This is a genomic window from Streptomyces sp. NPDC052023, from assembly GCF_044548465.1.
GTDB lineage: Bacteria > Actinomycetota > Actinomycetes > Streptomycetales > Streptomycetaceae > Streptomyces.
Genome location: NZ_JBIUBW010000001.1, coordinates 551,598 through 664,264 on the forward strand (window position 1 = coordinate 551,598; position 112,667 = coordinate 664,264).

99 protein-coding genes (2 of these 99 cut by a window edge) are annotated in these 112,667 nt (G+C 73.5%); 73 read left to right on the forward strand and 26 right to left on the reverse strand.

The window, feature by feature from the left end; genetic code table 11:
* Window positions 1-840 carry the final stretch of a pyruvate dehydrogenase (acetyl-transferring), homodimeric type gene (gene aceE / locus ACIHCM_RS02580; RefSeq protein WP_399887996.1) on the forward strand. It extends 1,908 nt beyond the left edge of the window, so the window shows 840 of its 2,748 coding nt (coding positions 1,909-2,748); the start codon falls outside the window, past its left edge; it ends in the stop codon at window positions 838-840.
* A gap of 88 nt (window positions 841-928) precedes the next feature.
* On the forward strand, window positions 929-1,690 hold the full coding sequence (locus ACIHCM_RS02585) for a potassium channel family protein (protein WP_399887998.1): 762 nt from the start codon (window positions 929-931) through the stop codon (window positions 1,688-1,690).
* A gap of 61 nt (window positions 1,691-1,751) precedes the next feature.
* On the opposite strand, the gene ACIHCM_RS02590 is transcribed toward ACIHCM_RS02585, so the two are convergent.
* On the reverse strand, window positions 1,752-2,057 hold the full coding sequence (locus ACIHCM_RS02590) for a small hydrophobic protein (protein WP_399888000.1): 306 nt from the start codon (window positions 2,055-2,057) through the stop codon (window positions 1,752-1,754).
* 251 nt (window positions 2,058-2,308) lie between these two features.
* Entirely contained in the window at window positions 2,309-3,928 is a 1,620-nt protein-coding gene (locus tag ACIHCM_RS02595) for an MFS transporter (RefSeq protein WP_399888002.1), read from the reverse strand.
* A 114-nt stretch (window positions 3,929-4,042) separates the two neighbouring features.
* On the opposite strand from ACIHCM_RS02595, the gene ACIHCM_RS02600 reads away from it, so the two are divergent.
* The 3 genes from ACIHCM_RS02600 (at window position 4,043) to ACIHCM_RS02610 (ending at window position 6,986) form a co-directional block, all read left to right on the forward strand.
* Window positions 4,043-4,702, forward strand: a complete 660-nt coding sequence (locus tag ACIHCM_RS02600; RefSeq protein ID WP_399888004.1) for a TetR family transcriptional regulator — start codon at window positions 4,043-4,045, stop codon at window positions 4,700-4,702.
* Window positions 4,703-4,847: 145 nt separating this feature from the next.
* Window positions 4,848-6,065 (forward strand): alpha/beta hydrolase, encoded by a 1,218-nt coding sequence (locus ACIHCM_RS02605; protein WP_399888006.1) that lies wholly within the window; start codon window positions 4,848-4,850, stop codon window positions 6,063-6,065.
* Between the two features lie 66 nt (window positions 6,066-6,131).
* Complete coding sequence (locus ACIHCM_RS02610; RefSeq protein WP_399888008.1) at window positions 6,132-6,986, forward strand: DUF4429 domain-containing protein; 855 nt, start codon at window positions 6,132-6,134, stop codon at window positions 6,984-6,986.
* 82 nt (window positions 6,987-7,068) lie between these two features.
* Here ACIHCM_RS02610 and ACIHCM_RS02615 read toward each other — a convergent pair whose 3' ends face one another.
* Together ACIHCM_RS02615 and ACIHCM_RS02620 are read right to left on the reverse strand one after the other, a co-directional pair.
* Complete coding sequence (locus ACIHCM_RS02615) at window positions 7,069-8,088, reverse strand: aldo/keto reductase (RefSeq protein ID WP_399888010.1); 1,020 nt, start codon at window positions 8,086-8,088, stop codon at window positions 7,069-7,071.
* A complete protein-coding gene (locus ACIHCM_RS02620) occupies window positions 8,085-8,591 on the reverse strand; it encodes a MerR family transcriptional regulator (protein WP_399888012.1) in 507 nt (168 codons plus the stop codon). The genes ACIHCM_RS02615 and ACIHCM_RS02620 overlap by 4 nt, the downstream gene beginning before the upstream one ends.
* Before the next feature lie 277 nt (window positions 8,592-8,868).
* Between ACIHCM_RS02620 and ACIHCM_RS02625 the strand changes: the two genes are divergently transcribed.
* On the forward strand, window positions 8,869-9,693 hold the full coding sequence (locus ACIHCM_RS02625) for a serine hydrolase domain-containing protein (RefSeq protein ID WP_399888014.1): 825 nt from the start codon (window positions 8,869-8,871) through the stop codon (window positions 9,691-9,693).
* A 6-nt stretch (window positions 9,694-9,699) separates the two neighbouring features.
* Here the strand turns inward: ACIHCM_RS02625 and ACIHCM_RS02630 are convergent, their stop codons facing one another.
* Window positions 9,700-10,350 carry a pirin family protein gene (locus tag ACIHCM_RS02630; protein ID WP_399888707.1) on the reverse strand — a complete coding sequence of 217 codons (651 nt, stop codon included), beginning with the start codon at window positions 10,348-10,350 and terminating at the stop codon, window positions 9,700-9,702.
* 142 nt (window positions 10,351-10,492) lie between these two features.
* Here ACIHCM_RS02630 and fasR point away from each other — a divergent pair, with 142 nt between their 5' ends.
* From fasR to fabF, 5 genes are all read left to right on the forward strand, one after another.
* Window positions 10,493-11,698, forward strand: coding sequence for a fatty acid biosynthesis transcriptional regulator FasR (gene fasR, locus ACIHCM_RS02635; protein ID WP_399888016.1), 1,206 nt, complete (start codon window positions 10,493-10,495; stop codon window positions 11,696-11,698).
* A gap of 89 nt (window positions 11,699-11,787) precedes the next feature.
* Window positions 11,788-12,699 carry an ACP S-malonyltransferase gene (locus tag ACIHCM_RS02640; RefSeq protein ID WP_399888018.1) on the forward strand — a complete coding sequence of 304 codons (912 nt, stop codon included), beginning with the start codon at window positions 11,788-11,790 and terminating at the stop codon, window positions 12,697-12,699.
* Between the two features lie 34 nt (window positions 12,700-12,733).
* The gene (locus tag ACIHCM_RS02645; RefSeq protein WP_399888020.1) at window positions 12,734-13,765 is read left to right on the forward strand and encodes a ketoacyl-ACP synthase III; all 1,032 of its coding nucleotides are present in this window, start codon (window positions 12,734-12,736) and stop codon (window positions 13,763-13,765) included.
* Between the two features lie 81 nt (window positions 13,766-13,846).
* A complete protein-coding gene (locus ACIHCM_RS02650) occupies window positions 13,847-14,095 on the forward strand; it encodes an acyl carrier protein (RefSeq protein WP_181659766.1) in 249 nt (82 codons plus the stop codon).
* Between the two features lie 84 nt (window positions 14,096-14,179).
* A complete protein-coding gene (fabF, locus tag ACIHCM_RS02655; protein ID WP_399888023.1) occupies window positions 14,180-15,451 on the forward strand; it encodes a beta-ketoacyl-ACP synthase II in 1,272 nt (423 codons plus the stop codon).
* Between the two features lie 147 nt (window positions 15,452-15,598).
* Here the strand turns inward: fabF and ACIHCM_RS02660 are convergent, their stop codons facing one another.
* Window positions 15,599-16,093 carry a DUF3145 domain-containing protein gene (locus ACIHCM_RS02660; protein ID WP_399888025.1) on the reverse strand — a complete coding sequence of 165 codons (495 nt, stop codon included), beginning with the start codon at window positions 16,091-16,093 and terminating at the stop codon, window positions 15,599-15,601.
* A gap of 247 nt (window positions 16,094-16,340) precedes the next feature.
* On the opposite strand from ACIHCM_RS02660, the gene ACIHCM_RS02665 reads away from it, so the two are divergent.
* Entirely contained in the window at window positions 16,341-17,231 is an 891-nt protein-coding gene (locus ACIHCM_RS02665) for an SGNH/GDSL hydrolase family protein (protein ID WP_399888027.1), read from the forward strand.
* A gap of 10 nt (window positions 17,232-17,241) precedes the next feature.
* Window positions 17,242-18,210: an aldose epimerase family protein gene (locus tag ACIHCM_RS02670; RefSeq protein ID WP_399888029.1), complete on the forward strand. Its 969-nt coding sequence runs from the start codon at window positions 17,242-17,244 to the stop codon at window positions 18,208-18,210.
* 79 nt (window positions 18,211-18,289) lie between these two features.
* Here the strand turns inward: ACIHCM_RS02670 and ACIHCM_RS02675 are convergent, their stop codons facing one another.
* Window positions 18,290-20,746: a beta-glucosidase gene (locus tag ACIHCM_RS02675; protein ID WP_399888710.1), complete on the reverse strand. Its 2,457-nt coding sequence runs from the start codon at window positions 20,744-20,746 to the stop codon at window positions 18,290-18,292.
* Window positions 20,747-20,850: 104 nt separating this feature from the next.
* Here ACIHCM_RS02675 and ACIHCM_RS02680 point away from each other — a divergent pair, with 104 nt between their 5' ends.
* Window positions 20,851-21,426 carry a TetR/AcrR family transcriptional regulator gene (locus tag ACIHCM_RS02680; protein ID WP_399888031.1) on the forward strand — a complete coding sequence of 192 codons (576 nt, stop codon included), beginning with the start codon at window positions 20,851-20,853 and terminating at the stop codon, window positions 21,424-21,426.
* Window positions 21,427-21,522: 96 nt separating this feature from the next.
* Window positions 21,523-22,770 (forward strand): pyroglutamyl peptidase, encoded by a 1,248-nt coding sequence (locus tag ACIHCM_RS02685; RefSeq protein ID WP_399888033.1) that lies wholly within the window; start codon window positions 21,523-21,525, stop codon window positions 22,768-22,770.
* Here the strand turns inward: ACIHCM_RS02685 and ACIHCM_RS02690 are convergent.
* Window positions 22,742-23,356 (reverse strand): LysE family transporter, encoded by a 615-nt coding sequence (locus ACIHCM_RS02690; RefSeq protein ID WP_399888035.1) that lies wholly within the window; start codon window positions 23,354-23,356, stop codon window positions 22,742-22,744. The genes ACIHCM_RS02685 and ACIHCM_RS02690 overlap by 29 nt on opposite strands.
* Entirely contained in the window at window positions 23,353-24,147 is a 795-nt protein-coding gene (locus tag ACIHCM_RS02695) for an EI24 domain-containing protein (RefSeq protein ID WP_399888038.1), read from the reverse strand. The genes ACIHCM_RS02690 and ACIHCM_RS02695 overlap by 4 nt, the downstream gene beginning before the upstream one ends.
* 183 nt (window positions 24,148-24,330) lie before the next feature.
* On the opposite strand from ACIHCM_RS02695, the gene ACIHCM_RS02700 reads away from it, so the two are divergent.
* Both ACIHCM_RS02700 and ACIHCM_RS02705 read left to right on the forward strand, forming a co-directional pair.
* Window positions 24,331-26,922: a M14 family zinc carboxypeptidase gene (locus tag ACIHCM_RS02700; RefSeq protein ID WP_399888040.1), complete on the forward strand. Its 2,592-nt coding sequence runs from the start codon at window positions 24,331-24,333 to the stop codon at window positions 26,920-26,922.
* A 10-nt stretch (window positions 26,923-26,932) separates the two neighbouring features.
* Entirely contained in the window at window positions 26,933-28,081 is a 1,149-nt protein-coding gene (locus ACIHCM_RS02705) for a serine hydrolase domain-containing protein (RefSeq protein ID WP_399888042.1), read from the forward strand.
* A gap of 70 nt (window positions 28,082-28,151) precedes the next feature.
* Here the strand turns inward: ACIHCM_RS02705 and ACIHCM_RS02710 are convergent, their stop codons facing one another.
* Window positions 28,152-28,571, reverse strand: a complete 420-nt coding sequence (locus ACIHCM_RS02710) for an organic hydroperoxide resistance protein (protein ID WP_399888044.1) — start codon at window positions 28,569-28,571, stop codon at window positions 28,152-28,154.
* A 221-nt stretch (window positions 28,572-28,792) separates the two neighbouring features.
* On the opposite strand from ACIHCM_RS02710, the gene ACIHCM_RS02715 reads away from it, so the two are divergent.
* Window positions 28,793-29,938 carry an alpha/beta hydrolase family protein gene (locus ACIHCM_RS02715; RefSeq protein ID WP_399888046.1) on the forward strand — a complete coding sequence of 382 codons (1,146 nt, stop codon included), beginning with the start codon at window positions 28,793-28,795 and terminating at the stop codon, window positions 29,936-29,938.
* Window positions 29,939-29,980: 42 nt separating this feature from the next.
* On the opposite strand, the gene ACIHCM_RS02720 is transcribed toward ACIHCM_RS02715, so the two are convergent.
* The gene (locus ACIHCM_RS02720; RefSeq protein WP_399888048.1) at window positions 29,981-31,003 is read right to left on the reverse strand and encodes an NADP-dependent oxidoreductase; all 1,023 of its coding nucleotides are present in this window, start codon (window positions 31,001-31,003) and stop codon (window positions 29,981-29,983) included.
* Between the two features lie 112 nt (window positions 31,004-31,115).
* On the opposite strand from ACIHCM_RS02720, the gene ACIHCM_RS02725 reads away from it, so the two are divergent.
* Both ACIHCM_RS02725 and ACIHCM_RS02730 read left to right on the forward strand, forming a co-directional pair.
* Window positions 31,116-31,556, forward strand: a complete 441-nt coding sequence (locus tag ACIHCM_RS02725; RefSeq protein ID WP_399888050.1) for a MarR family winged helix-turn-helix transcriptional regulator — start codon at window positions 31,116-31,118, stop codon at window positions 31,554-31,556.
* 168 nt (window positions 31,557-31,724) lie between these two features.
* Window positions 31,725-32,444, forward strand: coding sequence for a class I SAM-dependent methyltransferase (locus tag ACIHCM_RS02730; RefSeq protein ID WP_399888052.1), 720 nt, complete (start codon window positions 31,725-31,727; stop codon window positions 32,442-32,444).
* A 29-nt stretch (window positions 32,445-32,473) separates the two neighbouring features.
* On the opposite strand, the gene ACIHCM_RS02735 is transcribed toward ACIHCM_RS02730, so the two are convergent.
* Genes ACIHCM_RS02735 through wecB form a run of 4 tightly spaced genes read right to left on the reverse strand, consistent with a single transcriptional unit; the run spans window position 32,474 to window position 38,280 of the window.
* Complete coding sequence (locus ACIHCM_RS02735; protein WP_399888054.1) at window positions 32,474-34,657, reverse strand: glycosyltransferase; 2,184 nt, start codon at window positions 34,655-34,657, stop codon at window positions 32,474-32,476.
* Entirely contained in the window at window positions 34,654-36,570 is a 1,917-nt protein-coding gene (locus ACIHCM_RS02740) for a hypothetical protein (RefSeq protein ID WP_399888056.1), read from the reverse strand. Before ACIHCM_RS02740 ends, ACIHCM_RS02735 begins: the two co-directional genes overlap by 4 nt.
* Entirely contained in the window at window positions 36,570-37,199 is a 630-nt protein-coding gene (locus tag ACIHCM_RS02745; RefSeq protein WP_399888058.1) for a class I SAM-dependent methyltransferase, read from the reverse strand. The genes ACIHCM_RS02740 and ACIHCM_RS02745 overlap by 1 nt, the downstream gene beginning before the upstream one ends.
* On the reverse strand, window positions 37,192-38,280 hold the full coding sequence (gene wecB, locus ACIHCM_RS02750) for a non-hydrolyzing UDP-N-acetylglucosamine 2-epimerase (protein WP_399888060.1): 1,089 nt from the start codon (window positions 38,278-38,280) through the stop codon (window positions 37,192-37,194). The genes ACIHCM_RS02745 and wecB overlap by 8 nt, the downstream gene beginning before the upstream one ends.
* A 38-nt stretch (window positions 38,281-38,318) precedes the next feature.
* Between wecB and ACIHCM_RS02755 the strand changes: the two genes are divergently transcribed.
* The 3 genes from ACIHCM_RS02755 (at window position 38,319) to ACIHCM_RS02765 (ending at window position 42,385) form a co-directional block, all read left to right on the forward strand.
* Complete coding sequence (locus tag ACIHCM_RS02755) at window positions 38,319-39,770, forward strand: glycosyltransferase family 4 protein (RefSeq protein ID WP_399888062.1); 1,452 nt, start codon at window positions 38,319-38,321, stop codon at window positions 39,768-39,770.
* Window positions 39,771-39,911: 141 nt separating this feature from the next.
* Window positions 39,912-41,180 carry a nucleotide sugar dehydrogenase gene (locus ACIHCM_RS02760; protein WP_399888713.1) on the forward strand — a complete coding sequence of 423 codons (1,269 nt, stop codon included), beginning with the start codon at window positions 39,912-39,914 and terminating at the stop codon, window positions 41,178-41,180.
* A 32-nt stretch (window positions 41,181-41,212) separates the two neighbouring features.
* Window positions 41,213-42,385 (forward strand): glycosyltransferase, encoded by a 1,173-nt coding sequence (locus ACIHCM_RS02765; RefSeq protein WP_399888064.1) that lies wholly within the window; start codon window positions 41,213-41,215, stop codon window positions 42,383-42,385.
* Window positions 42,386-42,540: 155 nt separating this feature from the next.
* Here the strand turns inward: ACIHCM_RS02765 and ACIHCM_RS02770 are convergent, their stop codons facing one another.
* Window positions 42,541-43,317, reverse strand: coding sequence for a hypothetical protein (locus ACIHCM_RS02770; RefSeq protein WP_399888066.1), 777 nt, complete (start codon window positions 43,315-43,317; stop codon window positions 42,541-42,543).
* 257 nt (window positions 43,318-43,574) lie between these two features.
* Here ACIHCM_RS02770 and ACIHCM_RS02775 point away from each other — a divergent pair, with 257 nt between their 5' ends.
* From ACIHCM_RS02775 to ACIHCM_RS02815, 9 genes are all read left to right on the forward strand, one after another.
* Window positions 43,575-44,738, forward strand: a complete 1,164-nt coding sequence (locus tag ACIHCM_RS02775; protein WP_399888068.1) for a mandelate racemase/muconate lactonizing enzyme family protein — start codon at window positions 43,575-43,577, stop codon at window positions 44,736-44,738.
* Complete coding sequence (locus tag ACIHCM_RS02780) at window positions 44,735-45,739, forward strand: zinc-binding dehydrogenase (RefSeq protein WP_399888070.1); 1,005 nt, start codon at window positions 44,735-44,737, stop codon at window positions 45,737-45,739. The genes ACIHCM_RS02775 and ACIHCM_RS02780 overlap by 4 nt, the downstream gene beginning before the upstream one ends.
* Before the next feature lie 149 nt (window positions 45,740-45,888).
* The gene (locus ACIHCM_RS02785; protein ID WP_399888072.1) at window positions 45,889-46,857 is read left to right on the forward strand and encodes a hypothetical protein; all 969 of its coding nucleotides are present in this window, start codon (window positions 45,889-45,891) and stop codon (window positions 46,855-46,857) included.
* Window positions 46,858-46,954: 97 nt separating this feature from the next.
* A complete protein-coding gene (chvE, locus tag ACIHCM_RS02790; protein WP_399888074.1) occupies window positions 46,955-48,067 on the forward strand; it encodes a multiple monosaccharide ABC transporter substrate-binding protein in 1,113 nt (370 codons plus the stop codon).
* Window positions 48,068-48,099: 32 nt separating this feature from the next.
* The gene (gene mmsA, locus ACIHCM_RS02795) at window positions 48,100-49,650 is read left to right on the forward strand and encodes a multiple monosaccharide ABC transporter ATP-binding protein (RefSeq protein WP_399888076.1); all 1,551 of its coding nucleotides are present in this window, start codon (window positions 48,100-48,102) and stop codon (window positions 49,648-49,650) included.
* A complete protein-coding gene (gene mmsB / locus ACIHCM_RS02800; protein ID WP_399888078.1) occupies window positions 49,647-50,891 on the forward strand; it encodes a multiple monosaccharide ABC transporter permease in 1,245 nt (414 codons plus the stop codon). The genes mmsA and mmsB overlap by 4 nt, the downstream gene beginning before the upstream one ends.
* A gap of 168 nt (window positions 50,892-51,059) precedes the next feature.
* Complete coding sequence (locus ACIHCM_RS02805; RefSeq protein WP_399888081.1) at window positions 51,060-52,718, forward strand: pyridoxal phosphate-dependent aminotransferase; 1,659 nt, start codon at window positions 51,060-51,062, stop codon at window positions 52,716-52,718.
* Between the two features lie 186 nt (window positions 52,719-52,904).
* Window positions 52,905-53,114, forward strand: coding sequence for a hypothetical protein (locus ACIHCM_RS02810; RefSeq protein WP_399888083.1), 210 nt, complete (start codon window positions 52,905-52,907; stop codon window positions 53,112-53,114).
* Window positions 53,111-53,407 carry a hypothetical protein gene (locus tag ACIHCM_RS02815; RefSeq protein WP_399888085.1) on the forward strand — a complete coding sequence of 99 codons (297 nt, stop codon included), beginning with the start codon at window positions 53,111-53,113 and terminating at the stop codon, window positions 53,405-53,407. Before ACIHCM_RS02810 ends, ACIHCM_RS02815 begins: the two co-directional genes overlap by 4 nt.
* Here the strand turns inward: ACIHCM_RS02815 and ACIHCM_RS02820 are convergent.
* Window positions 53,373-53,822, reverse strand: coding sequence for an ankyrin repeat domain-containing protein (locus tag ACIHCM_RS02820; protein WP_399888087.1), 450 nt, complete (start codon window positions 53,820-53,822; stop codon window positions 53,373-53,375). The genes ACIHCM_RS02815 and ACIHCM_RS02820 overlap by 35 nt on opposite strands.
* A 151-nt stretch (window positions 53,823-53,973) precedes the next feature.
* Here ACIHCM_RS02820 and ACIHCM_RS02825 point away from each other — a divergent pair, with 151 nt between their 5' ends.
* From ACIHCM_RS02825 to ACIHCM_RS02840, 4 genes are all read left to right on the forward strand, one after another.
* On the forward strand, window positions 53,974-54,543 hold the full coding sequence (locus ACIHCM_RS02825; protein ID WP_399888089.1) for a sigma-70 family RNA polymerase sigma factor: 570 nt from the start codon (window positions 53,974-53,976) through the stop codon (window positions 54,541-54,543).
* 109 nt (window positions 54,544-54,652) lie between these two features.
* Entirely contained in the window at window positions 54,653-55,843 is a 1,191-nt protein-coding gene (locus ACIHCM_RS02830) for a lycopene cyclase family protein (RefSeq protein ID WP_399888091.1), read from the forward strand.
* Between the two features lie 131 nt (window positions 55,844-55,974).
* On the forward strand, window positions 55,975-56,703 hold the full coding sequence (locus tag ACIHCM_RS02835) for a class I SAM-dependent methyltransferase (protein ID WP_399888093.1): 729 nt from the start codon (window positions 55,975-55,977) through the stop codon (window positions 56,701-56,703).
* Window positions 56,700-58,274: an FAD-dependent oxidoreductase gene (locus tag ACIHCM_RS02840; protein WP_399888096.1), complete on the forward strand. Its 1,575-nt coding sequence runs from the start codon at window positions 56,700-56,702 to the stop codon at window positions 58,272-58,274. Before ACIHCM_RS02835 ends, ACIHCM_RS02840 begins: the two co-directional genes overlap by 4 nt.
* A gap of 33 nt (window positions 58,275-58,307) precedes the next feature.
* Here the strand turns inward: ACIHCM_RS02840 and ACIHCM_RS02845 are convergent, their stop codons facing one another.
* Together ACIHCM_RS02845 and ACIHCM_RS02850 are read right to left on the reverse strand one after the other, a co-directional pair.
* Window positions 58,308-60,377 carry an MMPL family transporter gene (locus ACIHCM_RS02845; RefSeq protein WP_399888098.1) on the reverse strand — a complete coding sequence of 690 codons (2,070 nt, stop codon included), beginning with the start codon at window positions 60,375-60,377 and terminating at the stop codon, window positions 58,308-58,310.
* A gap of 140 nt (window positions 60,378-60,517) precedes the next feature.
* Window positions 60,518-61,030 carry a MarR family winged helix-turn-helix transcriptional regulator gene (locus ACIHCM_RS02850; protein ID WP_399888100.1) on the reverse strand — a complete coding sequence of 171 codons (513 nt, stop codon included), beginning with the start codon at window positions 61,028-61,030 and terminating at the stop codon, window positions 60,518-60,520.
* An 87-nt stretch (window positions 61,031-61,117) separates the two neighbouring features.
* Between ACIHCM_RS02850 and ACIHCM_RS02855 the strand changes: the two genes are divergently transcribed.
* From ACIHCM_RS02855 to ACIHCM_RS02890, 8 genes are all read left to right on the forward strand, one after another.
* Window positions 61,118-62,671: an SDR family oxidoreductase gene (locus ACIHCM_RS02855; RefSeq protein ID WP_399888102.1), complete on the forward strand. Its 1,554-nt coding sequence runs from the start codon at window positions 61,118-61,120 to the stop codon at window positions 62,669-62,671.
* A gap of 82 nt (window positions 62,672-62,753) precedes the next feature.
* Window positions 62,754-64,127 (forward strand): cryptochrome/photolyase family protein, encoded by a 1,374-nt coding sequence (locus tag ACIHCM_RS02860; RefSeq protein ID WP_399888104.1) that lies wholly within the window; start codon window positions 62,754-62,756, stop codon window positions 64,125-64,127.
* 11 nt (window positions 64,128-64,138) lie between these two features.
* Entirely contained in the window at window positions 64,139-65,644 is a 1,506-nt protein-coding gene (locus tag ACIHCM_RS02865) for a cryptochrome/photolyase family protein (protein WP_399888106.1), read from the forward strand.
* An 82-nt stretch (window positions 65,645-65,726) separates the two neighbouring features.
* Window positions 65,727-66,974, forward strand: coding sequence for a polyprenyl synthetase family protein (locus ACIHCM_RS02870; protein WP_399888108.1), 1,248 nt, complete (start codon window positions 65,727-65,729; stop codon window positions 66,972-66,974).
* Window positions 66,971-68,512 (forward strand): phytoene desaturase, encoded by a 1,542-nt coding sequence (locus tag ACIHCM_RS02875; RefSeq protein WP_399888110.1) that lies wholly within the window; start codon window positions 66,971-66,973, stop codon window positions 68,510-68,512. Before ACIHCM_RS02870 ends, ACIHCM_RS02875 begins: the two co-directional genes overlap by 4 nt.
* The gene (locus ACIHCM_RS02880) at window positions 68,509-69,507 is read left to right on the forward strand and encodes a phytoene/squalene synthase family protein (RefSeq protein WP_399888112.1); all 999 of its coding nucleotides are present in this window, start codon (window positions 68,509-68,511) and stop codon (window positions 69,505-69,507) included. The genes ACIHCM_RS02875 and ACIHCM_RS02880 overlap by 4 nt, the downstream gene beginning before the upstream one ends.
* Window positions 69,504-70,511, forward strand: coding sequence for a DUF5914 domain-containing protein (locus ACIHCM_RS02885; protein WP_399888114.1), 1,008 nt, complete (start codon window positions 69,504-69,506; stop codon window positions 70,509-70,511). The genes ACIHCM_RS02880 and ACIHCM_RS02885 overlap by 4 nt, the downstream gene beginning before the upstream one ends.
* Before the next feature lie 28 nt (window positions 70,512-70,539).
* Window positions 70,540-71,589: a MerR family transcriptional regulator gene (locus ACIHCM_RS02890; protein ID WP_399888116.1), complete on the forward strand. Its 1,050-nt coding sequence runs from the start codon at window positions 70,540-70,542 to the stop codon at window positions 71,587-71,589.
* 34 nt (window positions 71,590-71,623) lie between these two features.
* Here ACIHCM_RS02890 and ACIHCM_RS02895 read toward each other — a convergent pair whose 3' ends face one another.
* Entirely contained in the window at window positions 71,624-72,085 is a 462-nt protein-coding gene (locus ACIHCM_RS02895; RefSeq protein ID WP_399888118.1) for an RrF2 family transcriptional regulator, read from the reverse strand.
* 248 nt (window positions 72,086-72,333) lie between these two features.
* Between ACIHCM_RS02895 and ACIHCM_RS02900 the strand changes: the two genes are divergently transcribed.
* The 3 genes from ACIHCM_RS02900 to ACIHCM_RS02910 are packed head-to-tail and all read left to right on the forward strand — an operon-like array spanning window position 72,334 to window position 75,551.
* Window positions 72,334-72,906 carry a toxin-antitoxin system, toxin component family protein gene (locus ACIHCM_RS02900; protein ID WP_399888120.1) on the forward strand — a complete coding sequence of 191 codons (573 nt, stop codon included), beginning with the start codon at window positions 72,334-72,336 and terminating at the stop codon, window positions 72,904-72,906.
* 58 nt (window positions 72,907-72,964) lie between these two features.
* A complete protein-coding gene (locus ACIHCM_RS02905) occupies window positions 72,965-74,152 on the forward strand; it encodes an MAB_1171c family putative transporter (RefSeq protein ID WP_399888716.1) in 1,188 nt (395 codons plus the stop codon).
* On the forward strand, window positions 74,145-75,551 hold the full coding sequence (locus tag ACIHCM_RS02910) for an NAD(P)/FAD-dependent oxidoreductase (RefSeq protein ID WP_399888122.1): 1,407 nt from the start codon (window positions 74,145-74,147) through the stop codon (window positions 75,549-75,551). Before ACIHCM_RS02905 ends, ACIHCM_RS02910 begins: the two co-directional genes overlap by 8 nt.
* Before the next feature lie 209 nt (window positions 75,552-75,760).
* Here ACIHCM_RS02910 and ACIHCM_RS02915 read toward each other — a convergent pair whose 3' ends face one another.
* The 3 genes from ACIHCM_RS02915 to ACIHCM_RS02925 all read right to left on the reverse strand — a co-directional run bounded on the left by ACIHCM_RS02915 (window position 75,761) and on the right by ACIHCM_RS02925 (window position 78,191).
* Window positions 75,761-76,606, reverse strand: a complete 846-nt coding sequence (locus tag ACIHCM_RS02915) for an SMP-30/gluconolactonase/LRE family protein (protein WP_399888124.1) — start codon at window positions 76,604-76,606, stop codon at window positions 75,761-75,763.
* Window positions 76,603-77,376: an IclR family transcriptional regulator gene (locus ACIHCM_RS02920; RefSeq protein ID WP_399888126.1), complete on the reverse strand. Its 774-nt coding sequence runs from the start codon at window positions 77,374-77,376 to the stop codon at window positions 76,603-76,605. The genes ACIHCM_RS02915 and ACIHCM_RS02920 overlap by 4 nt, the downstream gene beginning before the upstream one ends.
* 194 nt (window positions 77,377-77,570) lie before the next feature.
* Window positions 77,571-78,191, reverse strand: coding sequence for a helix-turn-helix domain-containing protein (locus ACIHCM_RS02925; protein WP_399888128.1), 621 nt, complete (start codon window positions 78,189-78,191; stop codon window positions 77,571-77,573).
* A gap of 74 nt (window positions 78,192-78,265) precedes the next feature.
* Here ACIHCM_RS02925 and ACIHCM_RS02930 point away from each other — a divergent pair, with 74 nt between their 5' ends.
* From ACIHCM_RS02930 to ACIHCM_RS02985, 12 genes are all read left to right on the forward strand, one after another.
* Window positions 78,266-78,991, forward strand: a complete 726-nt coding sequence (locus tag ACIHCM_RS02930; protein ID WP_399888130.1) for a DUF2993 domain-containing protein — start codon at window positions 78,266-78,268, stop codon at window positions 78,989-78,991.
* Window positions 78,992-79,119: 128 nt separating this feature from the next.
* Window positions 79,120-81,537, forward strand: a complete 2,418-nt coding sequence (locus tag ACIHCM_RS02935; protein WP_399888132.1) for an MMPL family transporter — start codon at window positions 79,120-79,122, stop codon at window positions 81,535-81,537.
* Window positions 81,538-81,901: 364 nt separating this feature from the next.
* Complete coding sequence (locus tag ACIHCM_RS02940) at window positions 81,902-82,987, forward strand: type III polyketide synthase (protein ID WP_399888134.1); 1,086 nt, start codon at window positions 81,902-81,904, stop codon at window positions 82,985-82,987.
* Window positions 82,988-83,057: 70 nt separating this feature from the next.
* The gene (locus ACIHCM_RS02945) at window positions 83,058-84,185 is read left to right on the forward strand and encodes a sulfotransferase family protein (protein WP_399888136.1); all 1,128 of its coding nucleotides are present in this window, start codon (window positions 83,058-83,060) and stop codon (window positions 84,183-84,185) included.
* Entirely contained in the window at window positions 84,182-84,730 is a 549-nt protein-coding gene (cysC, locus tag ACIHCM_RS02950) for an adenylyl-sulfate kinase (RefSeq protein WP_399888140.1), read from the forward strand. Before ACIHCM_RS02945 ends, cysC begins: the two co-directional genes overlap by 4 nt.
* On the forward strand, window positions 84,727-85,635 hold the full coding sequence (gene cysD / locus ACIHCM_RS02955; protein WP_399888142.1) for a sulfate adenylyltransferase subunit CysD: 909 nt from the start codon (window positions 84,727-84,729) through the stop codon (window positions 85,633-85,635). The genes cysC and cysD overlap by 4 nt, the downstream gene beginning before the upstream one ends.
* Window positions 85,635-87,020 carry a sulfate adenylyltransferase subunit 1 gene (locus ACIHCM_RS02960; protein WP_399888144.1) on the forward strand — a complete coding sequence of 462 codons (1,386 nt, stop codon included), beginning with the start codon at window positions 85,635-85,637 and terminating at the stop codon, window positions 87,018-87,020. Before cysD ends, ACIHCM_RS02960 begins: the two co-directional genes overlap by 1 nt.
* The gene (locus ACIHCM_RS02965) at window positions 87,007-88,152 is read left to right on the forward strand and encodes an ABC transporter substrate-binding protein (protein WP_399888146.1); all 1,146 of its coding nucleotides are present in this window, start codon (window positions 87,007-87,009) and stop codon (window positions 88,150-88,152) included. The genes ACIHCM_RS02960 and ACIHCM_RS02965 overlap by 14 nt, the downstream gene beginning before the upstream one ends.
* Before the next feature lie 19 nt (window positions 88,153-88,171).
* Window positions 88,172-88,960, forward strand: a complete 789-nt coding sequence (locus tag ACIHCM_RS02970) for an ABC transporter ATP-binding protein (RefSeq protein ID WP_399888148.1) — start codon at window positions 88,172-88,174, stop codon at window positions 88,958-88,960.
* Window positions 88,947-89,843, forward strand: a complete 897-nt coding sequence (locus ACIHCM_RS02975) for an ABC transporter permease (RefSeq protein WP_399888150.1) — start codon at window positions 88,947-88,949, stop codon at window positions 89,841-89,843. Before ACIHCM_RS02970 ends, ACIHCM_RS02975 begins: the two co-directional genes overlap by 14 nt.
* A gap of 40 nt (window positions 89,844-89,883) precedes the next feature.
* A complete protein-coding gene (locus ACIHCM_RS02980) occupies window positions 89,884-91,158 on the forward strand; it encodes a PucR family transcriptional regulator (RefSeq protein WP_399888152.1) in 1,275 nt (424 codons plus the stop codon).
* A gap of 250 nt (window positions 91,159-91,408) precedes the next feature.
* Window positions 91,409-92,521, forward strand: coding sequence for an MBL fold metallo-hydrolase (locus ACIHCM_RS02985; protein WP_399888154.1), 1,113 nt, complete (start codon window positions 91,409-91,411; stop codon window positions 92,519-92,521).
* On the opposite strand, the gene ACIHCM_RS02990 is transcribed toward ACIHCM_RS02985, so the two are convergent.
* Together ACIHCM_RS02990 and ACIHCM_RS02995 are read right to left on the reverse strand one after the other, a co-directional pair.
* A complete protein-coding gene (locus tag ACIHCM_RS02990; RefSeq protein ID WP_399888156.1) occupies window positions 92,449-93,792 on the reverse strand; it encodes a PucR family transcriptional regulator in 1,344 nt (447 codons plus the stop codon). The genes ACIHCM_RS02985 and ACIHCM_RS02990 overlap by 73 nt on opposite strands.
* 3 nt (window positions 93,793-93,795) lie before the next feature.
* The gene (locus tag ACIHCM_RS02995; protein WP_393104001.1) at window positions 93,796-93,948 is read right to left on the reverse strand and encodes a hypothetical protein; all 153 of its coding nucleotides are present in this window, start codon (window positions 93,946-93,948) and stop codon (window positions 93,796-93,798) included.
* Window positions 93,949-94,315: 367 nt separating this feature from the next.
* On the opposite strand from ACIHCM_RS02995, the gene ACIHCM_RS03000 reads away from it, so the two are divergent.
* The 9 genes from ACIHCM_RS03000 to ACIHCM_RS03040 are packed head-to-tail and all read left to right on the forward strand — an operon-like array spanning window position 94,316 to window position 105,222.
* A complete protein-coding gene (locus ACIHCM_RS03000) occupies window positions 94,316-95,467 on the forward strand; it encodes a glycosyltransferase family 4 protein (protein ID WP_399888158.1) in 1,152 nt (383 codons plus the stop codon).
* Entirely contained in the window at window positions 95,464-96,294 is an 831-nt protein-coding gene (locus ACIHCM_RS03005) for a class I SAM-dependent methyltransferase (protein ID WP_399888160.1), read from the forward strand. The genes ACIHCM_RS03000 and ACIHCM_RS03005 overlap by 4 nt, the downstream gene beginning before the upstream one ends.
* Window positions 96,291-100,595 (forward strand): alpha-(1->3)-arabinofuranosyltransferase family protein, encoded by a 4,305-nt coding sequence (locus ACIHCM_RS03010; RefSeq protein ID WP_399888162.1) that lies wholly within the window; start codon window positions 96,291-96,293, stop codon window positions 100,593-100,595. The genes ACIHCM_RS03005 and ACIHCM_RS03010 overlap by 4 nt, the downstream gene beginning before the upstream one ends.
* Window positions 100,592-101,887, forward strand: coding sequence for a condensation protein (locus tag ACIHCM_RS03015; RefSeq protein WP_399888164.1), 1,296 nt, complete (start codon window positions 100,592-100,594; stop codon window positions 101,885-101,887). The genes ACIHCM_RS03010 and ACIHCM_RS03015 overlap by 4 nt, the downstream gene beginning before the upstream one ends.
* Window positions 101,884-102,612 (forward strand): class I SAM-dependent methyltransferase, encoded by a 729-nt coding sequence (locus ACIHCM_RS03020; protein ID WP_399888166.1) that lies wholly within the window; start codon window positions 101,884-101,886, stop codon window positions 102,610-102,612. The genes ACIHCM_RS03015 and ACIHCM_RS03020 overlap by 4 nt, the downstream gene beginning before the upstream one ends.
* A 15-nt stretch (window positions 102,613-102,627) precedes the next feature.
* Window positions 102,628-103,533 (forward strand): hypothetical protein, encoded by a 906-nt coding sequence (locus ACIHCM_RS03025; protein WP_399888168.1) that lies wholly within the window; start codon window positions 102,628-102,630, stop codon window positions 103,531-103,533.
* A complete protein-coding gene (locus ACIHCM_RS03030) occupies window positions 103,530-103,769 on the forward strand; it encodes a Trm112 family protein (protein WP_399888170.1) in 240 nt (79 codons plus the stop codon). Before ACIHCM_RS03025 ends, ACIHCM_RS03030 begins: the two co-directional genes overlap by 4 nt.
* Before the next feature lie 51 nt (window positions 103,770-103,820).
* The gene (locus ACIHCM_RS03035) at window positions 103,821-104,645 is read left to right on the forward strand and encodes an FkbM family methyltransferase (RefSeq protein ID WP_399888172.1); all 825 of its coding nucleotides are present in this window, start codon (window positions 103,821-103,823) and stop codon (window positions 104,643-104,645) included.
* Window positions 104,608-105,222, forward strand: a complete 615-nt coding sequence (locus ACIHCM_RS03040; protein WP_399888174.1) for a hypothetical protein — start codon at window positions 104,608-104,610, stop codon at window positions 105,220-105,222. Before ACIHCM_RS03035 ends, ACIHCM_RS03040 begins: the two co-directional genes overlap by 38 nt.
* Window positions 105,223-105,273: 51 nt before the next feature.
* On the opposite strand, the gene ACIHCM_RS03045 is transcribed toward ACIHCM_RS03040, so the two are convergent.
* The gene (locus tag ACIHCM_RS03045; protein ID WP_399888176.1) at window positions 105,274-106,143 is read right to left on the reverse strand and encodes a RimK family alpha-L-glutamate ligase; all 870 of its coding nucleotides are present in this window, start codon (window positions 106,141-106,143) and stop codon (window positions 105,274-105,276) included.
* Window positions 106,144-106,306: 163 nt separating this feature from the next.
* Between ACIHCM_RS03045 and ACIHCM_RS03050 the strand changes: the two genes are divergently transcribed.
* The 5 genes from ACIHCM_RS03050 to ACIHCM_RS03070 all read left to right on the forward strand — a co-directional run.
* A complete protein-coding gene (locus ACIHCM_RS03050; RefSeq protein WP_399888719.1) occupies window positions 106,307-107,374 on the forward strand; it encodes a MerR family transcriptional regulator in 1,068 nt (355 codons plus the stop codon).
* A gap of 110 nt (window positions 107,375-107,484) precedes the next feature.
* Window positions 107,485-108,930: an MFS transporter gene (locus ACIHCM_RS03055; RefSeq protein ID WP_399888178.1), complete on the forward strand. Its 1,446-nt coding sequence runs from the start codon at window positions 107,485-107,487 to the stop codon at window positions 108,928-108,930.
* 217 nt (window positions 108,931-109,147) lie between these two features.
* Window positions 109,148-110,596: an acyl-CoA synthetase gene (locus tag ACIHCM_RS03060; protein WP_399888180.1), complete on the forward strand. Its 1,449-nt coding sequence runs from the start codon at window positions 109,148-109,150 to the stop codon at window positions 110,594-110,596.
* Window positions 110,589-111,944 carry a carboxyl transferase domain-containing protein gene (locus tag ACIHCM_RS03065; protein ID WP_399888182.1) on the forward strand — a complete coding sequence of 452 codons (1,356 nt, stop codon included), beginning with the start codon at window positions 110,589-110,591 and terminating at the stop codon, window positions 111,942-111,944. Before ACIHCM_RS03060 ends, ACIHCM_RS03065 begins: the two co-directional genes overlap by 8 nt.
* Before the next feature lie 255 nt (window positions 111,945-112,199).
* Window positions 112,200-112,667 carry the 5' end (the start) of a rod shape-determining protein gene (locus tag ACIHCM_RS03070; protein WP_399888184.1) on the forward strand. Its footprint extends 570 nt past the window's final position, so 468 of the gene's 1,038 nt are visible here — the first part of the coding sequence; the start codon lies at window positions 112,200-112,202; the stop codon falls past the right edge of the window.

The following is a 112,667-nucleotide window of genomic DNA, read 5'->3' on the forward strand; positions in this document are numbered from 1 at the left end:
CGCGGTTTCGTCCTGGGCGCCACCGCGGGGCGCACGACGCTGACCGGTGAGGGGTTGCAGCACGCGGACGGGCACTCGCAGTTGCTCGCCTCGACGAACCCGGGCTGTGTGGCGTACGACCCGGCGTTCGGCTTCGAGATCGCGCACATCGTGCAGGACGGACTGCGCCGGATGTACGGCGCGTCGCAGGAACACCCGCACGGCGAGGACGTCTTCTACTACCTCACCGTCTACAACGAGCCGATCCAGCACCCGGCCGAGCCGGACGACGTGGACGTCGAGGGCATCCTCAAGGGCGTCCACCGCTTCAGCAGGGGCACCGCGGGATCGATCCCGGCGCAGATCATGGCGTCGGGTGTGGCGGTGCCGTGGGCGGTGGAGGCGCAGCGGCTGCTCGCCGAGGAGTGGGACGTGCGTGCCGACGTGTGGTCGGCGACCTCCTGGAACGAGCTGCGGCGGGAGGCCGTGGCCTGCGAGGAGCACAATCTGCTGCATCCGGAGGAGGAGCAGCGGGTGCCGTACGTCACGCGGAAGCTGGGCGACGCGGAGGGACCGTTCGTGGCCGTCTCCGACTGGATGCGGTCGGTTCCGGACCAGATCGCCCGGTGGGTGCCGGGGACGTACCAGTCGCTGGGCGCCGACGGGTTCGGCTTCGCGGACACCCGTGGGGCGGCCCGGCGCTTCTTCCACATCGACGCGCAGTCGATCGTGGTGGCGGTGCTGGCCGAACTGGCGAAGGAGGGGAAGGTGGACCGCTCGGTGCTGAAGCAGGCGATCGACCGGTACCAGCTCCTCGATGTCACGGCAGCCGATCCCGGGGCCGCGGGAGGCGACGCGTAGGCGTCGGCGCACGCCGGTCGCTTCGGCCCGTCCCGAGGGCGGTGAGGCCCGGGCCTCGCCGCCCTCGCGCGTTCCTTACGATGCGGGCATGAAGGAGCAATCGGCGCAGGTGCGGTGGGAGCGGCGTACGCAACGGCCGCTGCTGGTACTGGCCGTCATGTTCGCCGTCGCCTACGCGGCGCCGATAGTGGACAGTTCGGCGGGGCGGACTCTGACGACGGCGTGTCTGGTCGTGGAATGGGTGGTGTGGGGAGCGTTCGCCGCCGACTACCTGGTGCGGCTGTGGCTGACGCCGGACCGGCGGCACTTCGTGCGGCGGAACTGGCTGGACCTGTGCGCGGTGGTGCTGCCGCTGCTCCAGCCGTTGCGGCTGCTGCGACTGGTGTCGACCCTGCTGCTGGTGGGGCGGCGGGCCCGGATGGCCTCGCAGATACAGCTGACGACGTATGTCGCCGGCACGGTGGTGGGCCTGCTGATGTTCGGCTCGCTGGCCGTGCTGTCGGTGGAGCGGGACGCGCCCGGCGGGAACATCCGGACGCTGGGTGACGCCGTGTGGTGGTCGTTCACGACGATGACGACCGTGGGGTACGGGGACCACGCGCCGACGACCGGGGTAGGGCGGTTGCTCGCGGTGGGGCTGATGCTCTCCGGAATCGCGCTGCTGGGTGTGGTGACCGCGAACATCGCCGCGTGGTTCATATCCCGGTTCGAGATGGACGACGCGGAGGAGCGGCGCCAGACGGAGGCCATCAACGCGCTGACGGAGGAGGTGCGGGCGCTGCGGGCGCAGGTCGCCGCCCTGTCGGGGGCGGCCGTCGTACCGGCACCGGCCCAGGAGCGGCCGCGGTGAGGTCACCGGCGTGAGTGGACCTCCGGCATCGCGCCGGAGGCCCACTGTCACTCCCCCCGGCTCAGAGCAACCCGTAGCCCGGCGATGCCGCCCCGGCCAGCCACACGAGGGCCAGCAGGGTGTCTATCGCGCCCAGGACCAGGGCTGTCAGGGCCGGTACGGAGCGGGAGCCCGCCCAGGTCCGGCCCATGGCGAGCCAGCCGCATGCGATGGCCACCGGGCCGAGGATGATGCCCAGTACGAAGAAACCGGCGATCGCACAGATGGTGCCGATGATGCCGAGTTGCGCGCGATCCGGCCCGGTCCGTGACCACGTCCGGCCACGTGAGCGGGGGTACCCGCGCGTTCCTTGTCCGAAGCCCGCCATCAACTCATCAACTCCCTGAACCTCGCGGTTCTTTCGGGTCGATGGCCGGGTACCCCCGCTGCGCGTTCCATGCCTGACGGTCTGTCGGCGCGCCGCCCCCCTCCGGCAGCGCGCCGCAGCCCGGGCCGCCCTCGGCGTCGTACGCATGTGCCGACGGAACATGCCGTACGGAGGGCTTGACCCACTGTGACCTGCGGCGCGTGCCGGGCGGGAGGGATCTTCCGGACTGTCACCCTGATAGGTGAGTCCCGTCAGATGTGCGCCGCCCCCGCGCCCGCCTCGGCGTTCTCGCCGCGCTTGGTCAGGAACGCGACCAGCACCGCCACCGTCGCGACCCCGGCCGCGACCAGGGACGCCAGGCTCATACCGGAGATGAAGGTGTCGTGGGCGACATCCGTGATCTTCGCCGCGACGGCCTCCGGCGTGCCCGGCGGCACCGGGGCGACACCCTGCTGGACCGCCTCGGCGGCCTGCCCCTCCTGCGCCGGCGTCAGCGGCGGAAGTCCCGCGTCCACCCAGTTGCCCGGCAGGTCGCTGTCCACCTTGGAGGCCATCACGGCGCCCAGCACGGCCGTACCGAGGCTGCCGCCGATCTGCATGGCCGCCTGCTGGAGGCCGCCGGCCACACCGGACAGCTCCATGGCCGCGTTGCCGACGATGACCTCGGTGGCGCCGACCATGACCGGCGCGAGGCCGAGGCCGAGCAGGGCGAACCAGAGCGACATGACGGCGCTGCCCGTGCCCTTGTCCAGCGTGGACATGCCGTACATGGCGAGCGCGGTGCAGGCCATGCCGACTGCCAGCGGCAGCCGCGGGCCGAACTTGGTGATCATCACGCCCGCGAGCGGCGAGCCGACGATCATCATCCCCGTGAGCGGCAGCAGGTGCAGGCCGGCGTCGACGGGGCTCAGGCCGTGCACGTTCTGGAGGTAGAACGTCACGAAGAACAGGCCGCCCATGAACGCGATGGCCATGAGCACCATCAGGACGACACCCGCGGAGAGCGGGACCGAACGGAACAGGGCGAGCGGGATGAGCGGCTCGCGGACCCGCTTCTCCCAGAGGGCGAAGAGCACGAAGCCCGCGATCGACGCGGCTATGAAGGTCCACGTCCGGCCGTTGCCCCAGCCCCACTCGGGCGCCTTGATGAGGGCCCAGACCAGGCAGAACATGGCGGCCGACAGCAGGGCGATGCCGAGGATGTCGAAGGAGCGCGGGGCGTTCTGCGCGCGGTGGTCGGTCAGGATCAGCAGGCCCAGGACCAGGGCGAGGATGCCGACCGGCACATTGATGAAGAACACCGACTGCCAGTTGACGTGCTCGACCAGTACGCCGCCGAGGATCGGGCCGCCCGCGGTGGAGGCGCCGATGACCATGCCCCAGATGCCGATCGCCATGTTGAGCTTCTCGGCGGGGAAGGTGGCCCGCAGCAGGCCGAGGGCGGCCGGCATCAGCAGGGCGCCGAACAGGCCCTGGAAGACGCGGAAGACGATGACCGCGGCGATCGAGTCGGACAGGCCGATGGCCCCCGAGGCGGCGGCGAATCCGACCACGCCGATCAGGAAGGTCTGCCGGTGGCCGAAGCGGTCACCGAGCTTGCCCGCGGTGATCAGGGAGACCGCCAGGGCGAGGAAGTAGGCGTTGGTGATCCACTGGACCTCGGCCCAGCTGGCCTTCAGGTCCGTGGCGATGGCCGGGTTGGCGATGGCCACGATGGTGCCGTCGAGGGCCACCATCATGACGCCGACGGCGACGGTGATGAGGGTGAGCCAGGGATGGCCGCGCAGGCCCTTGACCGGCGCCGGGTCCGACAGGGCGGCCGGCACCTTGTCCCCCGGTCCCGTCGTGTCGATGGTGGTCTGACTAGTCATACCGTCGAGGCTAATGACAGCCGCTGACAGTTGACAAACCAATTCACAAGTCGGTAACTGTCACGACACTCACATATAGCCTGATCAGGCAGAACAGTTCGCGGGAGAGGCGCCATGGACACGGTCGGCACGACACGGACAGGGCCGCGGCCGGGCCTGCGCGAACGCAAGAAGCAGCGCACCCGGGACGCGCTGCTGCGCGCGGCGGTGGAGCTGTTCATCACGCGCGGCTACGACCACACGACCGTCGACGAGATCGCCGCGGCCGTCGACGTCTCCCAGCGCACCTTCTTCCGCTACTTCTCCGGCAAGGAGGACGCCGCGCTCGCACTGGAGACGATGACGGTGGCGCACTTCGTGGAGGCGGTGCGCGCCCGCCCGCCGCACGAGCCGCCGATGGAGGCGCTGCGCCGCGCCGTGCTGGACGGCTGGGACCGGATCAGCGAGGTCATCGAGGCGGTCGTCCCGGTCGAGCAGTATCTGCGGATGTACCGGGTGATCGAGTCGACGCCCGTCCTGCTCGCCGCCCATCTGCGGCGGTCGGCGGAGACGGAGGAGGAGATGGCGCGGCTGATCGCCGAGCGGGAGGGCCTGGACGTGGACGCCGATCCGCGCCCGCGGGTGGCGGTGGCCGTCTTCGGTGGGGTCATACGGGTGACCGAACGACTGTGGAGCACGGGCCCGGACGTCAGCCTGGAGGCCATGCGGACGCTGACGGCCGCGTACCTCGATCAGGTGGGTCCGGTGCTCGCGGGCGACTGGCGAGGGCGCTGAGACGGGCCCCTGCGGCGGGCGGCGCAAGGGAAGAGAAGGCAGCGCAGTGCGGTCATCCGCCTTGCGATCAGGTGACTTTCCTCAAACGTGATCCGCGACACACGGTTCACGCGAGACCCTCTCGTTCTCCTAGTGTGTCCTCCCAGTGACTTCCTTCGACACCTCCCCCTCACTAGGCGTCTGGCGCGCGCTGCTCGCGCTGGCCGTGGTGTTCGTGATGCTGGCGACCACCGGCTGGACCGCGCTGCGCAACCACCGCTCGGACGCGCCGCTACAGCTCTCCCTCTCAGCCTGGGAGCGCGGCCGTCTCGACGGGCACCGGCTGCCCGACCCGGACGCCGCGCCCGGCCGGCTCGCCGCCTTCTTCGCCTCGCTGACCGACGGGCAGCGCGCCCAGCTGGCCCGCCGCTATCCCCTCGCGGTCGGCAACATGAACGGCGCCCCCGTCGGCCTGCGCTACCGGGCCAACCGCATTGCCCTGGACCAGGCACGCAAGGTCGAACGCGAACGCATGCGCGACAGCCGGCTCAGTCCCACCGGACAGCACGAGGCGGGCCGCCGTATGCACCGCTTCGCGTCACTGATGCGCGCGGACCGGCACATCCTCGCCTTCGACCCCGACGGCGCGGGCCGGGTGGCCGAGGTGTTCGGCGACCTCGACCGGGCCGAGCGGGTCTCCGTCGTCGTCCCCGGCGTCGACACCGATCTGCTCACCTTCCAGCGCACCAGCCGCCGCTACGCCGCCCCGGTCGGCATGGCGAAGTCCCTCTACGCCGCCGAGCGCGCCGCCAGCGCCTCGACGCGTACGGCCGTGATCGCCTGGGCCGACTACACCGCGCCCGGTGGACTCGGCATGGAGTCGGCCACCGCGATGCGCGCCGAGGACGGGGCGGTCCGGCTGAACGCGCTGGTGCGCGCGTTGCCCGGGAAGGCGCCGGTCTCGCTGTTCTGCCACAGCTACGGCTCCGTGGTCTGCGGAGTCGCGGCCCACAGCCTGCCCCCACGGGTGTCCGACATAGCGGTGGCCGGGAGCCCCGGGATGCGCGTCACCAACGCCGCGCAACTGCGCACCTCCGCGCGGGTGTGGGCGATGCGGGACGCCGACGACTGGATCCAGGACGTGCCCTACATGGAGTTCGGCGGGTTCGGGCACGGCGCCGATCCGGTGTCCGCCGCGTTCGGGGCGCGCGTGCTCTCGGCGCGCGGCGCCCAGGGGCACGCCGGGTATTTCGTGCCGGGCACCGGCAGCCTCGCCAACTTCGCCGAGATCGGGGTCGGCGCGTACCGCGCGGTGGACTGCGCCGACGATGCGGGCATGTGCCGGGTGGGTTTGTCCGGCACGTCGACGGCCGGACGCGCGTAGAGACGCAGAACCTGCGGTGTGCGCAGGGAAGGGACGAAAGAGCGCGTGCCGCATACGATGAGCCGCATGGGTGACGTACTGGCCGGATTTCATGCCGCCTGGGAGTTCCAGTCCGACTCCGTGCTCATCCGCTACGAACGGGGGATTCGAACACCTAAGCTCTTCCAGGCGCTCGGTGAGCGGCGGGTGCCGCTCGCGGCGATGCAAGGGGTGACGCTCTCCCCCGGCCGGCGCGGGACGGTCGTCCTGCGTGCGGAACCACGGCCGGGGGCGGATCCGCTGATCGAGGCGGCCGAGGGACAGCTGAAGGAGTCCAGCGACCCCTACCGGCTGGTGCTGCCGGCCGAGCGGGAGACGCTCGCCGAGTACTACGCGGACGAACTGCGGGCCCTGCTGCCCCACTCGGGGCCCTCCGACCGCCACCTCGTGGCGGCTCCCGAAGCACCCCTGCACTTCAAGGCGTACGACGCGAAGGCGTCCTTCGACGGTACGTCCGTGTCCTTCCGGTGGTTCTGGACGGGGGCGTCGTCGGCGAAGTGGAAGGCCGGGGACCAGAAGTTCGCCGTTTCCGATCTCAGCGGGGTCGAGTGGCGGTCGCCGGAGGTGTGCGAAGGGCATCTGCGGCTGCTGCGGCGCGATGCGGGGGATCAGCCGGCGCAGGCCGATCAGGATCCGGCGGCCGTGGTGTTCGGGCTGGGGTACGGACCGGTGCACGAGTCGCTGCCGTTCGCGGCGGCCGTGCTCGCGGCGGTGCGTTCCGCCGGACCGGCGGGGGTCGTGGTGGCGGCAGCCGCCGCTCCGCGGCGGGATCCCGCGGACATCGCGGAGCGGATCCGGCATCTGGGGGAGCTGCATCGGGCCGGGCTGGTCACCGACGAGGAGTTCTCCTCCAAGAAGGCCGAGTTGCTGGCGGAGCTCTGATGTCCCGGGTGCGGGCCGCGGGGCCGCTCGCGCCCGGCGGCGGAGCCGCGGATCGCCACGGCCCCGCGTCCTTCCAGGGTGTCTACTGCTCGCGGCCCGCCGACGTGAACGTCATGTCCGCGTAGCGCGTGCCCGACACCTTCGCGGCCACCGTGTCCAGCAGGGCGAGTTCCTCCGGCGTCAGGGTGATCCGGGTCGCCGCCGTGTTCTCCTCGACGCGGGCCGGCCTGCGCGTTCCCGGGATCGGGACGACCGGCAGGCCGTGCACGGCCGCCTGCTGCTGGACCCAGGCCAGGGCGATCTGGCCGAGGGATGCCCCGTGGGCGGCGGCGACCTCGCGGACCGGCTCCAGCAGCGCCGCGTTCGCCGCGGCGTTGGCGCCGGTGAAGCGGGGCTGCTGACGGCGGAAGTCGCCGTCGGTGAGCTCCTGTTCGGCGTTCACGAAGGAACCGGTGAGGAACCCTCGCCCGAGCGGGGAGTACGGGACCAGGGCGACGCCCAGTTCCCGGGCGGCCGGCACGACCTGCGCCTCGATGTCCCGGCTGAACAGCGACCACTCCGACTGCACGGCGGCGACGGGGTGGACGGAGTGCGCGGCGCGCAGTTCACCGGCGGTGACCTCGCTGAGGCCCAGATGCCTGACCTTGCCCTCGCGGACCAGGTCGGACATCACGCCGGCCGTCTCCTCGATCGGCACGTTCACGTCCCGGCGGTGCATGTAGTAAAGGTCGATCACGTCCACGCCGAGGCGTTGCAGGCTCGCCTCGACGCACCGGCGGATGTACGGCGGGTCGTTGCGGATGATCCGCCGGGCCGGATCGTCCGGCGGGATCGACAGGGCGAACTTGGTCGCGATCACGACCTCGTCCCGGTGCGCGCGGAAGAACGGCGACAGGAACCGCTCGTTGTCGCCGGCGCCGTACGCGTCCGCCGTGTCGTACAGCGTGACGCCGAGTTCCAGCGCCCGCTCGAGGGCCGCCCGGGACTCCCGCGCGTCGGTGGGTCCGTAGCCGAAGCTCATGCCCATGCAGCCGAGGCCCTGCACGCCGGTCTCGGGTCCGCCGGCGCCGAGCCGCGTCGTCGCCATGGTGCCGTCGTTCATCGCGTGCTGTCCCTTTCGTGCGACGCGTGCGCGCGGCCCGCGCCGCCGTAGAAGCCGATCTTGCGGTCGAGCACGGCGAGGGTGTCCTGGAGTTCGGAGATCCGCTCCAGGACGTCCCGCCGGGTCGTCTCCAGCAGCTCGCGGCGCTCCTCGTACGTGCCGTCGCCCGCGCGCACCAGCTCCGCGTACCGCACCATGTCGGCCACCGGCATGCCGGTCAGCCGCAGCTTGCCGACGAGGTCCAGCCAGTCCAGATCGCGGTTGGTGTAGCGGCGCTGGCCGGTGTGCGAGCGGTCGATGTGGGACATCAGGCCGATCCGCTCGTACCAGCGCAGGGTGTGCGCCGACAGGCCGGTGAAGGCGACGACCTCGCTGATCGTGTAGCGGTCCTGGCCGTCGGGGCGGGGGTGCCTGCGGGGCGGGGCGGAACAGATGTCCGTGCGGGTGAGGGTCTCGTCCGGGGCCTGCTCGGTGGCTGCCGCCGTGGTCTGCATCACCGTCATGCGTTCCACGCTATGACCTTGGAGTGCGCTCCAGGCAAGCGTGACCGGAAAGAGACGGCAGGAAATCACAGGACGCACGGGGGGCGCGGTGGTGAGCGTGCGGCTCATGAGTCCCGTACGCCGTGCCCTGCCGGACGAGGAGTACCGGATCGGCAAGGCGGGCACTCCGCACGGACGGGTCGGGTTCGTCCTCGGCCGCCGTACGTGACGCTGGGCTTCGCGCGGACCGGGGACCCCTTCCTGCGGCTGGTGCTCCGAGCGGGGCTAAGGTCGGGGCATGTCCTTGCAGAGCTTGGCGTTGATCGACAACTGGCCGGTGCCCACCGCTGCCGCGGGGGTCGTACGGGCCGACGGCACGGTCCTGGGGATGCGCGGGCCGGCCGACCGGCGGTTCCCGCTGGCCTCGGTGACCAAGCCGCTGGCCGCCTACGCCGTGCTGGTCGCCTACGAGGAGGGCGCGGTCGAGTTCGAGGAGCCGGCCGGGCCGCCCGGGTCGACGGTTCGTCATCTGCTGGCGCACACCTCGGGGCTGGCCTTCGACGAGCACCGGGTGACCGGGCCGCCCGGGCAGCGGCGGCTGTACTCCAACGCCGGGTTCGAGCAGCTCGGGGACCATGTCGCCAAGGCGACGGACATCCCGTTCGCCGAGTATCTGCGGCAGGCGGTGCTGGAGCCGCTGGGCATGACGTCGACGTCCCTGGAGGGCTCCCCGGCGAAGGACGGCGTCTCGACGGTCGAGGACCTGCTGCGGTTCGCCGCCGAGGTCCAGGCGCCGCGCCTGCTCGACCCGCGCACGGTCGCGGAGGCGATGAGCGTGCAGTACCCGGGGACGAAGGGTGTCGTGCCCGGGTACGGACACCAGAACCCCAACGACTGGGGGCTCGGCTTCGAGATCCGCAACTCCAAGTCGCCGCACTGGACGGGGGCTTGGTCGTCGCCGCGCACGTTCGGGCACTTCGGGCAGTCCGGTACGTTCCTCTGGATCGACCCGGACGCGGAACTGGCCTGCGTCGCCCTGTCGGACCGGGAGTTCGGGCCTTGGGCGATCGAGGTGTGGCCGGCGTTCACGGACGCGGTGCTGGCCGAGGCGCGGGCGGTCTGACGGCCGTCAGGCCATCTCCCACAGCAGCAGCTCCGCCGGGGTCACCCCCACCGCCTCCACGTCCTTCGCGTCCGTGATGCGGGCCGCGTCGCCGGGGCCCAGGCGATCCGCGTCCAGGACGACCTCGCCATGGACCACGTGGACGTAGACGTGCGGGGCGTCGGGGACCGCCGTGCGCTCGCCCGGCGCCAGCCGGCGCACGTGGAGCATCGCGCCGGCTGCCGGGACCGCGTACGGCGTCGCGTCCGCGATGCCGTGCACGATCTCGTATGCCGGGTCGCCGCCCGGCACGAGCGGGGCCAGCCACATCTGCACGAAGGTCAACGGGCCCTCACCGTCGTTGCGTTCGACGTGCCGGACGCCGGACGCGGCGCTCAGCCGCTGTACGTCACCGGCGCGGACGACCGTCTCGTGCCCGGCCGAGTCGCGGTGCGTCAGCTCGCCCTCCGCGACCCACGTCACGATCTCGGTGTGGCTGTGCGGATGCTCCGCGAACCCGGCGCCGGGGGCCAGCCGCTCCTCGTTGCAGGCGATCAGGGCGCCGAAGCGCAGGTTGCCCGGGTCGTAGTGGGGGCCGAAGGAGAAGGCGTGACGGGACTCGATCCCGGCCTCCGCGTCGCCCCCGGGGTAGCGCTCACCGGCGCGCCGTACATCCATCACGGACACCACCGTAGACCCGCCGCGGGAGCCGGCCGGACACCCGCCGCACACCGCCCCCGCGCGCCCGGAGGTCTCCGCCCGGGGACCTCATTCCTACCCGGCGACACGGGTCCGCGCCCCGATAAGGCAGTCTTGTCCCGTGCCCGAACCCGAAACCAGCAACGCCCGGACCGCCTCCCACGGCGTGCATCCGCACTCCGCGACCCTGAAGCGGCTGGAGAAGTCCTCCGGCAGCCTTGCCGCCCAGGCCATCGCGCGGATGGACGAGACGCTGCCCTGGTACCGGGCGATGCCCCCGGAGAACCGTTCCTGGATCGGGCTGGTCGCGCAGGCCGGTATCGCCGCGTTCACGGAGTGGTTCCGGCACCCGGACGCCCCGCAGGCGATCTCCACGGACGTCTTCGGGACCGCTCCGCGCGAGCTGACCAGGGCGATCACGCTGCGCCAGACCGTGGAGATGGTGCGCACCACCATCGAGGTCATGGAAAGCGCGATCGACGAGGTCGCCGCCCCCGGCGACGAGGGGACCCTGCGGGAAGCGCTGCTCGTGTACGCGCGGGAGATCGCCTTCGCCACCGCCCAGGTGTACGCGCAGGCCGCCGAGGCACGGGGTGCCTGGGACGCGCGGCTGGAGTCGCTGGTCGTGAACGCCGTGCTGAGCGGCGAGGCCGACGAGGGCGCGGTGTCGCGGGCGGCGGCGCTGGGCTGGAACGCTCCGGAGCATGTGTGCGTGGTGCTGGGCACGGCACCCGACGGCGACTCCGAGCTGACCGTGGAGGCCATCCGGCGCGCCGCGCGGCATGCCAAGCTCCAGGTGCTGACCGGGGTGCTCGGCGACCGGCTCGTCGTCATCGCGGGCGGCAGCGACAATCCGCTGGCCGTCGCCAAGTCGCTGATCGGGCCCTTCGCCGCAGGTCCGGTGGTCGCCGGGCCGATCGTGCCCGACCTGCTGGCCGCGACCCGGTCCGCGCAGGCCGCCGCGGCGGGCCTGAAGGCGTGTTCCGCCTGGCAGGACGCGCCCCGGCCGGTGCTGGCGGACGACCTGCTGCCGGAGCGCGCGATCGCCTCGGATCCCGGCGCGCGCGAGCAGTTGGTGGAGGAGATCTACAGACCGCTGGAGGAAGCCGGCTCCGCGCTCCTGGAGACGCTCAGCGTCTATCTCGAACAGGCGAGCAGTCTCGAAGGCGCGGCCCGGATGCTCTTCGTCCACCCCAACACCGTGCGCTACCGGCTTCGACGTGTGACTGACGTCACCGGCTGGTCGCCATCGGATGTACGTTCGGCGTTCACGTTGCGCATCGCGCTGATCCTGGGGCGTCTGGCCGATGGTGATCCCCAGCTCTAGTCTTTTGTCGGGGGCCCACAAAACCCCCTCCCGTTCTTCGTCCTTGTCCTCACGGGCGGCTAGGCCCGTAACCAAGAGAGAGTGTGAGAGTGCTCGTACTCGTCGCTCCCGGCCAGGGCGCCCAGACGCCCGGCTTCCTGACTCCTTGGCTCGAACTGCCCGGTGCCGCCGACCTGGTCGCCTCCTGGTCGGACGCCATCGGACTGGACCTCGCCCACTTCGGCACCCAGGCCGACGCGGACGAGATCCGCGACACGGCCGTGGCGCAGCCGCTGCTGGTCGCCGCCGGAATCCTCTCGGCCGCGGCACTCGGTGACATCTCGCCGGGCGCGGTGGCCGGCCACAGCGTAGGTGAGATCACCGCGGCCGCCTTCGCCGGCGTCCTCGACGACACCGCGGCGCTGACCCTCGTGCGCAAGCGTGGCCTGGCCATGGCCGAGGCCGCCGCGGTCACCCGGACCGGGATGTCGGCGCTGCTGGGCGGCGACCCCGAGGTGACCGTGCCGCACCTGGAGAAGCTGGGCCTCACGCCGGCCAACGTCAACGGCGCCGGGCAGATCGTGGCCGCGGGCACCCTGGAGCAGCTCGCCGCGCTGAACGAGGACAAGCCGGAGGGCGTGCGCAAGGTCGTCCCGCTGAAGGTGGCCGGCGCGTTCCACACCGAGCACATGGCGCCGGCGGTCGAGAAGCTGGCCGCCGCGGCGCGGGAGCTGACGCCCTCCGACCCGAAGCTCACCTACGTGTCGAACTGCGACGGCCGCACGGTCGCCACCGGCGCCGGGGTGGTCGAGCGGCTGGTCGGCCAGGTCGCGAACCCGGTCCGCTGGGACCTGTGCATGCAGACCTTCCAGGAGCTCGGCGTCACCGCGCTGCTGGAGGTGTGCCCCGGCGGCACCCTGACCGGCCTCGCCAAGCGCGCCCTGCCCGGCGTGAAGACGCTGGCCCTGAAGACCCCCGACGACATCGACGCGGCCCGCGAGCTCGTCGCCGAGCACGTCTGACGCCCTGCTGACGCCCTAAGGAGCCGACTGCAACATGTCGAAGATCAAGCCCAGCAAGGGTGCCCCGTACGCGCGGATCCTCGGCGTGGGCGGCTACCGGCCCACGCGGGTCGTGCCGAACGAGGTGATTCTCGAGACGATCGACTCGTCCGACGAGTGGATCCGTTCGCGCTCCGGCATCGAGACCCGGCACTGGGCGAACGACGAGGAGACCGTCGCCGCGATGTCGATCGAGGCGTCCGGCAAGGCGATCGCCGACGCGGGGATCTCCGCCGAGCAGATCGGCGCGGTGATCGTCTCGACCGTCACGCACTTCAAGCAGACCCCGGCCGTCGCCACCGAGATCGCCGACAAGCTGGGCACGGCCAAGGCCGCCGCCTTCGACATCTCGGCCGGCTGCGCGGGCTTCGGCTACGGCCTGACCCTCGCCAAGGGCATGATCGTCGAGGGCAGCGCCGCATACGTGCTCGTCATCGGCGTGGAGCGGCTGAGCGATCTGACCGACCTGGAGGACCGCGCGACGGCCTTCCTGTTCGGCGACGGTGCCGGCGCCGTGGTCGTCGGCCCGTCGGCGGAGCCCGCGATCGGCCCCACGGTGTGGGGCTCCGAGGGCGACAAGTCGGAGACCATCAAGCAGACCGTGCCCTGGAACGAGTTCCGGGTCGGCGACGTCTCCGAGCTTCCGCTCGACAGCCAGGGGAACATCAAGTTCCCCGCCATCACGCAGGAGGGCCAGGCGGTGTTCCGCTGGGCCGTCTTCGAGATGGCGAAGGTCGCTCAGCAGGCGCTCGACGTGGCCGGGATCAGCCCGGACGAACTGGACGTCTTCATTCCGCACCAGGCCAACGAGCGGATCATCGACTCGATGGTGAAGACACTCAAGCTGCCGGAGTCCGTCACGGTCGCCCGTGACGTACGCACCACCGGCAACACGTCGGCCGCCTCGATCCCGCTCGCGATGGAGCGGCTCCTGGCGACCGGCGAGGCGAAGAGCGGCGACACCGCGCTCGTCATCGGATTCGGGGCGGGTCTCGTCTACGCAGCGACGGTCGTTACTCTCCCCTAGGCACTTCGTGCCGGATCTCGCCGGTCCGGCGCGGAAGCAGCACCGCCACACCCTCTGGAACACTACGAAGGAGCGCCTGACATGGCCGCCACTCAGGAAGAGATCGTCGCCGGTCTCGCGGAGATCGTGAACGAGATCGCCGGGATCCCCACCGAGGACGTCCAGCTGGACAAGTCCTTCACCGACGACCTGGACGTCGACTCGCTGTCCATGGTCGAGGTCGTCGTCGCCGCCGAAGAGCGCTTCGACGTGAAGATCCCGGACGACGACGTCAAGAACCTCAAGACGGTGGGCGACGCGACCGAGTACATCCTCAAGCACCAGGCCTAAAGGCCCCCTGGGCCGGGTGTCCCCGGCCCCGCCACCCGGCGGTGGCGCCGCTGAATCCTCGTATCCGTTGGAGAAAGAATTCCCGTGAGCCCGACCAATCGCACCGTGGTCGTCACCGGTATCGGCGCAACCACACCGCTGGGTGGCGACGCAGCCTCTACCTGGGAGGGCCTGGTCGCCGGACGTTCCGGCGTCAAGCCCCTGGAGCAGGAGTGGGCCGCCGAGCAGGCGGTCCGGATCGCCGCGCCGGTCGCGGTGGAGCCCACCGAGTCCATCCCGCGGCCGCAGGCCCGCCGCCTCGACCGCTCGGCGCAGTTCGCGCTGATCGCCGCGCAGGAGGCGTGGGCCGACGCAGGCTTCACCGCCAAGGCCGGTGAGGGCGCCGAGGTCGACCCGGACCGGCTCGGCGCGGTCATCGCCTCCGGCATCGGTGGCGTGACGACCCTGCTAGACCAGTACGACGTGCTCAAGGAGAAGGGCGTACGCCGCGTCTCCCCGCACACCGTCCCCATGCTGATGCCGAACAGCCCCTCCGCGAACGTGGGTCTGGCCGTGGGCGCCCGGGCGGGCGTGCACACCCCGGTCTCCGCGTGCGCCTCGGGTGCCGAGGCCATCGGCTACGCCATCGAGATGATCCGCTCCGGCCGCGCCGACGTGGTCGTCGCCGGCGGTACGGAGGCGGCGATCCACCCGCTGCCGATCGCCGCGTTCGGCAACATGATGGCGATGTCCAAGAACAACGACGACCCGCAGGGCGCCTCGCGCCCCTACGACGTCGACCGCGACGGCTTCGTCCTCGGTGAGGGCGCCGGTGTCGTCGTGCTGGAGTCCGCCGAGCACGCCGCCAAGCGCGGGGCGCGGGTGTACGCCGAGGCGGTCGGGCAGGGCATCTCCGCCGACAGCCACGACATCGTGCAGCCGGAGCCCGAGGGCCGCGGTATCGCACACGCCCTGCAGAACCTGCTCGACCGGACCGACCTGGACCCGGCCGAGATCATGCACGTCAACGCGCACGCGACATCGACGCCGGCCGGTGACATCGCCGAGCTGAAGGCGCTGCGGAAGGTGTTCGGCGACGACGCCGACCACATCGCGGTGTCCGCGACGAAGTCGATGACCGGGCATCTGCTGGGTGGTGCCGGAGGCGTCGAGACGGTCGCGACCGTGCTCGCGCTGTACCACCGGGTGGCTCCGCCCACCATCAACGTCGAGAACCTCGACCCCGAGGCCGAGGCGAACGCCGACGTGGTGCGGGGCGAGGCGCGGAAGCTGGCTGTCGAGGGCCGGATCGCCGCCCTCAACGACTCGTTCGGATTCGGTGGGCACAACGTGGTGCTGGCGTTCCGGACGGTTTGATGCCGTTTGCCTGACGGCGATGGCCCGGACTCCCTGCGGGGGTTCGGGCCATCGCCGTTTGGGTGTGTGCTGTGTGCCGGGTGCGGGTCGTCGTGGCTTGGTCGCGCAGTTCCCCGCGCCCCTTGGGGACGTCCCCTGAACGGCGTTTCAGACCACCTGGTGCAGCCAGCGGACCGGCGCGCCCTCGCCCGCGTAGCGGAAGGGTTCCAGCTCGTCGTCCCAGGGCTTGCCCAGGAGCTTGGCGATCTCGGCCTCCAGCGCCGTCTCGCCCTGCTGGGCGCGGACCAGAGCCGCGCGCAGCCGGTCCTCGGGGATGAGGATGTCGCCGTGGATGCCGGTGACGGCGTGGAAGATACCCAGGTCGGGGGTGCAGCTGTAGCGCTCGCCCTCGGCCGTGGGGCAGGGTTCGGCGGTGACCTCGAAGCGCAGCAGGTGCCAGCCGCGCAGTGCCGAGGCGAGTTTGGACGCCGTGCCGGGCTCGCCCTGCCAGGAGAACTCCGAGCGCCAGGTGCCGGGCGCGGCCGGCTGCCGGATCCAGTCGAGGTTGACGCGCGTGCCGAGCACCCCGGCGACGGCCCACTCGACGTGCGGGCACAGCGCGCGCGGCGCGGAGTGCACGTACAGGACTCCACGTGTCGTCACCGGGACCTCCGGGCTGAGCGGGCGTGTTGCGGCTGGCAGGGCGGTCGTGGCCGGTCGGCCTCGTTGATGGCGAGGCTACCGTGCGGCGGCGCAAGGAGTGTGACGTACCGTCGGTCCCGGGGCCCGGAAACTCCCGCCATTCACCCAGGGGGACGCTTGTACGGGCGTAACCCGTTGCCCAGCGCGCGGGCGGGGACCCTCCCGGTTGTCATGGAGGGAAGAAGGAGAGCGAGGGGGAAGGCGGACGATGCGGAAGACCGGACAGCGGGTGCGGACGACGGTGGCCGTGCTCACGGCGGCCGTGGTGGGGCTGAGCGGCTGCGACGTGGTGGGGGGCGACCCGCCGGACGAGGCGGGCCTCGGCCGGCAGCGGAAGGCGGCCCCGAAGGTGGTGTGGGACACCAGGCCGGCCTCGATCGCCGCCGTCGGTGACTCCATCACCCGGGGGTTCAACACGTGCCTGGTGCTCTCGGACTGTCCCGAGGTGTCCTGGGCGACCGGCAGCAGCCCGGAGGTGAAGAGTCTCGCCGTACGGCTGCTGGGTCCCGCGGGGGCTGCCGCGCACAGCTGGAACCACGCGGTGAGCGGGACCCGGATGGCGGACCTCCCGGCTCAGATGGAGCGCGCGGCGGCGCGCCGTCCCGAGCTCGTGACGGTGATGACGGGGGCGAACGACGCCTGCCGGTCCTCGATGTCGGCGATGACGCCGGTCGACGACTTCCGGGCGGACTTCCAGGACGCGATGCGAACACTGCGTCAGACTCTGCCCAGGGCTCAGGTGTATGTGGCGAGCATCCCGAACCTGATGCGGCTGTGGTCCGAGGGCCGTACGAATCCGCTGGGCAAACAGGTGTGGAAGCTGGGCATCTGCCCGACCATGCTGGGCGACGCGGACGCCGTGGACGCCGCGGCCGAACGGCGGCGCGCGACGGTGCAGCGGCGGGTGGAGGACTACAACGCGGTGCTGGCGGAGGTCTGCGGCGCCGACGACCGCTGCCGGTACGACGGCGGCGCGGTGTACGAGTACCGGTTCGGCACCGCGCAGTTGAGTCAGTGGGACTGGTTCCACCCGAGCAGGAACGGCCAGGCGCGGCTGGCGGAGATCGCCTACCGGGAGGTCACCGGCAACACGCCTTAGGGTCTCGCTCATGAGCGAACACTTCGGCACACTTTCCGACGGCACGGCCGTGCACCGCTGGACGCTGGAGCGCGCGGGCGTACGGGTGCGGGTCCTTTCGTACGGCGGCATCGTGCAGTCGGTCCAGGTGCCGGACCGGGACGGGCGGACGGCGGACGTGGTGCTCGGGTTCGCCGGGCTGGACGGCTATCTGGAGCACCCCGGGCCGTACCTGGGCGCCCTGGTGGGGCGGTACGCCAACCGGATCGCGGGCGGCCGCTTCCCGCTCGACGGGCGGACGTACGCACTCGCGCGGAACGACGGGCCGAACTCGCTGCACGGCGGTGAGCGCGGTTTCGACAAGCGGGTGTGGGAGGTGACGCCGGTCGAGCACGGCGTGCGGCTCAGCCGGGTCAGCCCGCACGGCGAGGAGGGTTTCCCGGGGCGGCTCGAGGTGACGGCGACCTACCGGCTCGACGCCACCGGGGCGCTGCGGATCGCGTACGAGGCGGAGACGAACGCGCCGACCGTGGTGAACCTGACGAATCACACGTACTGGAACCTGAGCGGGTCGGGCACCGCGGGCGGGCACGAGCTGCGGATCGACGCCGGGCGGTACACGCCGGTGGACGGCGACTCGATCCCGACGGGGATCGATCCGGTCGAGGGGACCCGCTACGACTTCCGGTCGGCCCGCAAGACCGCCTCCGGGTACGACCACAACTTCGTCCTCGACAAGGGCGTGACCGAAACACCCGTCGAGGTGGCGGAGCTGTCCGACCCGGCCTCCGGCAGGGTGCTGACGATCGCGACGACCGAGCCGGGGCTCCAGCTGTACACCGCCGACCATCTCGGCGACCCGTTCGCGCCCGGGGACGGCGTCGCCCTGGAGACGCAGCACTTCCCCGACTCACCGAACCGTCCCCAGTTCCCTGGCACCGTGCTGCGGCCGGGCGAGGTCTTCCGCTCGGAGACGGTGTACGGCTTCTCGGCGCGCTGAGTCCGCCGCGTGCCCCTGAGCCCCGGTCCGGCCGTCAGGTCCCGGACCGGGGCTGCTCGGTGGGACGAATCGCCCTGGATCAGACGGTAGCCGTCAGCGTGATCCTGCGGTCCGCGATCGAGCGGCCCACCTGGATCTCGTACGAACCTTTCACATACGACCACGAGTCGCTCGTCTCGTCCCAGATCTCGAACGCCCGGCGCGGAAGCTCGACGACGGCCTCGGCGCTCTCCCCGGGCCCCGCCTCGACGTCCGCGAAGCCGGCCAGCCAGCGCGCCGGACGCTCCGCACCGGGCCCGGTCCCGGTCGCGGACCCGGCCGGGGCGACGTACAGCTGCACGACCTCGCGGCCGGGGCGCCAGCCGGTGTTGCGGACGCGCACCGTCACCGTCGTACCGTCCAGCTCCAGGGACTCGTACGTCCAGTCGGTGTAGCCCAGGCCGTGGCCGAAGGGGTACATCGGTGTCCTGCCCTCCCTCTCCCAGGCGCGGTAGCCGATGAAGACTCCCTCGCCGTAGGGCAGTTCGCCGTCGACGGGGGCGACCTGGGTGACCGGGGCGTCCTTCAGCGGGCCCCAGGTGGTGGGCAGCCGGCCGCCCGGCTCGTGCGCCCCCGTGAGCACGTCGGCCAGGGCGGCACCGCCCTCCTGGCCGGGGAACCAGGTCAGCAGGACGGCCGCGACCTGCTCACGCCAGGGCAGTTCCACCGGGGAGCCGGCGTTGACGACCACGACCGTGTTCGGGTTGGCGGCGGCCACGGCGCGGACCAGGTCGTCCTGACGGCCGGGCAGACGCAGGCCGGTGCGGTCGAAGCCCTCGGACTCGACGCGTTCGGTGGTGGCGACCACGACGACGGCCGTGTCGGCGGCTGCGGCGACCCGGGCGGCCTCGGCGATCAGCTCGTCGGGGTCGCGCCGGGGCTCCTGGTGGGCGAGGGCGAAGGTGATGGCCTTCAAAGGCATGCCGTCGGGGAGGTCGAGCACGTGGGTGAGGGAGACCTCGACCCGCTCGCCCGCGGTGAGTTCGGCCTGGGCGCGCGCGACCGGGGCGCCGAAGAAGGCCCCGAAGGGGTCCTCCCCGGTGGGGCGCTGGATGCCGTCGTAGTACGGGGTGCCGCCGACGGTGAGGGTGAACGCGCCGAGGCCCTTCACACCGAAGGTGTGCGCTCCGCTCTCGCGCGGGGTGAAGGTGCCGGCCAGTTCGACGCTGCGCAGCCGGTCGTAGGTGACGCCCTCGGGCAGGTCGCCGCCCATCCAGTGGATCTGGCCGTTCGGGGCGGGGGCCGTGCCCATGATCCGGCCGGAGGCGTCACGGCAGATCGCGCGCAGTGCGAAGCCCTGGCCGGCGACGGCGAGTTCGGTGTTGGGGTCGGCACCGACGGCGTAGCGCACCGCGCCGTCGGGAAGGGCGGCGGTGAGGCCGTCGAGCGGGGAGACGACATGGTCGGGGAAGACGGTCGCGGAGCCGCCGCCGAGCACGCGGGCGTCGCGGGCGGCGGCGCCGAGGAGGGCGACCGTGCCCGGCCGCAGGGGCAGCGCGCCCTCGTTGCGGACCAGGACGAAGGAGCGGCGGGCGATCTCGCGGGCCAGGGCCGTGCCGTCGACGGGCGCCGGCAGGCCGGTGACGGCCGGCTCGGCGCCCTCCAGGACACCGACGCGGGCGGCGAGCCGCAGGACGTTGCGCACGGCCTCGTCGACCTTCGTCTCGTCGGCCGTGCCGTCCCGTACGGCCCGGGCGAGCGCCTCGCCGTAGACGGTTCGCGGGCCGGGCATGGCGATGTCGAGGCCGCCCTCGAGGACGCCGGTGGTGGAGCGTGCGGCGGTCCAGTCGGAGACGTTGACGCCGTCGAAGCCCCACTCGCCGCGCAGGACCTCGTTCACCAGGTGGTGGTGCTCCGTCATCGTGGTGCCGTTGACCGAGTTGTAGGCGGTCATGATGCCCCAGGGGCGGGCGTTCACGACGATCGCCTCGAAGGGGGCGAGGTAGAGCTCGCGCAGAGCGCGTGCCCCGACGACGTTGTTCACCGTGAAGCGGTCGGTCTCGGCGTCGTTGGCGACGAAGTGCTTGACGGTGGTGGCCACGCCGCCGGACTGCACGCCCTGGACGTAGCCGGTGCCGATCCGCCCGGTGAGGTACGGGTCCTCGCTGTAGGCCTCGAAGTGGCGGCCGCCGAGCGGGGAGCGGTGCAGGTTGACCGTGGGGGCGAGCAGGACGTGGACGCCCTTGCGGCGGGCCTCCTGGGCGAGCAGGACGCCGGCCCGGTGGGCCAGGGCGGGGTCCCAGGTGGCGGCGAGGGCGGTGGGCGAGGGCAGGGTGACGGACGGGTCCTCGGCGGTCCAGTGCACGCCGCGCACGCCGACGGGGCCGTCGGACATGACGAGCGAGCCGAGGCCGATCTCGGGAAGGGCGGGCAGGGTCCAGGCGTCCTGGCCGGACAGCAGGCGCGCCTTGGCGTCGAGGTCCAGCTTGCTCAGGGCGGCCTCGACGGCTGTCTCACGGGCCCGGTCGGCCGGGGTGGTGCGCGGGGATCCCGCCATGGGGGGTGCCTCCAGGTCGAAGTCCGTGCGGTGACCCCATCGTGCAACGTCCACCTGGCGACCGGTAGGTTTTGTTATCCGTCCGTTATCTGTGAGTGGGGTCGATGTCGTACGGTGACGCCATGAGCGCGCGGGTCAGGAGCGAGGAACGGCGGGCCGAGATAGTCCGGGCCGCCCTGGAGGTGATCGCCGAGCGCGGTTACCGGGGCGCCAGCCTGGCCGCGGTGGCGGAGCGGGTGGGACTCACCCAGCAGGGGCTGCTGCACCACTTCCCGACCAAGGACGCGCTGCTGGTCGCCGTGCTGGAGGAGCGGGACCAGTGGGACGCGGTGCCGGACAGCCGGTGGCGGTTCGATCTGCTCGCGTCACTGGTCGAGTACAACGCGATGCGGCCCGGCATCGTCCAGACCTTCTCCGCGCTGCTCGGCGAGAGCGTCACGGAGGGGCACCCGGCGCGGGACTACTTCACCGCGCGGTACACGCGGGTCCGGGAGAGCATGGCGGCCGTGCTGCGCGCCGAGTACGGCGGCCGGCTGCCGAACGGGCTGACGCCGGAGCGCACCGCGCCGCTGCTGGTGGCGGTGATGGACGGCCTCCAGTACCAGTGGCTGCTGGACCCGGAGTCGGTGGACATGCCCGGCGCGTTCCGCGACTTCCTGGCGTTGCTGGGCGAGGAATGACGCCCGGCCCGTCACCCACCATGGCGTGCACCACTTCCGTCACGGGATACTGCGGCCGTTCCCGCACCCCACTGCGACGGAAGGACCCGAACCCCCTTGAAATCCCTATGTGTTCGCATCGGCATACTCGGCTTCGCCCTGGTGGCCGGGCTCGCGGCCCCCACCACCGCATCGGCCGGCACGGCGGTCACCGTCGAGGAGCAGCGGCTGGAGCGGGCCGCGCCGCAGGAGATACTCCGGCGGTCCGGATTCGACACCGTGGCGCAGGAGTTCGCCGAGGCGCTGAACGGCGCCCGGTCGTACGCGCAGGCCCACCGGATCGTCGTACGGCAGGGGGCGGCGCTGTGGCGGCGGGCGGTGGACCGGGCGCAGGGGCGGGGGCCTGCCACGGGGGATCTCAGCCGGGACGACGACCGCCCGCTGTACTGGGCGCGGCTCGGGATGACGCGGGAAGTGCGCGGCTGGGAACCGGCGTTCGGGCTCGGTGAGCGGCAGCGGACGGCACTGCTGGACGCGCTGGAGCGGACCTCGCGCGGACAGAGCGACATCGCCTACCCGTCGCGCGGCAAGGGCGTGAAGCGGATCCTGGTCACCGGGTTCGACCCGTTCACCCTGGACCGGGACGTGCGGATCTCCAATCCGTCCGGTGCCACCGCGCTCGCGCTCGACGGCACGGTGATCCGGACGGCGGACGGGCCGGCACGGGTGGAGACCGCGGTGTTCCCGGTGCGCTGGGCGGACTTCGCGGACGGGACGGTGGAGCGGACGCTGCGGCCCCACCTGCCGAAGATCGACCTCTTCACCACCGTGAGTCAGGGCCGCGTCGGGCGGTTCGACATCGAGCGGACCAACGGGGCCTGGCGGGGCGGGTTCGCGGACAACGAGAACATCGGCCGCACGGAGACCGTCCCCGTCACCGACCCGGCCTCGCAGCCGCAGTGGACGTCGACGACGCTGCCGTACGCGGCGATCGTGGCGGCCACCACCGGGCGCTTCCCCGTGTACGACAACACCTCCGTGACCGAGATCCCGGCGGGCGGCACCCAGCCCGTCGTGCGGCCGGACGGGCCGACCCCCGGGTCCACGGCGCGCGCCGGGGGCGGCGGGGACTACCTCTCCAACGAGATCGCCTACCGGGCGACGCTGCTGCGGGACCGGCTGGGACTGCACGGCACCCTGCCGGGCGGGCATGTGCACACGCCGGTACTGCAGTTCGCCGCGGGCAACACGACGGAGGTCACCGACCCCGAGTTCGTCCGCAACCGGCTCGACATCATCGCGCAGGTACGGGCGATCCTGACCGTGGCTGTCGAAACTAGTGCGACGGGGCGAACGCGAGGCTGACGCCGAGGCCGGCCAGGGCGGCTCCGATCACCTTGTTGAGGACCTTCTGGCCACGCAGCATCAGGGTGCGCATCCGGTCCTGCGAGAAGAAGACGGCGACGACGCCGAACCACAGCAGGTGGGCCAGCGACATGAACAGGCCGTAGCCCACCTGCTGGGGGATCGGCGTGCCGGGGCCCACGAGCTGGGCGAACGTCGAGACGACGAACAGGGTCGTCTTCGGGTTCAGGACGTTGGTGAGGAAGCCTGCGCGCAGGGCCGCGAACGGGGTGAGGCCGTCGCCGTGCTCCAGGTCGACCTGGAGCTCGCCCCGCGTGCGGAAGGTGCGCACGCCGATGTACACGAGGTAGGCGGCGCCGACCAGTTTGATGACCGTGAAGAGGAAGGTCGACGAGGCGATCAGCAGACCGACGCCGAGCATCGTGTAGGTGACGTGCACCAGGACCCCGGCGGCGACGCCCACCGCCCCGAGCAGCCCCGTGCGGCGGCCGTGCAGGTAGCTGTTGCGGACGACCATCGCGAAGTCGGCGCCGGGGGCGATCACCGCGAGGACGGTGATGACGGCGACGGCGAGCACCTCGGTCACCGGGTGACCTCCCGGTGACCGCCCTCCTTCGGAGCCCCTTCGGTGATCTCCTCGCCGCGCAGGTCGCGGGCGAGCAGCGTGGCGCCCGCGACCGCGCCCGGCATCAGGAAGACGGCGACGAAGGGGATGAGGAAGGAGAGGCCGAGCGGTGTGCCGAAGCCCCAGATCAGGGTCTTGCGGGAGCGCAGCAGGGCGAGCCGGTCGCGCAGTTCCACGCCCCGGCGCTGGAGGGCGACGGAGGTGAGTTCCTCGGTGAGGAAGAAGCCGGTGACGAAGAAGCCGAGCACGGGCACGACGGTCTGGCCGGCCACCGGGACGAAGCCCAGGGCGAAGAGCAGCACGCCCCACACGGCGGCACGGGCCAGGACGCGCAGGCTGTCACGTGCCGAGATCCACAGCTCCTTGTGCAGGGGCAGGTCGGAGACGGGCGCGGTGCCGTCCGGGGAGACGTCACGGTCGACGGACTCGGACAGCGCCTCGTAGAAGGGCTGGCCGATCAGCAGCGTGACGGCCGTGAAGGTGAGGACGGCCAGCAGCAGCGCGAGGGCGAAGAGCACGGCCGTCAGGAAGCCGCGGAACAGGCCGAGCCAGGGGCTCTGCCAGTCGTCGGCGAACGGTGTCGCCCAGCCGACGAAGCCCTCGCCCCACAGCGCCAGCGCCACCAGCGCCGCGGCGTAGAGGACGAGGGTGATCAGGCCCGGAAGCAGCCCGAAGCCGTACTGCTTGCCGTGCCGGGCCACCCATCGCTGGCCCTTCAGGAGATAGCTGAAACCCACCCCGAGATCGCGCATGGGGGAACCCTACCGGGATGCCCCCCGCGGGCGGTCACACAGGTGTGACGGCCGGGCCGGGGGCCCGCCGTGCGCCATCCGGGGCAACGCCGGGCATCGGCGACACCAAGACGCTCTTGTTGCGGTTGAGTCGAACAGGTACACCTCGCCGTACCGATCTCAGGAACCCCGGAGGAGGTACGCGTGCGCACCACGAGAACGACCTCTGCGAGACCTGTCCTGACCGCCGCCCTGGCCCTCGGTACGGCCGGCTCACTGCTGCTGGCCGTCCCCGGCCCGGCCGGCGCGGACGACGACCCCGTGACCCGGGCCGCGGCGGAGAGCCCCGCATTCGACGCCCTCCCCGCCAACTCCCCGGCGACCACCGCCCGTCGGGCGTTCACCGAGCCCCTTCCCGATCTGCCGGACCCCTCGCGGGGCTACCCGCGCGAGCAGCAGTTACCGCCGGACCCCGTGAACCCCGGCGACAAGTCCCTCAAGCTGGGCCTGACCCCGTACCACGGCGTCGTGCCGAAGCTGAACGCCCTGCAGCGCCTGGGCGACCGGGTGAGCGTCGAGGTCGCGGGCCGCTCGGCGGGCGGGCACCGGCTCTATCTCGTCACCGTCACCGCGCCGGAGACGGCCCGTCAGACGCGCGAGCAGGAGCGCATGCGCGAGCTCGTCGAGAACGCGCCGGCGGCCGCCGCGAAGGACCCGCGCGTCAAGGCCGCGTACAAGACGCCCGTCTTCCTCAACAGCAACATCCACGGCAACGAGTGGGAGGGCACCGACGCCTCCCTCGCACTCGTCGAACGGCTCGCGACGGCGAACGACGCGCGCACCCGGGACCTGCTCGCGCACAGCCGTCTGTACTTCAACGTCACCGCCAACCCGGACGGCCGGATCGCCGGAACCCGGACGAACGCGAACGGGTTCGACCTCAACCGGGACCTCGTCACCGCCTCGCAGCCCGAGGCGCGGGCGTTACGGCAGATCATGGTCGACAAGCAGCCGGCCGTCCTGCTGGACCTGCACGGCTACGTCAACGGCACTCTGATCGAGCCCACCACGCCGCCGCACGGCGAGAACTACGAGTACGACCTCTTCCTCAAGCACACCTATGCCAACGCCCTCGGCATGGAGGCGGCCGTCAACGGCCTCGGCCTGACGCCCGCGAAGGACGGCGTCGAACCACCGCAGATCCCGTTCCGGGACCAGGAGGAGGGCTGGGACGACTGGCCGCCCGTCTTCACCCCGCAGTACGCGGCGTTCCACGGCGCGGTCGCCGCGCACACGGTCGAGATCCCGCTCCAGGTCAACAACGGCGCCTACGACTCCCTGCCGCGCAGCGAGCTGCGCCGCCGGGCCTCGGTCAACGTCGCCGTCGCGGGCGCCGCGCTCGACGCGACCCTGGACTACGTGCGGGAGAAGCGGCGTGCGCTGATCGCCGACCAGATCGAGTTCTTCCGGCGCGGGGCCGCCGCGGCCGCTCAGGTGCCGGTCTCCGAGGAGACCGTGCCCGGCGTCCCGGGCATCGGCCCCGAGGACGTCTACACCACCACTTTCCCGCGCGCGTACGTCATTCCGGCGGGCGGCACCCAGCGCTCCCCCACCGCCGCCGCGCGCCTGGTCGGCCATCTGCTCGCGGGCGATGTCCGCGTCAGCCGCGCGGAGCAGGCGTTCCGGCTCTCCGGCCGCCGGTACGCCAAGGGCTCGTACGTCGTCGACATGCGCCGGCCCAAGCGCGGTCTGGCGAACGTGCTGCTGGCCGACGGGCGGGACATCAGCGGCGAGGTGTCGGCCATGTACGACATCTCCGGCTGGAGCCTCGGCCGGCTGTGGGGCGCCACGGTCGAGCCGGTGCACGCGCTGCCGCCCGTCCCGTCGCGCCCGGTGCGCGAGGCCCCGCGCGTGGGGTACGTCGCCCCGCGCGGCGACCTGCGGCTGCCCCTGCGCGATCCGCGCGAGGTGGCGGCCCTCAACTCCCTGCTCACCCAGGGGGTACGGGTCAGGCAGGCGGCCGACGGCAGCGCGCTGGTGCCGGGCTCGGCGCGGCGGCAGGCGGCGGCCGCGGCACGGACGTACGACGTCGCCTTCGAGGCCACGCGGCTCACCGGCGGCACCCCGCTGACGCGGGTGCGGGTGGCGGCGGCCGTGACGCCGGGTGAGCTGTTCGCGCTGCGCGAGATGGGCTTCGACGTGACGCCGGTGTCGGCCGGGGTGCTGAACGCCGGGTTCGACTGGTCGGGGGTGAACGTGCTGTTCGTGTCGGCGGGTCTGGCGTACGGCGACCTGAACCCGGCCGCGCGGCGGGCTCTCGGCCGCTTCCTCGGCCGTCACGGCCTGCTCGGCCGGGGGGCGGCGGGGGCGGAGCTCAACGCCGCGGCCGGGCTGCTGCCGGTCAAGCCCGTCGCGGGGGACGGGGACGCCAACGGGGTGGTGCGGGTGGTGAACGCGGGCGGCCGGATCTCCGGCGGAGCACCGGAGCACTCCTTCGTCTACGCGCCGGTGTGGTTCACGGATCTCGGACGCGGGGTGCGTGTGGAACAGTCGTACGCGACCGGGAATCCGCTCGTGTCGGGGCACTGGCGGGCGTTGCCGGACGGCACCGGCGGGCCCGCCGCCGCGGCCGGACGGGCCTCGGTGATCAGCGGTCCGCACGGAGTGCTCTTCGGGACGGAACCACTCTTCCGTGATCACCCCAAGGGGGCATTCGCTCAGGTCGGGCGGGCATTGTTCACCTTGGCGACCAGCTGGAACGGCACACACGCGAGCAGCGGACGGCCGAGGAGGTAGAGGAGATCGGATGACGCAGGAGATCCACGGCACCGTCGCCGACGGCTACGAGGAGGTGCGCGCGGAGTTCGCCGCGTTCGTGGCACGGGAGCGGGCGGACTACGAAGGGCAGTTGTGCGCGTACGTGCACGGGCGGCGGGTCGTCGACCTGTGGGCGGGTCCGGACGGTGCCTCGGCCGAGTCGCTGCACGGCGTCTTCTCGTCCACCAAGGGCGCCGCCCACCTCGTCGTCGCGCTGCTCGTCCAGGACGGCACGCTCGAACTGGACCGGAAGGTGACGTACTACTGGCCGGAGTTCGGGGCCGAGGGCAAGGGCGCGCTGACCCTGCGCGAGCTGCTCACGCACCGCGCGGGCCTGATCGGGCTGGACGGCGGGTTCACCGACGAGGAACTGGCGGACGACCGGATGATCGCCGAGCGGCTGGCGGACCAGCGGCCGTTCTGGCGCCCCGGTACGGCGTTCGGCTATCACGCGCTGGTGATGGGCGCGCTCGCCGGTGAGGTGGTACGGCGGGCCACCGGCCGCACTCTCCAGGAGGTGTACGAGGAACGGGTGCGCGCCCCGTACGGCCTGGACTTCTACCTCGGGCTGCCCGCCGCCGAGGAGGTCCGCTTCCGGCCGGTGCAGCCGATGCTGCCGACGTCCGAGCAGCAGGCGGTGCTGGACGCCCGGCCGGCCGGGCCGCACACGCTCACGGCGATCGCGTTCAACACGCATGTGGGCGAGCCGGGCGAGCTGGTGGACCACGCCAACTCCCGCCTGGTGCGCGCCAAGGGCCCGGCGTCGGCGGGCGGCGTCGCCTCCGCGCGCGGGCTCGCCGGGATGTACGCGGCGGCGATCAGCGAGATGGCCGGGCGGCCGCCGCTGCTGAAGCCGGACACGGTCGCCGAGGTGGGGCAGATCCACTCCGTCGGCCACGACCTGGTGGCGCGGGTCCACAAGGCGTACGGGCTCGGTTTCCAGGCGACGGCCGAGAACTGGTACCCGTTCCTCGGCGCGGGCACCTTCGGGCACAGCGGAGCCGGCGGTTCGCAGGCCTTCGCCGATCCGCGCAGCGGGCTGACGTACGGCTACACGCGGCGGCGCTGCGCGTTTCCGGGTGGGGCGGCACCGGAGAACGAGCGGTTCGTGCGGGCGGTGCACAGGGCCGCCGTGTGAGCGCGGCCCACGGGCGAAGGCCGCACCCCACGTCCAGGGGTGCGGCCTTCTCCGTGCGCAACGAGCACCGTCAGCCGAGCGTCACGGTGATGTTGCCGCGGGTCGCCTTCGAGTACGGGCAGACCTGGTGGGCCTTCTCGATCAGCGCCTTCGCGGTGGTCTCGTCGACGTTCGGAATGTCCGCCGAGATCTCGACGATGATCCCGAAGCCGTCGTCGTTCTTGCCGATGCCGACCTTCGCGGTGACGGTCGAGCCGGAGATGTCGGCGTTCTCCTGCCGGGCGACCACGCCGAGGGCGCCCTGGAAGCAGGCGCTGTAGCCGGCGGCGAACAGCTGCTCCGGGTTGGTGCCGGAACCGCTGCCGCCCATCTCCTTCGGCGGGTTCACGACGACGTCGAGCTTGCCGTCGTCGGTGGCGACCCGGCCGTCGCGGCCGCCCTCGGCGGTGGCGACGGCGGTGTACAGGACGTCGGACTGCTGGATGGGCATGCGGTGGTCTTCCTCCCTGGTTCCACCCGGGACTCGCGCCCACGATCCCGGATGATTTCGGAAAGAAGTTACCGCATACCGGAAAGTCAAGGAAGGGCGAGTGGGGTCTGCCCCTAACTCCCAGGGGGTAGGGGCAGCCCGGTCTCCCTCCATGGGGTGAGGCGTGGGTTCACCGCACGGGGGGACGTGGGCGACGATCTCCGCCGCCTAGCCTCGGCACCATGAATCGACTGCCCCGCGGCGTCACCGCCGCGTTACTCGGCCTGTCCCTCGCGCTCCTCGGCTCGGGGACCACGAACGCCGCACCCGCACCGGCGGGCACGGCGGAGCACGTACGCCTCGAACTGCCGCGTCCCACCGGTCCGTTGCCCGTGGGCCGCGACACCCTGCACCTGGTGGACGCCGGCCGCGCCGACCCGTGGGTGCCCCAGGCCGGCGCGCGGGAGCTGATGGTGTCGCTGTACTACCCGGCCCGCGGCGGGCACGGCCGGACCGCGCCCTACATGACCACCGGGGAGGCCCGGGCCTTTCTGGAGGACCGGGAGCTGACCGAGGCCGTGTCCGCCCGCACCCTCAGCGGCACGCGCACGCACGCTCGCGCCGGGGCGCCGCCCGTGCGCGGCAGGTTTCCGCTGGTCGTGCTCTCCCCCGGGTTCACCGTCAACCGCTCGACCCTGACGCTGCTGGCCGAGGACCTGGCGAGCCGGGGGTATGTGGTGGCGGCCGTCGACCACGCCTACGAGTCGGTGGGCACGGCGTTCCCCGGTGGGCGGCTGCTCACCTGCGCGGCCTGCGAGAAGGCCCCCCTGACCGGGTACGCGAACGTGGCCAGGGGCCGCGCCCAGGACGTCTCCTTCCTGCTCGACCGGCTGACCGACCGCCGCGAACCGGCCTGGCGGCACGCCGGTCTGATCGACCGGAAGCGGATCGGCATGGCCGGTCACTCCATCGGCGGTGCGACCGCCGTGCCCGCCATGGCGGGCGACCACCGGATACGGGCGGGCGCCGATCTGGACGGCGGCCTCTTCGGCCTGGTGCCGGACGACGGTCTCGACGGCCGGCCGTTCCTGCTGATCGGTGCCGACGGGGACGAGCAGGACTCCTGGACCGAGGGCTGGCCGCGCCTGGACGGCTGGAAGCGCTGGCTGACCGTGGCCGGTTCGGGGCACTTCACCTTCACCGACGTGCCCGTGCTCGGCGAGCAGCTGGGGCTCCTGCCCCCGGAGGAGCCCCTGTCCGGCGCGCGGTCACAGCAGATCACGCGCGCCTATGTGGGGGCCTTCTTCGACCTCCACCTGAAGGGCACCGCCCAGCCGCTGCTGGACGGCCCGTCGGCGGAGCACCCCGAGGTGGGCTTCCGCAGGTGACCGCCGGGCCACCGGGGCTGCCCCGGCGCGGGTGTTCCCCGTTCAGAGCTTGACGATCATCTTTCCGGTGTTGTCGCCGCGCAGGACGCCGAGGAAGGCCTCCAGGTGGTTCTCGATGCCCTCGGCGACGGTCTCGCGGTACTTGAGGGCGCCCGAGGCGACCCAGGGGCCGACCTCCTGGACGAACTGGGGCTGGAGGTCGTAGTGGTCGCCGACCAGGAAGCCCTCGATGCGGCCGCGGGTCTGGATGAGGCGGGCGAGGTTCCTCGGGCCGGGCGCCGGCTCGGTGTTGTTGTAGACCGAGATCATGCCGCAGATCGCGATGCGCCCGTCCCGGTTCAGGGAGCCGATCGCGGCCTCCAGGTGGTCGCCTCCGACGTTGTCGAAGTAGACGTCGATGCCGTCGGGGGCGGCGGTGCGCAGCTGCTCGCTCACCGGCCCGGACTTGTAGTTGAAGGCCGCGTCGAAGCCGTACTCCTCGATCAGCAGCTTGACCTTCTCGTCGGACCCCGCGGAGCCGATGACGCGGGAGGCGCCCTTGAGCTTCGCGATCTGCCCGACCTGGCTGCCGACGGCACCGGCGGCCCCGGACACGAACACGACGTCGCCCTCCTTGAAGGAGGCGGTGCGCAGCAGACCCGCGTAGGCGGTGAGCCCGGTCATGCCGAGGACGCCGAGGTACGTCGACAGGGGCGCGGCCTGCGGGTCGACCTTGACGGCGTTCTTGGCGTCGAAGGCGGCGTACTCGCGCCAGCCGGAGAAGTGCAGGACGTGGTCGCCGACCGCGAAGCCCTCGGCGCGCGAGGCGACGACCTCGCCGACGGCCCCGCCCTGCATGGCCTTGCCCAGTTCGAAGGGCGCGGCGTAGGACTTGGCGGCGCTCATGCGTCCGCGCATGTAGGGGTCGACGGAGGCGTACACGTTACGGACCAGGACCTGGCCCTCACCCGGGGCGGGCATCGGAGCCTCGACGAGGGCGAAGTCCTCCGGCCGGGGCCAGCCGACGGGGCGGCTGAGCAGGTGCCATTCGCGGTTGACGGCGGGGAGGGCGGGGGTGTCGGTCATGGGGGGCACCTTTCCTCGGGTTCCTCAGGTTCCACTGGCAATACTTCAGTACCTGAAACAACGATGCGCTGTAACATTTCATGCTGTCAAGTAACCGGGTACCCTGGACGCCATGGCCCCACCTCACCCCACCCGCCCCGACGCGCTGACCATGGAAGTCGTCGACCTGATCGGCTCGGTCGTGGCCCGGTACCACGAGGAGTACGAGGAGGCGGCCGCCGAGCACGCGCTGACCGGCGCCCAGGCGAGGCTGCTCAGCCTGCTCTCCCTGGAGCCGCTCCCCATGCGCAAGCTGGCCCACCGGCTCAAGTGCGAGCCGTCGAACGTCACCGGCATCGTCGACCGCCTCGAATCGCGGGGCCTGGCCGAGCGCCGCCCGGACCCGGCCGACCGCCGGGTGAAGCTGGCGGCCGCGACGGACGAGGGCCACCGGGTGGCCCGCAGCCTGCGCGAGTCGCTGCGCTTCGCCCGCGAGCCGCTGGCGGGGCTGAGCGAGGGGGAACGGCGGACACTGCGGGACCTGCTCCAGCGGATGGTGGCGGTGGAGGGCTAGGGTCCGCCGTCCGGATCGCGCCGGCGTCGCGGGGGCCGGACACCGGCTCTGCGCGGCATCGGGAGCAAACCCCGCGGGGCTGTGGCATCACGCCTTCCGGGTGGCGGCGGGCGCGAACCGCCGCACGGGTCCTGGGCCGCGGGTGCCGCGGGTCCTTAGCCTCGGCCCATGGCGACCCTGTGGGACCTCATGCGCGACTGCATCCCCGACGACCACGCCCGCCAGGTGACGTCCCGTTACTACCTGGACGAGGTCATGACCTCGCCGGGCGCGCCGGACCGGGTGGTCGACCTGGGGTGCGGGCGGGGCGCGTCCGTCGCGCTCTTCCGCAAGCACGATCCGAAGGTGCGGTGGGTCGGGGTCGACATCCGGGACTCCCCGGAGGCCAGGCAGCACCGGCCGAACGGTGATCCGCTGGTCCACTTCGACGGTGTCCGCCTGCCGTTCCGCTCGGGCACCGTGCCGCTGATCTACTCCCACCAGGTCTTCGAGCACGTCTCGCGCCCGCGTGAGCTGCTGGCCGAGATCGGCCGCGTGCTGCGGCCGGGCGGGCTGTTCATCGGCAGCACGTCCCAGTTCGAGCCGTACCACTCCTTCAGCCTGTGGAACTACACGCCGTACGGCTTCCGGGTGCTCGTCGAGGAGGCCGGGCTGGCCCTGCGGGAGATCCGGCCCTCCCTGGACGGGGTGACGCTGATCATGCGGTCCTACGGCGACAGACGGAAGCAGGAGTACGGGCGGTACTGGAACGAGGAGTCGCCGCTCAACGCCGAGATCGACAGCTGGGCGCGGCAGACCGGGCGGCGGACGGCGCTGGTGAACCTGCGCAAGCTGACCTTCTGCGGCCAGTTCGTCTTCCGGGTCGCCAAACCCGGGCACCGGGCCTGACCCCCAGGGGCCGGGCCCGGCCGGGATCATCAGCCGGACACCAGCAGTTCCGTCCAGTCCCGGGCCACCCGGCGCAGCGAGAACTGCTCCCGCACCTGGGTGCGGGCCAGTTGCCCGGCCTCCCGCCAGCCCTCCTCGCCGAGCCCGGCGAGGGCGTCCGCCATCGTCTGCGGGTCCTGGTGGATCCACCGCCGGTCGTAGATCTCGTCCGCCCCCGGCCACGGCAGCAGCGCGGGGACCGCGGCGGAGGCCATGCCCTCGGCCGGGGCCAGGTGGAAGCTCTCGTCGTCGCTGGTGGACAGCACGTTCCCGACGCGCCGGAGCCAGCCGGCCACGTCCGCGCCGAAGTCGTCGAAGACCACCGCCCCGTCCAGCAGCGGCGAGGTCTGCATCCGGCGCAGCACGGCGTCGTAGTGCGCGCGCTCCTCGGGCTTGTTCCAGATCCACCAGTACTCCCACGGCGGCTTCGACTTGACGGAGAGGTGCCAGCGGCGGTCCCGGGCGCGCAGCGCCTCCAGGACGTCCAGGCCCAGGTCCATGCGCTTGCGGCTGGGCGCGATGCCGATCATGCCCAGCCGGAAGCGGGCGCCCGGCGCCTTGGGGCGGTCGAGCTGGTCGGTGTCCACCCAGTTCGGGATGACCGTGACCTTCGACTCCGGCCAGCCGGTCTCCTCCAGGGTGCGGCGGGCGTAGTAGGAGCTGACGCAGATCACCTGGTCGACGGCGTCGATGTCGACCTGCGCGGGCCACTCCGCGTCCAGTTCGAAGCGGTGCAGCCGGACGATCAGCCTGCTGTCCTTCCGCTTGTGGCGGCTGTACCAGACGGCGGCCGGACCGCACCACTCGACGACCACGACGTCCGCCCACCCGGCCAGTTCCCGGCTCGCGGCCGGATCGTGGCGGGCGAGCGCCGGCCAGGCGTCGACGCGGACGTCGAGACCGGGCACGGTGCGGAAGTGGTCGAGGAGCCTGGAGAGGAACTTCAGGTCGTGACCCGCGACACCGACCCTCAGGGGCCGCGGCCGGGCGGTCACGGCGGCCGGTGCCTCGGGGAAGGCCTGGCCGAGCTGGGCGCGCCAGCGTTCGGCGGCCGCCCGGAGCGTGTACCGGGAGGCGGCGTCCCGGCAGCGCTCGGCGGCGAGCCGCCGGACCTCGGGCTCCCGCACGGCGCGGGCGACGGTCCCGACGGCGTCGTCGAGCCCGGCGTGCCCGGTCACGAAGAGTGGATAGTCACCGCCGAGCAGCGCCTCGTGGGCGGGGGTGCGGTTGAGCACGACGGGCAGCCCGAGCGCGCCGAACTCCAGGACCTTGGTGGACAGTTCGAGGCTCGCGTCCAGGGTGGGCTCGCGCCAGCCGAGGCCCAGGTCGCAGTCGGCGGCGATGCGCATGGCCTCCTCGCGCGGCCGGCCGCCGTGGTGCTCGACTCCCGGGGTGACGGCCAGCGCACGCGCCATGGCGGCCTGGAACTCCGGGCGGGAGGGATCCTCGTGGATCTTGTCGCCGACGGTGTGCAGCTCGGCACGGACACCCTGCTCGGCGAGGAGGGCCGGTAGCTGTGTCATGGGCAGGGTGTTCCACAACGGCGCGAACTTGCCGGTGTAGACGAGCCGGAAGGGGTCGTGCGGGCGCTCGTGTTCCGGCAGCGGGAACCCCGGCTCGGGTACGGCCGGCGGGCTGAGCACGCACTTGCCGCAGGCCTCCGGCACGGATGTCTCCAGCAGGCAGCGCAGCTCCTCGGTCTGGCACAGCAGCCGCTGGGAGGCTTCGGCGATCCGGGTGAGTTCCGCGCGCACCCCTTCGGTCATCTCGGCGGCCGACTGCGGGATGTCGGTGAGGTAGGCCCAGATCCGCCCCTCGAACAGGCCGTCGGCGACCACCCGCCCGACCAGGCGCCGGCCGCGCAGCACCAGCAGGTCGCAGGGCTCGTCCTGGTCGAGCTGGACGAGCGCCTGGGAGGCCTGCACGGGCGACAGCGGCCGGTCGGACAGCCCGGACAGCAGCCGCTGCTCGTGCGGGCTGACCACCGTGACCCCGGGCAGCCCGGCCAGCGGGTCGATCAGCCGGCTGGTGACGACGGGGGCCTTCAGGCACAGCCGGGTCCGGCAGCCGGCCCGCGACAGTGCCTGCACCGTCGACTGGGCCCAGACGGCTGAGCCGTCGATGAGATTGAGGTCAACGTCGCCGTAGACGAGCGCGTTCAGTGTCCGGCTCATGTCGGCTCCTTCCCGCACCAGGCGAACAGGCGGTGTCCCTGGCGCGCCCATGCCTCGGGCGGCGCGCCGGAGGTCAGCAGCGACCGGCGCACCAGCAGGGGGCGCAGTTCGGGGACGAAGGTGTAGTCGTCGGCGGCGGGCGTCGAGCCCACCGCGTCGGCGCCGGAGTACTCCTGGGCGCACATCAGATCGAGCAGCAGGGTGTCCGGCCGGTCCTCGGTGAGGTCCGTCCAGTCGGCGACCCAGGGCGCGAGGGGCGCGCCGGTGCGTACGGCGACGCCGGCGGCGGCGAGTTCGTCGAGCCCGGTGGGGTCGGGCACGACGACCTCGGCGGGCCGGTGCCGCTGGCTCAGCACCTGCTCGGTGAGCCGGGCGATGCCGGCCCGGTCCCGTGGGTCGGCCAGCACGCAGACCTGGCGCCGGTCCAGCGGGTCGGGAGCGCCGATCCGGCGGGCCAGCTGCGACAGCCGTACCCGGGTGCTGTCCACCCGGAACGCCTCGCGCAGGCGCTGCCTGCCCGCGGCGGCCGGGTCGAGACTCGCCAGCCGCACACCGGCGTCGGCGTCGAGGACGGCGTCCCAGGCGAGCCGGGTCAGGCCGGGGGCCGCGGAGAGCGGGCCGTCCCGCCAGAGCACGCAGGCGCGGCCCGCCGCCCGGGTCTCGGTGAGCAGTTCGGCCAGTTTCCGGTCCAGGTCCGGGGCGAGTCCGGTGCCGGTGAGCGACCAGGGCCCGTCGCCCGTGCAGGCGCTGAGCTGGACCACCAGGGCGTCCGGGTCGGAGCGCTGCACGATCAGCCGGCCGTCGTGCGGCAGCGCCCGGTTGACCACGGCGTCCGCCGCGAGATCCGCGGCGGTGGTGTCGGTGAGCACACCGGCGATCACCATGCGGTCGCGGGGCGTCGAGGCGAACGCCCGATGGGCGAGGTGCATCCGCCCGTCGGGCGTCGCGACGTGGGCGGGGAGACCGGCCGGCGCGGGCCGCGTCGTGCCCCGGGCAGCCGTGACCGGCGGGGCGACGGGGCCCGGCTTGAGCCGTCCCCGCCAGCGCCCGTACAGCTCCCGCAGCCCCGCCTCGCGCTCCGCGCGTGAGGACGCGGACAGGGAACGGGACTTCACCCGCCCCCGCCACAGGCCGTACAGCTCCCGTGGCAGTCGCGGCGCCTCCTGCCGGGGTGAGCGGGCCGCCGACACCAGGGCCCGGCCCACCCGCAGTGAGGTGGAGCCCTCCAGCATGGCCACCCGCGCCTCCAGCAGGCCGACGCGGTCCCGCGCGCGGTGCAGGGCGGCCGCCAGCTGGTCCTTGTCCCGTACGGCGGCGGCGAGGCGCTCGGCGAGGCCCTCCTCGTGGACCGGGCCACGGACGCGTTCCGCCTCCTCGGCGTCGCGTTCCAGGTCCAGCACGCGGGCCCGCAGCGAGCGGGCGACCAGGTCGGCGAGGACGTACTCGTCGGCGATCCGCAGCGCGGTGGCGAAGCCCTCCGCGGGGACGGGCCGCCCGAACCAGTCGTGCGGCGGCCGGAGTTCGTCGGTGCGGACGATCACCGCTCCCGCGTGCAGGTGCACGTAGTCGAGCGGGGCGGCGCGCAGCACCTGGCAGCGGTGCGCCACCAGGGCGTCGAGCAGCCGGTGGTAGGGGAGTTCGGGGCCGTGGTGGCCGAAGAGGATCAGGCCACGGCCGCCGGGGCGCATGCGCTGCAGGACGGCGAGACAGTCGGTCTCGGTGCCGTGCAGCGCCGGGTCGGGTCCGAACGACACGATCACCAGCTCGCTCTCGCCGATGTCACGTTCGCCTTGGTGCAGGGCGACATCGCCGGGCAGGTGCAGATAGGGCTCCAGATCGAGCCCGCCGTCGGTGGCGTCCACGACCGTGGTGACGCCGTCCAGATGAGGGTGGAGCAGATCGGTCAGGCGCATCAGCGGGTCCTCGTGAAGACGTGGAAGCCGACCTCGTTCTCGCGGAAGCCGTACGGGGTGAACAGGGTGTGCCGCATGCCGAGGGGTTCGAGCAGCGCGGCGTACTCGGCGGCCGGGCGGTGCAGGATGTAGTCGCCGAGCGGGCGGCGGGTGCCGCTGTCCTCGTCGGTGAGGATCAGCCGCCCGGTGATCCGCACCAGCGACGCGAGGTTGCGCAGGCCGGCCGCCCACTCCTCGTCGTCGAGGACGTGGAAGAGGACGTCGACGCAGAGCACGACGTCGTACGGCCAGGGGCTGCGCCACTCGTCCAGGGCGGCGAGCGCGTAGCGCGGGCCGCCGCCCTGGGCGACGGCGTACTCGACGGCCTCGTCGCTGGTGTCGAAGGCGTCGACGCGGTGACCGCAGCGGGCCAGGGCGCGGGCGAAGTGCCCCTTGCCGCAGCCCGCGTCGAGCACGAACAGGGGGGCCGACTCGTCGGCCAGGTCACCGATCAGCGGCAGCAGGGCGCCGAGCCGCTGGGCGTAGAAGATCTCGTTGCCCGCGCGGTCCAGGCCGATGTGGCCGCCGGAGGCGAGGTCGTCGTGCTCGCGGTGGCGGGTGTCCCAGTAGTCGCGGGTGAGTTCAGACATGGTGGTCCAGCCAGCGGACGACCTCGGCGGCGATCCGGGGCCCGGCGTGCCCGTCCCACAGCGGTGGGCCCTCGTCGGGTGCCGGCTGTCCGCCGTCCAGCACCTTGCGCAGGGCGGGTACGAGTTCGGCGTGGCCGACGAGCCGGTTGGTGCCGTGCGTGACGGTGACCGGGCGCTCGGTCGTGGTGCGCAGGGTCAGGCAGGGCACACCGAGCACGGTGGTCTCCTCCTGGACGCCGCCCGAGTCGGTGATCACGGCGGCCGCGCCGCGCACCAGGCTCATGAACTCGACGTATCCCAGCGGGTCGAGGACGTGGACGCCCGGTGCGCCGTCGAGGCCGGCGGCGCCGAGTGCCGCCCTGCCGCGCGGGTGCAGGGGGACGGCGAGGTCGAGGAGCCGGGCCGCCTCGGTCAGCACACGGGCGGCCGCCTCGGCCGCCTCGGGGTCGTCGACGTTGGCGGGGCGGTGCAGCGTGACCACGGCGTAGCGCTCGGGCAGCCCGTGCGCGGCGCGGGCGGCGGCCGGGTCGAAGTGGTCCACATGGGTGAGCAGGGTGTCGATCATGGGGTTGCCGACGAGGTGGACCCGGGCGGGGTCGACGCCCTCACGGGCGAGGTGGGCGATCGCCTCCGGGCTGGTGGCGAACAGCAGCTCGGCCAGCTGGTCGACGAGGCGCCGGTTCACCTCCTCCGGCATCGTCATGTCGAAGCTGCGCAGGCCTGCCTCCACATGGGCGAGCGGCATCCCCAGCTTGGCGGCGACCAGGGCGGCCGCCAGCGTGGAGTTGACGTCGCCGTAGACCATGACGAGGTCGGGGTCGCGGGCGGTCAGCTCACCCTCCAGGGCGACGAGCAGGTCGGCCGTCTGCCGGGCGTGGCTGCCGGAGCCGACACCGAGATCGGTGTCCGGTTCGGGCAGCCCGAGTTGCCGGAAGAAGATGTCCGACATCCGTTCGTCGTAGTGCTGGCCGGTGTGCACGAGCACCTGGTCGCAGCCCGCCGTGCGCAGTGCGGCGACGACCGGGGCGGCCTTGACGAAGTTCGGTCGGGTGCCGACGACGTGAAGTATGCGGCCGTTCATGTCGTACTTTCTCCGCTCTCGCCGCCTAACGTGACGGCATGTCGCGTCATATCCCCCGTGCGCTCAGTCTGGCCGCATCCGTGGCGTGGGGCGAACTGCGCCACGACCCCCTGAGGGCGGCGCTGCTGGGGGTACGGCTGCTGCCGTCGCCCGTGCGGCGCCGGGCCCGTCCGCTGGAACTGCGGCTCGCCGGACGGGCCCGGACAGCCGGTCCGGCCGCTGCTCCATCCGGGGTACAGGTGCCCGCGCCGCCCGCCCGCGCGGCCGTCCGGCCGGTGCCGGGCCGGGTGCTCCATCTGGTCACCAACGGGCTGCCGTTCAAGCACGCCGGATACACCGTGCGCACCCAGAAGATCGCAGCGGCGCAGCTGGCCGCAGGGCTCGATCCGCATGTGGTGACGCGGGTCGGGTTCCCGGTGGCGCAGGGGGTGCTGGACGCCCGTGCGGTGCAGACCGTGGACGGGGTGCCGCAGCACCGGCTGCTGCCGCCGTGGCTGCCGTACGGGCAGGCGGCGCTGCTGGCCCGCAACGCCGAGCTGGCCGGCCGGCTCGTGGAGCGGCTGCGGCCCGCCGTGCTGCACCCGGCCACCGACCACGGCAACGGGCGGGTGGCGCTGGCCCTGCGCGCGGCCTACGGACTGCCGGTGGTCTACGAGGTGCGCGGCTTCCTGGAGGACACCTGGCTGACCCAGGCCCCGGGGCGGACCTGCGAGGACCCGACGTACCGGGCCCGGCGCGAACTGGAGACGCACTGCATGCGGGAGGCGGACCTGGTGCTGACGCTGGGGGCGGCGATGAAGGCGGAGATCGTGGCCCGCGGGGTGCCCGAGGAGCGGGTGCTGATCGTGCCGAACGCGGTGGACGAGGAGTTCCTGACGCCGCCGCCGGACGGGGCGCCACTGCGGGCCCGGCTCGGCATCGCGCCGGACGACTTCGTGGTCGGCACGGTCAGCAGCCTTACTCCACACGAGGGAATCGGCACATTGCTCCATGCGGGTGCCGAGCTGAGGCGCCGTGGGATGCCGTTGCGGCTGCTGATCGTGGGGGACGGACCCGAGCGCGCGGCGCTGCTGCGGCTGGCCGGCCGGCTGGGCCTGGACGACGGGACGGCCGTGTTCACCGGCCGGGTTCCGTACGCCCAAGTCCGTTCTTTCCACGCGGTGTTGGACGTGTTCGCGGTACCGCGCACGGATGCGCGGGTGTGCCGGCTGGTGACGCCGCTGAAGCCGGTCGAGGCGCTGGCGAGCGGGCTGCCGGTGGCCGCCAGCGATCTCCCCGCGCTGCGCGAACTCGTCAAGCCGGGAGCGACCGGGCAGTTGGTTCCGCCCTCGTCCGAACAGGCTTGGGCAGATGCCATCGAATTCCTTCTTTACAGTCGAAAGCGGTCCGAATGGGGTACGGCCGCTCGCGAGAGCGTGGCACGCGACCGCACCTGGACGCGGGTCGCCGCGACGACCCGCGAGGCGTACCGCGCCCTCGGCTGTCTCTGAGGAGCCGCCCGGCTCACCGGAGGAGCGGACCGGACCGCACAACTTCAGATCCGAGTCCGCCCACGGGACGGGAGCAGCCCTATGCAGGTCGACCAGTCCGAACCGCTCGGGGACAAGAACGCACAGCTCGGGGAATCAGAAATGGCCGGCACCGCCGAACTCGCGGTGATCGGGCTCGGCTACGTCGGGCTGCCGCTCGCGCGGGAGGCGGCGGCGGTCGGCCTGAAGGTCGTCGGCCTCGACAAGAACCCAAGGATCGCCGCCGGGCTCAACTCCGGACGCTCCCACATCGACGACGTGTCCGACGACGACGTCCGGCGGATGCTGGCGGCCGGCTTCCGCGCCTGCACCGACGACAGCTGTCTCGCCCGCGTCCAGACCGTGGTGATCTGTGTGCCGACCCCGCTCAACGGGGACGGCGGGCCCGACCTGAGCGCGGTCACCGACGCCGTCCGGGCGGTCGCGGGCCGGCTGCGGCGCGGACAGCTGGTCGTGCTGGAGTCCACCACCTACCCGGGCACCACCGAAGAGGTCGTACGACCGCTGCTGGAGGAGATCTCCGGGCTGCGCGCCGGGCAGGACTTCGCCCTCGCGTTCTCACCGGAGCGCATCGACCCCGGCAACACCGGACACGGCCTGCGCGACACCCCCAAGGTGGTCGGCGGCTGCACCGCGTCGTGCGCCACCCGCGCGGTCGCCTTCTACGGCAAGCTCGTCGACGCGGTCGTGCAGGCGAAGGGCACCCGCGAGGCCGAGATGGCCAAGCTGCTGGAGAACACCTACCGGCACGTCAACATCGCCCTCGTCAACGAGCTCGCCGTCATCAGCCACGAGCTGGGCGTCGACCTGTGGGACGCGATCCGCTGCGCGAGCACCAAGCCGTTCGGCTTCCAGGCCTTCCGGCCGGGCGCCGGAGTCGGCGGGCACTGCATCCCCATCGACCCGAACTACCTCTCCTACAAGGTGCGTTCGTCGCTCGGCTACGAGTTCCGGTTCGTGGAGCTGGCCCAGGAGATCAACCGGCGGATGCCCGAGTACGTCGTCCGCCGCGCCCAGGACCTGCTCAACCACGACGGCCGGCCGCTGCACGGCTCCCGGGTGCTGCTGCTCGGCGTCACCTACAAGCCCGACGTCGCCGACCAGCGGGAGAGCCCGGCCGTGCCGGTGGCGCGGCTGCTGCGGCAGCGGGAGGCCGAGATCTTCTTCCACGACCCCCACGTCGACGAGTGGTCCGTCGACGGCGTGCCGGTCCCCCGCGTCGACGACCCCATGGCCGCCGTCAGCGGGCACGACCTGACGATCCTGCTCCAGGACCACTCCTCCTACGACCTGCCCGCCCTCGCCGACGCGGCCCGTCTGCTCTTCGACACCCGGGGGCGGATATTCCGTCCCGGTGTCGAGGTGCTGTAGCGGGCCGGGCGGAGCCGAAAGGTACTGCTCTGATGCGGATACTCGTGGTCACCGTCGTCCACCATCCCGAGGACGCGCGGATACTGCACCGGCAGATCGCGGCCCTGGCCGAACGCGGCCACCGGATCGTGTACGCCGCCCCCTTCGGCGCCCGCGGGGTGGCACCGCGCCCGGGCGTCGAGGGCGTGGACCTCCCCCGGGCCGCCGGCCGGGACCGCCGGGCCGCCCTGCGCGCGGCGCGCGCCCTGCTCGCGGAGCGCGGGCCGGAGGCGGACGTGGTGCTGCTGCACGACCCGGAGCTGCTGCTCGCGTTGCCCGGCACCCTGCGCCGGTGGCGGCGCGGCGGCCGGGCCCCGGTGACCGTGTGGGACGTGCACGAGGACACGGCGGCGGCGCTGACGATGAAGCGCTGGGTGCCGCAGGCGCTGCGGCCGCCGCTGAAGGTGGCGGTGCGGGCGGCGGAGCGGCTGGCCGAGCGGCATGTACGGCTGCTGCTCGCCGAGGACGCCTACCGGGAGCGCTTCCGGCGGCCCCACCCCGTCGTCCCGAACCTCACCGCCGTACCGGTCGCGCCGCCCGAGCCGCCCGGCCCGGACCGGGTCGTCTATCTGGGGCATCTGTCCCGGGCGCGCGGCGCGCTCGACCTGATCGAGACGGCGCGGCTGCTGGCGCCGGACGTCCGCGTCGACGCCATCGGCGCGGCGGACGTGGACGTGCGCGGCGCGCTGACCGAGGCCGACCGCGAGGGCGTTTTGAGCTGGCACGGCTACCTGCCCAACGACCGTGCGCTGGCCCTGCTCTCCGGCGCGACGGCGGGGCTGTCCCTCCTCCACGACCAGCCCAACTACCGCCATTCGCGGCCGACCAAGGTCGTCGAGTACATGGCCCACGGCGTCCCCGTCGTGACCACGCCGAACCCGCTGGCGTCGGCCCTGGTGAAGCGGCACCGCTGCGGCCTCGTCGTCCCCTACGGCGACCCGGCGGCAACCGCGGAGGCGGTACGGCGGCTGCGCACCGACGCGCGGCTGCGCCTGGACACCGCCGCGCGCGGCCGGGCGGCGGCCGTGGCGGAGCTCGACTGGGGCGAGCGGGCGTCCGAGTTCACGGATCTGCTGGAGACGTGGGCGAAGGAGGCGGGCACCGACCGGACCACGCCGGAACTGGACGCACCACCACAGCCGCCGGTGGCACGTCTCGGAGGGTGACGACCGGCCGGGTCCCAACGCCCCGGCCGCCCGTCCGCATCACCGCCGCCGCACCGTCCCCCGCGGGGCAGGTGCGGCGCGGGTGACGCCGCCGGCGCCGGGTCCCACACGGTTGGGGCAACCGCCGTCCCCGGCGGGCCGGGTGGCGTTCCGGGCTACGTGCACCACCACAGGAAGCGGTCGCAGGTTTCCGAGGGTGATGGTTGTGGGGCCGGGTCCGAGGACGGTGGGTCCGCCGTGGGGGTCGGCGTCGGGTCCGGCGCGGGTGGGGGCGCCGGGGCGGAGGCCGACGGGGCGGGAGCCGGATCCGTCGGGGACGAGCCGCCCTCCTCCGACGGGCTCGCCGACTCCTTGTCGTCCTTCTTGTCCTTGTCCTTGGCGGACTTGGACGGGGAGGGTGACGTGGAGGCGTCGGCGGAGGACGTGGCCGTGCCCGGTATGGCGCCGGTGGAGGGGTCGGTCAGCGGGCCGGTCGACTCCTCCGACTCGACCTCCGCGCCGCCGTCCGCCGAGGCGTCCCCGGCCGCGGCCGGGTTCGGGGCGGAACCGGGGGCGTCCAGGCCGAGTTCGGCGAGGCTGAGCGCGCCGGCGGCCAGCAGGAAGCCCGCCGCGATCAGCAAGGTGCGGCGGCGCCGGCGCCGGTGGGCCGCGGCCTTGCGGTCGCGACGGCTGACGTTCGGCTGACGGCGCCTGGACTCCCGCCCGGGGCGGTCGTCGCCGGCGTCGTCGGCATCGTTGTCGTCGGCGTCGTACGGCTCGTCGGGGTCCGCGGCCCGCACCACCGTGACGACGTCCGTGCGCACATCCGTCCGTACGACGGTACGCACGACGGTTTCCTCCGCGTAGGCGCGGAGCTGTTCGACCGGTGTGCCGCACCCCGGGCACGCGAGCGCGCCGTTCAGGTGCCGTCGGCACGGGTGGCAGTAGTCCATGACGCGGGAAGGTTAAGTTTTTGATCGGTAACGTTCATAGGCGTCGCTGTGAAGGTTCTGTGCGGAACGGTTTCTTCCGGCGCGTCGACTGGAGAGCAACCCGCTCGCATCATCACGAAACAGGCCATCGAAAGTCTCGAAACCGTTACCGGCCCGCCCCATTGACACCCGGCCCGCCCCCTCCTTACTGTCACGCCAGCATTTCGAACGAGTGACGAAATATCGAACATAGCCGACCTTCACAAGGGGCAACTGCCGTGCGCATCACCGGAATCAGCACGCACGTGGTCGGGACGCCGTGGCGCAACCTGACCTACGTCCAGGTGCACACCGACGAGGGGATCACGGGCGTCGGGGAGACCCGGATGCTGGGCCACACCGACGCCCTGCTCGGCTACCTGAGGGAGGCCGAGGGCAACCACGTCCTCGGCTCGGACCCGTTCGCCGTGGAAGATCTGGTGCGCCGTATGAAGTACGGCGACTACGGGCGGGCCGGCGAGATCGTGATGTCCGGCATCGCGGTCATCGAGATGGCCTGCTGGGACATCAAGGGCAAGGCCCTCGGCGTACCGGTGTGGCAGCTCCTGGGCGGCAAGGTCACCGACAAGGTGAAGGCGTACGCCAACGGCTGGTACACCACGGAGCGCACACCCGAGGCCTACCACAAGGCCGCCCAGGAGGTCATCGCGCGCGGCTACCGGGCGCTGAAGATCGATCCGTTCGGGACCGGGCACTACGAGCTGGACCACCGGCAGACCCTCTACGCCGTCTCCCTCATCGAGGCGGTCCGGGACGCCATCGGCCCCGAGGCCGAGCTGATGCTGGAGATGCACGGCCGCTTCTCCCCCGCCACCGCCGTCCGGCTCGCCCACGAACTGGCGCCCTTCCGGCCGGCCTGGCTGGAGGAGCCGGTCCCGCCGGAGAACCTCAAGGCCCTGGAGAAGGTCGCCGCCAAGGTGGACATGCCCGTGGCCACCGGCGAGCGGATCCACGACCGCATCGAGTTCCGCGAGCTGTTCGAGAGCCAGGCCGCCGACATCGTCCAGCCGGACGTCGGCCACATCGGCGGCATCTGGGAGACCCGCAAGCTCGCCGCCACCGCCGAGACCCACTACATGCTGGTCGCGCCGCACAACGTGGGCGGCTCCGTCCTCACCGCCGCCTCGCTCCAGGTCGGCTTCACCTCCCCCAACTTCAAGATCCTGGAACACTTCAACGACTTCGCGGACGCGGAGATCAAGAAGGTCGTCAAGGGCGCGCCGCAGGTGAACCCGGAGGACGGCTGCTTCCATCTCTGCGACGCCCCCGGACTGGGCGTCGAGCTGGACACTGACGCGGCCGCCGAGTTCCCGCAGCAGCAGGCCCGTTTCGACCTGTGGGCCGAGGGCTGGGAGCAGCGCAAGCCCGGGGCGACGCGGTGAGCACGGCCGTAGTCGTCGAGGCGCCCGGGACGCACCGGCTCGCCCCGCACACGCCCCGCCCGCCGGGTCCGGGCGAGGCGCAGGTGAGGGTGCACGCCGTCGGCATCTGCGGCAGCGACCGCGAGGTCTACCAGGGCAACCGGCCCGAGGGATACGTCCGTTATCCGCTCGTCCCCGGTCACGAGTGGTCCGGGACGGTCACCGTGACCGGCCCCGGCGTCCCCGCGTCGCTGGCCGGCCGCAAGGTGGTCGGCGAGGGCTTCCGCAACTGCCAGGTGTGCGACCGCTGCCACGCCGGCGAGACCACGCTGTGCACGGACGGGTACGAGGAGACCGGCTTCACCCGGCCCGGCGCCATGGCCCCCACCCTCACCCTGCCGGCCCGCCTGCTGCACGTCCTGCCGGACGACGCCGACCTGACGGCGGCGGCCCTGCTGGAGCCGGCGGCCTGTGTCGCCGCCGCGGCCCTGAAGGCCGACGCGAAACCGGGCGAGCGGGTCGCCGTCGTCGGCACCGGCACCCTCGGCATGTTCGCCGTGCAGTTCCTGCGGGCCGTCTCCCCGGCCGAGCTGCTGGTCGTCGGCGCCCGCGAGGACCGCGCCGCCCTGGCCCGGGAGTTCGGCGCCACCGGCTTCCGTACCGGCGACGAGCCCCTGTCCGGCGGATTCGACGTGGTGATCGAGGCGGCCGGGTCCGCCGACGCCGCCAATGGCGCCGCCGCGCTGCTGCGCCGCGGCGGCCGGCTGGTGCTGACGGGCATCCCGGCGCCGGGCGCCGACGGCCTGGACCCGACGGACCTGGTGGTACGGCAGCTCCAGGTGCAGACCGTGTTCGGGGCGCCGCCGGACGCCTGGGCGCACGCGGTGCGGATGTTCGCCGCCGGGCTGCTGGACCCGGCGCCGCTGGTCACCCACGAACTCCCCCTCACCGAGTTCTCGCACGCCATCGAGCTGGTCGGGTCCGGCGACCCGAAGGTAGGCAAGGTGCTGCTCCGCCCCTGAGCCCCCTGGCCCCGTACGCCGGTGCGGGGGCGCCCCGACGGCCGCCGTGGCGGCGTGGCGGGACAGCCCGCCACGCCGTCCCGCGCCTGATCCTCAGCACACCCACTGCCCCGAACCACGTCCGAAATACCGAACATGAAGGACAGCTCGTGACCGACGCTTCCGCCACCGCCGCCCGCAGGCCCGGCGAGCCGGCACTCACCGCGCTCGGCCTGGGCGCGCCCGCCCCCGACCCCGCCGACGCCTCACCGCACAGCTTCCCCGGCGGTGGCCGCTGGCGCACCGAGATCCCCTCGTGCGAGGGCCCCGAGGCGCTGGCCGTCGTCCTCGAGGAGTCCTCGCGCCTGGACGTGCCGATCCACCGGATCAGCCAGGGCAGCGGGGTGTGGATGCTGACCGACGCCGAGATCACCGAGATGGTCGAGGCGACCGGTGAACGCGACATCGAGCTGTGCCTGTTCACCGGCCCGCGCGGCACCTGGGACATCGGCGGCTCGACGCGCACCGACTCGCGGGGCGGCGGGCCGCGGGCGCGCGGTCACGACGCCGTCGCCGGCTGCGTCGAGGACGCCGTACGCGCGACCGGACTGGGTGTGCGCTGCCTCCTCGTCGCGGACGAGGGCGTGTTGTGGACGCTGCACCGGGCGCGGGCCCAGGGCATCATCCCGGCCGGCACCACGCTGAAGGTCTCGGCGCTCATCGGGCCGGTGAACCCGGCGAGTTACGCGGTCTACGAGCGACTGGGCGCGGACTCGGTCAATGTGCCGAGCGACCTGACGCCGGATCACCTCACCGAGATCCGCCGGGTGTCCGGCGCCCCCATGGACATGTACATCGAGGCCCCCGACGACCTCGGCGGCTATGTGCGGATGTACGAGGTCGCCGAGCTGATCCGGCGCGGCGCACCGCTGTATCTGAAGTTCGGCCTGTCCAAGGCGCCCGGCATCTACCCCTACGGACACCACCTGAGGGAGCTGACCCTGGCCACCGCGAAGGAGCGGGTGCGGCGCGGCCGGCTCGCCCTCGACCTGCTGGCCCGCCATGGAGTGGACGGCGAGATGGCGCCGCTCGGCTCCCGGCTCCCCGGCGATCTGCGCAGATTCGAAATCCCGTCATAACGTTCCGGAAAATCGACTTCACAAAAGAAGACACAGCCGCGCACAATCCCACACACCTCGTCTCGGCCCCTCACCGCACACATCAAGGATGATGATCATGCGTAACCGCAGAGCCGCACTCGCCGCGACCGCCGCGGCCGCCTCCCTCGCCCTGACCCTCTCCGCCTGCGGCCAGAGCGGCGAGGGTGGCAGCAAGGAGGACAAGGGCGGCGCCGAGGGCGCCACCATCGGCATCGCGATGCCCACCAAGTCCTCCGAGCGCTGGATCGCCGACGGCAACAACGTGGTCAAGGACCTGGAGTCCAAGGGCTACAAGACCAAGCTCGTCTACGGCGAGGACGACCCCGACCAGCAGGTCTCACAGGTCGAGAACCTCATCACGCAGGGCGTGAAGGCCCTGATCGTCGCGGCCATCGACAACAAGTCGATGAACAACGTCCTGCAGCAGGCCAAGGACGCGGACATCCCGGTCATCTCCTACGACCGCCTGATCCTCGGCACCGAGAACGTCGACTACTACGCCTCGTTCGACAACGAGAAGGTCGGCGAGCTCCAGGGCACCTACATCCTCGAGCAGCTCGGCCTGAAGGACGGCAGCGAGAAGGGCCCGTTCAACATCGAGCTGTTCGCCGGCTCCAACGACGACAACAACACCCGCTACTTCTTCCAGGGCGCGATGAACGTCCTGCAGCCGTACATCGACAAGAAGCAGCTCGTCGTCCGCTCGGGCCAGACCGAGCTGACGCAGGTCACCACCCTGCGCTGGGACGGCGGCACCGCGCAGAAGCGCATGGACGACATCCTCACCTCGGCGTACAAGTCCGAGCGGGTGGACGCGGTGCTCTCGCCGTACGACGGCATCTCCATCGGCATCCTCTCGGCGCTGAAGTCGGACGACTACGGCTCGAAGAGCAAGCCGCTGCCGGTCGTCACCGGCCAGGACGCCGAGGTCGCCTCGGTGAAGTCGATCATCGCCGGCGAGCAGTCGATGACCGTCTACAAGGACACCCGCGAGCTCGCCAAGGTGGCCTCGAACATGGTCGACGCGCTTTTGAACGACAAGAAGCCCGAGGTCAACGACACCAAGACCTATGACAACGGTGCCAAGGTCGTCCCCGCGTACCTGCTGGAGCCGGTGAGCGTCGACAAGGCGAACTACCGGCAGACCGTCGTCGACTCCGGCTACATCAAGGAAAGCGACCTCAAGTAAGCCGCCGCACCTAGGGATTGGAAGGCACGACCATGGCGGGACCCGTCCTGGAAATGCGCTCGATCGTCAAGACCTTTCCCGGCGTCAAGGCGCTGTCGGACGTCACGCTGACCGTCCGGCGGGGCGAGGTCCACGCCATCTGCGGGGAGAACGGCGCCGGGAAGTCGACCCTGATGAAGGTCCTCTCCGGCGTCCACCCGCACGGCACCTACGACGGGGAGATCCTCTTCGAGGGGGAGGCCTGCCGGTTCAAGGACATCCGGGCCAGCGAGCAGCACGGCATCGTGATCATCCACCAGGAGCTGGCGCTGGTGCCGTACCTGTCGATCGCGGAGAACATCTTCCTCGGCAACGAACACGCACGGCGCGGGCGGATCGACTGGACCGAGACCCTCCGGCACGCCACCGAACTGCTGCGCCGGGTGGGTCTGTCCGACCACCCGGACACCCGGGTCGCGGACATCGGCGTGGGCAAGCAGCAACTCGTCGAGATCGCCAAGGCGCTGTCGAAGAAGGTGAAGCTGCTCATCCTGGACGAGCCGACGGCCGCCCTGAACGACGAGGACAGCGGCAAACTGCTCGATCTGATCCTGGAGTTGAAGAACCAGGGCATCACCTCGATCATCATCTCGCACAAGCTCAACGAGATCCGCAAGGTCGCCGACTCGGTGACCATCCTGCGCGACGGGCGGACCATCGAGACGCTCGACGTGAAGGCCGCGGAGACCACCGAGGACCGGATCATCAGCGGGATGGTCGGCCGCGACCTGGAGCACCGCTTCCCGGAGCGCACCCCGCATCAGCCCGAGGAGGGTGCGGCGCCCGCTCTGGAGATCCGGGGCTGGACCGTGCACCACCCCATCGACCAGCAGCGCAAGGTGGTCGACGACGTGTCGCTGGCGGTGCGGCGCGGGGAGATCGTCGGTATCGCGGGCCTGATGGGTGCCGGCCGCACCGAACTGGCGATGAGCGTCTTCGGGCGCGCCTACGGCCGCTACGCGGGCGGTTCGGTCCTCAAGGACGGCCGGGAGATCCGTACGAAGACGGTGGCGGAGGCCGTGAAGCACGGCATCGCCTATGTCACCGAGGACCGCAAGCACTACGGCCTGAACCTCATCGACACCATCAACCGGAACATCTCGCTGACGGCACTGAAGAAGGTGGCGAAGCGCGGTGTGGTGGACGAGCACGGGGAGCGGCAGGTCGCCGAGGGCTTCCGCAAGTCCATGAACATCAAGGCACCGACGGTCTTCGAGCCGGTGGGCAAGCTGTCCGGCGGCAACCAGCAGAAGGTCGTCCTCAGCAAGTGGATCTTCGCGGGTCCCGAGGTGCTGATCCTGGACGAGCCGACGCGCGGCATCGACGTCGGCGCGAAGTACGAGATCTACACGGTCATCGACCAACTCGCCGCGCAGGGCAAGGCGGTCGTCTTCATCTCCTCCGAACTGCCGGAGCTGCTCGGCATGTGCGACCGCATCTACACGATGGCCGCGGGCCGGCTGACCGGTGAGTTCTCGCGGGCCGAGGCCTCACAGGAATCGCTGATGCGTCAGATGACGAAGGACAAAGAGGTAACGCGATGAGCACGGATGTGACCGCCAAGACCCCGGCTCCCGCGCCGGCGGGCAAGGGCGGAGCGGGCGCGGGGGGCGGCCTGCTCCAGATGGTGCTGGACGGGATGCGCCGCAACATGCGCCAGTACGGCATGCTGATCGCCCTCGGCCTGATCGTGGTGCTGTTCGCCGTGTGGACCGACGGCGACCTGCTGCTGCCGCGCAACGTCTCCAACCTGGTGCTGCAGAACAGCTACATCCTGATCCTCGCGATCGGCATGATGCTCGTCATCATCGCGGGCCACATCGACCTGTCGGTCGGCTCGCTGACGGCGTTCATCGGCTCCATGGCCGCCGTGTTCATGGTCAGGAACGACCTGCCGTGGCCGCTGGCGGTGATCCTCTGCCTGGCCATGGGCGCCGTCGCGGGCGCCGCACAAGGGTTCTTCATCGCCTACGGCGGCATACCGTCGTTCATCGTGACCCTCGCGGGCATGCTGATCTTCCGCGGGCTCACCGAGATCTTCCTGGAGGGCCAGACCCTCGGCCCGTTCCCGGAGGGCCTGCAGAAGGTCGCCAACGGCTTCCTGCCGGAGGTCGGACCGGACACCAACTACCACAACCTGACCCTGTTGCTGGGCTTCGCGCTGATCGCCTTCGTGGTCGTCCAGGAGGTGCGTGACCGGAGGCGCCAGCAGGAGTTCTCGCTGGAGGTGCTGCCGCGGAACTTCTTCCTGCTGAAGCTGGTGGCCCTGGTCGCCGCCGTCCTGGTCGCCACGCTGCTGCTGGCCAGCTACAAGGGCGCGCCGATCGTGCTGCTGATCCTCGGCGTGCTGGTCGTCGGCTTCGGCTACGTGATGCGCAACGCGATCGTCGGCCGGCACATCTACGCCATCGGCGGCAACCTGCCCGCCGCCAAGCTGTCCGGTGTGAAGGACAAGAAGGTCACCTTCCTGGTCTTCTTGAACATGGGCATGCTCGCCGCGCTGGCGGGTCTGGTCTTCGCCGCCCGCTTCAACGCGGCCTCGCCCAAGGCCGGCCTCAACTTCGAACTGGAGGCGATCGCGGCCTCGTTCATCGGTGGTGCGTCGATGAGCGGCGGCGTCGGCACCGTGCTCGGCGCGATCATCGGCGGCCTGGTGCTGGGCGTGCTGAACAACGGCATGAACCTCGTCGGCATCGGCACCGACTGGCAGCAGGTCATCAAGGGCCTGGTGCTGCTTGCGGCCGTCGGATTCGACGTGTGGAACAAGCGCAAGGTCGGTTCGTAGCTCACGGGGCCCCACTCGTTCAGTGCGCGACTTCATACTTTCGTCACATGAGCTGAACGGGGCCACCGCAGCCTCCGTATGTAAGGGCGGCCCGTGCTCCCCCGCGCGGGCCACCCAGCACGACGGACCCGGTCCTCCCCGCCGGGTCCGCCCCGAGCGGAGGTCTCCTTGCCTGACAACGTCACCTCGCTGTTCCGCGGCACCGCGGCGCACAGCCCGTCGATGGCGGCGTTGACGCGGGAGAGCGACGGATCGGGCCCGGTGGACTTCTGCATCCCCTGCAATCCGTACTTCCCCACCCCGGCGATGTTCGACGAGATGGCCGGCAAGCTGCGCGACATCATCACGTACTACCCGAGCAGCGCCGACACCATCACCGCCGAACTGTGCAGCCTGCTCCAGCTTCCGCCGCAGTGCGTGGCGATGGGCAACGGCTCGACCGAGCTGATCACCTGGATCGACCATCTGCTCGTGCGGGAGTCCCTCGCCGTCCCCGTCCCCACCTTCGGCCGCTGGACCGACCAGCCCATGGAGACCGGCAAGCGGGTCGACATGTTCCCGCTCCAGGAGTCCAGCGGATTCGCCCTCGACCTCGCGCAGTACGCCGAGTTCATCCGGGCCCGGGGCACCCGGGTCGCCGTCATCTGCAACCCCAACAACCCCGACGGCGGCTTCGTGCACAAGCACGCGATCGTGCAGTTCATGGACGCGATGGCGGACCGGGACCTCGTGGTCGTCGACGAGTCGTTCCTGGAGTTCGCCGACGCGGAGGCCGAGCCGAGCGTCGTGCAGGAGGCGATGATCCGCCCCAACGTCGTCGTGCTGCGCAGCCTCGGCAAGAACTTCGGCCTGCACGGCATCCGCTTCGGCTACCTGGTCGCCAACCCGGCTCTCGCGGGCCGGATCCGCTCCATGCTGCCGAAGTGGAACCTCAACTCCTTCGCCGAGCACGTGGTGTTCATGCTGAGGGAGCACGGCCAGGAGTACGCGCAGAGCCTTCAGCAGGTCCGCCGGGACCGCCTGGAGATGGCCAGTCAGCTCTCCTCCCTCCCCGGCCTCACGGTCTACCCCTCACAGGGCAACTTCCTCTTCGTGCGTCTCCCGGTGGGCGCCGAGGGCACCGTGGTCCGGGACCGGCTGCTCACCGAGCACCGGATCCTGGTCCGTGAGTGCGGCAACAAGATCGGTTCCTCCAGCCGCTTCCTGCGTCTCGTGGTGCGCCCCCAGGTGGACGTGCGTCGCCTGGTGTCCGGCCTGGAACAGGTGCTCTACGGGACCAGGAGGGGAGCCGCCGTGCCCGAGCTGGGCACCGGGACCAGCTACAGCTCGGGCACGGCGGCGGTGGACCGGCTGGTCAGCGCCACCAACGGGGCCGGCCTGCCGGGCATCGCCGCGCAGGCGGTCGCGGCGGCCGTACCGGGCGCCGAGGCGGGCATGCCGATGCCGATGCCGATGCCGGCGGCTGCTGCGGCGTATCCCCCGCCGCAGCAGCAGATGCCGCCACCGCAGATCCCCCAGCAGGTCCCCTCACCGCAGCTGCCTCAGCAAGTCCCGCAACCGCCGATGCAGCAGCCCCCCGTCCCCCGGCCGGACGTGCCCCAGCCCGCCGTGCCGCAACCGGCGGTGGCCCAGGCGGCCCCGCAGCCCCTGCCCGCGCCGACGCCGCCCGGCGTCCCCGCGCGGGGCGGCCTCACCGCGGCGCAGGTCCGTGGCACCACGGGCCCGGGCGCCCCGGTCCCCCCGGCCGGCCTCGCCCCGGCGGCGGCGACGGGCTGGCCCGGCACGACGACCTGGCCGAACGCGGCGGGCATGGGGCAGGTGGGCTGACCGCCGCACCCTGGTGCCCGGGCCTTCGCGGGGGGGGCGAAGGCCACCGAAGACTGCCGGGACCCGGCAGTGCGGCAGCACCACCCGCGCACGCATGCTGGTGTCCTTGGCGAGCGCGCCCGCGCCTCGCCCGCACCGGGCTGCTCGGGCCGTGAGGCCGAGCGGCCCTCGACTGCGAGGAGCAGCGTGACCGCACGGCATGCCGGTGCCGCCCTGGCCGTCGCGGGGACGCTGCTGTCCCTCGCCGGCGCCGCACTGTACGTTCTGCCCGGCCCCGGACTGCCCGTCCTCGCCACCGGTCTGGCCGCGCTCGTCACCGGCCTGCTCTTGCTCACCGGGAACCGACGCGGCTCACGTCGGGGACCGCGCGGCAGAAGGCTCCGGTCCACACGATGATCTGGCAGTGGCTCGGACTCGCCCTCTTCTCCGTGACCCTGCTGCCCGCCGGTGTCGCCCTGCTCGCCGGGCGTGTACCGCGGCGGCTGCGTCGCCGTCCGGAGCTGACCCGTCCACGCGGGGTGGCACTCCTCGCCTTCTGCGCCGTCGCGCCGCTGAACGCCGTTCCCCGCCTGGCCGGTGCCTCAGCCTCGGTCACCCTGGCGGCCACGGCCCTGGCGGGGGCCGTGGCTGTGGGGGGCTGCGTCGCGCTGATGGTCACGCCCCGGCGGGCCCGGACCGCCGCTCGGTGACCGGTCGCGGGAGACGGCGGAGCGCCTCCGCCGTCTGGGGGTGGGGGACGCGCAGCGCCCACTCCAGTGGGGTGAGGCCCGTGCCGGCGTCCTCGCGGAGGGCGGGGTCCGCGCCGTGCGCCAGGAGTTCACGGACCGTCCCGGTGTGGCCCCAGCACGCCGCCGCGCACAGCGGTGTCCCCTCCGCGCCGGCGCCCGCGCTCTCGGTGTCAGGAGCGGCACCGGCCGCCAGGAGGGTCCGTACGACTGCGGTGTCCCCGTTCACGGCTGCCGCGTAGAGGGGTGTGGTGCCCTCGGCGTCGCGCGTGTTCGCGTCGGCGCCCGCCCGCAGCAGCGACCTGACGCCGGCGTGATCACCGCAGGACGCCGCCGTTACGAGACGCCCTGCCAGCTTCTTGCGTCGCCGTCTGTTCATCGTGGCCGAGAGTAGCGCGGCCGCCCCGCGTGCCGACCGGATTCCGCAAAGCGATGCACAGTCGGTGCAAGTTGATGCCCCTCGGCCGCGGGTCGCACGGTGACTGCTGGGACGACGCAGGAATACCGCTCGGCTGAGGGGGCCACGCAGTATGTACGCACAGCGGATCGTCGACGAGGACCTCGCGACCCGGTTCGCCGACGGGGACGAGGACTGCCTGACCGCGATGTACCAGCGGTTCGGGCCACTGGTCCACGCGCTCGCCAGCCGTTCGCTCGCGGACCGGGGCGAGGCCGAGGACGTCACGCAGGCGGTGTTCCTGGCGGCGTGGCGCGGCCGGGCGGGCTTCGCCCCGGAGCGTGGCGCGCTGTCCGCCTGGCTGGTGGGCATCACCCGGCGCAAGGTGGCGGACGCGCTCGCCGCCCGGTACCGGCGTACCGAACTCGCCGAGGTCGCCGGGTCGCTGCTGGCCGGCCGGGCCGCGCGGGCCGCGGAGGAACCGGACGCCGCCATCGACCGGGTGCTGGTGGCCACCGAACTGGCCAAGCTGTCGTCCCCCCAGCGACAGGTGCTGCGCCTGGCCTTCTACGACGACCTGTCCCAGGCACAGATCGCCGACGTCACCGGCTGGCCCCTGGGCACGGTCAAGAGCCACGCCCGCCGCGGGCTGCACCGCCTCGCCCGCTGCCTGCGCGAGGACACGGGCACGGCGAACGCGTGAACTCCGTCCGCGGGTGCGTCCAGGAGCGGGTCCGGGACGGAAGCAACAGCATCATGAGGAGGCGCCCGGGGCAGCGCCCCGGGATCGTCACGGCCGCGAGGGAGCCTTGGTGCGGGACGCAGACGTAGTCGTCATCGGTGGCGGCGCCGCGGGGCTGTCCCTGGCCCGGCGGCTCACCGGGCCCCTGGTGCGCAACCGGCGGCCCCTGACGGTCGCGCTGGTCGACGCTCCGCCCGGCGCGCTGCGCCCGCCGCCCCGTACGTGGTGCTACTGGGAGGGGCCCGGTGGTGAGTACGACGGTGTCGTCCACGCCGACTGGGGGCGCCTGCGCGTCACGGGCGCGGACGGCGCGGCCGTCGTGCGGGATCCCGGTCCGCTGCGCTACAAGATGATCCGGTCCGTGGACTTCGAGCGGTGGGCGGACGTGGAGCTGGCCCGGTCCGGATGCCTCCGTCACCAGGCCGTGGTCGAGAGCGTGCGGGACGTTCCCGGCGGCGCCGAGGTGTGCGGGCACGACGAGCGCGGCGCCCCCGTGCGGCTGCGGGCCCGCTGGGTGTTCGACTCACGGCCCCCGGGACGGCCGGGACCGGCCAGGACCACGCTCCTGCAGCACTTCCGCGGCTGGTTCGTGCGGACCTCCCGCCCCGCCTTCGAGCCGGGTGTCGCCGACCTGATGGACTTCCGCGTTCCGCAGCCACGGCACGGCCTGGCCTTCGGGTACGTCCTGCCCCTGGGCCGGCGGGAGGCGCTGGTCGAGTACACGGAGTTCTCCGCCGCGGTCCTCGACGGCGTCTCCTACGACCATGCGCTGACGCTCTACGCCGCCGAAGTGCTCGGCCTCGGGGAGTTCGAGGTCACGGCCGTGGAGGAGGGCGTCATCCCGATGACGGACGCCCGGTTTCCGCGCCGTACCGGCAGCTCCGTCTTCCCGATCGGGGTGGCGGGCGGGGCCACCCGTCCCGCGACCGGCTACTCGTTCGCCGCGGCCCAGCGTCAGACGCGGGCGATCGCGGCGGCGCTCGCACAGGGACGTACGCCGCTCGCCCCCGCTCCGCACGCGGCGCGGGCCCGCGCCATGGACGCCGTGCTGCTGCGCGCGCTGGACACCGGGCGGGTCGACGGGGCCGCCCTGTTCACCGGGCTGTTCGGGACGGTGCCGGCGCGGCGCCTGCTGCGTTTCCTCGACGGCCGGACCAACGCGCTGGAGGACATCGCGGTCGGGCTGCGCACCCCGGCACGGCCGATGCTGCGCACCGCCCTGGAGCTGCCCTTCGTTCCCCGGCGCCAGGCGGGACCATGACCCGGGTCTCCCGCCCTTCCCGACCTTCCCGACCTGCCCGTCCTTCGCTGCCGACCGGCCGGACGACGGCCCTCCCCACCCGGCACCCCACCGTGCCCCGGCCCTCCACCGCCGTACCGAGGAGCACCTCCATGTCACTGCTGCGCGACGCCGACCTCTCGGCCGCGTTCGACCACGCGGCACCGTCCTACGACTGGATGGTCGCCGCCAACCCCGGCTACCACGGCCAGTTGCGCCGCTCCGCCCGCCGGCTGGCGCTGCCCGACGGCGGCAGCGGCCTGCATCTGCTCGACCTCGGCTGCGGTACCGGCGCCTCCACCGCCGCGCTGCTCTCCACCGCGCCGCGCGCCCGGATCACCGCCGTGGACGCGTCGGCGGGCATGCTCGCCAAGGCGCGGACCAAGCGCTGGCCGGCCCGGGTCAGCTTCGTGCACGCCTCCGCGGAAGAGCCGGCCACGGCCGGGGTCACCGGCCCGTTCGACGCCGTGTTCGCCGCGTACCTGTTCCGCAACGTGGCCGACCCGGACCGGGTCCTCGCCCGCGTGCGGGAGCTGCTCGTGCCGGGCGGTCGGCTCGCGGTGCACGAGTACAGCCTCACCGGGCGGACGCCGCACCGCGCGGTGTGGACGGCCGTGTGCAAGGGCCTGGTCCTGCCGGTGGCCCGGCGTACCGGGGACGACGCGCTGTACGCGCATCTGTGGCGCAGCGTCGTCGAGTTCGACACCGCGGGCGCCTTCGCGGCGCGCCTGGAGCGGGCCGGGTTCGCGGACGTGCGGACGCTGCCGCTGACGGGCTGGCAGACCGGGATCACCCACACGTTCGTGGCGCGGGTGCCGGCCGTCCGAGGGGGACGGGCATGAGGAGGACGCGCTTGGCCGGCGAAGCCGCTGCCGGGGGTGCCGGTCAGGGACGCGACCGCAGGGCACGCCTGCTGACGGACCGCAGGGGCGTGCCGCGGCTGGAGGGCACCGGGCCGTCCGTCGCCGTCGCCGGCGGTGGCATCGCGGGGCTCGCCGCCGCCACCGTCCTGGCGGAGCGCGGGGTGCGGGTGACCCTGCTGGAGCGGGAGTCCGACCTGGGCGGGCGGCTGGCGGGCCGGCAGGTGCGCCTGGCCGACGGGTCCTCGGCCACCATGACCCGCGGCTTCCACGCCTTCTTCCGCCAGTACTACAACCTCCGGGCGCTGCTGCGGCGGACCGACCCGGGCCTGCACGGGCTGACCGCGCTGCCCGACTACCCGCTGCGCCACAGCGCCGGGCTGCTCGACAGCTTCGCCCGTGTGCCGCGCACCCCCCCGCTGAACGCCCTCGGGTTCGTCGCGCTGAGCCCGACGTTCGGCTGGCGGGACCTGATGACCATGAATGCGCGGGCCGCGCTGCCGTTGCTGGACGTCCGCGTACCCCAGGTGTACGAGCGGCTGGACGGCGTCAGCGCGCACGACTTCCTGACGCGCATCGGTTTCCCGCCGGCCGCCCGGCATCTCGCCTTCGAGGTGTTCTCGCGCAGCTTCTTCGCGGACCCGAGGCAGCTGTCGGCGGCGGAGCTGGCGTTGATGTTCCACATCTACTTCCTCGGCTCCAGCGAGGGGCTGCTGTTCGACGTGCCCCGGGAGCCGTTTCCCCAGGCACTGTGGGAGCCCCTCGGGGACTACCTCCAGGAACGCGGGGCGACGGTCCTCACGGCGAGCCCGGTGGAGGAGGTGGCGTCTGCCCCGGACGGCAGGGTTCGGGTGACCGTCGCCGGCCGGACGCGGTCCTACGACGCCGTGGTGCTGGCGATGGACGTGCCGGGCCTGCGGCAGGTCGCCGCCGCGTCACCGGATCTGGTCGACCGGTCCTGGCGCGAGGGGATCGCCGGGCTGCGCACCGCCCCGCCGTTCCTGGTGTCCCGGCTCTGGCTGGACCGGCCCGTGCACCCCCACCGCCCGGCGTTCCTGGGCACCAGCGGCTACGCGGAGCTGGACAACATCAGCGTCCTTGACCGCTGGGAGGGCGAGGCGCACCGCTGGTCGCTGCGCACCGGGGGTTCCGTGGTCGAACTCCACGCCTACGCCGTCCCGCCGGGAGCCGACCGCAAGGACGTGCGGGAGCGGCTGGTGAGCCAGTTGCACCGGGTGTATCCGGAGACCCGGGACGCGCTGGTGATCGACTCCCGCGACGAATGGCGGGAGGACTGCCCGCTCTTCGCGGTCGGCGGCTACGACCGCCGCCCCCGGGTCCGGACGGCGGACCCGGCGGTCGTGGTGGCCGGCGACATGGTCGCCACCGGCCTGCCGGTCGCCCTCATGGAACGCGCCGCGACCAGCGGGTTTCTGGCCGCGAACGTCCTGTTGCGCCGGTGGGGGGTACGGGCCGAACCCCTGCGGACGGTGCCGGGCCACGGCCGCTCGGCACCGCTGCGCGGCCTGGCGGCCCTGCTCGGGGAGCGCTGACTCCCGGGCCGGGCCGCCACCGCCGGCAGGGCGCTACCGCCCGCGGCCCAGCCGGCCCGGCCACCACACCGGTGCTCCGATGTCCCGTACCAGGGCGGGCACCAGCAGGGACCGGACCACCAGGGTGTCCAGCAGCACGCCGAACGCCACGATGAAGGCGATCTGCACCAGGAAGGCCAGGGGGATGACACCGAGAGCGGCGAAGGTCGCCGCCAGCACGACACCGGCGGAGGTGATGACACCGCCGGTGGTGACCAGCCCGCGGAGCATGCCCTCGCGCACACCGTGCCGCAGCGACTCCTCCCGTACCCGGGACATCAGGAAGATGTTGTAGTCGACGCCCAGCGCCACCAGGAACACGAAGCCGTACAGCGGCACCGAGGGGTCGGTGCCCGTGAAGCCGAGGACATGCGTGAACACCAGGGACGCGACCCCGAGGGTGGCGAGGAAGCTGAGCGCCACGGTCGCCACCAGGAGGGCGGCCGCCGGCAGGGACCGCAGCAGCCCGACGAGGACGAGGAAGATCACCGCGAGGACGACGGGCACGATGAGGGTGCGGTCCCGTTCGGCCGTGCGCAGCGTGTCGTACTGCTGGGCGGTGTAGCCGCCGACCAGCGCGTCCGCGTCCGGCACGGCCCGCACGGCGGTCCGCAGCCGGGCCACGGTGTCCTTCGCCGCGTCGCTGTCCGCGGCCGCGGACAGGGTGACGTCGACCCGTGCCCGTCCGCCGGCCACGAGCGGCTCCGGCCCCGGACGTCCGGTGCGCGTGACGGGCGCCGCTCCGGCGACCCCCTCGGTGGCCCGGGCCGCCGCGACGACCCGGTCCAGCTGTCCGGCGTCGGCGATGATCACCGCGGGGTTGCCCGCGCCGCCGGGGAAGTGCTCGCCGAGCGTGCGCTGCGCGGTGACGGAGGGAGCCTCGTCCACGAAGACCTCGTCCAGCGGCACCCCCTTGGAGGTGAGGCCGGGTGCCAGGGCGGCACAGGCCAGCAGTGCGGCCAGGGCGATCGCCCAGACCTTGCGCGGCGCGCGGTCCACGAGATCCGCGACCCTGCGCCACACGCCCGTCGTGGCGTTTCCCGCACCGCCGGTCCGGGGCTTTGCGGGCCAGTACGCGGCACGGCCCAGCAGGACGAGCGCGGCCGGCAGGAACGTGAGCGCGCTGAGCACGGCGCACACGATGCCGATGGCGCCCACCGGCCCCAGGGCCCGGTTGTTCGTCAGGTCGCTCAGCAGCAGGGCCAGCAGGCCGAGCACCACGGTCGCGGCGCTGGCGACGACGGCACCCCAGGACCGCCGTAGCGCGGCTCGCACGGCCTCGAAGCGGTCCTCGCGCAGCGCGAGTTCCTCCCGGAAACGGGCGGTGATCAGCAGGGCGTAGTCGGTGGCCGCGCCGATCACCAGGATGGAGAGGATGCCCTGCACCTGGCCGTCGACGCGCACGACGTCGTGGTCGGCGAGCACGTAGACGACCGCGCAGGCCAGCCCGAGGGAGAAGACCGAGCCGAGTATCACCACGAAGGGCAGGAGCACGCTGCGGTAGACCAGCAGGAGGATGACCAGGACGGTGATCAGCGCCACCACCAGCAGCAGTCCGTCGATGCCGGCGAAGGCGTCCGACAGGTCCGCCTGGGTGGCGGCCGGGCCGGCCAGCCCCACTGTGGTCCCCGGCACCCGCTCGGCGGTGGCACGGATCCGGTCGAGCGTCGCGGGCAGTTCGTCCCCGAGGTCCGGGCGGAGCTGGACGACGCCCTGGAGTGCCGCGCCGTCCCCCGAGAGCAGCGCGGGTGAGGGCCGTCCGGTCACGCCGGGAGTGCTGGCGAGCGAGGCCAGCGCCCGGGTCGCCTCGGGCCGCGCGCTCGCGGCCTCGCCCTCGGTCGTCCAGACGACGACCGCGGGCAGCGTCTCCGCCTGACTGAAGGCGCGTTGCGCCTCGATGACCTTGGTGGACTCGGCGCTGCGGGGCAGGAAGGCCGCCTGGTCGTTGGTGGCCACCTCCCCGAGCCTGCCGGCGAACGGGCCCAGCGCGCCGCCGATGCCGAGCCAGGCGATCAGGAGGAGGAGGGGGACGAGCAGACGCGCTCGTCGGGGGTGGACGGACATGGTTCTCCAGGCGTCGAGGTCTGCGGTACGACGGGCGGGGCGAAACAACTCAACAATAAAGAATCTCAATCATTGAGTTGTCTGGGCCGCTCGTGATCATAGGTGACGCCCTTGATTCCGCCGCCGGCGGCTCTTCGGATTCACCGACCCACGGCGAGTTCCTCGTTGAGGACGGAGAGGAAGCGGACCACCACGGCCAGCTCCTCGTCGGTGAAACGGTCCATGGCGGACCGGGTGGCGTCGGCCAGCGGACGGAAGTGCGTGTGGGCCGCCGCCCGCGCGTCCTCCACGTAGTACAGGTGAACGACGCGGCGATCGCTGCTCTCCCGTACCCGGCGGATGTGACCGGCCCGCTCCAGCCGGTCCAGGCACGCGGTGACCGCACCGGAGGTCAGTCCGAGGCTCTCGCGCAGCCGTCCGGGTGTCATCGGCTCCTGGGCGTCCAGGATCGCCGCCAGCGCCTGGACGTCCGTCGTGTGCAGGCCCCGCTCCCCCGCGAACCGCTGGACCACCCGGCCGATCTCGCCGTGCATCCTGCGCAGCCCCACGGCGAGCGCCTGCAGGTCGACGTCGCGGCCGCCGCCCGGAGCCCGGCTCCCGGGTGCCTCGTCGGTCCCGTCCGCCCCGCTGTGCTCCACGTCTGTTCCGGCCACCTGATCAGCCTAGGGGAAACGCCGGCGCATCCGAACGCACCGCCAGAGTGGAAGGTATCCCAGAGGCGCCGACACGGAGGAACACCCATGGGCCAGCACGCCACCGCACCCGGGCCGCACTGCCTCGTCACCGGTGCCACCGGCTACATCGGCGGCCGGCTCGTCCCGGAACTGCTGCAGGCGGGGCACCGGGTGCGCTGTCTGACGCGGTCGCCGGACAAGTTGCGCGACCACACCTGGAGGAACCAGGTCGAGGTGGCGCGCGGGGACGTCACGGACGCCGCGTCGGCCGCCGAGGCGCTGCGCGGCATCGACGTCGCCTACTACCTGGTCCACGCCCTCGGCACCGGCAGCGGTTTCGAGGACGCCGACCGGCGGGCCGCACGCGTGTTCGCGGAGCAGGCCCGGGCCGCCGGGGTGCGCCGCATCGTCTACCTGGGCGGCCTGAAGCCGGCCGGCGTCCCCGACCGCGAGCTGTCGCCGCATCTGCGCTCCCGCGACGAGGTCGGGCGCATCCTCCTCGCGTCGGGCGTGCCGACGACCGTCCTGCGGGCCGCCGTCATCATCGGGTCGGGCTCCGCCTCCTTCGAGATGCTGCGCTACCTCACCGAACGGCTGCCGGTGATGGTCACCCCGAGCTGGGTGCACACCCGGATCCAGCCCATCGCCGTGCGGGACGTGCTGCGGCTGCTCGTCGGCAGCGCCGGCATGCCGGCCTCGGTGAACCGCTCGTTCGACATCGGCGGCCCGGAGATCCTGACGTACCGCGACATGATGCTCCGCTACGCGGCGGTCGCGGACCTGCCCCGGCGGCTGATCCTGCCCTTGCCGGTGCTGACTCCCCGGCTGTCCAGCCACTGGGTGGGCCTGGTGACGCCCGTACCGTCCTCGATCGCCCGGCCACTGACCGAGTCCCTGCGCCACGAGGTGGTCTGCCGCGAGCACGACATCGCCCGGTACGTCCCGGACCCGCCCGGCGGTCTGATCGGCTTCGACGAGGCGGTACGGCTCGCCCTCCAGCGCGTCCGGGACGCCCAGGTCACCACGCGCTGGTCGTCCTCCGCGCTGCCCGGCGCGCCCAGCGATCCCCTGCCCACCGACCCCGACTGGGCGGGCGGCAGCCTCTACCAGGACCGGCGGACGGTACCCGTGGACGCCTCGCGCGAGGCGCTGTGGCGGATCATCGAGGGCGTCGGCGGCGAGAACGGCTGGTACTCCCTGCCGGTGGCCTGGTCGGTTCGCGGCTGGCTGGACCGGCTGATCGGCGGTGCCGGACTGCGCCGCGGCCGCCGCGACGCGACCCGGCTGCGCGTGGGCGACGCCGTGGACTTCTGGCGCGTGGAGGACGTCGAGCCGGGCCGCCTGCTGCGGTTGCGGGCGGAGATGCGGCTGCCCGGGCTCGCCTGGCTGGAGATGTACGCCGAGCCGCTGGGCGACGGCCGTGCCCGCTACCGGCAGCGCGCCCTCTTCCACCCGCACGGCCTGCTCGGGCACCTCTACTGGTGGAGCATCTCCCCCTTCCACGCGGCCGTCTTCGGCGGCATGGCCCGCAACATCGCCCGCGCGGCGGCGAAGACGGCGGACGCACCCGGCGAGCCCGCACCGCGGGCGACCGGCGTCCGGGGCGGTGGAACCCGGTGACGCGCGCCCGCCGCCGCCTCGCCGCACACCGGCCGCGCCCCGCGTCCCCCGCCCTGCCTCCCGGACCCCCTGGAGCCCGCCCATGAACGTCTCCGTCGTCCTGTTCACCGCCGACCTGCGGCTGCACGACCACCCGCCGCTGCGCGCGGCACGTGACGGCTCCCGTCAGGTGGTCCCCCTGTTCGTCCACGACCGGGGCGTGCTGGACGCCGGGTTCGCGGTGCCCAACCGGGCCGCCTTCCTGGCCGACTGCCTCGGCGATCTGGACGCCGGGCTACGGGCCCGGGGCGGGCGGCTGGTGGTGCGCTCCGGCGACGTCGTGCGCGAGGTCTGCAAGGTGGCCGCGGAGGCCGACGCCGACGAGGTGCACATGGCCTCCGACGTCAGTGCCTACGCCCACCACCGTGAGGAGCGCCTGCGCGCCGCGCTGGAGGCCGACGGCCGCCGGCTGCACGTGCACGACACGGTCACCACGGCCGTGGCACCGGGCGCGATCACCCCGGCCGGCGCGGACCACTTCGCGGTCTTCACACCGTACTTCCGCCGGTGGTCGCAGGAGAGCCTGCGCAAGCCCCTCGACGCGCCGCGCTCGGTGGGCGTGCCCGACGGCATCGGATCCGAGCCGCTGCCCTCCCGCCGCAAGGTCGCAGGAGTCTCCCCGGGACTGGCGCGCGGCGGCGAGACGGTCGGCCGCAAGCAGCTCACGGCCTGGCTCGACGGGGGCGTGCGCGACTACGAGGACCGCCACGACGACCTGGCCGGCGACGCCACCTCCCGGCTGTCGCCGCACCTGCACTTCGGCACCCTCTCGCCCGTCGAGACCGTCCACCGGGCCCGCAGGGCGGGCGGTGCCGGAGCCGGCGCCTTCGTACGGCAGCTGGCCTGGCGGGACTTCCACCGCCAGGTCCTGGCGGCCCGGCCGGACGCGGCGAGGGCGGACTACCGGGACCGCGCCGACCGCTGGCGCGGTGCACCTGAGGCCCACGACGACATCGAGGCGTGGCGCGCGGGCCGCACCGGCTACCCGGTGGTCGACGCCGCGATGCGCCAGCTGCGCCACGAGGGCTGGATGCACAACCGCGGCCGGCTGCTGACGGCGTCCTTCCTGGCCAAGACGCTCTACGTCGACTGGCGGGTGGGCGCCGAGCACTTCCTGTCGCTGCTCGTCGACGGGGACCTCGCCAACAACCAGCTCAACTGGCAGTGGGTGGCCGGGACCGGCACCGACACCCGGCCGAACCGGGTCCTCAACCCGGTCGTCCAGGCCAAGCGGTACGACCCCGAGGGGGAGTACGTACGGCGCTGGGTTCCCGAGCTGGAGGGCATCGAGGGCCCCGCCGTGCACGAACCGTGGAAGCTGGCGGGCCCGGAGCGCTCCGCGCTCGACTACCCCCGGCCCGTGATCGACCTCCGCGAGGGCCTGGAGCGGTTCAGGAAGGCCCGCGAACGCGGCTGAGGAGCACGCACATGACAGCTGCGCACTGGCTGTTCGGGGACCAGCTCGGCCCGCACTTCCTGGCGCCCGGGGACGGCGGTCCTGACCGTGCGGCGCCCGTCGTGATGATCGAGGCGCGGTCGGTGTTCCGGCGCCGCCGCTTCCACCGGGCCAAGGCGCACCTGGTGCTGTCGGCCATGCGGCACCGGGCCGCCGAACTCGGCGACCGGGTCCGGTACGTGCGCGCCGAGACCTACCGGGAGGGCCTGCGCGAGGCCGTCGGCGACGGGGAGGTGACGGTCCGTCATCCGACCTCGCGGGCCGCCCTGCGGCTGGTCACGTCCCTCTCCGGCGTGACGGTGCTGCCCGCGCGCGGGTTCCTGGTGCCGCACGACGACTTCCGCGCCTGGGCCGGCGGCCGGGAGCGGGGGCGGCTGCGCCAGGAGGACTTCTACCGCTGGATCCGGCGGGAGCACGGGCTGCTGCTCGACGGTGACCGGCCGGCGGGCGGCCGCTGGAACCACGACCACGACAACCGGCGGCCACCGCCACGCGGCGCGCACACCCTCGGAGCACCCGCCCCCTACCGGCCCCGCGAGGACGAGATCGACGACGAGGTACGGCGTGACCTGGACCGCTGGGAGCGGGAGGAGGGCATCGCCTTCGTCGGCCGCGACGGCCCGCGGCTGTTTCCCGCCTCCCGCCGTGAGGCGCTCGCCGCGCTCCGCCGGTTCGTGGAGCACCGCCTGGCCGGCTTCGGGCCGTACGAGGACGCGATGCTCGCGGCGGACCCGGTGCTCAGCCACAGCCTGCTCTCCTCGTCGCTCAACCTCGGCCTGCTCGACCCCGCCGAGTGCGTCGACGCGGCCGAGGCGGCCTGGCGGGCGGGCCACGCCCCCGTCAACAGCGTCGAGGGGTTCGTCCGGCAGATCGCCGGCTGGCGGGAGTACGTGTGGCAGCTGTACTGGTACTTCGGCGAGGGCTACCGCCACCTCAACGCCCTGCGGCACCAGGCGCCGCTGCCCGGCTGGTTCCTCGAACTCGACGCCGACGCGGTCACCGCCCGCTGCCTGGCCACCGTCCTCGCGCAGGTCCGTGACACGGGGTGGACCCACCACATCCAGCGGCTGATGGTGCTCGGCAGCCACGCGCTGCAACGCGGCTGGGACCCGGGCGCGGTGACGGACTGGTTCCACCGCTGCTTCGTGGACGGCTACGACTGGGTGATGCTGCCCAACGTCGTCGGCATGTCGCAGTACGCCGACGGCGGGCGGATGACCACCAAGCCCTACACCTCCGGCGGGGCGTACGTGCACCGCATGAGCGATCTGTGCGACGGCTGCGCCTACCGGCCCACCGAGCGCCTCGGCGAACGGGCCTGCCCGTACACCGCCGGCTACTGGGCCTTCCTGCACCGGCACCGGGCCCGGCTGGCGGGCAACCCCCGCATGACGCAGGCCGTACGGGGGCTGGACCGGCTGGCGGACGTGGAGGAGGTCGTACGCCAGGAGCGGCGGCGCGGTGACGCCCCTCCGTGACGTACCCCATTGGCGCATCCGATCCGGTCGCTCGCGCGGAAGGCATGGACACAGTGCCGCGCCACCGAGGAGAGGACCCGGCATGCGTGCCAGCCACCCCACGGCCCGCGCCCCCCACCGGGCGCCGGTGTCCGAACGGCCCCACCACGAGCCGGTGCCCGACGCTGGGGCCGAGTGCCACGGCGCGGCCGGGCTCCAGGTGGCCGCCGCCGACCGGGACGTCGCCGCCGCCGTCGAACGGGTGCTCGGGCAGGTCCTGGCGGAGAACCTCACCCGCGCCCGCGCGCTGGACCCGCTCTTCGCCCGTGACGTCGCCGACCGGGTCGCCCGCTTCACCCTGGACGGCGGCAAACGGCTCCGCTCCCGGATCGTGTGGTGGACGATGCGCGCCTGCGGCGGCGGGGACGACGTCGCCGGGCCGGCGGCCCTGCGGACCGGGGCCGCCCTCGAACTGATCCAGACCTGCGCGCTGGCCCACGACGACGTGATGGACGGTGCGCGCACCCGGCGCGGGCGGCCCGCCCTGCACGCCTCCGTCGCCACCCAGTACCGGCAGGCCGCGCCGGACGGCAGGGCCGAACGGCTCGGCGAGGCCGCCGCGACACTCGCCGGTGACCTGGCGCTCGCCTGGGCCGACGACCTGATCGCCGACACCGTGGTGCCGGAGCACTGCTCCCGCCGGGTGCGGGAGTTGTGGCGGGACATGCGCACCGAGATGGTGGCCGGGCAGTACCTGGACGTCCAGGGCCAGGCCACCCGCTCGCGCTCCGTACCCCAGGCGGTCCGGGCCGCCACCCTCAAGAGCGCCCTGTACTCGGTCGAGCGGCCGATGGCACTGGGCGCCGCCCTGGCCGGGGCCGACGCGGCCACGACGGCGGCGCTGTGCGCCGCGGGGCGCGGGGCGGGCCTGGCGTTCCAGCTGCGCGACGATGTCGAGGACCTGTTCGCCGATCCGGACACCACCGGGAAACCGCCGGGTGGCGACCTGCGCAACGGCAAGCCCACCTACCTCTTCACCGTCGCCCGGGCGTGGGCCGAGGAGGCCGGCGACCTGAGTGCCCTCGCCGTGCTGGACGGGGCGCACGGCCGCGCCGATCTGCCGGAGTCCGCCCTCGGCCCGGTGCGGCAGGTCCTGGTCGCCTCGGGCGCGCTGCAGGCCGTGGAGGACAGGATCGGCCGGCTGGCCCGGTGCGCCGTCGGCCAACTGCGGTGTGCCCGCCTCGATCCGGCGGGCGGTGCCGAACTGGAACGGCTGCTGCTCCGCGCGGCGGGCGTGCCCACGGCGCAGCCGGCCGCACCCGTCGCCGAAGCCGAGGGGGCGGGGCGATGACCCGCACCGTTCCCGGCCGTACCGACCACGTGGTGGTCGTCGGCGCCGGCCTGTCCGGCCTGTCGGCCGCCCTGCACCTGCTCGGCGCCGGGCGCCGGGTCACCGTCGTCGAGCGCGACGCGCTGCCGGGCGGACGGGCCGGGCGCCTGACGCGCGCGGGGTACCGCATGGACACCGGGCCCACGGTGCTGACGATGCCGCATCTGGCGGACGAGGCCTTCGCGGCCGTCGGGGACAGCCTCGCCGCCCGGGTCGAGCTGATCGAACTGCGCCCCGCCTACCGCGCGTGCTTCGCCGACGGCAGCGCGCTCGACGTGCACACGGACGGCCCGGCCATGGAGGCGGAGGTCGAACGCTTCGCGGGCGCGGCGGAGGCCGCCGGATACCGCCGGCTGCGCCGCTGGCTCGAGCAGGTCTACCGGGCCCAGATGCGGCGTTTCATCGACCGCAACTTCGACTCGCCCTTCGACCTGCTCACCTGGGACCTGGCGCGCCTCGCCGCCCTCGGCGGCTTCGGCCGGCTGGAGCCCGCCATCGGCCGTCATCTGCGCGACGAGCGGCTGCGCCGGGTGTTCTCCTTCCAGGCGCTGTACGCCGGTGTCCCGCCGCGCCGCGCGCTCGCCGCGTACGCCGTGATCGCCTACATGGACACCGTCGCCGGTGTGTACTTCCCGCGCGGCGGCATGCACGCCCTGCCGCAGGCCATGGCGGACGCCGCCGCCGCGGCGGGCGCCGAGTTCCGCCACGGCCAGGAGGTCGCCCGGCTGGAGCGGCACGGCAGCCGCGTCCGCGCGGTGGTGACCGCCGACGGCGACCGCATCCCCTGCGACGCGGTCGTCCTCACCCCCGACCTGCCCGTGGCCTACCGGCTGCTGGGCCGTACCCCCCGCCGGCCGGCCCGGCTGACGCACGCGCCGTCGGCCGTCGTGCTGCACGCGGGCACCGATCGCACCTGGCCGCAACTCGCCCACCACACCCTGTCCTTCGGCGCCCGGTGGCACGGCACCTTCGACGAACTCACCCGCGCCGGCAGCCTCATGTCCGATCCGTCGCTGCTGATCACCCGCCCCACCACGACCGACCCGGATCTCGCACCGCCCGGCCGCCATCTGCACTACGTCCTCGCGCCGTGCCCCAACACCGACATCGGTCCGGGCGCGGCCGACTGGCACGATCTGGCGCCCCGGTACCGCGACCGGATCCTCACCGAACTCGAACGCCGGGGACTGACCGGACTGGGCGCGGCCATCGAGGAGGAGTGCCTGGTCACCCCCGCCGACTGGCAGGCGCAGGGGCACGCGGCGGGCACGCCGTTCTCGGCCGCCCACACCTTCCGCCAGACCGGGCCGTTCCGGCCCCGCAACCTCGTCCGCGGCACGGACAACGCCGTCCTCGCCGGCTGCGGCACCACACCCGGCGTAGGCGTCCCCACGGTGCTGCTGTCGGGCAAACTCGCCGCCGCCCGCATCACCGGCGGCCGGGCAGCGGCCCCACACCGGCGCACCGGCCGCCGGGCGACCGAAGGGATCCCGTCATGACCAGCCGAGAGCTCGACGCGGCGGGCATCGCCGACCCGGACCTGCGCGCCGCCTACGTCCGCTGCCGCGCCCTCAACGCCCGGTACGGCAAGACGTACTTCCTCGCGACCCGGCTGCTGCCCCTCGCCCGCCGACCCGCCGTGCACGCCCTCTACGGGTTCGCCCGCTGGGCGGACGACATCGTCGACGCCCTCGGCACCGGTGACACACGTGACGACCGGGCACAGCAACTCGCGCTGCTGGGGGCCCGGCTGGAGCGGGGGCTGCGGGAGGGCCACAGCACCGAACCCGTCGTGCACGCCCTCGCGGACACCGCCCGCCGGCACACCATCGACCACCAGCACTTCACGGACTTCATGGCCGCCATGCGCAGCGACCTGGACGTCACGGACTACGCCACCTACGCCGACCTGCGCGCCTACATGCACGGCTCCGCCGCCGTGATCGGACTCCAGATGCTGCCCGTCCTCGGCACCGTGGTGCCGCGCGCCGAGGCCGCCCCGCACGCCGCGGCCCTCGGCGTGGCCTTCCAGCTCACCAACTTCCTGCGGGACGTCGGCGAGGACCTCGACCGCGGGCGCGTCTACCTCCCCGCCGACCTGCTCGCCGCGCACGGCGCCGACCGCGAACTGCTGCTCTGGAGCCGCCGCAGCGGGCGCGGCGACAAGCGGATCACGGCGGCGCTGCGGGCCGCCGAGGACCTCACCCGGGGCGTCTACCGTGAGGCCGCGCCCGGCATCGCCATGCTCGAACCGGCGTCCCGCCCCTGCATCCGCACCGCGTTCGTGCTGTACGGCGGGATCCTCGACGCGATCGCCGAGGGCGGGTACGCGGTGGTCCACCGGCGTGCGGTGGTTCCGCTCCGGCGGCGGCTGACGGTGGCCGGCGACGGTCTCGCCCGTGTGCTGCGGGCCAGGCTGACGGCGGGTGCCGCCGCCCCACCGCATAGGGACGCGGCGGTGCCGGCCGCCGCGGTCGCCGAGGAGAGCAGGTGAGCGCCGGCCGCCGTGGCCGGTTCCCGCTGCGGCTGCGCAGGAACCCGGTGGCCTGGACACACCAGCGGCCCACCTGGCGGGAGGCCCGCCCCGCCGTGATCGCCGCGGCGCTGAAACGGGCGCAGGCGCGGCCGTCCGGCAACTGGTACGTCGTCGGCGCCACCGGCGACCTCCCCGGTGACCGGCCGCTCGCCCGGACCGTGGCGGGGCGGGAGGTGGTCGTGTGGCGCGACCGTACGGGCCGGCTGGTGGCCGGGCCCGGCAGCTGCCCGCACCTCGGGGCGCCGCTGGGCGACAGCCCCGTGCGCTGCGGCACCCTGATCTGCCACTGGCACGGCCTGGCCCTGGACGGCGGCCCGGCGGCGGGCTGGGAGCCCCTGCCGGCGCACGACGACGGCGTCCTCGTATGGGTCCGGCTGGACGAGGCGGGCGGTGAGATGCCGCGCGAGGCCCCCGTGGTGCCCGTCCGGCCCGCTCTCCCCGGCGCCCTGCACGCCGTGTACACCGCGATCGGCGTCTGTGAGCCCGAGGACGTGGTCGCCAACCGCCTCGACCCCTGGCACGGCGCCTGGTTCCACCCGTACTCCTTCGTGGACCTCACCGTCCTGGACGTGCCGGGCCCCGACGGCGCCGGGGACGGCGAGGGATTCGCCGTCGACGTGTCCTTCAGGGTCGCCGGGCGGCTGGTGGTTCCGGTACGCGCCGTCTTCACCGCGCCGGAGCCGCGCACCGTGGTGATGCGCATCGTCGAGGGCGAGGGCGAGGGATCGGTCGTCGAGACCCATGCCACGCCGCTCGGCCCGGACGGCCGGGGCCGGCCGCGCACCGCCGTGATCGAGGCGGTCGTCGCCGCCTCCGACCGCCGTGGCTTCGCGGTGGCCCGCGCGCTGGCGCCGGCGCTGCGTCCGCTGGTACGCGCCGCCGCCGGGCGCCTGTGGCGCGACGACCTGGCGTATGCCGAGCGCCGGTGGCTCCTGCGTTCGACCGGCCGTTTCCCGGGCTGACCCGGCGTCACGGCCGTAGAGTTTTCGCATGGCACGGGAGAGGGAGCCGGTCTCCGAGGTGGGTCTGACGACCGGTGCCCTGGCCCGGCGGCTCGGTGTCTCGCCGACGACCCTGCGCTCCTGGGACCGCCGGTACGGAGTCGGCACGCAGGTGCGGACCGAGGGGCGGCACCGCCGCTGGTCGCAGGAGGACGTGGCGGTACTGGAGGCGATGTGCCGGCTGACGTCCGCGGGGATACCGCCCGCGGAGGCCGCCCGCGCCGCGCGCGCCGGTGCCGGCGTCTCCGGTCCCGATCCGTCCGGCGCCGGTGTGTCCGGCCCCGGTGTGACCGGCCCCGACGACGGCGGACCGGGCGGCGACGGCCGCTCCCACGCCGCCGGGGCCCTCCCGCTGGGCGACGTGCGCCAGGAATGCCGGGGCCTCGCCCGCGCCGCCGTGCGGCTGGACGCCCCGGCGGTGGACGAGCTCCTGGCCGCCGCCGTCGACCGTCATGGCGTCGTCGGTGCCTGGCACGACGTCATGATGCCGGTGCTGCACGCCGTGGGCCGCAAATGGGAGACGTCGGGCGACCGCTACGTCGAGGTCGAGCACCTCCTGTCCTGGCACGTCTCGACCACGCTGCGCCGCGCCACCAGGCGGGTGAGCTCCCCCGCGCCGCCACCGGAACCGTCCCTCGCCACCGCCACCGCCACCGCCACCGCCCCCGCCCCCGGCCCGGTCGTGCTGGCCTGCGTGCCCGGGGAGCAGCACACACTCGCCCTCGAGGCACTCACCGCCGCGCTGAGCGAGCGCGGGGTGCCCACCCGGATGTTCGGGGCGGCCGTACCGGCGGAGGCGCTCACCGCGGCGGTCCGGCGGCTCGGCCCGCCCGTCGTGGTCCTGTGGGCGCAGGCGCGCAGCACGGCGAGCACGCCGCTGGCGGCCCATGTCGCCGCCGCCCGCTGGGGCGCCCGGGGCGCCCGCCGCCGCCCGCTGGTCGTCCTCGGCGGCACGGGGTGGGCCGGCTCCGCACCGGCGGGGATGCCGCGGCCGGCCGGTCTCGGCGAGGCGCTGGAGCTGGTGTCCGGCGTCTACTAGGGGAACTGCCGGGCTCCGGGCTCCGGTCCGACCGTCAGGTCGGGTTCTCCCAGGACGCGGGCTCCGCCGCCAGTTCGCGTACCGGCTCCGGCAGCGCGTTCGCCGCGATGTCCGCGACCGTCACCCCCTCGAGGATCTTCCGTACGTTCGCCCGCAGCGCGATCCACAGGGGCAGCAGGGGCTCCGCGGAACCCTGGTACGTCAGCCCGGTGGGGCGTTCGCCGCGCACCGACACGATCGGGCCGTCCACGGTCCGGATGATGTCGGCGACCGTGATCGCCGAGGCCTCGCGCGCCAGCCGGTACCCGCCGCTGCCGCCGCGCCGGCTGCCGACTATCCCGCCGCGCCGCAGATCGCCGAGGATCCCCTCCAGGAACTTGTGCGGAATGTCCTGCGCGGCGGCGATGGCCTCCGCCTTCACCGGTTCGCCGCCCTGCCGTACGGCGAGCTCGAGTACCGCCCGTACCGCGTAGTCCGCCCGTGCCGAGATCCTCATACGTCCATTGTGGGCCGACCGGAAGGCGGCCGGCCGCCGGCATCGCCTTCTCCCGCGGGCTGGTTCACGGCATCCGGTTCGCCCTCATGGCACCCGGCTCACCGTCACCGGGCCGTCGCCACGGCAGCCTCGCTTCGGGCAGTCCTCGATCGTTTTCGGTTGAACCACGGTCGCTCGACCACATGACGCGGACACTTCCGGCCGCGTAGTCTCGAACCGCCCGTCGACCGGCGGGGAGAGGGGGTGCGATGGATCTCGCGGCGCTGCGGCGCCGGCGGCGCGGTCGGGCCATGCGCACGCTGGTCGCCGACCTCGGCACCGCCCTGCGGACCCGCCCCCGTCCCCCCGCCGACATGCGTGACCTGTGCCGGGCGCTGTGCGAGGCGATGAGCGAGCGACGCGGCGGACGCCCCGTCGAGTTGCGCTTCGAGCGGTTTCCCGACGAGATCGAAGTGACCGGGCTGTGGGTGGAGTTCCAGGACTTCGACCTGGTCATCGTCGAGGAACGCGCCGAAGCACTGCAGCAACTGGTCATTCTCGGCCATGAGTTGTGGCACATGTTCGCCGGACACGACCACCAGCAGGTCGCCGGGACGGCCGCGGCGCACGCCCTCGCGGACCGCTCGGGCCCCGGCACCGCCCTCGGCGCCGCCGCCCGTAACGGCTCGCGCCGCCGGGAGGAGGCCGAGGCCGACGAGTTCGGCCACCGGCTCGCCGCACGGTTCCGGCCCCTCGTCTGCGGCGACGGCGGCCACGACGACTCGCTCGACCCCGTGCAGCGTTCCATGGGTTACCGCGGACGAAGGGGTGCGCAGCGGTGACGAACGCCTCCGTGCCGCCGGCGGGCCCCCCGCCGGCGCTCTCCTCGGCGAGGTGCACATGACCTTCTGGCTGCCCGCACTCGTACTGACCGCCGCCCTGGCGATCAAACTGCCCAGCATCATCAAGATGTGGCGGGACCCGCTGCTGCGGGCCGTCGGCGGTCTGCTGCTCTTCGCCTGCGCCGTGTTCGTCTTCGCGGCCCCGGGGACCATCGCCTGGACGAACCGGGTCACCGGAGTGCCCAACATCTCGGCGCCCTTGGTGTACTCCCTGCTCACCGCGCTCTGCGCGTCCTGGCTGCTGCTGATCATCGCCTGGCGCAACGGGCTGACCGACCGCGCCAACCGCACGCGCCGCGCGGTCCGCCTGGTCGTCGCCGTCTACGCCGGTGTGATCGTCGCCCTGTGGACGCTCTTCTGGCTGGCCGACGTGCCCGTGGAACGGCTCCGCGACCTGGACACGTACTACGCCACCACCCCCTTCATGCGCGAGCAGATCCTGCTCTACCTGACCGCGCACACCGTCGCCTGCGCGATCACGGCCCGGCTGATCTGGAACTGGATCCGCACCGACGGCCTCGACGCCTGGCTGCGCTGGGGGCTGCGGCTGCTGGGCGTCGGCTACGCGACGAACCTGTTCTTCGACGCCTCCAAGCTCACCGCCATCGTGGCCCGTTGGACCGGCCACGACCTGGACTGGCTGAGCACCGACGTGGCGCCGGCGGCCGCCTGTGTCTCCGCGACCCTGGTCGCTGTCGGCTTCATCGTGCCGCACGCGGGCCAGTACCTCCAGGAGCACTGGCGGGTCCGGGCCCGCCACCGGCAGCTGCGCCCCCTGGCTCTGCTGATGCGGACCGTCGGGGCCGGCCGTGAGCCCTTCGCCCCGCAGGCCCCTGCCGAACTGCGGCTGATCCGCCGCGAGACGTTCATCCGTGACGCCCTGCTGCAGCTCTCCCGCCATCTCGACGAGGAGCTGCGCGCACGGGCGTACGACGCGGCGCTCGGCCTCGGGTTCGAGCGGGGCCGGGCGCAGGCCCTGGCCGCCGCCGTCACGATCCTGGACGCCGTCGACGCCCGCGAGCGGTCCCGGGACCACGGCCGCGGCGCCGCGCCGTCCGAACCGGACAACACCTACCTCCTGCGGGAGATCCACGCGGTGTCCCAGGTCCTTCGCAGTCCCGACGAGATCAAGGCGGTCCGCGCCCGCGCCGCCGCCCCGGCAGAGAGTGTGTCCGCGCATGACTGAACCGTCCGTCCCCGCCAGAACCGCCGTCGTCCTGGGGGGATCACACGCCGGCATGCTCGCGGCGCGCGCGCTGGCGGAGTTCGCCGACCGGGTCGTCGTGGTGGAGCGGGACGTGCTGCCCGAGGGCCCCGCACCCCGCAAGGGGCTGCCGCAGGCGCGGCACGCCCACATGCTGTGGTCCGGCGGCGCGCGGGCCGTGGAGGCGCTGGTGCCGGGTGTCACCGAGGCCCTGCTGGAGGCCGGGGCACGCCGGCTGCCCGTCACGACGGACATGGTCGCCCTGTCGCGGCAGGGCTGGTTCCGCCGCTGGCCCGAGTCGCATCACGTGCTCCTGGCCGGCCGGGACCTGCTGGACGCCACGATCCGCGCGCAGGTGCTCGCGGACGCCCGGGTCGAGGTCCTCCAGGGCACGCGGGCGCTCGGACTCGAGGGCTCCGCGGCGGCCGTCACCGGGGTCCGCGTGCGCGAGGACGGCACCGGCGACGAGCGCGTCATCGAGGCGGGCATGGTCGTCGACGCCACCGGGCGCGGCTCGACGGCGGCCAACTGGCTGACCGGCCTGGGACTTCCCGCGGCCCGCGAGCGGAAGGTCGACCCCGGACTGGCGTACGCCAGCCGCCTCTACCTCGCCCCCGAGGACGCCCGCGGCGGCTTCCCGGTCGTCAACGTGCAGTCCGACCCGCGGGACGGCGGACCGGGCCGGGCGGGCTTCCTGCTGCCGATCGAGGACGGCCGGTGGATCGTCACCCTGTCGGGGACCCGTGGCGGTGAACCGTCCGCCGCCGAGGACGACTTCGTGCGCTTCGCCCGCGAGGACCTCCGGCACCCGCTCATCGGCGAGCTGCTGGAACGGGCGGAGCCGCTGTCCGGGGTGTCGTTCACCCGCAGCACCGTCAACCGCCGGCATTTCTACGAGCGGATGCCGGCCTGGCCCGGGAACTTCACCGTCCTCGGCGACGCGCTCGCCTCCTTCAACCCGGTCTACGGTCATGGCCTGGCGGCCGCCGCGCAGTGCGCGCTGCTGCTGCGGGACCTGACGAGGCGGCACGGCTGGGCGGCGCCGGGGCTCTCCCGCCGGGTGCAGAAGGCGCTGGCCCGGCCGGTCGGCGCCGCCTGGGACCTGGCCATCGGCCAGGACGTGTTCTACCCCGGCGCCACCGCGGACGGCCCCACGGTCAGGGACCGGCTCGTGGCGTCCTACGTCGACCGGCTCATGTACACGGCCACCGGCAACGGCAGGATCGCCCGCCGGGTGACCGACGTGACGTCGCTGGAGCGCGGCTCGGAGGTGCTGCTGGCCCCCTCGGTCCTGCTGGCCGCGGCGGTGGGACCGTTGCGGCCGGCGCTCGCCGGCCCCCCGCTGACGAGCGAGGAGCGGAAGGCGGCGGGGCTGGCGTAGCCCGGGCGGCCGGGCCCTGGTGCCACGACAGGCGACGTTTGCCCGTCAAGGAGCGGCGTCTGGTGCGCGCTCTCGGCGTGCGGGGTGCAAGCCCTCGTACTGGATGTCCTTGGGCTTGTGCCCGGTGCGGCGAGGGGGTCCCCCCTGCTCGAAGAGCTTGGGGGAGCGTGCCGGGCGTCGCGACGGGGCGAACGTTGCCTGTCGCGGCACTAGCCCGCGAACGCGGGCTGGGCCAGGCCCGTTCCGGCGCCGGGGAGCACCAGCAGCGAGCCGGACAGCGGCGTCGGGGCGGTCAGGCCGGTGCGGGCCGTCGTGATGTACAGGTCCGTCAGGCCGGCGCCGCCGAAGGCGCAGGCCGTGGGGCGGGGAACCGGCAGACGCAGCACCCGGTCCAGCTCCCCGGCGGGCGTGTAGCGGCGTATCGCGCCTCCGTCCCACAGGGCCACCCACACACAGCCGTCGGCGTCGACCGTGAGGCCGTCGGGGTATCCGGCGCCCTCCTCGATCTCCACCAGGGTGCGGCGGCCGCCGACCCGGCCGTCGGCGTGGTCGAAGACGTCGACGCGGCGGGTCGGGGAGTCGACGTAGTACATGAGGCGGCCGTCGGGACTCCAGCCGGTGCCGTTGCTCACCGCCACGTCGTCGAGGACGACCTCCACCGAGCCGTCGGGCGCGACGCGGCTCAGCGTGCCGCCCCCGGGCGCCTCGTCGTACCGCATGGTGCCCGCCCACAGCGAGCCGTCCGGCGCCACGGCGGCGTCGTTGGCGCGGCGGCCGGGGACGGGGTCGTGGTGCAGCCGGCGGAAGGTGCCGTCCGGGTCCAGCAGGCCCACTCCGTCCCGGAGGCTGAGGACCATCCCGCCACCCGCGCGGGGCTTGGCGGCGCCGATGTGCTGGTGCGTGGTGCGGGTCGTCCGGCGGCCGGTGGCGGGGTCGTAGGTGTGCAGCCGGCAGCCCAGGATGTCGATCCAGATGAGCCGGCCGGCGTGCGCGTCCCACGTCGGGCCCTCCCCCAGCACCGCCTCGGCGCGCACCGCCACCTCGTGGGCCGTCATACGGCGCTCCGGTGGCCCAGCCGCTCGGACAGCTCCACCGCGCCCTTCACGGCGAGCTGTTCCAGCTCGGCGCGGCGCTCGTCGCTCCAGCGGATCATCGGCACCGAGATGGAGAGGGCGGCCACCACCTGGCCGGTGCGGTCACGGACCGGCGCGGCGACGCAGGAGACGTCCGGGTTGGACTCACGGCTCTCCACCGCGACACCCCGCTGCCGGATCCCGGCGAGGGCCGCGCGCAGGGCCGCGGGGTCGGTGATGCTGTTCGGCGTCATCGCGGTCAGCGCGGCGCCGTCGGGAAGGCGCGACGCGAGCTCCTGCTCGGGCAGGGAGGCCAGCAGCATCTTGCCGACGGAGGTGCAGTGGGCGGGCAGGCGCCGGCCGGCCGCGGAGACCATGCGCACGGCGTGCGTGGAGTCGACCTTGGCGATGTAGATGACGTCCGTGCCCTCCAGGATCGCCACGTGCACGGTCTCGTCGCAGGTCTCGGCGACGGACCGGGCGACCTGCCCGCCCTCTGCGGCGAGGTCGAGCTGCTCGGCGTAGCGGCTGCCCAGCTGGTACGGCCGTACGCCGAGCCGGTAGCGGCCCGGCTGGCCGGGGATCTGCACGATGTACGACCGGGCGGCGAGTGTGGTGACCAGCTCGTGCACGGTGGTGCGCGGCAGCTGGAGCTTGCGCACGATGTCGGGGGCGGAGAGCGTGCCGTCCCCGTCGAGGAAGAGCTCCAGGATGTCGAGAGCCCGGGTCACGGCAGGTACGAGGCGTCCCACGGCCGGCCCCCTCCCTTGCGTTCTGAGACTTGCGTCTGCGGCCTACGGCTGGGTGTGCTGCCGGGTCGAGTGCTGCGTCGACCAGGGCGCTGCGTTCGAAATTTCAACATGCGGTCGGAATGACGAACACAGGCTACTCATGGAGTGTTTGCCGGGGCAATGGCCTCACGCGGACCGGCCGGTGCGGTGCGGGCTCAGCCCGCGCGCAGGTGACCGAAGGCCGTGCGCAGCAGCTCCTCGGCGACGGCCGCGCCGCGCTCCTCCTCCGGCAGGGCCGCGTACGTGAACAGCGCCGAGCGGATCGCGCCGATCGCGGCCCGCGCGAGCACCGCGGCCCGCAAGGGGGTGGCCGACTCGGGCTCCTGCCGTGCGAGCCGTTCCCGCACGGCGTGCGTGAGCTCGGTCTCGAACTGGCTGAGCACCGGCAGGAACTGACGCAGCGGCCGGCCGGGGAAGCGCTGCGGCGGGCCGCTGAACATCAGGCCGACACCGCCGTCGGCCACGAGGTCCAGGGCCGCGCCCAGCACGGCGGAGTACGGGTCCTCCTCGGCGGGCCGGGCGATCACCCGGGCGCGCATGACCGGGGCGAGGTCGAGGGTCTCGTCGAGGACGAGGTCCTCCTTGGAGGGGAAGTAGCGGAAGAACGTCCGCTCGGTGACCCCGGCGGCCGCCGCGATGTCCCGCACCGTGGTCCGGGCGTACCCGCGCTCCTCGAACATGCGGTGCGCCGCCTCCTGGAGGGCCTTGCGCGTGGCCGCCTTGTGCGCCTCGCGCCGGCCGCCGGACGCGGCGTGGGGAGTGTCCAGGGTTGCCATGTGAGGAGTATCGCAGGCGGAAAACCGACGGTACAGAATCTGTCAGTCATGACACTTTCGCTATGCTGTCAGTCATGACACTTTTTCGGAGGGGGCGTGCGGCCCGCGCAGGGGTCTCGCGGCGGGCCCGGCTGGTGGCTCTGAGCGCGGCCGGCGCGGTGCTGGCGGCCGGAGGTGTCGCCGAGGCGGTGGCACGCGACCGGGCGGCCGACCGGCTCGCGGACCGTATGGAGCGCCGGCTGCACACGACGCTCGACGTGGGCTTCGGCCCGACGCCGGTGATGGTGCAGCTGGCCCGCGGATCCTTCTCCCGGGTCGAGGTCTCCGGCCAGGGCGCGACCTTCCGCCGGTTCACCGGGGTGGATCTGCACGCCGAGCTGGACGACGTGGTGCGCACCGGCGACGGACTGTCCGTGGCCGACACCCGGGTCAGCGCCGAACTGGCCGGCGCCGCCCTCGCGGACGCCGTCGCCTCCATGACCGGGGGCGCGCTGGGCGCCGCAGCCGTCACCCCCGACCCCGGCACCGGCGAACTCGTCGTGCACGCCGGGCCCGCCGGGCGGATCGCCGTCGGTTTCCGGCCGGAGCTGCACGAGCGGGGCATCCGCTTCGAGCGCACCGCGGTGAAGGTGGGCGAGCGCACGGTCCCGGACGCCCTCGCCGCGCAACTGCTCGGCGAGACCCCGCAAGAACTGGACCTGACCGGGTTGCCGCTCGGCCTGGAACCGGAGCGGCTCGCGGTGACGGCGAGCGGGCTGCGGCTGGAGCTGACGGGAGGGAGCACGACCGTGAAGGCCTGAGGCCGCCCGGCGCCGGGCGCACCCGGCCCCGACCCCGGCCCCGGCCGGCTCCCGGGGCACACCGGCCGGCTTTCCCTCCCCGAGGACCACCCCCACCGCACTGCCACTACTGCACGAGGAGCATCTCCGTGGCGACTTGGCTCTATCGGCTCGGCCTCGGCGCGTACCGTCGCCGGCGGCTCGTCCTGGCGGCCTGGCTGGCCGTGCTGGCCGGCGCCGTCTGCGCGCTGGTCGTCGTGGGCGGCAAGCTGGACAACGAGTTCACCATTCCCGGCTCCGAGTCCCAGCGGGCGCAGGACACGATGGCCGAGGACTTCCCGGCGGCGGCCGGGACGAGCGCGCAGATCGTGTTCACCGCCCCCGAGGGCGGTGCGGTGAGCGATCCGCGGACCGCGCAGGCGATCCAGCGCACGCTCACCGCCGCGCAGGACGCCCCACAGGTCGCGGCGGTCATCCCGCCGGACCGGGCCGGGACCGTGACACCCGACGGGCGGACCGCGCTGGCGCAGGTCAACTACGACGTGAGCCGTTCCGCCCTGGACGACGGCACGCTCGACGCGCTGGAGGAGACGACGCGGGCCGCCGAGGACGCCGGGCTGGAGGTGTCCGTGGGCGGACAGGCCTACGGCAACGGTGTGCTGACCCCGAGCGTCCTCGAACTCCTCGGCGTCGTCGTCGCGTTGGCGGTGCTCGCCGTCACCTTCGGCTCGCTGCTCGCCGCCGGGATGCCCCTGCTGACGGCGTTCGCCGGCGTCGGCACCGGACTCGCGGGACTGCTGGCGGTGTCCTCGGGGGTGACGGTGTCGTCGACCGCGCTGAGCCTCGCCCTGATGCTGGGGCTGGCCGTGGGGATCGACTACGCCCTGTTCGTGCTGTCCCGGCACCGTACCCAGCTGGCCCAGGGAATGGATCCGCGCGAGTCCGCGGGACGCGCGGTCGGTACGGCGGGCAGCGCGGTGGTCTTCGCGGGGACCACGGTCGTCATCGCCCTGCTGGGGCTGATGGTCGTCCGCATTCCGTTCCTCACCGTCATGGGCCTGAGCGCGGCGGCGACCGTGCTGATCGCGGTGCTGGTCGCGGTGACGCTGCTGCCGGCGCTGTTCGGCCTGGCGGGCGCCCGGCTGCGTCCGCGCCCGGGGTCACGGGCGGCGCGGCGGGCCACGGTGGCGGCGGAGGCGGGTACGCGCGAAGCCGGGAACAGGGGCGGGGACGGGAACGCCACCGGAGCGGGCGGGGACCGGAAGCCCGGCGAGGACGGCGCACGCGGGGACCGGAAGCCCGGCGAGGACGGCGCACGCGGGGACCGGAAGCCCGGCGAGGACCGCGCACGCGGGGACGGGAACGAGCCGGTCCCGCTCAACGGGGCGTCCCCGGGCCGGCCGCCGTCCGTCATGGGGCAGCGCTGGGCCCGTCTCGTCACCCGCCGCCCCCTCCTCGTCGTCCTCGCCGCCGTCGCCGCCCTGGTCACCCTCGCCGTCCCCGCCGCCGATCTGCGCCTCGCCCTGCCCGACAACGGCACCGCCGCGCACGGGACGTCGCAGCGCGAGACCTACGACACCGTCGCCGACACCTTCGGCCCGGGATTCAACGGCCCGCTGCTGGTGCTCGCCGAGGCGGGCGCGCAAGGGGAGGCCGGACAGCGGCAGGTGGCCGCCGTGGCCGGGCGGTTGCGGCAGTTGCCGGGGGTCGTCAAGGCCGGGCAGCCCCAGTACGCGGCCGAGACCGGGCGGGCGGTGATCCAGGTCGTGCCCGAGGGCGGCCCGCAGGACGAGTCCACGCAGGATCTGGTCGACGCCATCCGCGGCGACGCCGCCACGATCGAGCGGGAGACCGGCGCCGCCGTCTCGGTCACCGGCACCACCGCGATCGGCATCGACGTCTCCGACCGGCTGAGCGCCTCACTGCTGCCGTTCGCGGCCGTGGTGGTGGGCCTGTGCCTGGTGCTGCTGCTGCTCGTCTTCCGGTCCCTGGTCGTGCCGGTCAAGGCGACGGCCGGCTTCCTGCTGTCGGTGGCGGCGTCCTTCGGCGCGGTCGTGGCGGTGTTCCAGTGGGGCTGGCTCGCGGACGCGCTCGGCGTGGCCAGTACCGGACCGGTCGTCAGCTTCCTGCCCATCGTGCTGATGGCGGTGCTCTTCGGACTGGCGATGGACTACGAGGTCTTCCTCGTATCCAGCATGCGCGAGGAGTGGGTGCGCACCGGGCGGGCCCGGGACGCGGTGGTGGACGGCGCCGGGCATGCCTCGCGGGTGGTCACGGCCGCGGCGCTGATCATGTTCTTCGTCTTCGCCAGTTTCGTGACCACGCAGGACGCCATCGTCAAACCCATCGCCTTCTCCCTGGCGTTCGGTGTGCTGGTGGACGCCTTCGTCGTGCGGATGACGCTGGTGCCGGCGGTCCTCGCCATGGTGGGCCGCGGCGCGTGGTGGCTGCCACGGCCGCTGGACCGGCTGCTGCCCGACCTCGACATCGAGGGGGCCCGGCTGCACGGCGACCCGCCCGAAGAACCCGTACGCGCACTGACCGAAATCAAAGCGGGCACTGGCTGAAATAGCCCAGATAAAACCACGCCGGCCTGTCTCTCGCGTTCACCGAGAGGCAGGCCGGTATCTTTTGCCGTTAATTATTCACGCCGAAGAATTTAACAGCGGAACATTTGATTCCAGTGAAGCGCGTGTGCTTGACTGAGGGCATCGAATCGACATCCGGTTCGAACGGGGGAGAGCTGACCACTCTTTTCTTCTGTCTTCACACGCCCTGCCGGCGTACTTCACCGAGCGCCATTCATGCGGTCTGACCTGCGCAAAGATGCCCGGGTCGACCGCTCATCGGCACGCACGATTCCCTCTCCCGTCTTTCGCACGAGCGGCTGTTTTCCGCTGCCCGAAACTGACCGAAACAAAGGAATCACGCATGCATCTCGAAGAGAAAATCGCTCCCGTCCGGCGTGCGGCACGTACTGTCGCACGTCCTGTCATCACCGGCTCCTCACATTCCTTTCCGGGCGCCCGGAGCAGCCAGGACGAGCTGTGGCAGGACTTTTTCCTCGAGCACTACGACGGTTTTCCGCTGGCCCGCCGGATATTCGAGAATTCCGGCATCAGCTCCCGCTCGACGGCCGTGGACCCGCGCGCCGAGAAGGAGGTCTCGGGCTGGAGCACGGGACAGCGCATGGCCCGTTACATCGACGAGGCCGTCCCGCTCGGCAGGCGCACCGTCGCGGAAGCCCTGGAGTCGGCGGGCCTGGCCCCGCAGGACGTCGGCCTGCTGGCCGTGGCGTCCTGCACCGGCTACACCACACCCGGACTGGACTTACGGCTCGCCGACGAGCTCGGCATGAGCAGCAAGGTCCAGCGGCTGTTCATCGGCCACATGGGCTGCTACGCCGCCGTCCCGTCGCTGGGCGCCGTCTCCGACTTCGTGGCCTCCCGCGGCCGTCCGGCGGTGCTGCTGTGCCTCGAACTCACCTCGCTGCACGTCCAGCCGCCCTCGCGGGACATCGAACAGATCGTGGCGCACGCCCTGTTCGCCGACGCGGCCGCCGCCGTCGTCCTGGAGCCCGACGCGGACACCGGCTACGAGGTGATCGACGTCGTCGCGGTCACCGACCACTCCACCGCCGACCACATGAGCTGGCAGATCACCGACCTCGGCTTCAAGATGGGCCTGTCGCCCAAGGTCCCGGACGTGCTCGCGCAGCACGTCGGCGAGGTGGTCCGGGACCAGCTGCTCGCCCCGCACGGACTGACCCCCGAGGAGGTCACCGGCTGGGCCGTGCACCCGGGCGGCAAGCGGATCCTGGAGGTCGTCGGCGAGCGCCTCGCCCTGCCGGCCGGCGCGCTGGACGCGTCGTACGGCGTCCTCGACGAGTGCGGCAACTGCTCCTCGCCCACCGTCCTGATGGTCCTCCAGCGGCTGCCCCGCACCGAAGGCCCCGTGGTCGCCATGGCCTTCGGGCCCGGCCTGACCCTCTACGCGGCCCTGCTGCGCCGCTCCTGACGCCGTCGACGCACCTTCCCGCACCACCCGTGGACACCGCCCCAAGGACGCACGGAAGGAACAGCTGCGCATGCCCACCCCGACCTCACCGGCCCCGGGCCAGGTCTTCGTCACCGGCACCGGCCGCTGCGGCTCCACCCTGGTCTCCGAGCTGCTGCGCGAGCACCCCCAGGTCCTCAGCCTGTCGGAGCTCTTCAACCACCTCACGGACATGTACCGGATCACCGCCCGGGTCTTCCCCGAAGGCCCGCTCACGGCCGCGCAGTTCTGGGGGATCCTGTCCTCCCGCAACGCCGTGAACACGCTCCTCACCGCCCATGGGCTCGCCCCCAGGGAAGTCCTCTACCGCCCCTCCCCCGCCACCCGCTTCCAGGCGGACACCGGCGTCCCGGCAGTCCTCCTCACCACGCTGCCCCACCTCACCGACACGCCCGACGAGCTGTACGACGAACTCGAAGCGGCCGTCGCGCAATTCCCGGACGCCGGGGCCGGCGCGCACTACCACCGCCTCTTCTCCTGGCTGTGCGCCCGCTTCGGCAAGACCCTGTGGGCCGAGCGCAGCGGCGGCTCGCTGATCCTCGCCTCGCAGTTCCGCGAGCACTTCCCCGACGCCCGCCATCTGCACATCGTCCGCGACGGCCGGGACACCGCCCTGTCCATGAGCCGGCACACCGGCTTCCGGATGGCCGCCGTGGTGATGGCCCTGCACCTGACGCTGGGCCACGACCCGTACGCCGGGCAGCCGGCCCTCGACACCGAGCGGGACCTCGGCTTCGTGCCGGAGGAGCTGCTGCCGTTCCTGCCGGAACGATTCGACGCCGAGGCCGTGCGGGACTACCGGGTCCCGGTGTCGCTGTTCGGCACGTACTGGGCGGACGAGATGAAGCGCGGCATGGCGGCGTTGTCCGAGCTGCCGCCGGAGAACGTGCTGCACCTGTGGTACGAGGACCTGCTCGCCGCGCCCGAGGAGTCCCTGCACCGCATCGGCGAGTTCCTCGGTACCGGTGTCGTGGACGCGGACTGGGTGCGCAGGTGCGCGGCCAAGGTGGGCGCGCCCTCGTCGTCCTGGCGGGACCTGCCGGGCGCCGAGCGTGAGGAGCTGGAGCAGGCGTGCGCCCCCGGCTTCTCGGTGCTCGCCGCACACGGCGTCGCCCCCCTGGCCGCCACGGCGGCCCCGGCGGCGAGGAGCGGCGCATGAGGACCCCGCCGACCCAGGGGGGCACGGTCTGGCTGACCGGCCTGCCCAGCTCCGGCAAGACGACCCTGGCCCAGGCGCTGGCCAGCCGGCTCACCCGGGAGGGGAACCGCGTCGAGGTGCTCGACGGCGACGAGATCCGCACCTTCCTCAGCGCCGGTCTCGGCTTCACCCGCGAGGACCGCGACACCAACGTGCAGCGCATCGGCCTGGTCGCCGAGGTGCTGGCCCGCAACGGCATCCTGGTGCTGGTCCCGGTCATCGCGCCGTACGCCGACAGCCGCGAGGCGGTCCGCAAGCGGCACGAGGCGAGCGGAACGCCGTATCTGGAGGTGCATGTCGCCACCCCGCTCCAGGTGTGCGCCGTACGCGACGTGAAGGGCCTGTACGCGCAGGCCCGCGCCGGGCGGCTGTCCGGGCTGACCGGCATCGACGACCCGTACGAGCCGCCGCAGTCGCCGGACGCCAAGGTGGAGACGCAACTCCAGTCCGTCGCCGAGTCGGTGGACGTCGTGCACGCGCTGATGGCGGACAGGGGGCTGCTGTGAGCGCCGTCGCCGCCCGGCTCACGCACACCGACGTGCTGGAGTCCGAGGCGGTGTACATCTTCCGCGAGGTGGCCGGCGAGTTCGAGAAGCCGGTGCTGCTGTTCTCCGGCGGCAAGGACTCGGTGGTCATGCTGCATCTGGCGCTGAAGGCGTTCGCGCCGGCGCCGCCGCCGTTCGCGCTGCTGCACGTGGACACCGGGCACAACTTCCCGGAGGTGCTGGCGTACCGGGACCGGGTGGTGGCCACCCAGGGGCTCACCCTCCATGTGGCCTCCGTACAGGACTACATCGACCGGGGTGTGCTGCGGGAACGCCCCGACGGCACCCGCAACCCGCTCCAGACGCTCCCGCTGCTGGACGCGATCCGCGACGGCGGGTTCGACGCGGTGTTCGGCGGCGGGCGGCGAGACGAGGAGAAGGCCCGCGCGAAGGAGCGGGTGTTCTCGCTGCGTGACGAGTTCGGCACCTGGGACCCGCGCCGCCAGCGGCCCGAGCTGTGGCAGCTGTACAACGGCCGCCATCTGCCCGGCGAGCACGTGCGGGTGTTCCCGCTGAGCAACTGGACCGAGCTGGACGTGTGGCAGTACATCGCCCGCGAGGGCATCCAGCTGCCGTCCATCTACTTCGCGCACGAGCGCGAGGTCTTCCTGCGCTCCGGCATGTGGCTGGCCCCGGGCGACTGGGGCGGCCCCAGGGACGGCGAACCGGTGGAGAGGCGCCGGGTGCGCTACCGCACCGTCGGCGACATGTCCTGCACCGGCGCGGTGCTGTCCGAGGCGTCCGGCGTCGACGAGGTGATCGTCGAGATCACCGCCTCCCGGCTCACCGAACGCGGCGCCACCCGCGCCGACGACCGGCTGTCGGAGGCCGCGATGGAGGACCGCAAGCGCGAGGGGTACTTCTGATGACCGCCGACCTGACGGCTTTCGGCCACCCCCCGCATGTCACCGCCGCCCTGATGATGCGCGGCATCTTCCAGGAGGCCCGGTCCCGGCTGACCGCCGCGACCGGCGCACAGGAGGGACCCATGAACCCCATGCCCACCTCCCGGCCCGGCGAGGCGCCGGTGGCCGAGGCGGACCTGCTCCGCTGGGCCACCGCCGGCTCGGTGGACGACGGCAAGTCCACCCTCGTGGGACGGCTGCTGCACGACTCCAAGTCCGTCCTGGCCGACCAGCTGGAGGCCGTCGCCCGCGCGTCCTCCGGCGAGGGACCGGACCTCGCCCTGCTCACCGACGGGCTGCGCGCCGAGCGCGAGCAGGGGATCACCATCGACGTGGCCTACCGGTACTTCGCCACCCCGCGCCGGCGGTTCGTCCTCGCCGACACCCCGGGACACGTGCAGTACACCCGGAACATGGTCACCGGCGCCTCCACCGCCACCCTCACCGTGATCCTCGTCGACGCCCGCAAGGGCGTGGTCGAGCAGACCCGCCGGCACGCGGCCGTGGCGGCGCTGCTGCGGGTGCCGCACGTGGTGCTCGCCGTCAACAAGATGGACCTCGTCGGCCACGAGCAGTCCGTGTTCGCGGCGGTCGCCGGGGAGTTCACCCGGCTCGCGGCCGGGCTCGGCATCCCCGAGGTCACCGCGATCCCGATCTCCGCGCTCGCCGGGGACAACGTCGTCGAGCCGTCCCCGCGCATGGCCTGGTACGGCGGCCCGACCGTCCTGGCCCATCTGGAGAACGTGCCGGTCACCGAGGAGGCCGCGGGCGCGCCCGCCCGCTTCCCCGTCCAGTACGTCATCCGCTCCGGCGGCACCCGGCTGTACGCGGGTCAGCTCGCGGCCGGTGAGCTGCGGGCCGGCGACCGGGTCACCGTGCTGCCGTCCGGGCGGACCACCACCGTCACCGGCGTCGACGTCCTCGGTGCCCCGGCCGAGTCGCTGTGCTCCCCGCAGTCGGGCGCGCTGCGGCTGGCCGACGACCTGGACGTCTCCCGGGGCGACCTGATCGTCCCGGCGGCGGCGCCGCCCGAGGTGTCCCGGGACGTCGAGGCGGCCGTGTGCCATCTGCACGAGCGGCCGCTGCGGCCCGGGGACCACGTGCTGCTGAAGCACACCACGCGGACCGTGCGCGCGGTCGTCCGGCGGATCGCGGGCGCCGGACGGCTGGAACTCAACGAGATCGGGCAGGTGGCGCTGCGCACCGCCGAGCGGCTGGCGTTCGACCGCTACGAGGACAGCCGGCGCACCGGCTCCTTCGTGCTGATCGACCCGGCCGACGGGGCCACGCTGACCGCGGGCATGGTCGGCGCGACCGTTCCGGGGACCCCCGATGCGGCTCCCTGAGCACAGCCGTACGTCCCGCCGCTCCCGGCGTCCGCTCCGCGCGGTCCTGGCGCTGCTCCTGCTGCTCCTGAGCGCGGCGGGCTGCGGCTACGGGTCCCGGGCGCCGGGGGTGGCGGCCGCACCGGCCGCCGGCAGTGGGCCGCCGCTGTCGGCGGAGTCGGTCTCGGTCGGCTACTTCGCCAACGTCACCCACGCCACCCCGCTGGCCGCCGTCCAGCAGGGCTTCCTCACCCGGGAGCTGGGCGGAACCCGGCTGCGCACCCAGGTGTTCAACGGCGGCCCCACCGCGCTGGAGGCGCTCAACGCGGGCGCCGTGGACATGGCGTGGATGGGCCCGTCGCCCGCGATCAACGGTTTCCTGCGCTCCGGCGGCCGTGGGCTGCGGATCGTCTCCGGCGCCGCGTCGGGCGGGGTCGCTCTGGTCGTCGACGCGGACGCCGAGGTGCGCGGCAGCGACGTCCGGGGACTGCGGATCGCCACGCCCGAGGCGGGCAACACGCAGGACGTGGCCCTGCTGCACTGGATCCGCGAGCAGGGCTGGGAGGTCGACCCGCACACCGGACGCGGGGACGTGACGGTCGTACGGCAGTCCGTCAAGGAGATCCCGACCAGCTTCCGGCGCGGCGCGATCGACGGGGCGTGGGTGCCGGAGCCGGTGGCGGCGCAACTCGTCGCCGACGGCGGGCGCGTGCTCCTGGACGAGGCGGACCTGTGGGAGGGCGGCGCGTTCGTCACCGCCCTCGTGGTGGTCAGCCCTGCCTTCCTGAAGGACCATCCGGACGTCGTCGAGGCCGTGCTGCGCGGCGCGGTACGCACCAACGCGTGGCTGAAGAGCCGGCCCGCCGAGGGCCGGGCGGCCGTCAACCGGGCCATCGAGTCACTGACCGGCCGCCCGCTGCCGGAGCAGGTCCTCGACGCGGCCTGGCGGCACGTCCGTCTCACCACCGATCCGCTCGCCGCGACCCTCGCCGAGGGGGCCGCCCGGGCCGAACGGCTCGGGCTGCTCGGCGGCAGCCGTGACGCCCTGGACGGAATCTTCGATCTGCGCCCCCTCAACCGGGTCCTCGCCCGGCGCGGCGAGGCGGCCGTGGACGACGCCGGGCTCGGTGTCGTGGCCGCTCCGGCCTCCTGAAAGCGAAGGAATCGATCTCATGTCAGAAACGATGCTGCACACCGGCGCACCGGCCCGTCCCGTCCTGCCGGCCGAGGCGGGGCGCGCGGCCGTACGCCTCACCCATGTCTCCAAGTGGTTCGGCACCGCCGGGCGCCGTCAGACCGTGCTCGACGACATCGGGCTGACGGTCGGCCGCGGCGAGTTCGTCTGTGTGCTGGGCGCCTCCGGCTGCGGCAAGTCCACGCTGCTCAACCTGGTCGCGGGCCTGGACCGGCCGTCCACCGGCGCCATCGACGTGCCCGGCGGGCGGCGGCCCGCGCTGATGTTCCAGGACCACGCCCTGTTCCCGTGGCTGAGCGCCGGGCGGAACGTCGAACTCGCCCTGCGGCTGCGCGGGGTGCCGCGGCGCGACCGGCCCGGCGAGGCGCGGCGGCTGCTCGATCTGGTCCGGCTGAAGGACGCGTACGGCAAGCGGATACACGAGCTGTCCGGCGGGATGCGCCAGCGCGTCGCCCTGGCCCGCGCGCTGGCCCAGGACGCGGACGTGCTGCTGATGGACGAGCCGTTCGCCGCGCTCGACGCCATCACCCGCGACGTGCTGCACGAGGAACTCGCCCGTATCTGGGCGGAGAACGGCCTCACCGTCCTGTTCGTCACCCACAACGTCCGCGAAGCGGTACGGCTCGGGCAGCGGGTCGTGCTGCTGTCCTCCCGGCCGGGCCGGATCGCCCGCGAGTGGAGCGCCGACGGCACCCCGGAGGCCGCGCTGACGGCCCTGATCACCGACGCGTTACGGGAGGAGATCCGCCGCCATGGGCGCCGGTGAGACGGTCGCGACCCGGAAGGTGCGTGAGACGGCGGCCGTCGAGGCGGGCCTGGACGCGCTGGACAGCGCGCCCACCGGGTCCGCCAGGACGCCCGTCGGGCGGCTGCTGCGGCAACGGCTGGTGCCGCCCCTGGTGGCCGTCGTGCTGGTGCTGCTCGCCTGGCAGGCCGCGTACGAGGCCGGGCTCAAGCCGGACTATCTGCTGCCCTCCCCCGCCGACGTGGGACGGGCGCTGTCCGGTCAGTGGTACGAGGGGACGCTGTTCTCCACGGTGTGGACCAGCATGGAGCGGGGCGCGCTCGGCTTCGCGGCGGCCGTGCTGCTCGGGACCGCGCTGGGGCTGCTGCTGAGCGCGGTGCGGCCGGTCCGGGTCGCGCTCGGGCCGGTGCTGTCCGGACTGCAGTCGCTGCCGTCGGTCGCGTGGGTGCCGGCCGCGGTGGTGTGGTTCGGGCTGACCGACGCGACGATCTACGCCGTGATCCTGCTCGGTGCCGTGCCGTCCGTCGCGAACGGGCTGCTGGCCGGGGTCGACCAGGTGCCGCCGCTGTATCTGCGGGCCGGGCGGGTGCTCGGCGCCACCGGGGCCGCGCGGGTGCGGTACGTGCTGCTGCCGGCCGCGCTGCCCGGCTATCTGGCCGGCCTCAAACAGGGCTGGGCGTTCTCCTGGCGGTCCCTGATGGCCGCCGAACTCATCGCCAGTTCCCCGGAGCTGGGGCTGGGCCTGGGCCAGCTCCTGGAGAACGCCCGCTCCTACCAGGACATGGCGCTGGTGCTCGCCACCATCGGGGAGATCCTCGTCGTGGGCATCGCGGTGGACCTCCTGCTGTTCGCTCCGCTGGAGCGGCGGGTGCTGCGGTCCCGGGGTCTGGCGGGGGCCGGTTGACGGGGGCGCCGGCGGGGGCCGCGTCTGCTGTACTGGCCGGGTGAGCGGGTCGTCGTGGCTGCTGCGGCTGGCGCCCTCGGCGGCGCCGCCGGAACCGGTGTGCTCGCCCGAGACCCTGGCCGCGGCGCGGGCGCCGCTCGGGCCGGGGCCGGTCGGCTGGGCCGTCGAGGTCGCCCGGGACATGGCGGCGCACATCGTGCGGCAGGTGCCCGAGCACGGCGGGCCGGGGGCGTACCCGCCGTTCCACCGGGCCGTGGAGGCGACCGTGCTCCAGGCGCTGCGCGGGTTGCTCACCGAGCCGGAGCCGACGGGTGCGCTGGTGGTGCCCGAGGCGGTGGCGGGCAATGCCGAACTGGCCCGCCGCAACGTGCCGTTGGAGCGCGTGCTGCGCGGTGTGCGGCTCGGGCACGCGTATCTGCACGGGCGGCTGATGGAGGCACTCGACAAGGAGCCGGACGAGGTCCGGTCCCAGGAGAGCCACCGGGTCAGCGAGCTGCTGTTCGTCTACGCCGACGTGCAGGCCAGCCGGCTCGCCGAGGAGTACGTCGCCGAGCGGGACCGGTGGCGGCGCGGCCGGGAGGCGGCGCGCCGCAGGATCGTCGACGAACTGCTGGGCGGCCGGCCGGCCGGCGGGGCGGTCGCCGCCCGCACGCTCGGTTACGAACTGGCCCGCCATCACGTGGCGTTCATCGTCACCACCGCTTCGCCCGAGGCCACCTCGACGGACGAACTGAGGTCGCTGGCAGGCGAGCTGGGCCGGGCGGCCGGGGCGGAGAACCTGCTGAGTGTGGCGGCGGGCAGCGCCGAGCTGTGGGCGTGGGCCTGCTGGTCGGCCGAGCCGCCGAGGGACGCCCTGGCCGGGCTGCCCCGGCTGGTCCCCGAACGCCGCCCGCTGCGGGCCGCGCTGGGACCGGTGGGGTACGGCCCCGAAGGCTTCCGGCGCAGCCACCGCGGCGCCCGCGAGGCCCGGCGCGTGGACCGTTTCGGCCACACCGGCTGGCTGTGCGACTACGCCGATGTGAGCACGGCCGCCCTGCTGACCGCGGACGTGGAACACGCCCGGTGGTTCGCCGCACGCGTCCTCGGGGGGCTGGGCGCCGACGATCCGCGGGTGCGGGAGCTGCGGGAGACGCTCCGCGTGTATCTGGCGGAGGGGCGCAGCCCCCAGGGAGCGGCCGAGCGGTTGTTCGTGGCGCGGAACACGGTGACGTATCGGGTGCGGCGGGCGGTGGAGCTGTTGGGGCGGCCTTTGGAGCAGGATGCGTTGGAGCTGCGGATGGCGTTGGAGATCGTGCGGTTGCTGGGGTCGGGGTAGTGCCGGGATGTGTCGTCGTTCGGCTGCGGCGCCGTGGTGGTTGATCGCGCCGTACCCCGTGGCCCCTTCAGGGCGTTGCATGAGGCCGGTGTCCCAAAAGGGCGAGGGAGTTTGGGGTGCCGGACCAAAGCCCGCAGGGGCTTGTGGTCGTTGACTGCTTGACGAGGGTGAACCTTCCGGGGCCCGGCAGGGCAACGGGAGGACAACAGCACCCGACTTCGCTCCCCCTTCAGCCTCCCCGGGATCCGCCATGCCCAAGTTCCCCGCGCCCACTCGCCGCACCCTCCTCCGTACCGCCGCTGCCGCCTCCGGAGTCGGCGCGGTCGCCGCGCTTCCCCTGCGCCCCACCCCGGCGGTCGCCGAACCGCACAAGGGCACCCAGCTGGTGCTGCTGGGCACCAGCGGCGGCCCCGTCCCCATGCACGGGCGGTCCGGCATCTGCTCCGCGCTGGTCGTCGACGGGCGGGTCTACCTCGTGGACTGCGGGCCGGGCACGTTCGCCCGGTACGCGCAGGCCTGGCTGACGCCGGAGCAGCTGACCGCGGTGTTCGTCACGCATCTGCACTCGGACCATCTGTCGGACCTGTACCCGCTGCTGTGGCTGCGCTTCGGCGGCTTCCAGCCGCTCGGCGGGCCCGTGCACATCTACGGGCCCGGTTCCGCCGGGACCCTGCCCGCCGTCCACCCCGCCGGACGCAGCGTGCGCACCGTGTGCCCGTCGGCGCCCGCACCGGGCACGAAGGACCTGATCGCCGGGCACATCGACGCCACCGCCTACGACATCAACGTCCGGACGCGCAGTGAGGGCTGGCCCGACATCCGGGAGCTGGTGGTGGCGCACGACATCCGGTTCCGCCCGCCGAGGGGCGCCGGGCCGCGCAAGCTGATGGCGCCGCCGATGGAGCCGTTCGAGGTGATGCGCGACGAGCGGGTACGGGTCACGGCGGTACTGGTGGAACATCCGCCGGTCTACCCGTCCTTCGCCTTCCGCTTCGACACCGCGGACGGATCGGTCGTGTTCAGCGGAGACACCGCCCCGTGCGGCAACGTGGCGCGGCTGGCGCGCGGCGCGGACGTCCTGGTGCACGAGGTGATGGACCTGGACACGCTCGCCCTCGGCGGGCTGAAACCGGCGCAGCAGCGGCACATGGAGATCAGCCACACCGACGCCGGCCTGGTCGGCCCGCTGGCGGCACGCGCCGGTGTGCCGACGCTCGTCCTCAGCCATCTGGTGCCCGGCGCCACCAACATCGTCCCGGACACCACCTGGCACGCCAAGGCGAGCCGGGGCTACTCCGGGCGCGTGGTCGTCGGGCGCGACCTCACCTGCCTTCCCGTCGGCGGCGCCGCCCGGCGGGACTGAGCACGGTCCCGGCCGATCTCGCCCCGCAACCGCCGGGCGCGCAGCACCAGTTCCAGTTCGAAGCGCCGGTCCGGGTCGTCGATCTCGTCGCCCCACAGCTCCCGTATCTGCCGCAACCGGTACCGGACGGTCTGAGGATGCACACCGAGCCGCTCCGCGACCTCCGGCGCCCCGCCGCGCGTCTCCAGCCAGGCCAGCAGCGTCTCCGCGAGCCGACGCGCGTGCGCGGGGCCGCAGTGCGCGAGCGGGGCGAGGCAGCGCGACGCCAGGTCGTCGAGGAGTTCCTCGGGCTGGAGCAGCACCAGCGCCTCGGTGTGCTCGGTGCAGAACAGCACCTCCCCGGCGGGCAGCAGCCGTCGCTCCATCAGGCGTACGGCGGCCTCTGCCCAGCGCAGCGACTTCGCGGCGTCCGCCAGCGGCACCGGCGGCCCGATGGCGCCCGCCCAGCCGCCGAGCGCGCGTTGCAGCAGCTCGGGCCGTCCGGCGGCATCCGGTTCGGGCACCACCATGCGGGGCTGCTCGTACTCCAGGTCGAGCAGCACGCCCTGCCCGACGGCGGGGGCGAGCGCCTCCCGCGCCGGGCGCAGCAGCACCCCGACCGCGACCTTGTCGGGCAGCTGCCAGCCGATCCGGGCGGCGCGTTCGGCGAGGGCGTCGGCGGGGTCGCCGCGGTGGCGTTCGGCGAGCAGCAGCTCCATCAGCCGGCGCTGCAGGCGCAGCCGTTCCCCCGCCTGGCGGGCGGCGGCCTCGGCGTAGCCGCGCACGGACTGGTCGACCAGACCGTCGAGGTACTCGTAGCCCGCGTCGACCAGCTCGTACATCGCGGGTGGCGGGATCTCCACGCGCTGGCCGATGTCGGCGAAGCGGCGCCAGGCCAGACGTACCCCCATCCGGTAGATCGCCTGGAGCGAGTCCAGGGTGCGGCCGTTGAGGCCCTCGCCACGGCCGAACTCCTGGAAGACGCCGGGCGGCACGGTGGGACGGCCCGTCGAGTAGTCGGCGTGCTCCAGGTGCTGCACGAACACCTCGATGGCGCGCCGGATGCCGACCAGCGCCATCGGCTCGCCGTTCTCGTCCAGCACGAGCGGCAGGTGCGGGTACTCGCGGCGGATCTCGCGCAGGATCTCCTCGGCCAGCGCGGGCGCCTCGGCCATGGCGATCCCCGCGAATCTGCGCACCTGGAGCCGAGGCACCTCGTGCCACGCGGAACGGGAGACCCCGGCCGTGCCGGTGGCGGCGGGCGGGGTGACGGTTGCCGGGCGGGCGGTCACCGGTCAGCTCCCCTGGCCCGCTTGTTCGTAGGTGATCAGGGGGCTGTTGGGCTGCTCGGGGGTGGCTTCGAGCAGCGCGACGACGCCGAGCGCGGCGCCCACCGCGAGGGCGGCCGCGACCACGACGGTCACGGTGGCGGCGATCAGTCTGGACATGCGAGGTCAGCCTCTCTGGTCCGGAGGTCGTCCCGCCCCGGTGCCCACCCCTGCCCGTCGGCCCAGTGTCGGCACGGGCCGGGTAGCCGTCAAGGCCCGGAATCGGACCGGGGCTCACATTGTGACGTGCCGTCAGGTACAACAAGCAACGAAATTGTCATGTGCGTGAGTAGCCGTGACGAACGCCTCGGCGAAAACTGTCCAACCCCACCCCGCGCACATCCCGTCCACAGGTCCCAGCCAGGCAAGGCAAAGAAACCGTCCTTCCCCACAGCAGAACCCTCCCCACAGCAGTACCTCCCTTCCCCACAGGCAACCTCCCCTCCCCCACATCGAGTTCCGCACCCCGAGACGAGTTGGAGCACCCATGCCCCAGCACGTACCGCCGCCGCTGCGCACCGCGCTCCCCCGGCCGCAGCAGCGGCACCCGGCGCTCCCCCCACCCCCGCGCCGCATCGTCTTCCTCGCGCACCGGGACCTCGGCAACCCGGCGGCGGGCGGCTCCGAGCTGCTCGTCGACCGGCTGGCCGAGGGCCTCACCCGCCTCGGCCACCAGGTCACGCTGCTGTGCGGCGGCCCGGCGGCGTTCCGCGACTACCGGGTCGTCTCCGCGGGCGGCACCTACGGCCACTACCTGCGCGCCCGCTCGGCCTTCGCCCGCCAGGTCGGCGACTGCGACCTGCTGGTCGAGGTCTGCAACGGCATGCCCTACCTCGCCCCCCTGTGGCACCGCGGCCCCACCCTCTGCCTGGTCAACCACGTCCACTCCGACCTGTGGCGGATGCGCTTCGGCGGCCCGCTCGCGCCCGCCGCCCGGATCGGCCGGCGCCTGGAGCACTGGGCGCTGACCGGTGCGCAGTCCCACGGTCTGCTGGTCGCGGTCTCCCCCTCCACCGCCCACGCGCTGCGCGCGCTCGGCGTGGCACGCGAACGCATCCGGGTGGTCCCCAACGGCGTGGAGGAGCCCGGCCCGCTCGCCGAACGCTCCCCCGAGCCGCTGTTCGTGGCGGTCGGCCGGCTCGTCGAGTACAAGCGCGTCGATCTGCTGCTGCGGCTGTGGGAGCGGGTCCGCCCGGTCACCGGCGGCCGTCTGGTGATCGTGGGCGACGGCCCCGAACGGGAACGGCTCGCCGCACTGGCCGGTCCTGGGGTCGAGTTCACCGGGCATGTCTCCGAGGCCGAGAAGCACCGCCTGCTGTGTGCGGCCTGGCTGCTGCTGCATCCGTCGGCGGTGGAGGGCTGGGGCCTGGTGGTGACCGAGGCCGCCGCGCGCGGGACCCCGGCGATCGGCTTCGACGTGCCCGGCCTGCGGGACTCCGTCGTCGACGGCGAGACCGGCGTCCTGGCAGCCGGCGAGTCCTCCTTCGCGGCGGCCTGGTGCACGCTGGCCCTGTCGGCACACCGCCGGGAGCTCATGGGCAAGGCGGCCCTCGAACACGCCGCCCGGTACCGGTGGGACCGTACGGTGCTGCAGTTCCGGGCGGTTGCCGCGGAAGCGGTGCGGGGCTGGACGCCATGACGCCCCCGCGCCGTACGCCCGCGGCCGACCGGCGACTGCGGGTCGGCCGTGGTCGATCGCGCAGTTCCCCGCCCCCCTCCACGGCGTCACCTCACCGGGGGTTCAAGGATCCGTCGTTCCGGCGCTCCCTCGCCCTCTTCCGGGCCTTCCTGCGCGAGCAGGACGACCCCGGCGCCTGCTACTCGCTGCTCGCCCGGGACGCCGCCGACCAGGTGGAGGCGTACGACGGTCCCGTCGCCGGGCGGGTCGTCGTCGACGTCGGCGGGGGCGGCGGGCACTTCACGGAGGAGTTCCGGCGGCGCGGCGCGCACGCCTACCTCTTCGAGCCCGACGTGACCGAACTGGGCGAGAAGCCGCCCGACGGCACGGTGGTCGCCGACGGCTACCTGCTGCCGCTGCCCGACGGGGTCGCCGACGTGACGTTCTCCTCCAACGTCCTGGAGCACGTGGCCGACCCGCAGACCTTCCTCAGTGAACTGGCACGCGTCACACGGCCGGGCGGTCTGATCTACGTCTCCTTCACCAACTGGCTCTCCCCGTGGGGCGGCCACGAGTGGGCCCCCTGGCACTACTTCGGCGCCGACCGGGCCCGCGCCCGCTACCGCCGCAGGACCGGAAGGCCCGCCAAGCACACCCTCGGCGAGAACCTCTTCGCCGTGCACATCGGCCCCACCCTGCGGCAGGTCCGCGCCCGCGACGACGTCACGCTCGTCACGGCGCGCTCCCGCTACTGGCCGTTCCTCACGGAGGCCGTCGTCAAGGCGCCCGGTATCCGCGAGGTGGCCACCTGGAATCTCCTCCTCATCCTCCGGCGGTGTCCCCCATGACGACCACGGTCCAGGCCCCACCTCCCGCAGCCGTCCCCACCACCGCGACCGCCGCGGGCCCCCCGGAGGGCCCGCGGTCGCGGCGCTGGCTGCTGGGGTTCTGGGCCGTGGTCCTCGTGCTGTTCCTGGTGGTGCGGCCGGGCCGGCAGACCTTCGACACCAAGCTCGGGGTGACCGTCGACCCGGGCCGGTTCCTCGCCGACCTCGGCCAGTTGTGGCACGACCGGGGCGGCTTCGGCGGCATCCAGGACCAGTACGCCGGCTATCTGTGGCCGATGCTCCCCTTCCACTGGCTGTGCCGCGCGGTCGACCTGCCGGTGTGGCTCGCGGAGCGCCTGTGGATGTCGCTGGTCGTGTCGGTCGCCTTCTGGGGGGCGCTGCGGCTGGCCGAGCGGCTGCGCGTCGGCAGCGGGGCCACCCGGCTGCTCGCCGCGCTGGCGTACGCGCTGTGGCCGCTGTTCACGACCGTCGTCGGCTCGACGTCCGCCGCCGCGCTGCCCGGGGCCTTCCTGCCGTGGGTGCTGCTGCCGCTGACCGGTGAGCGTTACTCGGCCCGGGTGGCCGCGCTGCGTTCGGCGCTGGTCATCCCCTTCATGGGCGGCGTGAACGCGGCCTCGACGCTGGCGTCGCTGCTTCCGGTGGGCCTGTATCTGCTGTCCCGTCCGCCCGGCCCACGGCAGCGCAAGCTGATCGCCTGGTGGGTGCCGGGCGTGGTCGTGGCGACGGCCTGGTGGTGGATACCGCTGCTGCTGCTCGGCGCCTACGGCGAGAACTTCCTTCCCTACATCGAGACGTCCCGGACCACGACCGACACCATGGCGGCCACCGAGGCGCTGCGCGGCGCCGGGAACTGGGTGGCGTATCTGCATTTCGGCGAGGCGTGGCTGCCGGCCGGCTGGACGGTGGTGTCCTCGGCGCTCGTGGTGGTCTGCTCGGCGCTCGCCGCCGGACTGGGGCTGGCCGGGCTGGCGCGGCGGGACATGCCGGAGCGGCGCTGGCTGGTGCTGACCGTGCTCGTGACCGGGCTGGTCCTGCTCGCCGGATACGGCGGCGCGTTCGGGGCGCCCTTCCACGGGACCGTGCAGGACTGGCTGAACGGCTGGCTGGCGCCGTTCCGGAACATCTACAAGTTCCAGACGGGCCTGGCCCTCGCCCTGGTCCTCGGCCTCGCCCACCTGGTGGCGGTGGCCGCCGAGCCGCGTGGCGCCCGGCCGGTGCGCGGCCGCCGGTTCGCCCCGCTGGTCGCGGCGGTGCTGGTGCTGCCGGGGCTGGTGTGGCCGTACGTCAACGGGTCGATCCTCAATGCCGGTTCCTTCCAGGAGCTCCCGAAGTACTGGCGGGCCACCGCCGACTGGCTGGAGAAGTACTCCCCCGACTCCCGGGCCCTGGTCGTCCCGGCCACCGCGCACGGCATCCACACCTGGGGCTCCACCATCGACCAGCCCCTCGACGTGCTCGCCGGGTCCCGCTGGGCCCAGCGGGACTACGTCCCCTTCGGCACGCCCGGCAACCGCCGCGCGATGGACGCCGTGGAGCAGGCCCTGCTGACCGGTGCCGAAGTCCCGGGCCTGGCCGACTTCCTGAGCCGCGCGGGCATCCACTACGTCGTGGTCCGCAACGACCTCGACCCCGATCAGCTCGGTGCCGTCCCCACCACGACGGTCAAGCGCACGCTGGAGCAGTCCGGCTACCGGCGGGTGACCGGGCTCGGTCCGGTCATGACCGGCGGCCGGATCGCCGACGACACCCCGCTCCAGGTCGAGGGGCTCTATCCGCGCCAGCGGGCGGTGGAGATCTACCGGCCGGGCGGCGAGGGCGTACCCCGGCCCGGGCAGGCCGCCCTGCACGCGATCGCCGACACGGCCGTCGTCTCCGGCGGCCCCGAGTCGCTGCTGCCGCTCGCCGCCGCGCTGCGCGGCCGGGCGACCGTGCTGTCCGGCGACAACCACCCGGGACTCGGCTCGCCGCAGCTGCAGGTGACCGGCGACGGGCTGCGCCGCGCCGACACGCGGTTCGGGCTGGTCAACGCCAACACGTCGTACACGTACACCCGGGACGAGCGGAACGCGCCGGGCGCCCACCAGGACGCCGGTGAGCCGCCGCACCAGATCCTGCCGGTGTCCGGGACCCGCCACCAGACGGTCGCCGAGCTGCGCGGGGCGCGGTCGGTGACGGCGTCCTCGTACGGCAACTGGCTGTTCCACCTACCGCAGTTCGACCCCGTCGGCGCCTTCGACGGCGACCCGGCCACGGCGTGGGCGGAGGGCTCGGTCACCTCGCCGAACGGACAGTGGCTGCGCATCGAGTTCGCCGGCACGGGCGAGTACGACATGCCGTCGTCCTTCGAGGTGACGCCGCTGCCGCAGGAAAGCGTGCGGGCAGCCGCCACGCGCGTGCGGGTGGAGACGGAGCGCGGGTCGGTGACCAGCTTCCTCCAGCCGAACGGCATGACGCAGAGCGTGCGGGCTCCGGCGGGCGCGACCGGCTGGATGAAGCTGACGATCGTCGACTCGGTGGCCCGCCGGGCCGGGCTGACCGGGGCGGGCTTCGCCGAGATACAGCTGCCGGACGTGCAGGTGACGCGCATGCTGCGGCTGCCCTCGGACGTCTCCGCGGCGCCCTCGGAGGTCATCTCCCTGCACCGCCCGGCCGACCCCACCGGCCTCTCCCGGACCGGGACCGAGGCGGGCCTGCACCGCAGCTTCCGCACGGCCGGTTCGGGGACGTACGAGGTGACGGCGAGCGCGGTGCCGGTGCCGGGCGAGGAACTGGACCGGCTGCTCTACGAGATCGCGCCCGGCCGGCAGCAGCGGATCACCGCCACCGCCGACTCCACCGCCCGGCTGGGCGCGGGCCTCGCCGCGCGCAACCTCACCGACGGCGATCTGACGACCGCGTGGATCGCGGGTGACCGGCCCACGGTCCAGCTGCGCTGGGAGGGCAAGCAGCCGGTCAGCGAGCTGGTACTGGCGGCGGCCGGCGGGCTGTCCAGCCGCCCCACGCAGGTGCGCATCAGCTCCCCCGACGGCGCGGCGAGCGCCGGTGTGGACGAGAACGGCTGGGTGCGCTTCCCGGCGATCACGACCGACCGCCTGGAGATCACGGTCACCGGGACGGCTCCGCTCACCCTCCACAACCCGGTCGTCGACGAGGCCCTGCAACTGCCGGTGGGCCTGACCGAGGCCTACCTCCCGGCCCTCGACAGCTACCGGACCCCGCAGCCCCGCCCCGACCGGGAGTTCTCCCTGCCGTGCGGCGAGGGACCGCTGCTGGCGGTCGACGGCGAGCTGTACCGGACCGGCGTCACGGGCACGGTGAGGGACCTGACGGAGCGCCGGCCGGTGCAGGTGACCCTGTGCCCGGAGCGCGGTCTGCACCTGTCCGAGGGCACGCACCGCGTCGAGGCGGGCGACGCCGGACCGCTGGTCCTGACGGACGTGACGCTGACCCGGGGCACGCTGACAGAACCGGTGTCGACCGGCCGTGACCTGCGGATACGGGACTGGCTCGGCGACCGCCGGGAGGTGACGGCCGGCGCGGGCGCGGCCTCGTACCTGACGACGTACGAGAACTACAACGACGGCTGGCGGGCCACGCTGAACGGCGAGGAGCTCACCCCGGTCCGGCTGGACGGCTGGCAGCAGGGCTGGCGCGTCCCGGCCGGCGCGGGCGGCACGATCAGGCTGTCGTACGAGCCGGCGACGACGTACGAGGCGGGGCTGATCGGCGGTGGAGTGGGGCTGGCCGCGCTCGTCGGCCTGGTCGTCTGGCGCCGGCGCGCACCCAACCCCGACGCCCCCCAGCCGGTGCCCCCGCCGCCGGGGCTGTCGCTGGGCACGGTGGCGCTGACGCTGGTGGGCGTGGTGATCGCCGGATGGTTCGCGCTGCTGGTGCCGGCGCTGGCGGTGCTGGCGCACCGGCGGCACGCGCTGCTGGTGCCGATCGCGTTCGGGGCGCTCGCGGCGGCGGGCGTGGTCGCGGCGATCGGGGCGGGCGAACCCGCCGGGGAAGGGGTGGGCGCCTTCTCGCCGGTGGCCCAGCTGCCGGCGCTGATCGGCCTGTTCGCCGCCCTGGTGGGCGTGCGGGAGCGCGCCGGCGATCCGGGTACGACGGCGGTGCTGCCGGTGGTGCCCCCGCCGGCGGGTACGACGCCGGCGCCCCCGGGGGCGGACCCCACGAAGCCGTTGCCCCGGCGCACGAGGCCGGCGCAGGAGCCGTTCCCGCGCGCCGAGGCCGGACCGCCCGTCTCGGCACGCGGTCCGGGCAGTCCGGAGCCCAAGGGGGGAGACGACGGCCGATGACCGCACTGGAGAACGTGCCGCCCCGCACGCCGCAACGGCTGCCGTTCCCGGTGGTGGACGAGGTGGCACGCCACTGCCGGCAGGACGAGGAACCGGAGACGGTCCACATCGAGGTCCGCCTCCCCGGCCGGCTGGACCCGGCGCGGCTGCGCCGGGCCTTCGGCGAGGCCCTGCGCCGCCACCCGCGTGTCCTGATGCGCGAGGCCCCGGGCCCGTGGTGGCGCCGGCGCTACGAATGGGAGCTGACCGAGGCCCCGGACGTGGAGGTGGTGAGCTTTCCGCGACCGGGGAGGGACGCGCTGCGGGACGCGCGGACGCGGGCCCTGTCCCACGCGCCCGCGCTCTCGCTGTCCCCGCCGATCCGCCTGGAGGTCGTGGCGGGCCCCCAGGACGAGGGCACGGCCCTGGTCCTCACCGTCAACCACGTCGCCCTCGACGGCCCGGCCTGCCTGCGCGTCCTGGCCACGGCCGCCGAGCTGTACGGCGGCAAGGACAACTCCCCCGCCGCCCCACCCGTCCGTACGGCCACCGTTGAACCGGCCGCCGGTGCCGCCCCCTCCCACTGGACCCCACCGGCACGCGTGGCCCCCGGCACCCCCGGGCCCACCCCCGGGAACGACGTCCTGGTCACCGAACTCCCCCTCCCGCACCGCCCCAAGGGCGCCCCCTACACGGTCAACGACCAGCTCATGGTCGCCACCGCCCTGACCCTCGCCGCCTGGAACCGCGAACACGGCGCCCGCCCCCGCCCGCTGCGCATCACCATGCCGGTCGACGACCGCCCCCGTGATGCGACGATGCCGATCGGCAACGGCACCCGTCTGGTCGAAGTCCCCTTCGCACCGGACGAGTTGAGCGAGGCCCTGACCGGCATGCCCGGCCTGCTGCACCGCACCGCCACCCGCACCCGCGCCCTGAAGTCCCTGCCGCGCCCCCAACTCGGCCACGGGGCCGCCCTCCTGACCGCCCCCGTCCTGCCGGTCCCCTGGCGCGGGGCGCTCGCCCGGGCCCTGCGCCGGGCCGCCGCCCCCTGGACGTCCACCACGCTGCTGAGCAACATCGGCCGCATCCCGTACTCCCTGGACTTCGGCGAGGAGGCCGGTCGCGCGCACGCGGTCTGGTTCTCGGCACCGGCCCGGATGCCCCGCGGCCTGACCTTCACCACCGCCTCCACAGCGGGCCGCCTGCACCTGGCCCTGCGCTGGTCGCGCACCCTTCTCGGCCCCGGCGACGGCGCCCGTCTGCGGGAGCTGTTCGCGCACCACCTGCACGCGACGGAGGTCACCCGATGACCACCACCGCACCCCCCGAGGGCCTGCGCGACTTCTACGAGAACCCGGCCGTCCCGGTCGCCTCCGGCACCCCCCGCAGCCTCCGCCAGGCCCGCATGCTCGCCACCGCCCTCGGCGAGGGCACCGCGCCGAGCCTCATCCTCGACGTCGGCTGCGGCGACGGCACCGCCGCGGCGACCGCCGCCCCTCTGCTGCCCGGCCACCGCATCATCGGCGTCGACTGGTCCCAGGACGCCCTGGACCGGGCCCGCCCCCGCCTGGCGTACGCCGTCCGCGGTGAACTCACCGACGGCGGGCTGCCGTTCCGCACCGCCGCCGTGGACGCCGTCCTGTTCAGCGAGGTGATCGAGCACCTGGTCGACCCGGACGCCGCCCTCGACGAGCTGCGCCGCGTGCTGCGCCCCGGCGGCCATCTGATGCTCTCCACCCCCAACCTCGCGGCCTGGTACAACCGCGCCTTGCTGCTGGCAGGCGTCCAGCCCGTCTTCTCCGAGGTGAGCCTGCGCGCGATCCACGGCCGCCCGGGCCGGGAGGTCGTGGGACATCTGCGGCTGTACACCGCCCGCGCGCTGCGGGAGTTCGTCGCGGCGGCCGGCTTCGAGGTCGTACGGCTCGAAGGGGCGCCCTTCCACGGCGTACCGCGTCCGCTGCGGGCGCTGGACCGGCTCGCCTGCGCCCGGCCGGCCCTGGCCTCCATCCTGCTCCTGCACGCCCGCAGGGCGTAGCCCGTGTGGTGGGGAGTGGCCGCGGCCCTGCTGGCGAACGTCCTGTACAGCAGCGGGTTCGTCCTGGAGAAGCGGGCGCTGGCCGCACTGCCCGAGGTCACCGTCCGCCGGCCGGGCCGGCTGCTGCGCCTGGTGCTCGGCAGCCCGCTGTGGATCGGCGGCTCGCTCGCCCTCGGGGCCGGCTTCGCCACCCAGCTCGTCGTCTACCGCACCCTGCCGATCGCCGCCGCGCAGGCCATCTTCGTCTCCGGCCTGGTGCTGCTCGTGCTGCTCTCCGCCCGGCTGCTGGGCGAGGAGACCACGGGGCGGGAGCGGTACGCGCTCGCCGCGATCCTCGCCGCGCTGCTGATGATCGTGCTCTCGCTGGACGAGTCCGCGGACACCGTCGGCCACGCCGCCCCCTACCCGCTGGTCCTGCTGCTGTGCGTACCGTCGCTCGCGGGCGGGGTCTGGCTGTACCGCGCCGCCGAGCGCCGCGCCCTGCGCCGGCACCGGCTGCCGACGACGGGCGTCGAGTACGGGGTGGCGGTGGGCCTGCTCTACGGTGTCAGCTCGCTGGCCGTCAAGGGTGTCTCCGGCTACTGGACGGGCGGCGACATCGGCGGCGCGCTGCTCGGCGTACTGCGCTCCCCGTACCCGTATCTGCTGCTGTTCACCGGCGCGTTCGGCCTGGTCATGTCGCAGGCGGCGCTGCAGCGCTGCCGGGCCTCGCTGATCGTGCCGGTGTGCACGACGGTGACCTGCCTGTACACGGCGGTGCTCGGCACGCTGTCGTTCGGCGAGGCTCTGCCGGACGACCCGCCGCGGCTCGCGCTGCGGCTGGCGGGCACGGCGCTGGCGGTCACCGTGCTGCTGACCATGCCGAAGCACGACAAGGCGCCCCCGCCCCCCACGCCCGCCAAGGAGCTGACCCCGCCATGAGTTCCACCCCCGGCCTGGACGACCAGTTGCTGAAGATCCTCGCGTGCCCGCTCGACAAGGGCCCGCTGCGTCTGCTGCCGCCGGACGGGTCCGTGACGTCCGCGCGAGCCCTGTACAACCCGCGCCTGCGCCTGCGCTACCCGATCGTCGACGGCATCCCGCAACTGCTGCCGTCATCCGGCGAACAGCTCTCCGAGCACGAGCACGAGCAGCTCCTCAAACGCATGGCCCCCTGACCGAAGGTCTCGGCACCCCCAGGCCCCAAGGAACCGGAAACGGATGGCCCCATGACCACGCTCGCCGCCCGCCTCGCCCCCTTCCTGCCGGCCCGCCTCGTGGCGGCGACCGCCCGCGCGGTCTACCCCCGGTTCGAGCCGGAGCTGGGCAGGATCACCGAGCTGTGCCCGCCCGGCTGCGGCACGGCGGTGGACATCGGCGGCTGGTACGGGCCCTGGACCCGCCGCCTGTCCGCCCTCGCCCGCCGGGTGGTGACCGTCGAGCCGGTCCCGCACCTGGCCCGCCTGCTCTCCGCGACCGCCCCGCCCAACGTCCGGGTGATCCAGGCCGCCGCCTCGGACCGCCCCGGCACGGCCCGCCTGTGGCTGCCGGCCGACGACTCCGGGAACCGGGGCGTGTCGTCCCTCGTCCGGCGGGACATCCACGCCCACGCCGTGGACGTCCGCTGTGTCGCGCTGGACGACCTGAAGCTGCGGGACGTCGGGTTCGTCAAGATCGACGTGGACGGCAGCGAACTGGCGGTCCTGCGGGGCGGCACGGCACTCCTGACCCGCGAGCGCCCGGCCCTGTTCGTCGAACTGGAGTCCCGTATCCAGCCGATCTCGCCCGTCCTGACGTATTTGGGACTGCTCGGATATGACGGCTGGGTGCTCCCCGGCGACCACTGGATCCCCCTCGCCCACTTCCCCCTGGAGGCCCATCAGGCAGCCACTTCGCACGTCGCCTCGCACGGACTCGTGCGCCGCGTGCTCCCACTACACCGCCGGATCCGATACGTCAACTCCGTGCTGTTTCTTCCCGACGGACGGCGCCCGGGAAGGCGCCGAATGGGCGACGATGGTCCGCATGCCGTCCTCCGCAGACAACCCCACTAGCCCCTTCACCCCCGTCGAATTCCAGGTGGTCCTGCTGCGCCGCATGGCCGACCACAACGCCGACCTGGTCGAGGACGCCCGACGTGAACTGGGCGTCTCCGTCACACGCATGCAGGACGCGAACCGGCGCTGGCAGATGCTGCTCCGCTCGCCGCGCGTACGCGCCGCCCAGAGCCGGCACCGGGCGATCCTCGGCGCACCCGAGTGGACGACCTCCCGCCGCATCGGTGACCTGGACTGCGAGGCCTGGCAGTGGCCGGTCGTCCTCTGGCCCGACCTGCGCTTCGAGGTGCTGCTCGCCCCGGGCGGCGCGGTCTGGAACGAATGGCTGGTCCGCGCCCCGGACGCCGAACCCGCCGACCTGCACACGGTCGAGGACCTCTATCCCTGGTCCTGCACGGTCGACGACGCGGCTCGCGCCTTCGCCCCCGCCCGCCCCCTGGAGGGCACGGCCCCCAGCCGCTGGGGCCTCGCCTTCTCCGCCCCGGACACCGAGGGCCGGCGCCACGAGGTGACGGTGGAGTTCACGTGGGGGCTGCTCCAGCGCACGATGATCGGCGGCCGTCGGGTGCTGTGACCCCGGCCGGGGCGTGCCGGCCGGGCCACCGGCGCGCCCCGGGCCGCCGCGTCACCGTCCGGCCGCCGCCAGCACCGCCTGCACGACCCGCGGTACGGAGGCGGCGTGCAGCGACAGGAACAGGTTCGGCTCGACCAGCTCGAGCTCCATCACCCGCGGCCCGCCCTGACCGTCGACCAGGTCGACGCGCGCGTACAGCAGCTCGGGCGCGCCGGGAACCGCACCCAGCGCCCGTTCGGCGACGGCCAGTTCCTGCCGCGTCGGCACCCATACCTCCAGCCCCGGATGGGCGGTCTTCCGCTCGTCGTACGCCGTCCCGCGCGCCAGCACGGCCCCCTTCCGGCTGGCGTGCAGCAGGCGTCCCCCGAAGTACTGCAGCGCCCGTTCCCCGCTGACGTCGATGCCCTCGACATACGGCTGCACCATCGCGGTGAGGCCCTCGGCGTGCATGCGCCGGACGTGCCGTACGGCGACGTCGTGCCGGCCGGGCGTGTACCGGGCGGCGAACCGCGCCCCCGCCCCCGAGGCCGGCTTGACGACGAACTCACCGTCGGACGGCAGCTCGACGGCCTCCCCCGGCGCGACGTACCGGGTCGGCACCACCGGCACCCCGGCCGTCGCCAGCTCCGCCAGATACCGCTTGTCGGCGTTCCACCGGACCACCTCCGCCGGATTGGCCAGCCGCGTGACCTTCCCGCAGGCCGTCACCCACTCCAGGAACTCGGCGGCCCGCCAGCTGTAGTCCCAGGTCGACCGGATCACCACGAGATCGAACCCACCCCAGTCGACCCCGTCCCGGTCCCACTCCACGGCCTGTGCGTCGGCCCCCGCCTGCGTCAACGCCGCCACCAGCACGGGCAGATCCCGGTCGGCGCTCACCTCGGGACCGGGACGGCAGGTGACGAGGGCTATCCGGGGCACGACACTCTCCCTCCTCGTACGGCTTGGCCGCACGCGCTTTCCTCCGGGCGATCGCCCCGCAGGCTAACAACCGCCCCGCAACCACAGAAGGCCGCTTGACCTTCACCTTCGGTGAAGCCCCAGCATCGGTGCACGGAACCGGAGGAGTACCGAGGTGGATCACCTGCTGACGATCGGCGCCTTCGCCAAGGCGTCCCGGCTCACGCCCAAGGCCCTGCGCCTGTACGACGAGCTGGATCTGCTGCGCCCGGCCCGGGTCGACCCCGGCACCGGCTACCGCTACTACGCGGCAGGCCAGTTGGAACGGGCCCGCACGGTGGCCTGGCTGCGCCGTCTCGGCATGCCCCTCGCGCACATCCGCGAGGTGTGCGCCCTGCCGCCGCCGGACGCCGCCCGCGAGATCCGCGCCTACTGGGCGCGGGTGGAGGCGGAGACGGCCGAGCGCCGGGAGCTCGCCGGTTTCCTCATCGCCCAGTTGACCGCACCGCCAGGAGAGGACCTCACCATGACCACCCTGCGACTCCGCTACGCCGCGCACTCCGACCGCGGCCTGGTCCGCCCCGCCAACCAGGACACGGCGTACGCGGGCAGCCGCCTGCTCGCCGTGGCCGACGGCTACGGCCCGGCGGGCGGCCCGGCGAGCACGGCCGTCGTGGAGAGTCTGAAGACCCTGGAGCGGGCGGACGGGATCCTGGCGGGCAACGTCCTGAACCTGCTGGACGCCGCAGTGCAGGACGCCGCCCTGGCGGTGCACGACGTCTCGGCGGAGGAGGAGACCGGCTCCACCCTCACGGCGCTGCTGTGGACCGGCTCGCGCCTCGCCCTTGTGCACATCGGGGACTCCCGGGCGTATCTGCTGCGCGGCGGCGGCCTGTTCCGCGTCACCCACGACCACACCCTCGTCCAGTCCCTGATCGACGCGGGCCGCCTCACCCCCGAGGAGGCCGTCACCCACCCGCAGCGGGCGCTCCTGCTCAACTCCCTCACGGGCACCGCTCCGGCGACCCCGGACCTGCGCCTGCACGACGCCCACCCGGGCGACCGCTACCTCCTGTGCTCCGACGGCCTCTCCGCCGTGGTCCCCGACGCCCGGATACGCGAGCTGCTCCGCGCGCACTCCACGCCCGAGGAGGCCGTCCATGCCCTGGTCGCCGCCGCGAACGACGCCGGCGGCCCGGACAACGTCAGTTGTGTGGTGGCGGACGTGGCAGAGGCGCCCGCGGCCGGCTGACCGGCCTGCCACGCGGTGCGCCGGATGACCTGCCGGCCGGTTCACCTCCGCATGCCCCGTCCGGCCGGCGGGTGCACTCTGAGGACGTAGGGCTGCGGACGGGGACCTTCATGGCAGAGGACACGACCGGGCCGCGAACGGCTCCGCTGTTCTCCCGGCGCGACCGCGCGGTCATCGCCGCGGCGTCGATCTCCATGTTGCTCGTGCAGATGGACTGGTTCGCCCTGAACTTGATGCTCCCGGTGATCGCCCGGGACTTCGGCGAACCGACGACCGACCTCCAGTGGCTGGTCAGCGGCTACATGCTCGCCCTCGGCGCGCTGATGATCATCGGGGGAAGGCTCGCCGACATCCACGGCCGCCGCCGGGTCCTCGTCGTGGGCCTGACCGGATTCGGTGCCGTGTCCGTGGTGTGCAGCGCCGCTCAGAACGAGGCTTGGCTGGTCGCCGGGCGTGTGGCGCAGGGCGCTTCGGCCGCGCTGGTCTTCCCCGTCACGGTCGCGGTCGTGACCGCCTACTTCCGTGACGACCGGCAGGGGCGGGCGGTGGGCACCGTCCTCGCTTTCAGCGCCGTGGGCACCGCGCTCGGCCCGTTCGTGGGTGGCGTCTTCGCCGAGCACGTCAGCTGGCGCGCGGTCTTCCTGCTGAACGTGCCGCTCTGCGCCCTCGCCCTGCTGATGCTTCGCTTCGTCGCCGAGACCCGCGACGAGCAGGCCGGCCGGGGGCTGGACCTGCCCGGGGCGGTCACCGTCGCCGCCGGCCTGACCGCCGTCATGCTCGCCGTGGACCAGGGCAGCCGGTGGGGGTGGACGTCCCCGGCCACGGTGACGGTCCTGGTCGCCGGCGCCGCACTCCTGGTGGCCTTCTGCGCGGTCGAGCGCAGGGCGGCGGAGCCGCTCCTGGACCTCACCCTGCTGCGCAACAGACCGTTCGTCACGGTCACCCTGGCCGGCTCCCTGTCCAACGTCGTGTACTGCCTGGTGGCCGTCCTCTCCGCCCTGTACCTGCAACAGGCGCGCGGGCTCTCGCCGCTCGACGCGGGCCTGGTCTTCCTGGCGCTGTCCGTCGGGGCGGGCGGAGCCAGCTACTGGTCGGGACATCTGGCCCGGAGGTGGAGGCCGGAGGCGGTGATGTCGGCGGGCATGCTGCTGAGCGCCGCGGGCCTGCTCCTGCTGACCTGGAGCAGACCGCTCCCGCTGTACACGGCCGTCTTCGCCGTGGTCGGCATCGGCGTGGGCCTCGGCTGGGCCCTGACCAACACCGCCACGCAGTCCTACGTTCCGGCCGGCCGTCTCGCGGCCGCGTCCGGGCTGGTGCTCACCTCGCTGGTGCTGGTGGGCGCGGTGGCCGTGACCGTGGCCGCGACGGTCCTGGAAGCGCTGAGCGGTTCCGCGGCGACGGCGGCGTCCGACGGGCCCGCGATCGAGTGGGTGCTGCGGGCGGCGGCCCTCCTGGCGGCGGCCGGAGCGCTGTCCCTCGTGCCGCTGATCCGTAACCAGCGGCACGACGACGGGGACGGGAGCGGCCGCACCGCCGGAGGAGCGCCGCCCGCCTGACGGCGTGACCGCCTCGTCCGGCCGGGAGCGTTTCTTCCGGCGGCGGATGGTGTACGGAGGAGTCGTGGCGGCGGTGCCCGTGGAGGTGCGGCCGGTGACGGCCGCGCCCGCCTCCGGAAGACCCCCGCTCGGGGCCCCGGCAGTACGACGGCCCGCACGACGACCGACGACCGACGACCGACGACCGACGACCGACGACGACCAAGGAGTACGCCGCGTGTCCCCACTCTTCCCGGCCCTCACCCAGGGACCGGCCGAGCAGCCCGCGCTGACCTTCGGCGACCGCTCCCTGACGTACGCGCAACTGGCCGCCGCGTCCGGCGCCGTCGCCGAGCGGATCCGCACCGCCGGCCGGGTGGCGGTCTGGGCGACCCCGGCCCTGGAGACAGCCGTCGCCACCGTCGGCGCCCTGACGGCCGCGGTGGCCGCGGTGCCGCTCAACCCGAGGTCCGGCGAGCAGGAACTGGGGCACATCCTGACCGACAGCGCCCCGGACGCCGTACTGACCGCGCCCGGCACCCCACTCCCCGCCCCGCTCGCCGGCCTGCCACGCGTCGACGTCGACGTCCGGGCGGCCGGCACCGCCCCGGCCCGCGAGACCGACGACGCCGCGCCCGCCCTGATCGTCTACACCTCCGGCACCACCGGCCCGCCCAAGGGCGCCGTCATCCCCCGCCGTGCGATCGCCTCGACCCTCGACGCGCTCGCCGACGCCTGGCAGTGGACCGGCGACGACGTGCTCGTGCACGGACTGCCGCTGTTCCATGTGCACGGGCTGGTCCTCGGGATCCTCGGCCCGCTCCGGCGCGGTGGATCCGTCCGCCACCTCGGCCGGTTCAGCCCCGAGGGTGTGGCCCGGGAACTGGGCTCCGGCGCGACCATGCTGTTCGGCGTCCCGACGATGTACCACCGCATCGCCGAGGCACTTCCGAGCGACCCCGGGCTGGTCAAGGCGCTGGCCGGGGCGCGCCTGCTGGTCTCCGGGTCGGCCGCCCTGCCCGTGCACGACCACGAGCGGATCGCGTCCGCCACCGGCCGCCGGGTCGTCGAGCGGTACGGCATGACCGAGACGCTGATGAACACCAGCGTCCGCGCGGACGGCGAGGCCCGCGCCGGCACCGTCGGCGTCCCGCTGCCCGGCGTGGAGCTGCGGCTGGTGGAGGACGACGGGACGCCCCTCGCGGCGTACGACGGCGAGAGCGTGGGCGAGATCCAGGTCCGCGGCCCCAACCTGTTCACCGAGTACCTCAACCGCCCCGACGCCACCGCCGCCGCCTTCACCGCCGACGGCTGGTTCCGCACCGGCGACATGGCGGTACGCGACCCCGACGGCTACGTCCGCATCGTCGGCCGCAAGGCCACCGACCTGATCAAGAGCGGCGGTTACAAGATCGGCGCCGGTGAGATCGAGAACGCGCTCCTGGAACATCCCGGGGTCCGGGAGGCGGCCGTCACCGGCGAGCCCGACCCCGACCTCGGCGAGCGGATCGTCGCCTGGGTCGTACCGGCCGATCCCGAGGCCCCGCCGGGCATCGAGGAGCTCGCGGACCACGTGGCCCGCCGCCTCGCCCCGCACAAGCGGCCGCGTGTCGTGCACCACCTCGACGCGCTCCCCCGCAACGACATGGGGAAGATCATGAAGCGGGCGCTGGGCAGCCATGCCTGACCGCCTCTCCGCCCGCGCCACCCTGGCCCTCGTCACCGACGAATTCGCCGAACTCCCCCACCCCGCACGCCGTTCCGGCCCCGACGGCCCCCTGGCCTGGCAGGGCTACGACGCCTCGCGCGCCCGTGCCGCCGACCGCACCGGCGAGGACGAGTCCGTGGTCTGCGGCACCGCCCGCGTCGAGGGCACCGAGGCCGTCCTGATCGCCTTCGAGTTCGGCTTCCTCGGCGGCTCGCTCGGCGAACGCACCGGCGACCGGCTTCAGGCGGCGTACACCCATGCCCGTGACCACCGGCTGCCGGTCGTCGCGCTGATCGCCACCGGCGGCAGCCGCATGCAGGAGGGCATGGTCGCGCTCGCCCAGCTCCAGCGCGTGGCACGGCAGTCGGTGCTGGTCCGCGAGGCCGGGCTGGCGCAGCTCGCGGTGTTGCGGGACCCCACGACCGGCGGCGGCTGGGCCACCCTCGGGGCGGGCGCCGACGTGGTCCTCGCGCTGCCCGGCGCCCAGGTCGGCTTCGCGGGCTCCCGGGTCCGCCCGGCCGGCGCGGACCCGGCGGCGTACACGGCCGAGGCCCAGGTGGCGGCGGGCGCCGCCGACGCGGTCGTGCACCCGGGGGAACTGCGACGGACGCTCGGCCGGTGGCTCCGGCTGCTCACCGGCCCCTCCGCCGAACCGGCGCCGCCGCCCCGCCCGCTGGGCGCGACCGTGCTGCCCGCTTCCGGGTGGGAGGCGGTCCTGCGCGCCCGCTCACCGCAACGCCCGCGCGCACAGGAGTACTTGGACGCCTACTTCACGGAGCGGGCGGCGATCGGCGGTGACCGGTGCGGCGGCACCGACGACGGGATGCTGTGCGGCTTCGGTGCCCACGCGGGCCGCACGGTGGCGTACGCCGCCCAGACCGGGACGGCGACCCGCCCCGCCGGCTACCGCACCGCGGCCCGGCTGATCCGCCTGGCGGACCGGCTCGGCATCCCGGTGCTGACCCTGGTGGACACCCCGGGCGCCGCCAGCGACGCGGAGGCGGAACGGCAGGGCGCGGGGGCGGCGATCGCCGATGTGTTCGGCGCGGTGGCGGCGGCCCGCACCCCGGTTACGACGCTGGTGATCGGCGAGGGCGGCTCCGGCGGCGCGCTCGCGCTGGCCGCCCCGGACAACACCTGGGCCACCCCCGACAGCTACTTCTCCGTCATAGCACCGGAACTGGCCACCGCGATCCTCAAGCGACCGCCGGAGGAGGTGCAGTCCACGGCCGGTCAACTCCGCATCCGCCCCCAGGACTTGGCGGAACTGGGACTGGCCCGGACAAGCGAGCGGTTGTTCCCTGGAACAGGTGATCGTCGCCCCTGAGAGCGACTGGGGCGGGTGCGCCGTGGCGATACTCACGGTGCGCGAGCGACGGGAACCCCGCCTCCGGCGGGGTTCCGATCACCGTCACGAGGGTCCGCGTCAAGCTTGCCGGGCCCGCCGCACCGGACAACCACCCGTACGGGCGCACCCCGCCCGGCCCCCTCCAGAAGGCGCCCGCGTCCCGGCCCCCCGCACGATGCAGAAGAGGCCCGCCGCCCGGCGGCACCTCGGTTCGTACGCTCGGGAGGATCCGCCATGACCGCCACTCTGGAGCAGCTGCGGCGCTGCCATTTCGCCGTCGACCTGGGGGCGGCGCGAACGCGGGTCTACGTCAAGGGCGCGGGCCTCGTCGTCGACCAGCCGTCGGTGGCCGCCGTGAACACCCGTACCGGGGCGCTGATCGCGGTCGGCGAGCTCGCCGAGCAGATGACCGGACGCACCCCGGACTACATCCGGGTCGTGCGCCCGGTGTCCGGCGGCACGGTGGTCGACATCGAGATGGCCCAGCGGATGCTGCGTCATCTGCTCGGCGACAAGATGCGCCGGCATCTGCGCCGCAAGCCCCGGCTGCGGGCCGCCGCCTGCACCCCGCACGACGCCGATCCGCTCGCCCAGCGCGCGACCATCGAGACCCTCGTCGGCCTCGGCGCCCGGCGCGTCGAACTCGTCGACACGCTCATCGCCGCCGCCGTCGGCTGCGGGCTGCCGGTCGAGCAGCCCGAG

Excerpts from the sequence above, each read along its gene's own strand:
- ACIHCM_RS02815 (WP_399888085.1), top strand. The coding sequence starts at position 53,111 with ATGATCTGGCAGTGGCTCGGACTCGCCCTCTTCTCCGTGACCCTGCTG.
- ACIHCM_RS02925 (WP_399888128.1), bottom strand. The coding sequence starts at position 78,191 with ATGGCAACCCTGGACACTCCCCACGCCGCGTCCGGCGGCCGGCGCGAG.
- ACIHCM_RS02720 (WP_399888048.1), bottom strand. The coding sequence starts at position 31,003 with ATGACCGACACCCCCGCCCTCCCCGCCGTCAACCGCGAATGGCACCTG.
- ACIHCM_RS02665 (WP_399888027.1), top strand. The coding sequence starts at position 16,341 with ATGCGGAAGACCGGACAGCGGGTGCGGACGACGGTGGCCGTGCTCACG.
- ACIHCM_RS02760 (WP_399888713.1), top strand. The coding sequence starts at position 39,912 with ATGGCCGGCACCGCCGAACTCGCGGTGATCGGGCTCGGCTACGTCGGG.
- ACIHCM_RS02945 (WP_399888136.1), top strand. The coding sequence starts at position 83,058 with ATGCCCACCCCGACCTCACCGGCCCCGGGCCAGGTCTTCGTCACCGGC.
- ACIHCM_RS02890 (WP_399888116.1), top strand. The coding sequence starts at position 70,540 with ATGGCACGGGAGAGGGAGCCGGTCTCCGAGGTGGGTCTGACGACCGGT.
- ACIHCM_RS02590 (WP_399888000.1), bottom strand. The coding sequence starts at position 2,057 with ATGGCGGGCTTCGGACAAGGAACGCGCGGGTACCCCCGCTCACGTGGC.
- ACIHCM_RS02630 (WP_399888707.1), bottom strand. The coding sequence starts at position 10,350 with ATGGATGTACGGCGCGCCGGTGAGCGCTACCCCGGGGGCGACGCGGAG.
- ACIHCM_RS02845 (WP_399888098.1), bottom strand. The coding sequence starts at position 60,377 with ATGTCCGTCCACCCCCGACGAGCGCGTCTGCTCGTCCCCCTCCTCCTC.
- ACIHCM_RS03000 (WP_399888158.1), top strand. The coding sequence starts at position 94,316 with ATGCCCCAGCACGTACCGCCGCCGCTGCGCACCGCGCTCCCCCGGCCG.
- ACIHCM_RS02900 (WP_399888120.1), top strand. The coding sequence starts at position 72,334 with ATGGATCTCGCGGCGCTGCGGCGCCGGCGGCGCGGTCGGGCCATGCGC.
- cysC (WP_399888140.1), top strand. The coding sequence starts at position 84,182 with ATGAGGACCCCGCCGACCCAGGGGGGCACGGTCTGGCTGACCGGCCTG.
- ACIHCM_RS02715 (WP_399888046.1), top strand. The coding sequence starts at position 28,793 with ATGAATCGACTGCCCCGCGGCGTCACCGCCGCGTTACTCGGCCTGTCC.
- ACIHCM_RS02915 (WP_399888124.1), bottom strand. The coding sequence starts at position 76,606 with ATGACGGCCCACGAGGTGGCGGTGCGCGCCGAGGCGGTGCTGGGGGAG.
- ACIHCM_RS03040 (WP_399888174.1), top strand. The coding sequence starts at position 104,608 with ATGGTCCGCATGCCGTCCTCCGCAGACAACCCCACTAGCCCCTTCACC.
- ACIHCM_RS02755 (WP_399888062.1), top strand. The coding sequence starts at position 38,319 with ATGTCGCGTCATATCCCCCGTGCGCTCAGTCTGGCCGCATCCGTGGCG.
- ACIHCM_RS02675 (WP_399888710.1), bottom strand. The coding sequence starts at position 20,746 with ATGGCGGGATCCCCGCGCACCACCCCGGCCGACCGGGCCCGTGAGACA.
- ACIHCM_RS02770 (WP_399888066.1), bottom strand. The coding sequence starts at position 43,317 with ATGGACTACTGCCACCCGTGCCGACGGCACCTGAACGGCGCGCTCGCG.
- ACIHCM_RS02835 (WP_399888093.1), top strand. The coding sequence starts at position 55,975 with ATGTCACTGCTGCGCGACGCCGACCTCTCGGCCGCGTTCGACCACGCG.
- ACIHCM_RS02910 (WP_399888122.1), top strand. The coding sequence starts at position 74,145 with ATGACTGAACCGTCCGTCCCCGCCAGAACCGCCGTCGTCCTGGGGGGA.
- ACIHCM_RS02875 (WP_399888110.1), top strand. The coding sequence starts at position 66,971 with ATGACCCGCACCGTTCCCGGCCGTACCGACCACGTGGTGGTCGTCGGC.
- ACIHCM_RS02745 (WP_399888058.1), bottom strand. The coding sequence starts at position 37,199 with ATGTCTGAACTCACCCGCGACTACTGGGACACCCGCCACCGCGAGCAC.
- ACIHCM_RS02930 (WP_399888130.1), top strand. The coding sequence starts at position 78,266 with ATGACACTTTTTCGGAGGGGGCGTGCGGCCCGCGCAGGGGTCTCGCGG.
- ACIHCM_RS03035 (WP_399888172.1), top strand. The coding sequence starts at position 103,821 with ATGACCACGCTCGCCGCCCGCCTCGCCCCCTTCCTGCCGGCCCGCCTC.
- mmsA (WP_399888076.1), top strand. The coding sequence starts at position 48,100 with ATGGCGGGACCCGTCCTGGAAATGCGCTCGATCGTCAAGACCTTTCCC.
- ACIHCM_RS02585 (WP_399887998.1), top strand. The coding sequence starts at position 929 with ATGAAGGAGCAATCGGCGCAGGTGCGGTGGGAGCGGCGTACGCAACGG.
- ACIHCM_RS03065 (WP_399888182.1), top strand. The coding sequence starts at position 110,589 with ATGCCTGACCGCCTCTCCGCCCGCGCCACCCTGGCCCTCGTCACCGAC.
- ACIHCM_RS02975 (WP_399888150.1), top strand. The coding sequence starts at position 88,947 with ATGGGCGCCGGTGAGACGGTCGCGACCCGGAAGGTGCGTGAGACGGCG.
- ACIHCM_RS02825 (WP_399888089.1), top strand. The coding sequence starts at position 53,974 with ATGTACGCACAGCGGATCGTCGACGAGGACCTCGCGACCCGGTTCGCC.
- ACIHCM_RS02880 (WP_399888112.1), top strand. The coding sequence starts at position 68,509 with ATGACCAGCCGAGAGCTCGACGCGGCGGGCATCGCCGACCCGGACCTG.
- ACIHCM_RS02855 (WP_399888102.1), top strand. The coding sequence starts at position 61,118 with ATGGGCCAGCACGCCACCGCACCCGGGCCGCACTGCCTCGTCACCGGT.
- ACIHCM_RS02985 (WP_399888154.1), top strand. The coding sequence starts at position 91,409 with ATGCCCAAGTTCCCCGCGCCCACTCGCCGCACCCTCCTCCGTACCGCC.
- ACIHCM_RS02740 (WP_399888056.1), bottom strand. The coding sequence starts at position 36,570 with ATGCGCCTGACCGATCTGCTCCACCCTCATCTGGACGGCGTCACCACG.
- ACIHCM_RS03055 (WP_399888178.1), top strand. The coding sequence starts at position 107,485 with ATGGCAGAGGACACGACCGGGCCGCGAACGGCTCCGCTGTTCTCCCGG.
- ACIHCM_RS03030 (WP_399888170.1), top strand. The coding sequence starts at position 103,530 with ATGAGTTCCACCCCCGGCCTGGACGACCAGTTGCTGAAGATCCTCGCG.
- ACIHCM_RS02620 (WP_399888012.1), bottom strand. The coding sequence starts at position 8,591 with ATGACGGTGATGCAGACCACGGCGGCAGCCACCGAGCAGGCCCCGGAC.
- ACIHCM_RS02710 (WP_399888044.1), bottom strand. The coding sequence starts at position 28,571 with ATGCCCATCCAGCAGTCCGACGTCCTGTACACCGCCGTCGCCACCGCC.
- ACIHCM_RS03005 (WP_399888160.1), top strand. The coding sequence starts at position 95,464 with ATGACGCCCCCGCGCCGTACGCCCGCGGCCGACCGGCGACTGCGGGTC.
- ACIHCM_RS02940 (WP_399888134.1), top strand. The coding sequence starts at position 81,902 with ATGCATCTCGAAGAGAAAATCGCTCCCGTCCGGCGTGCGGCACGTACT.
- ACIHCM_RS02970 (WP_399888148.1), top strand. The coding sequence starts at position 88,172 with ATGTCAGAAACGATGCTGCACACCGGCGCACCGGCCCGTCCCGTCCTG.
- ACIHCM_RS02610 (WP_399888008.1), top strand. The coding sequence starts at position 6,132 with ATGGGTGACGTACTGGCCGGATTTCATGCCGCCTGGGAGTTCCAGTCC.
- ACIHCM_RS02735 (WP_399888054.1), bottom strand. The coding sequence starts at position 34,657 with ATGAGCCGGACACTGAACGCGCTCGTCTACGGCGACGTTGACCTCAAT.
- ACIHCM_RS02600 (WP_399888004.1), top strand. The coding sequence starts at position 4,043 with ATGGACACGGTCGGCACGACACGGACAGGGCCGCGGCCGGGCCTGCGC.
- ACIHCM_RS02725 (WP_399888050.1), top strand. The coding sequence starts at position 31,116 with ATGGCCCCACCTCACCCCACCCGCCCCGACGCGCTGACCATGGAAGTC.
- ACIHCM_RS02860 (WP_399888104.1), top strand. The coding sequence starts at position 62,754 with ATGAACGTCTCCGTCGTCCTGTTCACCGCCGACCTGCGGCTGCACGAC.
- wecB (WP_399888060.1), bottom strand. The coding sequence starts at position 38,280 with ATGAACGGCCGCATACTTCACGTCGTCGGCACCCGACCGAACTTCGTC.
- ACIHCM_RS02965 (WP_399888146.1), top strand. The coding sequence starts at position 87,007 with ATGCGGCTCCCTGAGCACAGCCGTACGTCCCGCCGCTCCCGGCGTCCG.
- ACIHCM_RS02695 (WP_399888038.1), bottom strand. The coding sequence starts at position 24,147 with ATGCGCGATCTCGGGGTGGGTTTCAGCTATCTCCTGAAGGGCCAGCGA.
- ACIHCM_RS02905 (WP_399888716.1), top strand. The coding sequence starts at position 72,965 with ATGACCTTCTGGCTGCCCGCACTCGTACTGACCGCCGCCCTGGCGATC.
- ACIHCM_RS02995 (WP_393104001.1), bottom strand. The coding sequence starts at position 93,948 with ATGTCCAGACTGATCGCCGCCACCGTGACCGTCGTGGTCGCGGCCGCC.
- ACIHCM_RS02840 (WP_399888096.1), top strand. The coding sequence starts at position 56,700 with ATGAGGAGGACGCGCTTGGCCGGCGAAGCCGCTGCCGGGGGTGCCGGT.
- mmsB (WP_399888078.1), top strand. The coding sequence starts at position 49,647 with ATGAGCACGGATGTGACCGCCAAGACCCCGGCTCCCGCGCCGGCGGGC.
- ACIHCM_RS02615 (WP_399888010.1), bottom strand. The coding sequence starts at position 8,088 with ATGAACGACGGCACCATGGCGACGACGCGGCTCGGCGCCGGCGGACCC.
- ACIHCM_RS02650 (WP_181659766.1), top strand. The coding sequence starts at position 13,847 with ATGGCCGCCACTCAGGAAGAGATCGTCGCCGGTCTCGCGGAGATCGTG.
- ACIHCM_RS02865 (WP_399888106.1), top strand. The coding sequence starts at position 64,139 with ATGACAGCTGCGCACTGGCTGTTCGGGGACCAGCTCGGCCCGCACTTC.
- ACIHCM_RS03010 (WP_399888162.1), top strand. The coding sequence starts at position 96,291 with ATGACGACCACGGTCCAGGCCCCACCTCCCGCAGCCGTCCCCACCACC.
- ACIHCM_RS02705 (WP_399888042.1), top strand. The coding sequence starts at position 26,933 with ATGACGCAGGAGATCCACGGCACCGTCGCCGACGGCTACGAGGAGGTG.
- ACIHCM_RS02645 (WP_399888020.1), top strand. The coding sequence starts at position 12,734 with ATGTCGAAGATCAAGCCCAGCAAGGGTGCCCCGTACGCGCGGATCCTC.
- chvE (WP_399888074.1), top strand. The coding sequence starts at position 46,955 with ATGCGTAACCGCAGAGCCGCACTCGCCGCGACCGCCGCGGCCGCCTCC.
- ACIHCM_RS02670 (WP_399888029.1), top strand. The coding sequence starts at position 17,242 with ATGAGCGAACACTTCGGCACACTTTCCGACGGCACGGCCGTGCACCGC.
- ACIHCM_RS02680 (WP_399888031.1), top strand. The coding sequence starts at position 20,851 with ATGTCGTACGGTGACGCCATGAGCGCGCGGGTCAGGAGCGAGGAACGG.
- ACIHCM_RS03015 (WP_399888164.1), top strand. The coding sequence starts at position 100,592 with ATGACCGCACTGGAGAACGTGCCGCCCCGCACGCCGCAACGGCTGCCG.
- ACIHCM_RS02625 (WP_399888014.1), top strand. The coding sequence starts at position 8,869 with ATGTCCTTGCAGAGCTTGGCGTTGATCGACAACTGGCCGGTGCCCACC.
- ACIHCM_RS02870 (WP_399888108.1), top strand. The coding sequence starts at position 65,727 with ATGCGTGCCAGCCACCCCACGGCCCGCGCCCCCCACCGGGCGCCGGTG.
- ACIHCM_RS02960 (WP_399888144.1), top strand. The coding sequence starts at position 85,635 with ATGACCGCCGACCTGACGGCTTTCGGCCACCCCCCGCATGTCACCGCC.
- ACIHCM_RS02595 (WP_399888002.1), bottom strand. The coding sequence starts at position 3,928 with ATGACTAGTCAGACCACCATCGACACGACGGGACCGGGGGACAAGGTG.
- ACIHCM_RS03020 (WP_399888166.1), top strand. The coding sequence starts at position 101,884 with ATGACCACCACCGCACCCCCCGAGGGCCTGCGCGACTTCTACGAGAAC.
- ACIHCM_RS02765 (WP_399888064.1), top strand. The coding sequence starts at position 41,213 with ATGCGGATACTCGTGGTCACCGTCGTCCACCATCCCGAGGACGCGCGG.
- ACIHCM_RS02820 (WP_399888087.1), bottom strand. The coding sequence starts at position 53,822 with ATGAACAGACGGCGACGCAAGAAGCTGGCAGGGCGTCTCGTAACGGCG.
- ACIHCM_RS02730 (WP_399888052.1), top strand. The coding sequence starts at position 31,725 with ATGGCGACCCTGTGGGACCTCATGCGCGACTGCATCCCCGACGACCAC.
- ACIHCM_RS02895 (WP_399888118.1), bottom strand. The coding sequence starts at position 72,085 with ATGAGGATCTCGGCACGGGCGGACTACGCGGTACGGGCGGTACTCGAG.